The following is an 88113-nucleotide window of genomic DNA, read 5'->3' on the forward strand; positions in this document are numbered from 1 at the left end:
ACAACGCCATGGGCCAGCTCAACAAGGCCACCCAGCAGAACGCCTCGGCCTCCGAAGAGCTCGCCGCCACCGCCGAGGAGCTTGGCGGACAGGCCGGACAGCTGCAGGAGCTGATGGACTTCTTCACGGTGGTCAGCGCACACCGCGGTCGGGCGCGTTGAGGCTGGCACGACTGCAGGCTGCCGAGGACAGTCCCGCATGATCGACTGGCACAACATGTCGCCGCAGGAAATCGAGCGCCGGGCGAGGAACATTGCGCCGGGCGAGTGGGCGGTCGAAATGCAGAAGCCGATCTCCACCCTGCTCGGCTCCTGCGTTGCCGTGTGCATGTACGACCCCGCTGTCGGGGTCGGTGGCATGAACCATTTCATGCTGCCGAACATGCGCAAGCGAGAGGGGACGGTCGACGTGGATTCGCTGCTGTCCGGAGACTACGCGATGGAGGTGTTGCTCAACGGCATCCTCGGCCGCGGCGGGGCTCGCCATCGCATCAAGGCGAAGGCGTTTGGCGGCGGTACGATCATCAGCGGCATCGCCGCTTCGGGCATCGGCAAGCGCAATGCCGACTTCGCGCGCGAATGGCTCGATCGCGAAGGCATCGAGCTGATCGCCTCGGACTTCCTCGGCGCTTGCTCACGCAAGCTGCTCTTCGTGCCGGCGACAGGTGATGCATACTGCCGGCGCATGACCACCACGATGGCCACGGCCCAGGAAGTCGCCAAGGCCGAACAGGCCTATGCCGAATCACTGCGACGTCCCCCGCCCAAGTCCAATGTCGAACTGTTCTGAGCTCGGGACTCCACCCGTACATGGATAACCAAAGCCTGACCGACCAGGAATTCAGCCTGTTCCAGAAGCTGATCTACCGCCTTGCCGGCATCAACATGGCCGACAGCAAGAAGGCGCTGGTGGCCGGCCGCCTGTCACGACGCCTGCGCCACTACGGCCTCGACAGTTTCGGTGCCTATTACACGCTCGTCACCAGCGGCGACGCCCTCGACGAACGCCAGTTGATGGTCGACCTGCTGACCACCAACGAGACCTACTTCTTTCGCGAGGCGGCGCACTTCGACTTCCTGCAGGACTTCGCCGCCAGCCGGCGCGGCCGCCCGCTCAGGGTCTGGAGCGGTGCGTCGTCGAGCGGCGAGGAGCCCTATACCATTGCCATGGTGCTGGCCGAGACCCTGGGCATGTCAGCCCCCTGGGAGGTGATCGCCTCGGACATCAGCCTGACCGTGCTCGAACGCGCCGCAGCCGGGCTCTATCCGCTCGAACGCGGTCGCGGCATTCCTCCCGAGCTAATGAAGAAGTACTGCCTGAAGGGCGTTCGCAGCCAGGACGGAAACTTTCTCGTCATGTCCGCGCTACGCGAGCGGGTGACGTTCCGCCATCTCAACCTGCTCGAACCTCACCACCGCGACCTCGGCCAGTTCGACGTCATCTTCCTGCGCAACGTGATGATTTACTTCGACAACGACACCAAGCGCAAGGTCATCGCCAACATGCTCCCCCACCTGCGCGAAGACGGTGTCTTCATCGTCGGCCACTCGGAGACGCTGACCGGGATCACCGACCAGCTCGGCGCCCTGAGGCCGACGCTGTACTGCCGCGCGGGTGCCCGCGCCCAGCTCGAGCGCTACCGCAGCGCAATGCGAAGCGGGCACGGACGATGAGCAGCCGGATCAAGGTCATCATCGTCGATGACTCGGCGGTGGTGCGCCAGACCGTGCGCCAGGCCCTCGAGCGTGACAGCGGCATCGAGGTGATCGCGGCAGCCTCCGACCCCTTGTTTGCCATGGGCCACATGCAGCGCCAGTGGCCGGACGTGATCGTGCTCGACATCGAGATGCCACGCATGGACGGCCTGACCTTCCTGAAGAAGATCATGACCGAGCGCCCCACACCGGTGGTGATCTGCTCCTCGCTCGCAGAGAATGGCGCTGCCGCAACCATGCAGGCCCTGGCGGCAGGCGCGGCGGCGATCATCACGAAACCCAAAATGGGCGTGAAGCAGTTTCTCGAAGGCAGCGCCAACGACGTGGTACAGGCGGTGAAGGCCGCCGCACGGGCCAACGCGAGCCGGCTCGCGCCGCGTACCGTGGCGCCCAAACTGAGCGTCGACGCCATGATCGGCGCTGGCCTGGGAAGCGGCTCGAGCATGGTGCGTACCACCGAACGCGTCATCGCCATCGGCACATCCACCGGCGGTACGCAGGCACTCGAAGCCGTGCTGACCCGCCTGCCAGCGGTATGCCCGGGCATCGTCATCGTCCAGCACATGCCCGAGCGCTTCACCGCGATGTTCGCCGAACGCCTCGACAGCCTGTGTGCGCTGGAGGTGCGCGAAGCGTGCCACGGCGACCGCGTCATGCCCGGACGCGCGCTGATCGCCCCCGGCGGCAAGCACATGATGCTCGCCCGCAGCGGCGCACAGTACACCGTCGAAGTGGTCGATGGCCCGCTGATCAATCGCCATCGGCCCTCTGTCGATGTGCTGTTCCGCTCGTGCGCCAGATTCGCCGGTCGCAACGCGGTCGGCGTGATCATGACCGGCATGGGCGACGACGGCGCACGTGGCCTCAAGGAGATGCACGATGCCGGCGCCCACACCATCGCCGAGGACGAATCCAGCTGCGTCGTCTTCGGCATGCCGCGCGAGGCGATCAAGCTCGGCGGTGTGGACCAGGTGCTGCCGCTCGACCTCGTTGCCGAAGCGATCATGAAGGCGGGTTGAAAGGTCGCAGCGCACACGAGGCGCATGCACAGGTGATCGACGAGGCGCCGACGCGGCATCCATGCGGCAATGCTGATGCATACTATCGGCGGCGGATCCCCACCCATGTTCAGCACAGGCGCTCGACAATGCACAGCACCGGCCTCACCGACCAGGAGTTCAAGCTTTTCCAGACGCTCATCTACAGTCTGGCGGGCATCAGCATGGCCGACAGCAAGAAGCAGCTGGTTGCGGGTCGCCTGTCGCGCCGACTGCGTCATTACGGCCTGGACACCTTCGACGCCTATTACCGGCTGGTCACCCGTCCGGACCAGTCCGTCGAGCGCCAGTTGATGGTGGACCTGCTGACCACCAACGAAACCTACTTCTTCCGCGAAGCCGCGCATTTCGGCGTGCTCGCCGAGCTTGCGGCGAGCCGTCGCGGACGAAGCTTCCGGGTCTGGAGTGGAGCCTCGTCCACCGGCGAAGAGCCCTACACCATCGCCATGGTGCTGGCCGAGACCCTGGGCATGTCGGGCAACTGGAAGGTCATGGCCTCGGACATCAGCCTGACCGTACTCGAGCGCGCACGCGCCGGCGTATACCCGCTCGATCGCGGACGCGGCATTCCACCGGCGCTGCTCAAGAAGTACTGCACGCAGAGCGGACAGGGGCTCGATGCCAGCCTCGAGGTCGTGCCCCAGTTGCGTACCCGCGTGGAGTTCCGCCAGATCAACCTGATCGCCCCTGGCCATGCCGCAATGGGCAAGTTCGACATGATCTTCCTGCGCAACGTCATGATCTACTTCGATCAGGACACCAAGCGCAAAGTCATCGGCAACCTGCTCCCGCACCTTGCGGACGACGGCATCTTCATCGTCGGGCACTCCGAAACCCTCAGCGGCATCACCACCGAGCTGACGTCCCTGCGCCCGACCCTGTACACCAGGCCCGGCGCACGAGAACAGCTCGCACAGTTCACCAACAACGCCCGCCGATGAAGCTCGACCGCCTCCCCCGCAGCGGCGAACGCATCATCGCCATCGGTACGTCCACCGGCGGTACCCAGGCACTCGAAACAGTGCTCACGCGATTACCGGCCAACTGTCCCGGTATCGTGATCGTGCAGCACATGCCCGAGCGCTTCACCGCGATGTTCGCAGCGCGTCTGGACAGCCTGTGCGCACTCGAGGTGCGTGAAGCGCGCAACGGCGACATGGTCCAGCCCGGGCGGGCATTGGTCGCCCCCGGCGGCAGGCACATGCTGCTCGCGCGCAGCGGCAGCCATTACTCGGTGCAGGTGGTGGATGGCCCCCTCGTCAGCCGCCATCGCCCCTCGGTGGATGCCCTGTTCAACTCCTGCGCCAAGGTCGCCGGTCGCAACGCGGTCGGCGTGATCATGACCGGCATGGGCGACGACGGCGCACGTGGCCTCAAGGAGATGCACGATGCCGGCGCCCACACCATCGCCGAGGACGAGTCCACCTGCGTCGTGTTCGGCATGCCACGCGAGGCGATCAAGCTCGGCGGCGTAGACCAGGTGCTGCCGCTGGAGCGCATACCGGACGCAATCCTGAAAGCTGTTTGAGTGCCTCACTTTCGTCTGGGGAAACGCCACCAGGGCAACACACGGCTCATCGAAAGCACCTCACCGCTATTCGAGGGTTGGTAGCCGGGGAGGCTCACCAGCCGACGCTGCCACGCGCTCGAACCGAGCAGTGCGAGAAGCGCACGGACTGCGGATTGATCCAGGGTGGACTTCAGGCAGGCGAGGAAGTATGCCTCCTCCACCAAGGGTATGAAGTCCAGCCCCCGGTCACGAGCACTTGCCTCAATCCCGAAACCGGCATCGGCCTCACCGCTTGCCACGGCCTGGGCAACCGCGGCGTGCGAAGGCTCGTCCACATCGTAGCCTCGGATCGAGAAAGGGCTCACCCCGAGCTCCCCCAGAAGCTCGTCGAATACGACACGCGTACCCGTACCGCGAGCCCGGTTGACGAAACGCACGCCTGGCCGCGGAAGATCACGCAGCCCGCATAGGGCGAGCGGATTACCCGGCGCCACGATCAAGCCCTGGCTGCGGCGCGCAAAACCGATGAGCTTATGAAGCCCGGGGCGCAACAGAGGCTTGTAGGTGTGGCGGGAGAGCGAGTCGGGCGCTGCGGGCTGGCGGACATGGAAGCCTGCCATCGTGCAACGGCCTTCGTTGAGCGCTCGGATGGCGTCGACGCTGCCCGTGAAGCGTATGTCCAAGTACAGACGGCCAGAACGCGCCTCCTCGGCCAGGGCCGCAAGCCCTTGATCGTAGCTTGCGTTCAAGCTCAATACATGCGCCGACTCATCGAAAGCGATCGCAAAGGCGCGCTCCAGATCTCCACGCAGAGCTTCGATCTGCGGCAAAAGCCTCGCCTGCACCTGGCGTTCTGCCATAAGCAGCTTGGCCGCAAACACGGTAAGCCGCGCCGCCTGTCCCTTCTCCCAAAGGATCAGCGGCTGACCAAGCTCGGCCTCCCAGCGCTTGAGTTCGCCCCAGACATGACGGTAGGACAAGCCAAGCGCGCGTGCTGCAGCCGAGATCGAGCCCTGCACACTGACCGCCTGCAGCAGGTCCAGCAAGGGGTTGCGCACCAAGGCGGGCGCCGCCGCCGGGCCGAGGGTGTAGTTGAGGCTGATCCTATGCATAGCCGTTCATATTGATGAGCTTAGGTTAGGCCAATAGATTGCGCCAAGCTGGTCGCTGAAGCCAATCCTGCCGATCACTCCAATTTGCCTACAACACGGTTGCCCGATAGCCGACGGAGACGACACCCATGCGCACCTCACTGCTTTCTCTCGCCAGCAAGCACGTCGCAAGCCTCGTTGCGGCCACCACCATCGCACTGTTACCGCTCGTCGCCCAGGCGCAAGCCACCTCGATCGTGATTGCATCCACCACCTCGACCGAGCAGTCGGGCCTGTTCGGCCACATCCTGCCCCAGTTCAAGCAGGCAACCGGCATCGACGTGAAGGTGGTCGCGCTGGGTACCGGACAGGCGCTGGATGTGGGCCGCCGTGGCGACGCCGACGTGGTGTTCGTGCATGACGCTGCAGCCGAGCAGAAATTCGTCGACGAGGGCCACGGCGTAGCGCACCGCCAGGTGATGTACAACGATTTCGTGCTGGTCGGCCCCAAGGGCGACCCCGCAAGCGCGGCAGGCAATGACATCGCCGCTGCGCTGCAGAAGCTCGCCGCCGCCGGAGCCCCTTTCGTGTCGCGCGGAGACAAGAGCGGCACCCACGCGGCCGAACTGCGCTACTGGAAAGCCGCCGGCCTGGAGGACAAGGGCCGTGGCTACAAGGAATGCGGCTGCGGCATGGGGCCGGCGCTCAACATGGCGGCATCGAGCGGCGCCTATGTCCTCACCGACCGCGGCACCTGGCTCAGTTTCAAGAACCGCGCCGACCTCGCAGTCCTGGTCGAGGGCGACACCCGGCTGTTCAACCAGTACGGCGTGATGGTCGTCAATCCGGCGCGCCACCCGCACGTCAAGGAAGCCGAAGCGCGCAGCTTCGTCGACTGGATCGTGTCGCCCGCCGGTCAAGAAGCGATCGCCTCGTACAGGATCGCTGGCGAGCAGCTCTTCTTCCCCAACGCCGGGCAGTAAGCGAACGCCGGCAAGTACGCAACGATCAGGCGCTGCCCAGCGGCAGCGCCGTCTTGTCGATCACCCGCCGCAGCACGAAGCTCGAATGCACCCCGGTGACACCGGGAATGCGGGTAATGCGGTTCAGCAGCAGTTCCTGGTAGCCATCCATATCGGTGACGACGACCTTCAGCTGGTAGTCGGCATCCTGACCGGTAATGAGCAGGCACTCGAGCACCTGCGGAATGTTCTCGACCTCGGCCTCGAAATGCGAGAAGCGCTCGGGCGTGTGGCGGTCCATCGAGATGTGGATCAGCGCCATCAGCGACAGGCCGAGCTTCTTTGCATCGAGCAGCGCGCGGTAGCCGATCACCAGGCCGGACTCCTCCAGCGCGCGCAATCGCCGCAAGCAGGCCGAAGGTGACAACGCGATACGGTCGGCGAGCTCCTGGTTGCTGATTCGACCATCCCGCTGCAACAGATCCAGAAGCTGGCGGTCATAGCGGTCAAGCTGCATGATCAGGCGCCTCATTGTTCATGAATCGCAGATTGTTGCACCAAACTTCCGTTTCGTGAACTTTTCTGCCGGCAAACACCGAATCGCACTGCAACAACGCAATCGTCTGCCGCAGCTCGGCGCGTAAACTCTCCTCCATCGAATCACGCCACGCCCCCCGAGGACCGCGCCATGATGTTGCAGAACCCCGCCGCCAAGTACCGCCCCTTCGCCCCGATCGCACTCGCCGACCGCCAATGGCCGAACAAGGTCATCGACCGTGCGCCGATCTGGATGAGCACCGACCTGCGCGACGGCAACCAGGCGCTGTTCGAGCCCATGAACGTCGAGCGCAAGATGCGCATGTTCCGCACCGTGTGCGATATCGGCTTCAAGGAGATCGAGGTCGGCTTCCCGTCCGCCTCGCAGACTGACTTCGACTTCGTACGCACCCTCATCGAGGGCGGCCACATCCCGGCGGACGTCACCATCCAGGTGCTCACCCAGGCGCGCGAGGACCTCATCCGCCGCACCATGGCGTCGGTACGCGGTGCGCCGCGGGCGATCATCCACGTCTATAACGCCACCTCGCCCACCTTCCGCGAAGTCGTGTTCAACATGGACAAGCCCCAGGTGGTTGCGCTCGCGGTGTCGGCCGTGCGCTTGATCAAGCAGATCGGCGCGCAGATGAGGGCCGAGTGCGGCACCGAGATCCGCCTCGAGTACAGCCCGGAGACCTTCTCCGCCACCGAGCTCGACTTCGCCAAGGAGGTCTGCGACGCCGTCACCGCCGAATGGGGCGCGACGCCGGACAACAAGGTCATCATCAACCTCCCCGCCACGGTCGAGGTCGCCGCGCCCAACGTCTACGCCGACCAGGTCGAGTGGATGCATCGCCAGCTCGAGCGCCGCGACAGCGTCGTGCTCTCGCTCCACCCGCACAACGACCGCGGCAGCGGCATCGCCGCAGCCGAACTCGGCATGATGGCCGGCGCCGACCGCGTCGAGGGTTGCCTGTTCGGCAACGGCGAGCGCACCGGCAACGTCGATATCGTCACCCTCGCGCTCAACATGTACACCCAGGGCGTCGCGCCCGGGCTCGATTTCTCCGACATCAACGCGGTTGCGCGCACCGTCGAGTACTGCAACCAGTTGCCCATCCACCCACGCCACCCCTATGTGGGGGATCTCGTATTCACGGCCTTCTCCGGCTCCCACCAGGACGCCATCAAGAAGGGATTCGCCGCCCACAAGGCGGACACCCCGTGGAACGTACCCTACCTCCCGATCGACCCCGCCGACGTCGGCCGCAGCTACGACTCCGTGATCCGGGTGAATAGCCAGTCCGGCAAAGGCGGCATCGCCTACCTGCTCGAGACCGAGTACGGCATCGTCATGCCGCGCCGGCTGCAGGTGGAGTTCTCGCGCGAGGTCCAGCAGGTCACCGACGCCAGCGGCGGCGAAATGTCGGCGTCGGCAATCTGGAACCTCTTCCGCAGCACTTACCTCGACACCGTCGCGCCGGTTCGCTACGTCGAGCACCATCTGTTCGAGCACGGCGAGGCGCAGGGCATCCGCCTGGTGGTGGAGATCGGCGGCACCCGACACCTGCTCGTCGGCGAGGGCAACGGCCCGATCGACGCCGCCATCCACGCCTTGCGCGGCGCCGGCATCGACGTCCAGGTGCGCAGCTTCGAGGAGCGCTCGATCACCCCCAGCGAGGACGGCGGCAACGCCCAGGCCTGCGCCTTCCTCGAGCTCACCGAGGCCGGCGGGCAAGGCGGCGACCGCTACGGCGTGGGCGTAGACGGCAACATCGTCACCGCCTCGATCCGCGCCATCATCAGCGGCATCAATCGCCTACAGCCGGCGCACGCAGAAGCACCGGCAGAAAAGGCGGCCTGAGGCGAGCGGCGGGCGACGCGCGGTCAAGGCGATCAGCATCATCGCCACCTAGCGGTCGCGCGCTTCATGTCCGGGCAGGCCCATGTGCTCGCGCCTGATAGCCTCGATCCGCGCGGCGATCCCATCAGCGGATGCATCACGCACAAGCAGACGGAAGATCTCCGGCACATAGTCGTCGTACTCCGTCTGTGCGCCAGGCTCGGAGTCGACACCGAGCGGATCCCACACCGTGTGCAGGATCTGGCTGACCCGCTTTGCCAACACACGCCATGGGCGGGTAGCCAACCCCGGCATCATCTCAGTCCCTCTGACTGCCACGGTTACGGCTGCACGCGAAACGCGAGCTGCGCCGTTGCATTGGCGCTCTGGCGGCGCGGCGCTCGGGTGAAGAAATCGTCGGACGGAACACCATCCGAGGCAACGGGCAGCACCGCCAGAAACTTGCCCGCCAATCCATCGTCCGCGTCTTCGCGCGTCTGCCACATCGCCAGAAACTGAGCGCGACTATAGGTGCGATTGCCCAGCGACGGATCGGCCAACCACACCGTGTCGCCGCTGATGCCGCGCAAAACGGTGAAATGGTCGTCCTTGCGGTGCTTCACATACACGACGACGGGCATCCTGAGCCGTGAAAGCTGCTCCCAGCTCGCAGCAAAGCCCTGCGCCCGAAACCCGAACTCCGGCAAGGCGCGCGCCATATCGTCGAAGCTGGCCCGGCCATCGCCCTTGTCCATGGCCTTGAGCAAGGCTTCCTCAGTGACGTTCTGGCCGTAAAAACTGTTGAGCAAGGTTGCCAGGGACGCCGCGCCGCAAGAGTAGTCCAAGTCCTGCTTGACGATGCGCGCGTCACGGCGCGTCTTCCAGCTCTGCACCGGGACGATGCGATGGACGGAGTGGGTGACGAGCAGGACGCCTTCGGCACGCTGGGGCGGGCCTGCGTCCGCCGTGCCGAGAGTATCCGCCAACACCATGGTGCTGATCATGGGCAGCGCAGCGATGGCGATGAGGCGCCTGTGCAAGGGTCGCATCAACCCATACCCGCCGGCCCTGCGCCCGGAGGCGGCAACGGGCCAACCCCGAGCATGGCCAGCACGATGCCGAGCACCGCGAACACGACCATGGCGGCCAGCATGGCCGGGATCAGCCCGATGACGATGCCGCCGATGCTGTAGCCCAGGCTCGCCTTGGGAATGGCGCCCGACAGCGCGTTGGCCCCGACCCACACCGAATACAGCCACAGCGGAAAAGTGAATAGCGGGGCGACCCCGAGCGCCGACAAGCCCGCACCCAGGGCATCGGCCACCAGCCACGACGCTGCCACCAGGTTGAACAGATCGCCCTGGCCGTCCCAGCGGCCACCGCGCCTCATCCACCAGCGCAGCACGCCGACGATGATCAGAAACGCCACCCAGGTTGTGAGAAGGCCCATGCCCACGGCCAGCCACAACGGCGGTACGGGCATGTCGGGTGGTGTGTCGCGCAGACTCGGATCGAGGCCGATCAGCTGGCCGATGAGCGTGATGGCCAATACCGATTGCCAACGCGGAAAATCAAGGCGCGATAAGGGAAGTTTGCGTAGAAGGAAGAGGGAGAGAGAAGTATTTAGCATTCCGACGCTGACCAATTCAGTGCTTCCGCTTGTAGCGGAATAGACGAGTATGAGAGCTCCAAGGCAAAGCAATCCGAGCAGCACAATGACTACTGGATTCGCCGCTTCTTCCGTGCGAGAGTCAAGTAGCCCAAACCCCGCAAGCATGACCCACGCACTCAATCCGAGACACAAGGCCAGTACCGGTTTGCGGCGGCTAGCGACATGCCACGACCAATGCATCAGGGAGAAAGGGGTCATCCGGGCAAGAATGCCGTACAACCCTTATGGGGATGCTGGAAAGCCTACTAAACAACACCCCGTTAGTAAAAAGATCAAAGACCTATCTGCGAAAGCGCGAACAGTGAGAACACACCGCTTCCTCAGTCAGACGAGGCCGCGCAGCCAGGCTAAGAAATATGCTCCTGCCCATACGAGCAAAATAATCACGGCCAGCACAAATGTAACCAGGTTGGCGAGATGATGACCAGCATCGGCACCAATGCCAATCAGTCGCTTCAGAAGGGAGAGTATTTTCATTTTTGACCGTCACTTGCCCCAGTATTCACTGGGGCAAGGCTCCATGCATTACAAGCCCAAGCGGTCCAGTACCTCAATCGTTGCCATTCCTGCGTGGAAAAGAGGCATGTATGCGGACGACTGATAAACCGTCCAAGCGGCAGCACTTAAGGAACCCCTGGTCAACTGATGTTCTGAGCACGCTCACCCAAGCCAACCGCTTTCGCCGACTCCGATGATCGATTTTTCCGCGCCTACCGCTGTTTTTCGAGGCCTTTTCGGCCCCGAGCACCCGTTTTCGGGTGCAGCGGGCGGATTTCGCCCATCAACTCATCAAGGCTCGCCTCGCCAAGTGAAGGTTGGTCAGTCCGATCAGCGAGAACACCTGGGCGGCGTTCTTCGCGATCCCCTTGTAGCGCACCTTCGTGTAGCCGAACTGGCGCTTGATGACGCGGAAGACATGCTCCACCCGCGCGCGGATCGAGGACATCTTGTGGTTGAAACGCTTGTTCGCCTCGGTCAGCGGGTGCTGCTTGCTGGCCTTGAGCGACACACCCCAGAACAGGCCCACCTTGCGCGCGACGCGCTTGAGCTTGTTGTTCACGTAGCCCTTGTCGCCGAACACCGCCCGGTCATCCTCACGCACCGGGTGCGGCAACTGGTTGATGTCCGAGACATTGGCAGGCGTCACCGAAACGGTATGCACAAGCCCGGAATTGACGTCGGCGCCCACATGGACCTTCATGCCGAAGTACCACTGGTTGCCCTTCTTGGTCTGATGCATCTCAGGGTCGCGCTTGCGTTCCTAGTTCTTCGTCGAGGGCGGCGCATGGATGATCGTGGCGTCGACCATCGTGCCCCCCTTGAGCAAGAGACCACGCTGCTCGAGCGTGTCGTTGATGATGTTCATCATCTGCGAGGTCAGTGCGTGCTTCTCGAGCAGGTGGCGGAACTTGAGGATCGTCGTCTCATCGGGCATCGCGTCGTCGGTGAGGTCCAGACCGGCAAAGCGGCGCATCGACTCGACTTCGTAGAGCGCATCCTCCATCGCCGGGTCGGACAGCGCATACCACTGCTGCATGAAGTAGATCCGCAGCATCGTCGAGAGCCGCATCGGCGGACGGCCACGCCGGCCCGTCGTCGGGTAGTGCGGCTCGATGACTGCCAGCAGCGCTGCCCAAGGCACGACCTTCTCCATCTCAGTCAGGAAGCGCTCCCGACGAGTCTGTTTCTTCTTCCGTTCGAAAGCCAGCGAGGCGAAGGTCGTTTGCTTCATGGTGGCAGCGCGGGTCATGACCTCAGTATTTTACGGGCTCTGAATAGATCAGAGCTTCCTTAGAAAGGGTTCAAGAATTGCCAAAATACCAGATGGCAACAATAACGATTATTACAATCCAAGGATGTGTGATTATGGCATACGGATCTTCGCCACTCAGATTCAGCAAGAATAGAGAATCACGCTTCCCAACGTCATCAATCAGCTTAAGAATCGGGACCAACAAGATCCCAACAAGCAGTAGTCTGTTATTGAGCGGCAGGGCAATCAAGAACCCCACGACGATACTTAGCGCGGCAACGATTTTCAGCACCTTGGGAGACACTGCGATCTCACCAACCGTAAGCACCTGCAATACCGTCAAGTATCCCCACACTCACTATAGAGTTAAACTCCCAGATGGCTCCAACCGCGCCGAGGCCAGACCCTGCAATTGCACCGCCTCCAACGCTAGAGAGAAATCCATACAAAGAGAAAGGCGATCCACTGATTTGGTTGGAGAACATGTAACCCAGCCCACCACCAACACCACCCAATAATGCTCCGTATGGATTGACTGCCCCTTCCGTCTCCCTCATCTCCTGCTGCGACAGCGCCGCCAGCTGCATCGGCTGCCCTGCCTGCTCGAACATCGCATCGATGTCCGTCTGGCTGAACGCCGCGATCGGTTGCGCGGCTTGCAGGTTCTGCACCTGCACCTCGCTGGCGTTTGCCTGTGCCGACAGCATGCCCACCATGGCCAGCGCCACCGCTGCGTGTTTGAACTGCTTCATATAGACTCCTTCATGTCACGAAGTACAACAACTAGCCTCGAAACAGACTCCCGAGGCACCCATTGACGGTGTTTGCGGCACCGGTAATTTGTCCCGGGCGGCTTGCCGCCCGACTTTCTCACGCTACCTTCGCACTCCTGCACGCCGCGCCAGCGATCAGAACGTGTATAGCCAGTTCGCCCGCAGTTCCGTGCCGCTGCGCCCCGAGGCGTTAACCTTGAACGTGGTGTTGAGCGTGTTGCCGCGGGCAACGCCATAACCGACCCCCAGCAGCAGATCGGTAGCCGTGCGGTCGATGCCCTGGCGCTGGCCGTCGAAGCGGTCGGCCTGGCGGCGCGTCCATTGCACGCCGGTGGTCAGCGTCACGCGGTCGTTCACCGCGAAACCCACCGAGGGGTTGAGCAGCAGCAGGTTGCCGGGCCGGTAGTCCTGCGTGCCGTTGCGGCGGCTCTGGTTGAAGCGGTAGGCGGCGGTCAAGGAGAACACGATCGGGTCGATGGCCGTGTAGGTGGTGACGCCCAGCATGGCCGACTTGAAGCTGGCGCTGCTGTGGCGATGTTTCTCGCGCAGGGCGATCTCCCCGAAACCGAGCACGGCAGGGCCGTTTTCATCCTGCTTGAACTGGTAGTTGACGCCCGCCCAGGCATCGGCGAAACCCGCTTCGCTGCTCGATGTCGTGCCGCCCACGCCGCTGCTGCGGTGGCTCGACGACAGGCTGCTCATGCGGGCATAGACCTCGGCCTTGGCCGTCAGGCCATAGCGCAGGCCGAAGGTGGCGACCAGGGTGTCGCTGTTGCCGATGCGCTCGCCCACGAGCGTAGGCACGGCTACGAACGAGGTGGGCCCGGTCTGGACGATGATCGGCTCACCCGTCGACACGCCACTGCGGTCCATGTTGGCGTAGGCCAACGAAAGATCGAGCTTGACCTTGCCTTTGTCGGTGATGAGGTCTTCCACGGTGAGCGGCAGGTCGGCCCAAACCGCGGGGGAAACGGCCAGAAGCAGGCCGGCAAGGCGACAGCGAACAATCATGATGACAAACCATTCCATTGGCGTTTTTATCTTAAATGGATTACATCAATTAGGACAAATGAATTTAAATTGCAATAACGCAGATGAGCCGTTCACGGCCACAGCGCCTGTTCCGACTGCATGAAGGCGAGCCGTACGACTCTCTCGTCGGCGTACTGCTGCGCGTCGGCCAGCATCCGGCCATCGACGTCACACAGCTCGCAAGGGGTTTCGATCACCCGGATGGCGCTGCAACTGCAATCAATCCGGCCCCGGGCGTCATCCTCTCAAACGGGTCGTTGCCCCAGCCGCCGCCCGGCGGCCTCTCCGACCGCCTCGGACAGGGCCGCCAGGGTCTGGTAGAAGCGGGTGCCGAATTCGATATACAGTGCCCGACCAGCCGGACTGTTCGCCTTTTTCAGCAGCTGTCCGAGTTCCTCCGTATCGAACTCCTGGTACGCGGCGGCAGAGTGAACGAGCAGCATCTGAGCCATCTGTGCCCGCATCGCAAAACGCTGTGCATTCATGTGGCTCTGCACCTCGTCGAAGCTGGGTCTCGCCGTGCCCTGCGGCAGGGTCGAGATCAAACCCCACTCGAGCGCCAACTGGCTTTGCAGCGCCATGTTGGTGGCCTGCTCCACCGCATCGGTGGCCTGCAGCCAGGACTGCAGCAGTGCCATCCGGCTGGCATCCTGGCTGAGCGTCTCCATGATCTGCGGCGCCCGCTCCATCATCTCGCGCTGGAAAGCCGGCGAGGCCGCGTGCTCGTCGGCGGCGGTCAGCTTCCTGCCCAGCGGCGTCGCATAGAAGCCCAGCCAATCGGCCAGCTGCTCTGCGCTCAGGCTGGCTTGCAGGTGGGCGGTGACCGCCTGCTGCAAGCCCTCGAAGCCAAACACCTCGTCGGCCGCAGCCTTGAGCGCAGCCTCGACCTCGGGAGGCACCGCCGCCCCCTGAGCCCTGGCCTGGTCGAGCCCCTGCCTGAAATAGGTGGGCAGCTCCCGCACCATCCGCTCGATGCTGGTCACCTGCAACAGCCGCCGCCAGTCGGTGGCGGCTGCATCGGCCTGGACGCCCTGCATGCCGTCCTGTTGCGCAAACACATGCGCCCCCGGTGCAAGCAAGCTCAACGCGAGCAGCCCTGCCCCCAGGAATCGAAACCGTTTGAACATGATCACTCCTTATCAATGAAACACTCAGGCAGCATCAGGACCGCCAAGTCCGGCCAGCCAGGTTCGAGAGCGCTGGCGCGGCACCAGGCTGCGCGCACACTGACGAACACGGGGGCTGTTAGACGAGACCAGCGGATCTGCGTGTTGATACTCTGTAGTAAATGCCTTTCATTATCATTTACTTTTTTGTCATTTTATCTCCTTCTGCTCCCCGCTTGTCAAGCGCATACGGCTCAGATGAGTTTCCAGAAACAGGCGGTTTGGAGAAGGCACAATGCGAGGATGAGCACCGCAGATCACCATCCCGCAAGTCTCGCTACACAGCCTCTGTTCGCACCGATCGGGCGCTGGCTCGAACGCTGCGCCGGCACCGGCCTGCCTGACCACGCGGCGCTCGACGCCCTGCTCGCCGAGGCGGCCCCGGGCACCCGCAGCGGTGGCGGGGCGCCGATCCGCTTCGTGCCGCCCGGGGAGACGCCTGCGGGCTACGAGGCCCACATCTTCGCCCGCGGCGAGGTGCCGACCCGCAGCGGCGACTGGCACGATTTCTTCAATGCGCTGGCCTGGTGCGCTTGGCCGCGCACCAAGGCCACGCTCAACCGCCTGCATGTCGAAGAACTGCAGACCCGCACGGCGGCAGGCCTTTCCGGGCGCGGGCCGCGCCGCGACGCACTGACCCAGTTCGACGAATGCGGCATCGTGGTGGTGTCGGCCGATACCGAGATCCCCGCGCTGCTCGCTGCGCATGAGTGGGAAGCCGCATTCTGGGACTGCCGTCAGCGCCTCGCACAGACCACCCGCTTTCTCGTCTTCGGACACGCCACCTGGGAGCTGCTGCGCGCCCCCTTCTTCGGCCTGTGCGCGAAAGCCCTCTACCGCAGGGTTGCACCCGACTGGCTGGCGCTGCCGGCGGACGCAGCGCTGGCCGACACCGACGCCTGGCTCGCCCACGAGTTCACCACCACACTCGGCGACTTCAGCCCGCGCAGCCTGTCAGCCCTGCCACTGCTCGGCATCCCCGGCATGACACCCGAAAACGAATGCGCCGCGTATTACCGCGACACCCGCCAGTTCCGCCCGCGCCGCGCGCATGAGGCCCACGCCGCCATCCTCTGACATTCGATATGGATGATCCGGACGGCGCCACGTACAATGCCTTCGTCATTGACAGCGCAGATGCTCATGCCGCGTCCACCCACCTCCCCAGAGACGCCCCCCAGGACTGCCCAGCGGGCCTGCACCGCCTGCGCGCCCGCACCCACGGGCACTCAACGCCCCCGACGGCCAATGAACGCTGCATCGCGACTCGGGCCTGCCCGCACGCACCGCACATTGATCCTGGCGCTGCTGGTGGCCGCGGTCAGCGGCGCGGCCTGGGCCGACCCGCACACGCCACCGGCGCCCGCCCCCATGCTCGCGCTGCGCTACGACGCGGCCATCGACCCGGCCCAGTACTGGATCAGCGAAAAGCTCGACGGCGTACGCGCGCTGTGGGACGGCCGCCAGTTGCGCTTCCGCAGCGGGCGGCCGATCGTCGCGCCCGACTGGTTCGTTGCCGGGCTGCCCGACACGCCGCTTGACGGCGAGCTGTGGCTGGGCCGCCAGCGCTTCGACGAACTCTCCGGCCTCATCCGCCGCGCCGACCCACAGCACCCGGGCTGGCGCGCGGTGCGCTACATGGTGTTCGACCAGCCCGCCGGGGCGGGCGACTTCAGCGCCCGTCTGCAGGCACTCCAGGCCCTCGTCATGGCGGCCGACCGGCCCTGGCTCCAGGTCGTGGAGCAGCGCCGGGTCACCGACCGCGCAGCGCTGCAGCGCCTGCTCGACGACACCGTCGCCGGCGGGGGAGAAGGACTCATGCTGCACCGCGCCGACGCCCACTGGCAACCCGGCCGCAGCGACGCCCTGCTCAAGCTCACCCCATGGCTCGACGCCGAGGCCCGCGTCGTCGGCTACATCCCCGGCAAGGGCCGGCTGCAGGGCAGGGTCGGCGCACTGGAGGTCGAGACCGACGACGGCCGCCGCTTTCGCATCGGCAGCGGCCTGACCGACGCCCTGCGCAACACCCCGCCCGCCATCGGCACGCTGGTCACCTACCGCTACCGCGAACTCACCCCCGGCGGGCAACCACGCTTTCCACGCTATGTGCGCGAGCGCACGCTGCCGTAGCGCCCCGCGCCGCCCTCCTCACGCCTCCAGCTGCAGCGCCGCCAGCCGTGCATACAGCCCGCCCTGGCGGCGCAGGTCGGCCGGGGTACCGGTCTCGACGATGCGGCCGGCGTCCATCACCACGATGCGGTCCACCTTCTGCACCGTGGCCAGGCGGTGGGCGATGATGAGCGTGGTCCGCCCCCGCATCGCGGCGGCCAGGCCCTGCTGCACCAGGATTTCGGATTCGGCGTCGAGCGCACTGGTGGCTTCATCGAGCAGCAGGATGGGCGCACCCTTGAGGATCGCACGCGCGATCGCGATGCGCTGGCGCTGGCCGCCCGAGAGCCGGGTGCCGCGTTCGCCGAGGAAGCTGGCGTAGCCTTCGGGCAGGCGGGCGATGAATTCGTCGGCAGCCGCGGCGCGGGCGGCGGCGATCACCTCGGCGTCGCTGGCGTCGGGACGGCCGTAGCGGATGTTCTCCAGCGCGCTTGCCGAGAAGATCACCGGGTCCTGCGGCACGATCGCGATCCCGGCGCGCAGCGCGTGCAGCGACAACGCGCGGATGTCGCTGCCACTGATACGGATGCAGCCCGCGCTCGCCTCGTAGTAGCGCAGCAGGAGCTGGAACAGGCTGGTCTTGCCGGCGCCCGAGGGGCCGACGAGCGCAATCCGCTCGCCGGGTGCGATCTGCAGCGAGATGTCGTCGATCGCGCGCACGCCCGGGCGTGCCGGGTAGCAGAACACGACGTGGTCGAACGCGATCGCGGGCAGGGCGGCGTGGGCTGCGGGCGTGGCGCGGGCGCCCTCGCCGGCGCGGGCCGCGTCGCCATCCCGGATCGCCGGCTCGGCGTGCAGCAGCTCCATCAGGCGCTCGGTGGCGCCGCTTGCACGCATGACGTCGCCCCACACCTCGGCCAGCGTGCCCACCCCACCCGCCACCAGCGCGGCATAGATGAGGAAGGCGCCGAGTTCGCCCACCGACAGTGTGCCCGCCTGTACCTGGCGCGCGCCGATCCACAGCACGAAGATGATCGTGCCCATCACCGCCGCGATGATGAGCGCGGTGAGCAGGGCGCGCACGCGGGTACGCTGCACGGCAGCCTGGAAACCGGTCTCGCTGCGCGCGGCAAAGCGCCGCGCCTCGTTCGCTTCCTGGGTGAAGGCCTGCACCGTGGGCATGGCGTTGAGGATCTCGCCGGCCAGGGCCGAGGCATCGGCGATGCGGTCCTGCGACGCGCGCGACAGCCGGCGCACGCGCCGGCCGATGACGGCGATGGGCAAGGCCAGCACAGTCATCAGGCCGACGATGAGGCCGAACAGCTGCACGCTGGTCACCGCCAGCATGAGCATGCCGCCGACGAACTGGAACAGGCTGCGCAAGCCCATCGAGATCGAGCTGCCAACGACGGTCTGCACAAGGGTGGTGTCGCCCGTGAGCCTCGAGAGCACTTCGCCGGTCTGCAAGGTCTCGAAGAACTGTGGCGACTGATGCAGCACGCGGGCATACACCGCGCTGCGCAGGTCGGCCGTGACGCGCTCGCCGATCCAGGACACCGTGTAGTAGCGCGCCGCGACCACCACCGCCCAGAACAGCGCGAGGCCGACCAGCGCCACGAAGCGGCCGTCCAGGCCCTGCGCACCGAATAGCCCGGCCCCCGCCACATCACCGCCAAAACCCGCGTCGATCAGGTCGCGGAAAGCCAGCGGCACGACGAGGATCGCGGCCGAACCGAGGCAGAGCAGCACGAAGGCCAGGACCACCCGGCCACGATGCGGGCGCAGGAATGGCAACAGGCCGCGCAGTGCGGAGAGTGGGCGAGCAATCGGGGGCGAGGACGTCATGGTCGGTAGGCAGGCACGGTGAATGCCCGATTATTGCCGGATTTCCCGCGCTCGAACGCGAACGCCATACCGCACCGAGCTCGCAGACACGGACGGTCGACTGCGCTATGGTGTCCGTACCGCCCGCCCGCAGGAGGTCCCGCTTGGACACGCCCGACTCAATCCACGCCTTCTGGTTCGGCCCGGACGCCGACACGACCGCGCAGACAGCCATCATCGAACGTCAGTCCGCACTATGGTGGCGGAAACAGGCCGAGGTCGACGCCGACATGCGCCAGCGCTTCGCAGCGCTCGTCGGCCGAGCGGGTGCCGGCGAGCTGGACGGCTGGCTGGGTACGCTGCGCGGCCGGCTTGCGCTGATCCTGCTTACCGACCAGTTCCCACGCAATATCTGGCGCGGGCAAGCTGCCGCCTTCGCCTTCGACGTGCTCGCACTGCGCTGGGCGCGGGACACGATCAGGCTCGGCCTCGACCTCGATGCGCGCCCGATCGAGCGCGTGTTCCTGTATCTGCCACTGGAACACTCCGAGGATCTGGCCGATCAGCGCGAAGCCGTCCGTCTCTTCGACGTGCTCGCCTCAGGCCTTGGCGCGGCAGAGCGGCCCGCCTTCGATGGCTATGTCGATTACGCGCGCCGTCACCTGGAGATCATCGACCGCTTCGGCCGCTTTCCCCATCGCAACGCAGCCCTGGGCCGCGAATCGACGCCGGATGAAGTCGCCTTCCTGCAACAGCCCGGATCCGGATTCTGACGTAACCGGACTCAGCCAGCGCGAAGCACGGCGTCGAGCGCGCTCTCGATTGCGGCTCGGCGTGCGCCCAGCTCCGCAATCAGGGACGGACGACTGCCGGCGGCAGCAGGCGCGCCAGCACAGCGCTCGCACAGCTGCGCCAGTTGGGCGAGTTCATCCTGCAGGGCTTCGCAGGCCGGTGCGTCGACAGCGCCGGACGCACGCTCTGCGGCCAGCCAACGCCCGAAGGCGCTGCCCTCGATGTCGAACGCGGGCACCTCCGCGCCCTGGTTGCCAAGCGCCGCCGCAGCCAAAGCGCACCAGTGTGCAAGCTCGGCCCCGGCATACAACAGCAGCACCTGGTCGCGGCCGAGTTCTGCCGCACTCTGCCAGGATGGATCCGGTCGCCAGGCCGTCACCCACACGGGTACGGCGGCCGCAGGCATCGGCCGTGCAATACCGTAGCCCTGGGCAAACTCGCACCCCAGCAACAGCAGGCGGCGCGCATGTACGATGCTCTCCACCCCTTCGGCAACCGCCTGACGGCGGAAGGCCTTGGCCAGGCCGATGACCCCCTCCAGGATCGCCAGGTCATCGGGGTCCTCCAGCATGTCGCGTACAAAGGTCTGGTCGATCTTGAGCACGTCGGCCGGCAGGTGCTTGAGGTAGGCGAGCGACGCATAGCCGGTGCCGAAGTCGTCGAGCGCAAACCGCACGCCGAGGCGCCGGCAGCCGCGGATCACCTCTGCGACATGCTCGAGGTTGCTGAGCGCGCTGGTTTCGAGAACCTCGATCTCGAGACGCCCGGGGCCAATGTCGCGCTGACGTCCGAGCAAGGCCTCCAGGCGGGCGACGAAGTCCGCGCGCTGCAGGTGCTCGGCCGAGATGTTGACGCTGACCGGCAGGTCCAGTCCCTGCTCGCGCCAACTCACATGCTGGGCGAGCGCGGTATCGATGACCCATTCACCGAGCTCCACGGCAAGCGGGCTGGCCTCGACATCGGCGAGGAAGGCGCCCGGTGAAAGCAGGCCGCGCTGCGGGTGATGCCAGCGGATCAGCGCCTCCAGCCCGATCACCGCACCGGTACGCATGTTGACCTTGGGCTGGTAGAAGAGCTCGAACTCGCCCCTGCGGAGACCCGCGGCAACCTGGGCCAGCGTCTCATGATGGCCGCGCACGCTGCGATCGAGCTCGGTGTCGAAGATGCAGAAGCGGTTCTTGCCGGCCAGCTTGGCCTGGTACATCGCCTGGTCGGCCTGGCGCAACAACTGGTCGGCATCGACGACATCGGGCTGTGGGAACAAGCTGACGCCGATGCTGGCCGACAACTGCAGTCGCACGCCATCGATGTCCACCGGGCGGGACACGACATCGAGCAAGCGCATCACGAAGGGCACGAAGGCACCATGCTCGCCGACATCGACGAGCACGGCCGCAAACTCGTCACCGCCGAGGCGTGCGATGGTGTCGCCCTCACGCAAGGCCGCGCGCATGCCGCCGGCGAACTGCTTGAGCAGGCGGTCGCCGAGCGCGTGGCCATGCTGGTCATTGACCAGCTTGAAACCGTCGAGGTCGAGGTAGGCCACCGCCACGCGCTGCTCGCGGCGGCGGGCCTGCGCGATGGCCTGCTCAAGGCGGTCGCGCAGCAGCGCCCGGTTGGGCAAGCCGGTAAGGGCGTCGTGGTGGGCGAGGAACTCGAGCTCGGCCTCGTGCGCCTTCTGCGCTGCGATATCGGCATACAGGGCAACATAGCGCAGCGCCTCACCGCCGGCGTCCGGCACCGCGCTGATGGTGAGCAGCGCCGGGTAGTGCTCACCGGATTTGCGCCGGTTCCAGATCTCGCCACTCCAGAAACCGCGCTCGCTCAGGCTTCGCCTCATCACGGCGTAGAACTCCGCACCATGTCGCCCCGACTGGAACATCCCCGCCGGATGACCCAGGATCTCCTCGCGCGTATAGCCGCACTGCCTGCAGTAGGCCTCGTTGGCGTCGACGATCAGGCCTTGCCCGTCGGTGATCAGGATGCCTTCGCGGGCATACGAGAACACGCTCGCCGCCAGGCGCTGGCTGGCCTGCGCCTGGCGTTGCTCGGTGAGGTCGATGTCGATGCAGTACATCTCGAACTCACCATCAGCGTTGCGCTGCATGACGTGGCTGGAGAAAACCGGCACGCTGCTGCCATCCTTGCGCAGCAGGTTGAGCTCCCCTGCAGGGATCTCGACGCCTTTCTCGATCCAGTCGCGATGCAAAACCTCGAGGTCAGCGCGCATCTCGAGCGGAATCAGCAGTTCGTCCAGCCTGCGCCCGAGCGCTTCCTCGGCACTGAAGCCATAAAGCGCGGTGCTCGCTTCGTTCCAGAAGATCACGTTGCGCTGGGCATCGTAGCCCTGCACCGAGATGTTGGGGATCTTCTCGAACAGCTGGCGGAAGCGCGCCTCGCTCTGGCGCAGCCGGCGCTCGGCATCGCGGCGCTCGAGCGCGTTGCGGATGGCGTCGCCGGCAAGCGCGAGCAAGGCCTTCTCCTCGTCGGCCCAGCGTCGCCGGGCATGCACCGAGTCGAAGCCGATGAAGCCGGACAGGCGCTTGTTCGAGCGCATCGGCGCTGCCAGCGTGGAATGGATGCCCTGCGCCAGCAGTATCTCGCGGTCGAGGCGAGCCTCGTCGTCCAGCGCCTCCACGTCCTCGATATCGACGCAGTCGAACGCCCTCAGCGTACGTGCGAACAGCAGCTCGTGATCGAAACGGACCTGCTGCAGGCTGCCGATCTGCGTCAACACCCCCGGCGCGCACCACTCATGGGTATTGCAGGCGTGGGCGTCGTCCTCCGCGACCGCGAACACGTAGGCTCGATCGGCACGCGCATGGCCGGCGAGCTCGCCGAGCGCCTCGACGATCACCTCGTCGAGGCGCTCATGCTCGGCACCGACGATGCGCGCCGAGATGCGTGCCAGGGTCTGCTCGAGCGACACCCGCCGCCGCAGGGCGGACAGATTGCGGCTGTTCTCGAGCTCCGCGCTGACCGGTGCGTCGAAGATCTGGAGCAGGTCGAGCACCACTTGCGGCTGGGCCAATGGACGCCGGCTGAGCAGCGCAAGCAGCCCCAGCGGGTGCCCGGCATGATCGATCAGCGGCACCGCGCAATAGCCTTCTATGCCCTTGCGTACGAGCGCCTCGTCGCGCGGGAAGCGCATCGCGACGCCCTCGGCATAGACGCAGGGCGCCCGCCCGATCACATGCTCGCAGGGCGAGTCCGCAAGCGCGTAGTCGAAGGCCTGCATGCGCCCCGCGCTCGACCAGCCGGCGACCGCATTGACCCGCTCGCCGACCGCGTCGACCGCACCGACGAACACATAGTCGGCATCGAGCGCCTCAACCAGGTGCCGGCACACGCGCTCATGGAAGGCGACCCCGGTACGCGGAGTGGAATCTGCGGCAAGCAGATCGAGTGCGGCCCGCATGCGCCGCTCGTGGGTGACGTCGTGGGCAATGCCGAGCACGCCGATGAGGCGTCCATCCGCGCCGTGCAGGGGCGCCTTGGTAGTGAGGACAAGCTCACGGTGGCCGTCGCGGGCAAAGGTGAGCCACTCCTCACGGCTCACGGGCTGCATGGCGGCCAGGGCCCGCAGATCGTCCGCGCGAAAGGCTGCGGCCTCTGCTTCGGCAAAGAAATCAGCGTCCGTCCGCCCGAGGATCTGGTCACGGGACCGGCCAAGCAAGGCCTCGACCTGGCGGTTGCAGTGCAGGAACACACCGTCGGGGCTCTTTACCCACACCAGCGCGGGCAACGCATCGACGAGCGCATCAAGCCCGCCGTCGGCAAACACGGAGGTGGCGGCCGGTCCAGCGCCGCCAGCGGCTGGCAGATTGAGGCTCGGATGCGTATGGTCGATCACTCGGACTCCTTCACCGATGCACAGCCGCAGCGGGCGCTACGCATACTGGATTCTAGACAGCTGCCGAAACACCGGTAGTGAAAACCGCACGCCTGGCGAGATACGCCGGTGCCTGCCCCGGTGATGACCTTTGCCCATGCGCAAGCCGGCGTGGGCACGCGCCTGGCCAGAGGCCCGTCTGCAGGTAGAATGGACCAGGCCCGGCTTTCACAATGGAAGTTCCGCCCATGCATGCCGCCATCCCCATCCGCCTCGCACACCTCTGCTACCGCAGTTTCACTGCGGTACTGGTCGTCCTTGCCCTGCTCGCGGTCGGCGGCTGCGCCAGCCTGGTGCACCGCGAACCGGTTCGAATCAACGTCGTCGGCCTGGAGCCCATCCCGGGCGAGGGCATGGAGATGCGCTTCAAGGTCAGGATGCGGGTGCAGAACCCCAACGACTCGGCAATCGACTTCGACGGCCTCGCGCTCGAACTCGAGCTCAATGGTCGGCCCTTCGCCACCGGCGTCAGCGATCGCGCGGGCAGCGTGCCGCGTTTCGGCGAGACGCTGATCGAGATCCCGGTGTCGGTATCGGCGATCGCCGTGGTACGCCAGGCGCTCGGCGTGATCGAAGGCGAGACCAAGGCCGAAGTACCCTACACGCTGCGCGGCCGGCTCGCCGGTGGTCTGGCGGGTGGCATGCGCTTCTCCGACTCCGGTACCCTCAAGCTACCCGATCCGCTCAGGACGCCACGCTGAAACCCGCCGCGCGCGACACTCAAAAGGAGACCGAATGATGTCCCAGCCCGCCCTCAAGGACGCCCGCCTGCAACTCGACGATCGCGTCGCCACCCTCACCCTGGCGCGCGACGACGTGCGCAATGCGCTCACCGGCACCGCACTCATCGACGACATCGTCGATGTGGCCGAGTGGGTAAACGGCTGCGACGAGGTCTCCGTGCTGGTGATCACCGGCGAGGGTGCAGCCTTCTCCGCGGGGGGCAACATCAAGGACATGGCCGAGCGCGGCGGCGACTTTGCCGGCGATGTGGCCGAGGTCGCCACCCGCTACCGCCGCGGCATCCAGCGCATCCCGCTGGCCTTGCAGGCGGTCGAGGTGCCGATCATCGCCGCAGTCAATGGGCCCGCAATCGGCGCCGGCTTTGATCTGGCCAACATGGCCGACATCCGCATCGCCTCCACCCGGGCGAAGTTCGGCGAGACCTTCCTCAACCTCGGCATCATTCCGGGCGACGGCGGCGCCTGGTTCATGCAGCGCCTGATCGGCTACCAGCAGGCCTTCGAGCTCACCCTGTCGGGACGCATTGTCGGTGCGGAGGAGGCGAAGACCCTGGGCATCGCGCTCGAGGTCGTCGAGCCTGAGCAGTTGCTGGCACGCGCCCACGACATGGCCGCGCGCTTCGCCGCCCAGCCGCCCAAGGCGCTGCGCCTGACCAAGCGCCTGATGAAGATGGCCCAGCGCACCGAACTCAAGGACTTCCTCGACCTGTGCGCGGCCTTCCAGGGCATGTGCCACAACGAGCCGGAACACCTCGCGGCAGTCGAGCGCTTCCTGAAGCGCTGAACTGCAGTCAGCCAGGCCCAGCCGTGCAGGCGAGGTGCGCGCGCACGCTCAGTGGCGCGCGCGGAAATGCCACTCGCCGGCTGCGATATCGTTGGCCACGGCCCGGCGCGTCGCCTCATCCACCCGTGTGTCATCGAGCGGATACAGGCCGCACAGGCGCAGCGCGCGCCGGACCTCGATGGCCTGGCCGAGGTATTCATACACGACCCGGGCGCAACATGGCATGCGCTCGCCGCTGCCCGACACCCCTAGCTTGAGCCCGGTGAGCCGGGTGACACGGTTCTTGAACGAGGGGAAGAGGATGGTCTGAGTCATCTCCAGACCAGTCAGCGTCTCGTAGTCGGTCAGGAAGATCCGGTCGGTGAGGAAATGCGCCAGGCCGCGATAGATGCCATGGTAGGCCTTCTCGCGCGGATGCTCGATGAGGCGCTCGGTACGCTGGTAATACACCCGGTCGTCACGCCTTTCCAGGCATACCAGGGTACGCAGAAGCTGCCCGGGGCAGGCCATCGACAGGTAGGTCTCGAAGTAATAGCCCAGGTACTTGTCCAGCCCTGCGCTACCGATCTCCTTCAGGTGGGCGAGATCCGCCGCCTCCGGTGCGTGCGCCACGGCGGGCACCACCGGCCGCGGGCGGACTTGCACCAGGCGCTCGAACTGCGCGCTGGGCATCATGATTTCGTGCTCGTCCACCCCGAAGAAGGCGCAGAACCGGCGCAGCGTATGGGCCGAGGGCCGATAGCGCCCGCTCAGGTAGCGGTTGAACTGCGGCCGGTTGATGTCGAGCCGGCGGCAGACCTCGGCCACGGAGCGGTAGTAGCTGCACAACAGGCGCAGGTTGCGGGCGAAATCCTCGTTCATGGTGGCTCCAGGGGCGACGCGGCGGGCAACAGGAGTGGCGGCTCACGCGTACGGCCCCGGTCGGTGGCACACCTTGGATATGTCGCAGTATGGCGCAGTTTGTGCGCCCATTGGCAACGGCTTGAGCCAGGTCGTCAAATTCCCGTGCTGCCCGCGGCTTGCTGAAATGTCCGTGCTCCCGCCGTTCGCGCGGGGGAAAACGACAACAGCGGCCACGCGCCGCGCAGCAAGGAGACATCTCATGCCTGCCTACCCGTGTCACGTCCCGGCCCTGGCCGCCTGCCACCTCCGCCAGGGAGGGCGCCGTCATGCTTGACCTGCTCAATGACCTGCTATGGTCCAAGGTGCTGATCGTCGTGCTGATCGGCCTCGGCCTGTGGTTCACCATCGGTTCGCGCTGCGTGCAGTTCCGCCACTTCGGACGCATGTTCCGCATCCTCGGCGCCAATCAGGCCTTTGCACGTGACAAGCACGGCCACATCAGCTCCTTCCAGGCCCTGATGCTGTCCGTGGCCGGCCGCGTCGGCGGCGGCAACATCGCCGGCGTCGCCGTCGCCATCACGCTGGGCGGCCCCGGCGCCATCTTCTGGATGTGGATGGTGGGCCTGATCGGCATGGCCACAAGCTACTTCGAGTGCACGCTCGCCCAGGCCTACAAGACTGCCGAGCCTGACGGCACCTACCGCGGCGGCCCCGCGCACTACATCGCCCGCGGCATGGGGCGGCGCTGGAAGTGGCTGGCGGCGGTCTATTCGGTGCTGCTGCTGCTGACCTTCGGCTTTGCCTTCAGCGCGCTGCAGTCGTACTCGGTCGCCACCTCGATCAACGACGCCTTCGGCATCCCGGTCAGCGTGACCGGCGGCATCCTCGCCGTGATCGTCGGCGCGATCATCTTCGGCGGCGTCAAGCGCATCGCCAAGGTGGCCGAGGTGCTCGTGCCGGTGATGGCGGTCGGCTACATCGCCATCGCGCTGGTGGTGGTGGTGCTCAACCTCGGCGAGTTGCCGGGCGTGCTGGCACTGATCGTCAAGAGCGCCTTCGGCCTCGAACCCGCGATCGGCGGCGGCATCGGCGCGGCGATCGTGATGGGCGTCAAGCGCGGCCTGTTCTCCAACGAGGCCGGCCTGGGCAGCGCGCCCAACGTCGCCGCGGTGGCCTACGTGCGCCACCCCGCCAGCCAGGGCATCGTGCAGGCCTTCTCGGTGTTCATCGACACCCTGATCGTGTGCTCGTGCACCGCCTTCATCGTGTTGCTCGGCGACGTCTACCAACCCGGCACAGGAGCTCAGGTCGGCGGCGTGGCCCTCACCCAGGCATCGCTGGCCGGTCTCGTCGGCGAATGGGGCCGGGTGTTCGTAAGCGTTGCGCTGATGCTGTTCGGCTTCACAACCATCATCTACAACTACTACCTCGGCGAGAACAGCCTGAGCTGGTTCAACGCCAGCAACCGCGGGCTGGTCGTGCTCTACCGCGCGGTGGTGATCGCACTGTGCGGCTGGGGCGCCACCACCGACCTCGGCACCGTGTTCGCCTTCGCCGACGTGACCATGGGCCTGCTCGCGCTCGCCAACCTGCTTGCGCTCGCGGCGCTGTTCAAGCCCGGACTGCGCCTGATGCGCGACTACGACGCGCAGATCGACGCCGGCGTCGCCGAGCCGGTGTTCGACGCCACACGCTTCAGCGACCTGGACATCGACGCCGACGCATGGCGCCTGGAGGAAGAAGACCGCGCGGCGATCCAGTCGCCCGCCGCGGACCCGGTTCCGGCCAAGGCCTGATCCGCGACCTCACCCGACCACTCCCGGTGGCTGGCGCACACGGCGCCTGCCACCGCCACAGGAACACACCAACATGAACACCCGCATCGAACACGACCTGCTGGGCGACATGGCGCTGCCCGCCGCCACCTGGTACGGCATCCAGACCCAGCGCGCTGTCGACAACTTCACCATCACCGGCGTACCCATCAGCCACTTCCCGGCGCTCGTCAACGCGCTGGCCATGGTCAAGGCCGCTGCCGCGCGCGCCAACCACGAACTCGGGCTGCTCCCGGCGCACAAGGCCGACGCCATCCTCGCCGCCTGCTCGGACATCATCGGCGGTCGCCTGCACGAGGCCTTCGTCGTCGACCTGATCCAGGGCGGCGCCGGCACCTCGACCAACATGAACGCCAACGAGGTCATCGCCAACCTCGCGCTGGAGAAGCTCGGCCAGCCCAAGGGCGCGTATGCACACCTGCACCCCAACGACGACGTGAACATGTCGCAGTCGACCAACGACGCTTACCCGACCGCGGTCTGCGTCGGCCTGCAGTTCGCCGTCGAGCCGCTGGTGGACGCCATCGCCAGCCTCAAGCGCGCCCTCGAAGCGAAGGGCCGCGAGTTCGCCGACGTCATCAAGATGGGCCGCACCCAGCTGCAGGACGCCGTGCCGATGACGCTCGGCCTGGAATTCGAGGCCTTCGCAGTGAACCTGGGCGAGGACATCGACCGCCTGCGCGAGGTCTGCGCCCTGCTGTGCGAGGTCAACCTCGGCGGCACCGCGATCGGCACCGGCATCAACACCCACCCCGACTACGCCGCACTCGCCGTGCGCCATCTCGCCGAGATCTCGGGCAAGCCGATCGTGCCCGCGGCCAACCTGGTCGAGGCGACCTCGGACATGGGCGCCTTCGTGCTCTTCTCGGGCGTGCTCAAGCGCTTCGCCGTCAAGCTGTCCAAGCTCGCCAACGACCTGCGCCTGCTCTCCAGCGGGCCACGCACCGGCTTCGGCGAGATCCACCTGCCGCCGATGCAGCCGGGCTCGTCGATCATGCCGGGCAAGGTCAACCCGGTGATCCCGGAGGCGGTTAACCAGACCGCCTACCAGGTGATCGGCAACGACCTCGCGGTAACGATGGCGGCCGAGGCCGGCCAGCTCCAGCTCAACGCCATGGAGCCGCTGATCGTCTACAACCTGCTGTCCTCGGTACGCATGCTCGACGCCGCCTGCCGCATGCTGGAGGAACGCTGCATCCGCGGCATCCGCGCCGACCGCGAGCAGTGCCGCCGCCACGTCGAGCACAGCATCGGCGTGATCACCGCGCTGGTGCCGCACATCGGCTACGCCAACGCCTCGCGCATCGCAGCCCAGGCGCTGCACAGCGGCGACACCGTGCGCGCCCTGGTGCTGGGCGAGGGCCTGCTTGGCGAGGCCGAACTCGATGCGCTGCTCAGCCCGCAATCCATGCTCGCCCCGCAAAGGCAGCCGGCATGAACGAGCGCATCCTGGTGCTGCACACGGGCGGCACCATCGGCATGGAGCGCGGCACGGACGGCTATCGTCCGATGCCGGGCTTCGGCGCGGTGCTACGGCGCCATCTGGACGGCGTGGCAGGCCTGCCCGCCTTCGATCTCGTCGAACTGGCACAGCCGATCGACAGCGCCAACCTGCAGCCAGCGCAATGGACCGCGATCGCCCGCGAGCTCGTCACGCGCTGGAACGACTACCGCGGCTTCGTGGTGCTGCACGGTACCGACACCATGGCGTGGACGGCGTCGGCGCTGTCCTTCATGCTGCAGGGCGCCGATCGACCGGTGATCCTCACCGGTGCGCAGGTTCCGCTCGTCGAGCCGCGCACCGACGCACTGGCCAACCTGCAGTCGGCGCTGCTGCTCGCCGACAGCTTGCCGCACGGCGAAGTCGGCGTGTTCTTCGGCCGCCAACTGCTGCGCGGCAACCGCAGCACCAAGGCGAGCAGCACGGCCTTCGAAGCATTCGCCTCACCCAACGCAGCCGCGCTGGCCGAGGTCGGGATCACGCTCAATGTGCATGCGCAGCGCCTGCAGCCTGCAGGCGCACGCAACTTCCGGCTCCCCGAGTTCGATCCGCGCGCGGTGACGGTGCTGACCGTGCATCCGGGCCTGGGCGCACACCAGGTCGATGCGCTCGCGGCCGATCCCGCATTGCGCGGCCTGGTGCTGTGCAGCTACGGCGCCGGCAACCTGCCCGATGCCGAGCCCGGCCTTCTCGATGCGCTCGCGCGCGCCGTAGCGCGCGGCGTGGTGGTGGTGAACCGGACCCAGTGCAGCCACGGCACGGTGATGCAGGGCGCCTACGCAACCGGCGCAGCACTGCACCGCATCGGTGTCGTCCCGGCCGCAGACATGACGCTCGAGGCGGCCTTCGCCAAGCTGCATGTGCTGCTCGCGACCGACGGCGATCCTGCGCAGGTGCGCGCGCGCTTCGGCACCGCGCTGTGCGGGGAGATGTCCTGAACCTGGCGCCGGGCACGGCGCGCCGGCGGGGCTGACGTAGAATGGCGCTCCCCGCCCCCGCACAAGACAAGTGCTCGGCCCGACGCCGCGACCGCCCTCATCCCGGCGAGCGACACGGGTGAGCCCCCCCATCATGGCAGACAGCTCACCACGCGTGCTTTCGGTGATCCCGCCGATGACGCAGCTCAACACGCCGTATCCGTCCACGGCCTATCTCACCGGCTTCCTGCGTTCGCGCGGCATCGACGCGGTGCAGGAGGATCTTGCGCTGAAACTGGTGCTGCGCCTGCTGTCGCCCACCGGCCTGGACGACATCCGCGCCCGCGCCGAGACCTTGGCACGCAGACAGCGCACGCCGCTGGTGCAGGGCTTTCTCGAGCACTTCACGCGCTACCGCTACACCGTCGGCCCCACCATCGCCTTCCTGCAAGGCCGCGACCCCACCATCGCCCATCGCATCGCGAGCCGGACCTTCCTGCCCGAGGGGCCGCGCTTCGACACGCTCGATGCCTATGTCGACCCGGACGATCCCGAAGGCGGCGACCCGCTCGCCTGGGCCTTCGGCGCCCTCGGCCTCGCCGACCGTGCGCGCCACCTCGCCACGCTGTACCTGAACGAGCTCGCCGACATCCTGCGCGACGCCATCGATCCGCGCTTCGAATTCGTGCGCTACGCCGAATCGCTGGCCATGAGCCAGGCCACCTTCGACGCGCTCGCCGACGCCCTGGCCGCCTCACCGACCTTGGTCGATGCCTACCTCAAGGAACTGACCCTCGAGGCCATCTCCCACCATCGGCCGCAGCTCGTCCTCGTCTCCACGCCCTTCCCCGGCTCGGTGTACGGCGCTTTCCGCATCGCCCAGGCGATCAAGGCCGCCCATCCGGGCATCGTCACCGTGCTCGGCGGCGGCTTCGTGAACACCGAGCTGCGCGAGCTATCCGAGCCGCGCGTGTTCGACTACTTCGACTACGTCACCCTCGACGACGGCGAGCGCCCCCTGCTGGCGCTGCTCGAACACCTGCAGGGCAAGCGTGGCAAGTCCCGTCTGGTGCGCACCTTCGTGCGCGACGCGGACACGCGTACGGTGCGCTACATCAACCTCATCGAGCCCGACGTGCCCTTCGCCGAGGTCGGCACGCCGACCTGGGACGGCCTGCCCCTGGACGGCTACCTGTCGGTGCTCGACATGCTCAACCCGATGCACCGGCTATGGTCCGACGGGCGCTGGAACAAGCTCACGGTGGCCCACGGCTGCTACTGGAAGAAGTGCAGCTTCTGCGACGTCAGCCTCGACTACATCGGCCGCTACGACGGCGCCCCGGCCGCGCTGCTGGTCGACCGCATCGAAGCGATCATCGCCGAGACCGGCCAGACCGGCTTCCACTTCGTCGACGAGGCGGCGCCGCCCAAGGCCCTGCGCGCGCTCGCCGAGGAGCTGCTGCGCCGCGGCGTGGCAATTTCGTGGTGGGGCAACATCCGCTTCGAGAAGTCCTTCACCCCCGAGCTCTGCCAGTTGCTCGCCGACAGCGGCTGCATCGCGGTGTCGGGCGGGCTGGAAGTGGCCTCGGACCGGCTGCTCAAGCTGATGAAGAAGGGCGTGTCGGTGGACCAGGTCGCACGCGTCACCCATGCCTTCACCGAAGCCGGGGTACTGGTCCACGCTTACCTGATGTACGGCTTCCCAACGCAGACGGTGCACGACACCGTTGATGCGCTGGAATACGTGCGCCAGCTCTTCGAAGCCGGCTGCATCCAGTCGGGCTTCTTCCACCGCTTTGCGTGCACCGTACACTCACCGGTGGGGATGAACCCGCAGGAGTACGGTATCGAGCTCGTACCGCTGCCACCGGTAAGCTTCGCGAAAAACGACATCGGCTTCATCGACCCCACCGGTGTCGACCACGATCGCCTCGGCAAAGCGCTCAACAAGGCGCTATACAACTATATGCACGGTATCGGCCTCGATGCGGACGTGCGCCAGTGGTTTGCCGACAAGGTGCCGCGCCCGCGCGTGGCGCGACAGTTCATTGCCCGAGCGCTCGGGCAATGATGCTCGCACTTGATCTCGCGCATGCATGCACGCCCCCGATGAGGGCTAGAATCCCGCCCCGCCTCCCTTCAACGCCACTGCACCGCGCGCATGGACAATGACCTGGCCCCAGGCCCTCTACTGAGCCTCACCCTCGACGCGGCGACCCGTGTGCTCAGCGCGAACCTGGCACATGACGCACGCTTCCCGCGCATCGATGCACTCTGGTTGCGCGAGCAGCTCGGCGCGGCCGGCTACGCCGAACTGCGCATCCGGCCGGATGCGATCAAGGGGCTGATCGCGCGCTACAACGCCGGGCAATCGGTCGAGGCCGTCGAGATCGCCGAGTGCGCGGATGCCATGCTCGAGGTCGAAGTCGCGGCCGATGGCCTCAGCGCGGAACTCACCCTCACCCCGGCCAAGGGCGGCCGTCCGGCAACCAAGGCAGAACTGCTCGGCCTGCTCGCCGCACGCGGCATCGTCGAGGGCGTGCTGGTCGACGAGATCAACCGCGCGATCGCCAAGGGCCAGGCTAACCGCCTGGTGATCGCCCGCGGCCGCGAAGCCGTGCCCGGTGAGGACGGCTGGCTCGAACGCCTGCTGCCCGAGACACCTGCGCGCGTACCCAACGTCCGCCCCTGCGGCCGTACCGACTTCCGCGACTTCGGCGAGATCCTCGTGGTGCAGGAGGGAGAGGGCCTGATGCGACGGCATCCCGCGACTCGTGGCGAGGACGGCCGCAACGTGCTCGGCCAGCCGATCGCGCCCAAGCCGGGGCGCGATGTCCGCTTCGCCAGCGGCTTGCGCGGCACGCGCGCCGCGGCCGAGGACCCCGACCTCCTCGTCGCTGCCTGCGACGGCCAACCCGTGGAGGTGTGCGATGGCATCATCGTCGAGCCCATCTACACCGTCGACTCGGTGAACATGGCCACCGGCAACATCGACTTCGATGGCACGGTCAGGGTACGCAACGACATCCAGGCCGGCATGAGCGTCCGCGCCAGCGGCGACATCGAGGTCGGCGGCGTGGTCGAGCCCGCCACGCTGGAGGCCGGCGGCAACATCATCGTGCGCGGCGGCGTGATGGGCGGGCTCGGCGGCAAGACGGCAGGCAAGGATTTCAGCGCCGTCGCCATCCGTTGCGACGGCAGCTTCACCGCCACCTATGCTCAACAGGCACGCATCACGGCGGGCGACTCGATCTTCATCGATGATCTGGCCATGCAGTGCCAGCTCGTGGCGCGGAACCATATCCGCGTCGGCAACCAGCGTCGCGGCCACATCATCGGCGGCAAGGCCTGCGCGAACCTGTCGATCCATGCCCGTGTGATCGGCGCGCACAACCGCATCCGCACCGAACTCGAGATCGGCGCCGACACGGCACTCTCCCAGGCGGTGCAGGCCAAGGCCCAGGAGCGCGACATCCAGGAAAACAAGCTGCTCGAAGTCGGCAAGCTGCTCAACTTCGCCGACCGCAATCCGGGCAAGGTCACAAGCGAGATGCTGAGCCGCGCCGAGCTTGCAGCGGCTGCGCTGTCGACCGGGATCGAGGCCTTGCGTAACGAGGAAGAGGCCTTGCGTTTCCGGCTCGAGCTCGCCCAGCAGGCGCGGGTGAATGTGGAGCAGACCGTGTTCGAAGGCGTCACGGTCAGCATGGGTGAGCGCAGCCTGCGCATCCCGCAAGTACTCGCCGCCAGCACCATCCGCCTTGCAGACCAGGGGCTCGGCGTGTTCCCGCTCGAGGATGACAGCCACTTTGACGAGCCACAGAAACCGGGTGGCGAGTCCGCTCGCCGCCGCTGAGCGGAAAAGGCAGGGGCCCCGACTGGGGCCCCTGCCTTTCACTGCATGACTGCCGCTTACTTCAGCGCGGCAAGCGCGGCCGCATAGTCCGGCTCATCCTTGATCTCGCCCACGCGCTGGGCATGTACGACCTTGTCGTTGGCATCGATCACCACCACTGCACGCGCGGTGATGCCGGCGAGCGGGCCGGAAGTGATGGCCACGCCATAGGCCTCGGCAAAGCCCGGGTTGCGGAAGGTCGACAACGTCTGCACGTTCGCCAGGCCTTCGGTCTCGCAGAAGCGCTTGGCTGCGAAGGGCAGGTCGGCAGAAACCACCAGTACGACGGTATCGGCCAGCTTGCCGGCTTCCTCGTTGAACTTGCGCGTCGAGGTCGCGCACACCGGGGTGTCAAGGCTGGGAACGATGTTCAGTACCTTGCGCTTGCCGGCAAAGGCCTCGAGGCCGACGTCGGCAAGGTCGGCGGCGGTGAGCTTGAAGGCGGGGGCGGCATCGCCGGCTTGCGGGAAACGGCCCGCCACGTCGATCGGATTGCCGCCGAGGGTCACTGCGCTCATGGTTATCTCCTGTGGGTGAGGGTGGTGCCGGCTTGTTCGTGGGGCACCGGCTGGTCCGCCCGCTAGCCTACACCAAGGCGCTGCCCGCTGCCCGGCCGTTCAACGCCCGACGCGGGACAGCTTGAGCAGGCGCGAACCGCGGTCGATCAGCACCGTCAGCAACACGATCATGAGCAGGTAGGTGCCGGCCCGCTCGAAACGGAACCACTCGAAGTTGAAGCTGAACTGGAAGCCCAGGCCGCCCACGCCGACCAGCCCGAGCACCACCGCCGCGCGCACGTTGCTCTCGAACTGGAAAAAACCATAGGTCATCCAGTCGCGCCAAACCCGCGGCACCGCCACCAGGCCGTAGGTTGCCAGACGCGAGCCACCGCAGGTGGGCTCGAAGCGGCGCAGGGGCTGGTTGTCCACCGCCTCGCCGAACACCCGGGTGAGCACGCCCAGCGTGTGCAGCGCGATGGCCAAGGTCCCCGCCACCAGGCCGGGACCAAAGAAGGCGATGCACAGGAAGGCCCACATCACCTCAGGCACGCCACGTGCGATCACCGCCGTGGCGCGCGCCGCCGCGAGCTGCAGGGCGCGCAGCGCGCGTTGCCAGGGCGCCGGCGTCTCGCCGCTGAAGCGTGCGGCGTGGAGCTGGAAGCTGGCCGAATGCGGATAGGTGAGCAGGATCGCCCCGGCCACGCCAAGCACCGTGCCGACGACCGCAATGGCGAGCGGGATCGCCGCCGATTCCACCACCCGCCACACGAACCACTTCTGCAGCTCCTGCTGCCAGGCCAGCCACGCCGACGGTTGCCAGACATCGAGCGCGCCATGGGTGGCGAACAATTCGACCGCCTTGCCCTGCTCGAGGCGCGCCGCCACCTTGGCCGGGTCGCCCAGGCCGATCGCGGCGAGGTCGAGCTCGGGCTGCAGCAGGCGTTCGAAGAAGCGCAGCTTTCCCCAGGCCTCACCACTCAGCAGCTCCATGGCCGGTGCGAGGTGGTTGCGTGCAGCCCCATCCTCGCCGCCACGGTTGCCCCAGCCCATGAACCACAGCGACCACAGCAGGGCCAGCACGACCAGACCGGTGGCCAGCCAGGGGCCGAACGGCGGACGGGAGACGCCAGCCGCAATGGGCGGCGCCGCAGCATCGCCCTCAGGCCGTCCCTGGCGCGACGCATCGCCAGCCCCCGCCACCGCGCACGAGGCACCGCCGCTCTGGCGGGACTGGTCACCGCGCAGCTGGCGACGAATGGTGTTGCTGACGAGATCCGCGGCCAGCGTCAGTAACAAGGTGAACAGGATCAGCGTGCCGACCTTGTCCCATGCGCCGAAGCGCACCTGGTACCAGATCTCCGAGCCCAGCCCGCCGCCGCCCACCGCACCGATCACCGCCGCGTTGCGGATCGCGCATTCGGCGCGCATCAGCGTGAAGGACAGCACGTTGCGCGAGGCGAGCGGACGGATGCCGTAAAGGAAGGTCGCCAACCGGCCACCGCCCAGGCTGCGGACCTGGCCATAACGCGCCGGATCAACGCTGTCCCAAAGCTCGCTGTACACCTTGGCCAGAATGCCGGTGATGTTGAGCGCCAGCGCGAGCGCGCCGGTGAGCGGGCCGAGGCCAACCAGTGCGACCAGGATGATCGCCCACACGAAATCCGGCACCGCGCGCAGGATGTCCTGCACCAGCCGGCAGGCCGCGCACAGCAAGGCGGCCGGCGAGCGCAGCGGCAACCACCGCCACAGGCGGGCGACGAGGTTGCCTCCCACAGCGCTGCGTTCATCGCCGACACACACCGCACGGCTCGCACCCATCGCCAACGGCCAGGCCAGCAGCACCGCCAGCGCCGTACCGAGGATGGCAGCGGACAGGGTCTGCAGGGTCAGGTCCCAGGCATGGCGCACGAAGTCCGGCGACAGGTCGGGGCGAGCGAAGGCCGCCAGCCAGGCGCCAATGCGCGCTGCCGCCTGAGCGCGGCGCTCGGCGTCAGTGAGCGCCCCCCAGTCCCAGTCGGCGGCGGCGAAGGCCGCCAGCAAGGCCAGCAGGACGGCGAGCAGGGCGACGAAATGGCCCAGCGGGCGGCGCTCGTAACGCGCGCTAGCGGCCAAGGCGAGCGTACTCACCAAGACACCCCCGGCACACAGCTGCGGCAGCCGTGCTTCATTCCTGCACCTCGATCTCGTCCAGGTGCAGCGCGCGGTATTCGGCGCCGTAGAGCTCGCGCAGCAGATGCTGGGTGATCTGCGCTGGTTCGCCCTGCCAGAACAGGCGGCCGCCACGCAGCGCGATCACGCGGTCGAAATGGCCTTGCAAGAGGTCCAGCGTGTGCAGATTGACCACCAGCGTCACGCCGTCGCGCTGCGCCAGTTGGCATAGCAAGCCGATGATCTCGCGCCCGAGGCGCAGGTCGAGCGCGCTCACCGGCTCGTCCGCCAGCACCAGGCGCGGCTGCTGCACGATCAGGCGGGCGACAGCAACGCGCTGCTGCTGGCCGCCGGAGAGTTCGTCGGGTAGTGCCCACAGCTTGTCGGCGAGCTCGACGCGCGCCAGCGCAGCGCGCGCGCGTTCGATCTGCTGCGGCCACAGCAGGGACAGCAGCGCACGCGCCAGCGACCAGTGGCCGAGCCGGCCCATCAGCACGTTGTGCACCACGCGCAGCTGAGGGATCAGGTTGTCCTGCTGGTAAAGGAAGCCGAGTTCGCGGCGCAGCCGCGCCAGCCGCCGTCCGCGCAGGCGGCGGGTATCCTCGCCCAGCGTCAGCGCGCAACCAGCCGCAGGCTTGACCAGGCCGGCGATGAGACGGAACAGCGTGGTCTTGCCCGCGCCCGAGGGCCCGATGACGGCGACGCGCTCGCCCGGAGCGATGTCCAGGCTGATGTCGTCGAGTACGCGCTGGCCGCCGTAGGCGATCGCGGCGCCCTGCAGTCGAACCGGGTGCTCGGGCACGGCCTGCGCATCAATGGAGTCTGTATTCATGATGATGAGCGGGCAGGGGGCGGCACAGCATCCGGCCGGACGCTGCGCCTACCGGTCCCAGCCAGCCCTCAGCCGCCGATGTCGATACCCGACTCGAGCAGGTCGACGTAACCCTGCCACTCGCCGATGTCGGCCTCGATGAACTTGCCTGCCTTCAGGTACTTGAGCACCTGGGCACCTTCCGGCGTGCTGCCATCGACGGCGAGCAGCGCGGCACGCAGCCTGGCGAGCAGGTCCGGGCCGAGATCGGCACGGGCGGCGAGGGCGTAATTGGTATAGGGCGGGGTCTTGTAGACGATCGGCGCACGCGCCTTGAGCGCGTCGTCGGCCTTGTCCCACGATGCGTAGTTGAGCGCGCCGACCTGATGAGTGCCGTCGGCCACCATCTGCATCACCACGTCATGGCTGCCGGAATAGGCCACACTGCGGAACACCCGCTCCGGCGCGGCACCGGCCTGGTCCATGAAGTACTTGCGCGGCATCATGTGGCCCGAGGTGCTGCTCTTGCTGCCGAAGGTGAAGCTCCAGCCCTTACCCTGCGCGGCCTTGGCGAGTTCTCCGAGGTCGCCCACGGTGCCCAGACCGGTCGCCGGGTTGGCGATGAAGTAGCTGACGAAGCCCTTGTCGATGTCGCGGCAGCCGAGGATGGTGAGCGCATCGCCCATCTGCATGCGCGCCTGCGCGGTGGTGACGGCCCCCAGCCAGGCGACATGGGCGCGGCCGGTGGCGAGCGCAGTGACGCTGGCGGCGTAGTTCTCCACGTGCATGTACTCGACCGGGATGCCCACGGCCTTGCCGAGATGACGGGCCAGCGCGCCGAAGTTCTCGCGCATGCGGTCGGCGTCACCGTCGTCGGGGATCGCGGTAATGACGAGCTTGGCCGGCTGGGCCAAGGCATCGCCTGCGTTCAGACCCAGGCTGCCGGCCACGGCGAGAGCGGCGGCGGACAGCAGGAAGCCTCTGCGCGAGGCAGTGCGTTGATGGTGCATGTGCTGCTCCGGTTGTTCGGAGACCGCCGGCAGTCGCGCCGCCGATCGGCTTCCAGCCACCCCGGTGCGGGCGCGCCGGGGTTTAATGGCCCGGCATTCCGACCGGGCAGATAGGGTTCGGACGCTTGTCGATATGTAGATCGACGTTCAGGTGTCCGGCGCACATTATCCGCAATGCTGGCCGGCAAAGGTAGGGTCAGGCGCGGCTGGCGCCGCACCCACGCAGGCCCATGCACCATCGCTTGCTGACGGCGCGGACAGCCTGATCTATGTTGAAGATCGAGCTGTACCGCATGGGAGCGTCGTCATGGAACCGGTCGATCTGTTCTACAGCTATGCACACGAAGACGAGAAACTCCGCGACGAGCTCGATGGCCACCTTGCGCTCCTGCGGCGCAAGGGCGTGATCCGCCCCTGGCACGATCGCAGCATCGTTGCGGGCCAGAAATGGGACGAGGCGATCGATGCCCAGCTCAGCACGGCAGACCTGATCCTGCTGCTGGTGAGCATGGACTTCCTCAACTCCGACTACATATGGGGCAAAGAACTTGCATCGGCAGTAGCGCGTGCCGAGCGCGGCGACGCCAGCGTGGTGCCGGTGCTGTTGCGCGCAGTGGACATCGAAGGGGCGCCCTTTGCCCACCTTCAGGGCCTGCCCACCGACCTGCGCCCGGTCACCTCCTGGCCCAACCGCGACGAGGCGTGGACCGATGTCGCCAAGGGCATCCGGCGCGCCGTCGAGGCAATCCAGCAGCGCTGGGTGAGTGCAGCACCCGCGGCCGCCGCAGCACCGAGGTCGAGCGACTTCGGCGCCACCTCAGCAAGTGTGGCCGCATCGGCGGCCGAGGACGACAGCTGGGCGCTCGAGGCCGCAGCGCCAGAAGGTACGGGCGACGCCGCTGCACGCAAGCACGAAGAACCCGACAGTCTGGTCCGGCGCATGATGGCCGGCTTCACCAACGAACTGGCGGTCGCGGCACGAATACGCGGCGCACCCGCGATGGATGGCGCCGAGGCCGAAGATACGGCGCTGACGCTGATCGACATGCCCGAGCAGAAGCGGCTGCTGTGGGTGGACGACAAACCGGAAGGCAACGCGCACGAGATCGCCGCGCTCGCAAAACTGCAGGTCGAAGTCGTGACCGCAGACAGCACGGAAGAAGCGCTCACACGCCTCGACGCCGATACCGAGGGCTTCGACCTGGTGCTATCGGACTGGAGCCGACCCGAAGCACTGGAAGGTCAGCCGAGCGCCGCGTTGAGACTGCTGCGCGCGCTGGCGTCGAGACCGCGCCGGCCTCCGCTGATCGTCTACCACGGCGAGTTCGACGACGCTCGCCGCACGACCCGACGCGACATGCTGCTGCGCGCGGGCGCCTTGGGCGAGGCCGTCGCCCCGGGGGAACTGCTCGCCTTGGTGAAGACCGCCCTGCAGGCGCGCTGAAGCACTCAGCGCATCGCGCGCAGGCGGGCGATACGGTCCTGGGTCGCCGGGTGGGTCGAGAACAGCCCGCGCAGGCCGCCGCCGGAGAGCGGGTTCATGATCATCATCTGCGCCGTTTCGGGGTGCTGCTCGGCGGTATGCATGGGGATGCCACGCGCATAGGCGTCGATCTTGGCGAGCGCGCTGGCCAGCGCCTCGGGATCGCCGGAGATTTCAGCACCGCCACGATCGGCACCGAACTCTCGGGTGCGGCTGATCGCCATCTGGATGATCATGCCGGCCATCGGCGCCAGGATCATCATCGCGATCGACACGATCGGGTTGGGACGGTTCTCGCCGTCGCGACCACCGAAGAACATGCCGAAGTTGGCCAGCATCGAGATCGCGCCCGCCACCGTGGCCGAGATCGTCGAGATCAGGATGTCGCGGTTCTTCACATGCGCCAGCTCGTGCGCCATGACGCCGCGCAGCTCGCGCTCGGACAGCATGCGCATGATGCCGGTGGTGGCGGCCACCGCGGCATTCTCGGGGTTGCGGCCAGTGGCAAAGGCGTTGGGCTGGGCCTCGTCGATGATGTACACCTTGGGCATCGGCAGGTCGGCGCGCTGGGCGAGCTCGCGCACCATGTTGTAGAGGTAGGGCGAGGAGGCGGCATCGACCTGGCGCGCGTTGTACATCTTGAGCACGGCCTTGTCGGAGAACCAGTAGGCCCAGAAGTTCATGGCGCCGCCGATGACGAGCGCGATCAGCATACCCTGCTGGCCGCCGATGGCCGCGCCCATGGCGCCGAACAGGGCGACGATGCCGGCCATCAGGATGGAGGTCTTGATCCAGTTACCGAACATTGCGGTGTCCTTCCTGCAAAAGGTTGATTCAAAAGCCTAGTTTGGGGCCCGACCAGGCAAATTCAAGCATGGAGCGAGGCCCACCGGCCCAACCGTGGCGCTCAGGCCACGGTTGCGAAGCGTTCGCCCACAGAGACCGGGAAGCCGCGCAGGAATTCCGCGGCAGGCAGGCGCTTGCTGCCCGGACGCTGTAACACCGTGCAACGCAGGGCGTCGCGACCGCAGGCGACGGTGATGCCGTCCTCGCCTGCCGCGATCACCGTGCCGGGGTCGCCCCGGCCGGGCACGACCTCGGCCGACCAGCACTTGACCACCGTATCGCGCAAGCTGGAAGCCGCCCCGGGGAAGGGGTCGAAGGCACGCGTCGCGCGCTCGATGTCGGCCGCCGGGCGGGTCCAGTCGATGTTCGCCTCGGCACGCCCGATCTTGGCAGCGTAGGTCACGCCCTCGGCCGGCTGCGGCCTGGCGACCAACTCGCCGCGCTGCAGGGCGGCCAGCGCGGCGACGATGCACTCACCGCCGAGCGCCGCGAGGCGGTCGTGCAGCGTGGCGGTCGTGTCGCGGGGCAGGATCGGCGTCGAGCGCTCGAGCAGCATCGCACCGGTGTCCAGGCCCTCGTCCATCTGCATGATGGTGATGCCGGTCGCGGCGTCGCCGGCTTCGATGGCGCGGTGGATGGGCGCGGCGCCTCGCCAGCGCGGCAACAGCGAGGCGTGGATGTTGAGGCAGCCCAGGCGCGGCATGTCCAGCACCGCCTTGGGCAGGATCAATCCGTAGGCCGCCACCACCAGCACGTCCGGCGCACAGGCCGACAGGCGCGCACGCTGCTCGTCCGTGCGCAGCCTCTCCGGTTGGTCGACCTCGATGCCACGCGCCAGGGCGAGCTGCTTGACCGCGCTCGGCGTGAGCTTCATGCCACGGCCGGCAGGGCGGTCGGGCTGGGTGAGCACCAGCGGCACCGTGTAGCCGGCCCCAAGGATGGCTTCGAGCGCGCAGGCGGCAAACTCGGGCGTGCCGGCGAAGGCGACGCGCAGCGCCGCGGGGGAGAGGGTGTCGGCCATCACGCGGTGATGCGGGCCTTCTTGGCCAGCTTGCTCTTGATGCGGCCGAGCTTGAGCTGGGACAGGTATTCGACGAAGACCTTGCCGTCGAGGTGATCGATCTCGTGCTGGATGCAGACCGCGAGCAAGCCGTCGGCCGCAAGTTCGTAGGGCTCGCCCTTGTCATCGAGGGCGCGCACCCGAACCCGCTCCGCACGCGTCACCTTCTCGTAGATACCGGGGACGGAGAGACAGCCTTCCTCGCACACCTGTTCGCCCGAGCGCTCGAGAATCTCGGGGTTGATCAGCGTCATCAGGCCGGATCTGTCCTCGCTGACGTCGATGACCACCACGCGCATGTGGACGTTGACCTGGGTGGCCGCGAGCCCGATGCCGGGCGCCTCGTACATGGTCTCGGCCATGTCGCGCACGAGCTGGCGGATGTCGTCATCGACCGCTGCAACCGGCTTGGCAACCGTATGCAGGCGGGGATCGGGGTATCTGAGAATGGGTAGGAGAGCCATGAATGCCTTGCCGCGTTAAACCTTTAAGTGCAGAATTTCAAGCGTTTTCACATGCATGCGCATGTACTGCGCCGGGGACTCGAAGCGCTTCACGACCGTGTTTGCTTCGCGCATCCGGTTCGACCCTGTCCATGCAACAGCGTTCCAGGGCCTCGTCGGCACGCCCCGCATCTACCGGAAGCGATCAATGACCCGAATTATATTCCCTCTGCTCGTCGCCTTCGCGGCCCTGTTTGGCGCGAGCGCCCACGCTCAATCCGGTGTCCGCCTTGCTGACAACGCACCCGACAGCTACACGGTGGTCCGTGGTGACACCCTGTGGGACATCTCGGGCCGCTTCCTGCAGGAACCCTGGCGCTGGCCCGAAGTCTGGCGCCTCAACCGCGAACAGATCCGCAACCCGCACCTCATCTACCCGGGGCAGGTCATCCTGCTCGACCGCAGCGGCCCCTGGCTGAGCATCGGCCGGCGCATCGGCGGCACCCAGGACGATCGCGTGCAGCCGCGCATCTACAGCGAAGCACTCGACAGCGCCCTGCCCAGCATCCCGCTGCAGGTGATCGAGCCCTTCCTGAACCGCCCGCTGGTCATTGACGGCCCCCGTCTGGAAGGCTCGGCGACCATCATCGCCACCGAGACCAGCCGCGTGCTGACCGGCACGGGCGACACCATCTTCGCCAAGGACGTCGGCGACGCCGCCGAGGTGTGGCACATCTACCGCCCGGCCAAACCGCTCGAAGACCCGGTGACGCGCGAAACCCTGGCCTGGGAGGCTGCCTACCTCGGCACCGCGCGCGTGACCGAACGCGGCCAGCCAACCACCCTCGAGGTCACCACCTCGGTCGAGGAAATCGGCGTCGGCGACCTGATGATGCCGAGCGATCGCCCGAGCGTGTTCTCCTTTGCGCCGCATGCGCCCGAGCGCGACGTGAACGGGCGCATCATCTCGATTCATCGCGGCGTGAGCGAAACCGGTCGTCTGCACGTGGTGGCGCTCAACGTCGGCGAACGTGACGGCATCGAGCGCGGCCACGTGCTGGCCCTGTTCCGCAACCGCGGCACGGCCGAATATACCGGCGACGGCGGCAAGGAGACCTTCCAGCTGCCCGAGAAGCGCTACGGCATGGTGTTCGTGTTCCGCGTCTTCGATCGCATCTCCTACGCCCTGGTGATGGAATCCGACGGCCCGGTCACCCTCTCCGACGTCGTACGCCAGCCCTGACGGTCGCCGCCGAGACTCACACGCACTCCCAGGCCTCTTGTCCGCCGATCACGACGACCTCGCCGACTGGTTGCGCCTGAGCTCGCTGCCGGGCCTGGGCGCCGACCGCCAGCGCAGCCTCCTTGCCGCCTTCGGCCTGCCGCGCCACATCTTCGGCGCCGGCCGCAGTGCGCTCGCGGCAGTGGTGGGGGGCGAAGCCGCGGATACAGTGCTCGGCACCCCGCAGGCCGAATGGATGGAGCGCGCGCTCGCCTGGGCGGCCGAGCCCGGCAGCCACGTGCTCACCCTTGCCGACGAAGCCTATCCACGCAGCCTGCTCGACATGGCCGACCCGCCGGTGCTGCTCTACGTCAAGGGCGACCCGGCCCTGCTCCAGCGCCCGGCGATCGCCCTGGTGGGGGCGCGCTCCGCAACCGCCCAGGGAGAGGCCAACGCCGAAGCCTTCGCCCGCGAGCTGGCGGCGCAGGGCTTCACCATCGTCAGCGGGCTTGCTCTAGGTATCGACGCGGCAGCCCATCGCGGCGCGCTCGCCGCAGGTACAGCCGGGGGCGGTACGATCGCCGTGATCGGTACCGGAATCGATCGCATCTACCCCGCACGCAACGCAACACTTGCCCGCGACATCGCCCGCTGCGGCGTGGTCGTCAGCGAGTTCCCGCTCGGCACACCGCCACTGCAGCACAACTTCCCGCGCCGCAACCGGCTCATCGCCGGTCTCGGGCAAGGCGTGCTGGTGGTCGAGGCGGCACTCAACAGCGGCTCACTGATCACCGCGCGACTGGCGACCGAATGCGGCCGCGAGGTGTTCGCGATCCCGGGCTCGATCCATTCGCCACTGTCGCGCGGCTGCCACCGCCTGATCCGTGAAGGTGCCAAGCTGGTCGAGACGGCCGAAGACGTCGTCGAGGAATTGCGCGGCCGGCTCGGCTGGGCGGCACCCGAGCGCCCGCACACGGCGGCCGGACGCCGTCGACGCGAACGCAAGGATGCCGCTTCGACGCCGCCGACCGTGTCCCAGGCCGAGCTTGCCCTCGACGGCGAGGCGGCACGGGTGCTGCAGATCATCGGCCATGACCCGGTGGACATCGACACGCTGGCCCAGCGCTGCAGCTTGACGGTCGATGCCCTGTACGCCATCCTGCTTCCGCTCGAGCTGGATGGACTCCTCGCGCGCTTGCCCGGGGGGCGCCTCCAGCGCATCTGAATCCGGCCGCACATCACCAGCCGCACGCAAGCACAGCGGGCGGAGCCCTCCATCCGGCATGCCGGTCCTGGAACCGCCCACCACGCTGCCGACCGCCCCCAAATGAGGCCGCCTTGTTCGACATCCTCGTATATCTCTTCGAAAGCTACATCCACGCAGACGCCTGCCCCGAATCCGATCTGCTCGCCCGCAAGCTGTCGGCGGCCGGATTCGACCAGGACGAGATTTCCGAAGCGCTCGACTGGCTGGCAGGCCTGCGCCGCGTGGCACGCGACATCCACCCCGGCATCGCGCCCAGCAGCGGATCGGTACGGATCTACACCGATGAAGAGCAGAAGCAACTCGACGCCCGCTGCCGCGGCTTTCTGAGCCTGCTCGAAAGCGCCGGCGTTCTCGGCGCCGCGCACCGCGAGCTGATCATCGAGCGTGCGATGGCCCTGAACGACTTCACCATCTCGCTGAATCGCCTCAAGGTCATCGTACTGATGGTGCTGTGGCAGCAGGAAGAGCCTATCGACACCCTGATGGTGGACGAGCTCCTCACCGAAGAGGAAGACTGGGCCTACGAACCGACCTTGCATTGAGTGGTCAATCCAGCCTGCTTGCAAGCGCAAGCAGGCTGTCCTTATCATCCGCCGCTTCCCGAACCCCGCGCGCCCGCTGGGCGCCACAGTCGTCTCGACACGAGCATGAGCAAGCAACTGATCATCGCGGAAAAGCCTTCCGTTGCGCAGGACATCGCCCGTGCGCTGGGCGGCTTCACCAAGGAGAAGGACTACTTCGAGTCCGACGAATATGTATTGTCGTCGGCCGTGGGTCACCTTCTCGAGCTCACCGTGCCCGAGGAGTTCGAGGTCAAGCGCGGCAAGTGGACCTTCGCCCATCTGCCGGTGATCCCGCCCCACTTCGCGGTCAAGCCGATCGAGAAGACCGAGGATCGGCTCAAGCTGCTCACCCGGCTCATCAAGCGCAAGGACGTCACCGGCCTCATCAACGCCTGTGACGCGGGCCGCGAGGGCGAGCTGATCTTCAACTTCATCGCCCAGCACGCGGGCAGCAAGAAGCCGATGCAGCGCCTGTGGCTGCAGTCGATGACCGCGCAGGCGATCCGCGACGGCTTCGCCCATCTGCGCGCCGCGCAGGACGTCGAGGGCCTGCGCAACGCGGCGATCTGCCGCGCCGAATCCGACTGGCTGATCGGCATCAACGGCACGCGCGCGATGACCGCGTTCAACTCCAAGACCGGCGGCTTCCACCTCACCACCGTGGGCCGGGTGCAGACACCGACGCTGGCGATGGTGGTCGAGCGCGAGGACCGCATCCGCAAGTTCAGGTCGCGCGACTACTGGGAGCTCGAGGCGCGCTTCGGCTGCGCCGCCGGCGAGTACCCGGGGCGCTGGTTCGACGAGAAGTTCAAGAAGCCCGAGGGCGACGAGCACGCCACCGCCTTCCGCCTGTGGGACAAGGCCCAGGCCGAGGCCATCCGCAGCAAGTGCGCAGGCAAGCCGGGCGTGGTCAGTGAAGAGGCCAAGCCCTCCACCCAGTTGTCGCCGCTGCTGTTCGACCTCACCAGCCTGCAGCGCGAGGCCAACGGCCGCTTCGGCTTCTCCGCCCGGGTGACGCTGCAACTCGCCCAGGCGCTGTACGAGAAGCACAAGGTGCTGACCTACCCGCGTACCGACGCGCGCGCACTGCCCGAGGACTACCTCGCCACGGTGAGCGAGGTCATGCGCACGCTGCCCGACCAGTACGCGCCCTTCGCCAACGAGATCGCCAAGCACGGCTGGGTGAAGCCCAACAAGCGCATCTTCAACAACGCCAAGATCTCCGACCACTTCGCGATCATCCCCACCGGCGCACTGCCGAAGAACCTGTCCGAAGCCGAACACAAGATCTACGACCTCGTCACCAAGCGCTTCCTGGCGGTTTTCTACCCCGCGGCCGAGTACCAGATCACCACCCGCATCACGCGCGTCGAGGGCGAGGCCTTCAAGACCGAGGGCAAGGTGCTGGTCAATCCGGGCTGGCTGGCGGTGTATGGCAAGGAAGCGGCCAACGACGAGAAGGATGCCAAGGACGGCAGCGCACCGCAGCTGGTCGCTGTGAAGCAGGGCGAAACGGTGTCCACCGAGGACATCACGGTCAAGTCGCTGCAGACCAAGCCGCCAGCGCGCTTCAACGAAGCCACGCTGCTCTCCGCAATGGAAGGCGCGGGCAAGATGGTCGACGACGAGGAATTGCGCGCGGCGATGGCCGAACGCGGTCTCGGCACGCCAGCCACCCGCGCGCAGATCATCGAAGGCCTGATCAGCGAGCAGTACATCCATCGCGAAGGCCGCGAACTGATCCCGAGCGCCAAGGCCTTCTCGCTGATCACGCTGCTGAAGGGACTGGGCGTCACCGCGCTGACCTCGCCCGAACTCACCGGCGGCTGGGAATACAAGCTCGCGCAGATGGAGCACGGCAAGCTCAGCCGCGAAGCCTTCATGAGCGAGATCGCCGAGATGACGCGCGAGGTCGTCGAGCGCGCAAAGCGCTACGAGTCCGACACCGTGCCGGGCGAGTTCGTGACGCTGCAGACGCCGTGCCCGAAGTGCGGCGGCGTCGTGAAGGAAAACTACAAGAAGTTCGCCTGCCAGGCCTGCGACTGGAGCACCTGGAAGATCGTCGCCGGCCGCCAGTTCGAGTACGACGAGATCGAGACCCTGCTGCGCGAGGGCAAGGTCGGCCCGCTGCTCGGCTTCCGCAACAAGATGGGGCGCCTGTTCAATGCCGACATCGTGTTGAACGAGGACAAGCAGCCCACCTTCGACTTCGGCCAGCCCAAGGAGGGCGAGGAGGCCGAGGCGGTGGACTTCTCCGCGCAGGAGGCCGTCGGTGCCTGCCCGAAGTGCGCCAGCCGGGTGTACGAGCACGGCATGGCCTATGTGTGCGAGAAATCGGTGGGACCAGGCAAGAGCTGCGATTTCCGCTCCGGCAAGATCATCCTGCAGCAGCCAATCGAACGCGAGCAGATGGCCAAGCTGCTGACCGAGGGCAAGACCGACCTGCTCAAGGGCTTCGTGTCGGCACGCACGCGGCGCAAGTTCTCCGCCTTTCTGGTGCGCGGCAAGGACGGCAAGGTTGGCTTCGAGTTCGAAGCCAAGGCACCGAAGGCGACCAAGCCCGCAGCGGCGAAGGCGGGCGAAACCGCAGGCGAGGGTGCTGAAGCACCCGCTCCGCGCAAACGCAGCACCACGCGCAAGGCGAGCTGAACAGACCAGAAAGCTCGCGACTTGCGTCGCGCCTACAGCGAGGCCGCACGCGGCGCGGCTTTCCGCGTGGAAGCGGCGCCCGCCGCGAGGAGTTGAAGGCGATGCCCCCTTCAGCCCCCTCGGCCGCGCACGCCGATCCGGTGGTTCAGCCTGATTTGGCGGCGTTCAGGCGCTTGACCCCGGCGACGAAGCGCGACAGCGTCTCGGACAGCACACCACGCGGGATCATCACTTCGATGAGCTGGAAACGCCCACGCGTCGCCATCGCACGATCCAGCGCCTGCTTGAGCTGGGCCCGGGTGTGCACGCGCACGCCGTCGCCGCCCATGCCCGCGGCCATCTGCGCGAAGCCCCAGTCGTCGAGATCATTGAAGCCCGACTCGGGCTGGAAGGTGCGCAGCATCTCCCAGCTGCTGTTGTTGAACAGCAGCACGATCGGATCCCAGCCGTAGCGTCGGCAGTTGCCCAGTTCCCAGCCCGTCATCTGAAAGGCGCCGTCGCCAACGAGGATGAGCGGACGCTGGCCCGTAGCCGCCTGCAGGCCGAGGCCCGCGGGCACACCAAAACCCATCGTGGCGTAATAGCCCGGCGCCACCAGGGCGGTGTGCTCGATGTCCATCGCGGTGAACAGGCAGTCGCCCATGTCGGAGGCGATCGGCAGCTTGCCATGCGCGGCCATCAGGTCATTGACGGCCAATGCCACGTCGGCTGGCGCGATGGTGGCCTCGTCGGCCACCAGGCCATGCGGGAAAGCCGGGCGCGACACCTCGAAGTGTTTCGCCGCCGGGGGCACGCAGGCAAGCAGGCCATCGACGAGCGCATCGAGCGGGATGCGTGGGTAGGTGTGGTAACCCATCGTCACCCGTCCCTCCAGCGCCTGGATGGTCTTGCGCAGATCGATGTGCTTCTCTGACACCGCGAAGTTGGTGTCCGAGATGATCACGCCGAGCAGGAACAGACCGTCGGAGTCCTCCACCAGCCGCGTCACCTCGGGCAGGCCGGCCAGGCCCATGTAGGTACCCACCAGCGGTGCGCCATGATCTGCAAGCAGGCCGCGGCCCATGAAGCTTGTCACCACCGGCAGGCCAAGGCGGCGCGACAGCTCGGCGACCTTGTCCTCGAGCCCGAAGCGGCGCACCTCGACCCCCACCATCAGCACCGGCGCGGATGCGCGCCCGATACGTTCGAGGATCTCTGCGACACACGCCTGCAGCGCCTCGCCATCGACCGCCGGCGGCGGCTCGGCGATCACCGCTGCGCAGGGCTGGGCGACCATGTCGCGCGGGATCTCGATGTACACCGGCTGCGAGTTGCGCAGGCAATTGGCGAGGACGCGCGCGATGTCGGCGGGCGCGCGCGCTGCATCGTCCAGACGCACCTGATCGCAGGTGATCTCACGGAAGATCTGGAACTGGGAGTCGAGCGTCTTGGCCTGGTGATGCAGCAGCAGCCCGGAGTTCGACTCGCCGCGGCCCGGACCGCCGGACAGGACCACCAGCGGTGATTTCTCGGCATACGCTGCGGCCACCGAGTTGATCATGTTGAGCGCACCTGCGCCGTAGGTTACCGCGGCCACGCCCAGTCCGCCGCCGATGCGTCCGGCCGCGTCGGCGGCGAAGCCCACCCCTGGCTCATGCGAGAGCGTATGCAGGGGCAGGATCTTCGATTCCTCGATGATGCGGAAATAGGGCAGGGCGAAGTCGCCCGGGATGCCGAAGATCTGCCGCGCGCCATGCGCCTTGAGCGCATGCAGCAAGGATTCGGTAAGCGTCATGGGGTGTCTCCTCAGGTGGTCTTGTGAGGAGCATTATGCTGCGCATCCCACACATAAAGTGCGCGTTATTCGCGCATTTATCGTTAATATGCGCACAATTCATGCATATGAAAGCACATAAATGAGCACTTTCACCGTAGATCGTCAGGATCTGGCACTCCTCGATGCCCTGCAGCGCAGCGGCAATGCCACCAATGCCACTCTTGGCGAACAGGTCCACCTGTCCGCATCCCAGGTGAGCCGGCGCCTGCAGCGCCTGCAGGAAGGCGGACTGATCGCCGGTTACGCTGCACTGCTGAACCCCGCAGCCGTCGGCCTGGGCGTCACCGCCTTCGCCCATGTCGTGCTCGAGCGCCAGGGCGGGGCACGCAGCGAAGCCTTCGAAGCCGCCGTCGCCGGCTTGCCCGAGGTACTCGAGTGCTTTTCGGTGAGCGGCAACGCCGACTACGTACTGCGCCTGGTCGCTCCCGACCTGGCCGCTTTCTCCGAACTGATGATGAAGCGCGTGCTGTGCCTGCCCGGCATCGCCAACGTGAAGACCGACATCGTGCTCGGCCGCGTGAAGCAGACCCATGTCCTGCCCCTGGACCACATCACCCAGCCCAGCCAGCCCAGGCAACGCGTGCGCTTTTCCGGAGGCTGAAATGAGGACGGGCCCCGCAGGGCCCGTATGCAACTCCGCGCGCCGACCGGCGCGGCTGCACTCAAGCTCAGGCTTCGAGCAGGCTGCGCAGCATCCAGGCGGTTTTCTCGTGCACCTGCATGCGCTGGGTCAGCAGGTCGAGCGTAGGTTCGTCGCTCGCCTTGTCGGCGACCGGCGCGATGCTGCGTGCGGTCTTGATCACCGCTTCCTGGCCCTGGACGAGCAGGCGGATCATGTCCTGCGCCGAGGGTACCCCGTCCGGCTCACTCATGCTGGTGAGCTTCTGGAACTCCTTGTAGGTGCCGGGCGCCGGGAAGCCCAGCGCGCGGATGCGCTCGGCGATCTGGTCAACTGCGAGTGCGAGTTCGTTGTATTGCGCCTCGAACATGAGGTGCAGCGTGTTGAACATCGGCCCGGTGACGTTCCAGTGGAAATTGTGTGTGGTCAGGTACAGGGTGTAGCTGTCCGCCAACAGGCGCGAAAGGCCTTCGGCGATCTTGGCGCGATCCTTCTTGGTGATGCCGATATCGATTTCCATGTCGCTTCTCCTGTGATTGATGCGCTGGAGCGGCTGCGTCCAGCCGGGATGGTTCAATCGTAAGCCAATCGGTCCAATGAATCCAATTGATCGCCGGAATACCTTTCATGCCGCAGGGCTATGCCTGGCGCAGCCCCGTATCCACCTGTGGAACACGCCCCACCGGCCGTACCCCGGGCAGTTCGCTGTCCAGGATCGCCGCCCGCAGCACGTCGATCGCCCCGCTGCGCGGGTAGGTGACACGCCACGCCAGGGCGACACGGCGCTGAGGCTCGGGGTCGCTGAACGGCCGTACCGCGACCAAGGGGTTCTGCGCCGACATCTCGTCGACCGCCGAACTGGGCAACACCGTCACGCCGAGACCCGTGGCCACCATGTGGCGGATGGTCTCGAGCGAACTGCCCTCCAGCGTGCGCTGCAGCCCGCCGATGTTGCGGCAGCTCGGGCACACCTCGAGCACTTGCTCGCGGAAGCAGTTGCCCGCGCCAAGCAGCAACAACTGGTCGTCGGCGAGGTGCTCGGCCGAGACCGACTCATCCTGCGTCCACGGATGGGCCGACGGCATCAGCACCCGGAACGGCTCGTCGTAGACCGGCTGGGCGACGATGCCGGGCTCCTCGAACGGCAGGCTGATGATGATGACATCGAGCTCGCCGCGCTTGAGCGACTCGGCCAGGCGAGCGGTGAAGTTCTCCTGGATGATCAGCGGCATCCGCGGCGCAAGCTGGTGCACGCGCGGGATCAGGCGCGGCAGCAGGTAAGGGCCGATGGTGTAGATCACCCCTACGCGCAGCGGGCCTGCAAGCGGATCCTTGCCCGCCGCGGCGATCTCCTGGATCTGGCTCGCCTCCATCAGCACCTTCTCTGCCTGCGCGACGATGCGGCGACCGGTCTCGGTGATCTTGACCTCGGAGGCGCTGCGCTCGAAGAGCTGGACGCCGAGCTCTTCCTCGACCTTCTTGACCGCCACAGACAGCGTCGGCTGTGACACATGGCATTTCTCGGCCGCACGGCCGAAATGACGCTCGTACGCCAACGCGACGAGGTAGCGGAGATCGGTCAGGGTCATGGCGTTTATGCGTTCCGGAAAAGGAATGGAGCCTGAAGCGGATAGCTGGGGATGTTACAGCTTCCAATGCCCTCCTGCGCGACCGGCGACTCACCGCTATACTTCGCCAGCCCTGACTCAGCTCAAACCCATCGATGCGCTCCCACTCCGGTACTGCCGGCGGACTGGCCCTGATTCTCACCGCAAGCCTGTGCGCAGGACAGGTGCGGGCGGAAGACAGCTTCTTCGCACCGCTGCCGGTCGTGCTCAGCGCCTCGCGCCTGCCCCAGACCCTGCACGACAGCCCGGCTGCGGTCACGGTATTCGATGCGGACTTCATCGCTGCCACCGGCTACCGCGACCTCAGCCGCCTGATGCGGCTCGTCCCCGGCTTCCAGGTTGGCCAGGAACGCGGCAACGCACACTGGGTCACCTACCATGGCCTGGGCATGGACTATCCACTGCAGATGCAGGTCCTGATCGACGGACGCTCTTTTCCTGCGCCCTCGTTCAACTCTTCGGCGGAGCGCATCTCGCTGCAGGATATCGAGCGCATCGAGGTGGTACGCGGCTCGAACTCCGCCGCCTTCGGCTCGAACGCCTTCCTGGGCATCGTCAACATCCGCACCCGGCATAGCGCCGACAGCACCGGAACAAGCCTGCGTCTGAGCCGTGGCGCGCCCGGCATCCTGGACGTCAGCGCGCGCCATGCCGTCGAATCGGCCCCGCTCAGCCTGCGCATCAGTGCGCAGCACGAGGCCGACGAAGGCTTTGCCGGGCTGCATGATGGTCGCCGCACGAACCTGTTGTCGGTGCGGGGAGATCTCCAGCTCGACGAACGCAACGAGCTCAACCTCAATGCGGTGCTTGCCGAGGGCCGGCGCGACGCGGGCTATGAGCGCTCCTTCTTCAACAGCGCCGGCATGCGCGAATCGCAGCACGCCAACCGCACCTTGCACCTGCGCTGGCGCCACGTCGCCGCGGCCGAAGAGGAGTGGCTGGTGTCGGCCTACTGGAATCGCCAGCGCGTGCGTGACGAATGGCGGCTGGATTCGCGCATCAACCCCCCGCTCCCGCTCGCGCCTGGCGTTGCCTTCGGCGCCGACGTCGGCAACACCGCAGTGACCGACCAGCACAGTCTCGAAGTCGAGCACCGCTGGCGCCTCGATCCCGCCACACGCGTGCTGTGGGGCGCCGAATGGCGGCATGTCGAGCAGGCCTCGCCCTTTTATTTCCACGCTGCCAAGGCGCACCAGCGCAGCGAGCAGCGCCTGTTCGCCAATCTGGAATGGCGCAGCGCACCGGCATGGCTATGGAACTTCGGCGGCATGGTGGAGAAGCTCGGTGGCGATGCCGCTCGTTTTGCGCCGCGCGTATTCCTCAACTGGCAGGCCGCTCCCGACATGACCTGGCGTCTCGGCCACTCGCGCGCCTGGCGCCAGCCCGGACTTTTCGAACGCAATGCCGATGTGCGCATCGTTTCCGACACCGGTACGCTGCTGCAGCAACGCCAGCTTCCCAATCCGGCCCTGAGGCCGCAGCGCATCGACGCCTTCGAACTCGGCTTCCTGGGCATCCTGCCTGACCAGCGCAGCACCCTCGACGTGCGCCTGTTCCATGAGCGCATCGATGATCTCATCGTGCGCCAGCCTGGACCGCTCATCACCGACCTGCCCCGCACCGGCGACGCGGGCTACCTTGCCTTCCTGGAGACCCTGCGCAGCACGCGCTGGGAGAACTACGCCGGCGAGGTCCGCCTCAGCGGACTCGAGTACCAGCTGCGCACCAGCCCATGGCCCGGGACCGAGTTCATCCTGTCGCACAGCATGATCGATCGCCGCGCCGCGGACGACCGCATCCGCAGCAATACCGCACCCTACTCCGGCAGCCTGAGCTGGCTGCAACGCGTCGGCCCCTGGCAATCGATGCTGAGCGTACTGCGCATGGGACCGATCGACGCCGGCTTCAGCTACGTGCCCGGCTTCAGCTACACCGTGCCTGCGTACACCACCGTGGACTGGAGTGCAGCGCGCAGCTTCCGCCTTGAACACGGCACCCTGAGCTTGCGGCTGAGCGCGATCAACCTGCTCGGCCGCCACCAGGAACTGGCCAACCGGCCACTGCAGGCACAGGCGGAGTATCGCAACCGGCCGGCGAACCAGGCCGGGCGACAGGTCCATGTCACGCTGCAGGCGGAATTCTGACGCCCCTGGCGAGCAGGCAGAGGCGCCGGCCTTGAAGTCACGCCCGCTCGGCCCGATCTGAAAGCGGACGTGTTGTCGGGAACAGGATGCGGATTCCCGCGTCCACGCACTCGTGCACGTCCATCAACTTCCACGACCACGCGTGAATACCGATATGAAGAAGATCATTGCCGTCAGTGCCCTCGCCGTCGCGCTTGCAGCGGCGCTCCCGCAGGGGGCCTTCGTGTCGCCGGCCATGGCGCAGGCGACCGCTCCCTCCATGGTGTCGCCCAACCGCTACGGGCTGCCGGACTTCGGCGACCTGGTCGAGCAGGTCGGACCTGCGGTCGTCAACATCAGCGTCGTCCAGCGCCAGGCACAGGGCGTCACCGGTGAGAACCCGTTCGCGAACGACCCCTTCTACGACTTCCTGCGTCGCTTCGGGGTACCCATGCCGGGATTCCCGGGCCAGCCGGGCATGGGGCCGCGCACACGCCAAGGCATCGGCTCGGGTTTCATCGTCAGCCAGGACGGCTATGTGCTGACCAATGCCCATGTGGTGGCAGGCGAGAACGCGGATGCCGCGCTGTCCGAGGTCACCGTGCGGCTGATCGACAAGCGCGAGTTCAAGGCAACGGTGGTGGGGGTCGACCGCCGCACCGACGTCGCCCTGCTCAAGATCGACGCGCAGAACCTGCCCACCCTCAGGATCGGCAATGCCGACGAGGCCCGCGTCGGCGAGTGGGTGGTGGCGATGGGCTCCCCCTTCGGATTCGACAACACGGTCACCGCCGGCATCATCTCGGCCAAGGCGCGCCGCCTGCCGGACGAGACCTACGTACCCTTCATCCAGACCGACGTCGCGATCAACCCGGGCAACTCGGGCGGCCCCTTGTTCAACCTCGCGGGCGAAGTGATCGGCATCAATTCGCAGATCTACTCGCGCTCGGGCGGCTTCATGGGCATTTCGTTCGCAATCCCGATCGACGTTGCCATGAACGTCAAGGACCAGCTCGTCGCCCACGGCCGTGTCCAGCGCGGCCGCCTGGGCATTGCCATCCAGGGCGTCGACAAGGAGCTTGCCCAGTCCTTCGGGCTGGCCGAGGCTCACGGCGCGCTGGTGGCCAGCGTCGACCCGGGCAGCGCGGCGGAGAAGGCCGGCCTGCAGCCCGGTGACGTGGTGCTGCAAGTGGATGGCCGACGCATCTCCGATTCGGCCGAACTGCCGCGCGTGATCGGCGAGAAACGCCCGGGGACTCAGGTGCGCATGGAGATCTGGCGCGATGGCCGCAGCCGCAGCGTGACCGCAACGCTCGACGAACTGACCACCGATACGGTGGCCGCAGCCGACCCCCTGCCCAGCCAGGTGGAAAAGCTGGGCGACAAGCTCGGGCTGAGCGCACGCGCCCTCACCGCCCAGGAGGCTTCCGAACTGCGGCTGCGCGGCGGCCTTGCCGTGGAGAGCGTCGATGGCGCCGCCGCGCGTGCCGGATTGCAGCGCGGCGATGTAATCCTGGCCATCAACAACCAGCCGGTGACCACCATCGCCGAGTTCCGCGCTCAGTTGCAGCGTTCGGGCAACCGCTTCGCACTGCTGATCCAGCGCGGCAGCGCACGCATCTTCGTCCCCGTCCGCATCGAATAAGTCATTCGACACGCTGGCGGGGGCTGCAGCACGTGTGCTGCAGCCCCCGCCAGCGCTCAGAAGCGGAACCGGGATACCGAATCCTGCAGCTGTGCTGCCAGCGCCTCAAGGTGGCGTGCAGCCTCCACGGTCTGATCGACGGTGCGGCCGTTGTCCTGGGCCATGCCGGCGATCTCGCTGATGCTGGAAGTCACCGACTGGCTCGATACCCGCTGCGAACCGGTGGCCTGCGCGATGTGGTCCAGCCCGTCCACGACCTCTACGACCAGCACATTGGCCGAATCGAGCACCTGGCTCACCGTTTCAGCTACTGCGCGGCTCGACTCGATGTGATGCAGGCCATCCTCGATCGAACCCTGAACGGAATCCGAGCGACTGCTGATCTCGCGCGTCAAGGCATCGATCTCGCCTGCCGAGCGCGCGGATTTCTCTGCCAGCTTGCGCACTTCGTCGGCCACCACGGCAAAGCCACGGCCCTGCTCGCCTGCCCGCGCCGCTTCGATCGCCGCATTGAGTGCAAGCAGGTTGGTCTGCTCGGCAATGTCCCGCACTTCGCTCGTCATGCGCGAGATCGCCTGCGTCGAGCCAACAAAGTCGCTCACCGCATCGGCCATCTGCTTGACGGTGGCTTCGACCTGGCCCACCTCGCCGACAAGTCGCCGCAGGCTCTCCTGCCCTTCCCGAGCGCGCTGCAAGCTGTCATGCGAACGCGCACGCACGGCCTCGGTGCGCTCGGCAATACTGGAGATGTTGCCCATCATGGCATCGACGGTCTCCGCCGCGTTTGCCGATGTGGCGCGCTGGCGTTGCGAGCCCTGGGCAACTGCAGTGGCGCTTCCGGCCAGCTGCCCGGCCGCATTGGTGACTGCCGAGGCCGACTGCGCGACCTGGCGTACCAGTGCGGCCAGGGTTGCCAGCATTTCATTGAAGGTGAGCGCGGTGCGCCCGATCTCGTCTTGGCCACCCACTTCCAGGCGCCGGGTCAGGTCACCACCGCCTTGCGCAATCTGTGCCAGGCCTTCATTGAGGTGAGACAGCGGACGACTGACGAAGCGACGGATGAACAGATAGACGAAACCGATCAGCGGCAAGGAGACGAGGAAGGCAAACACGATGCTCTGGTTGCGAAAATCGATCACCGCCGCATTGGCCTTGTCGAGCGAAATCCGCATCGACACCGCACCGAGCGGTGTGCGATCGGCGACCTGGTGACATGCGATGCAATCCTTTCCCAGCCAGTCGCGCAAGGCGAGAGACGGGATCACCACACGCAGGTGCTCGCCATGCTCGGCATTGTGCTCGACCCGCATCGTGGTCCGGCCCTCGGCCAGGGCCAGGCGTTCGTCGGCATCGCCACCGACCGTCGGCAAGCCGCCGTCGCCGAAGACCTTGCTCACTGCCTCACCACGGATCACCTTGAGGTCGCGCACGACGCTGAGTTCCTTGATCTGGTCAAGGAACACGTCGCGTTGACCGACCGTACCCGTGATCATCATGCCGGTGAGGCCGGCCATGGTCATCTCATTGATGCTGCCGGCAAAGTCCTTGGCCTGCTCGATCGCCATGTTGCGGTTGACCCGTGTCTCCCACGCGATCATCCCACCCCAGGCCACGACCAGCATGAGCCAGATCACCAGGGTGAGGCGAAGCCAGATCGGTGTATCAGCCAGACGGCGCATCATTCATCTCCTTGTCCGCAGGGACATATCCCTTGCTTGCTATTTCTTGCTTATAGACTGCTTATTACGACGCCGTCGCGGCAGGCTTTAACACTACGCGCGCGATTGCCTCCGCTCATACGAGCGGAATATCATCGCTTGTCGATATGCGATGTGCTGAACCAATCCGCAAGGCGCACTGTCGCAAGGCGGTCAGTCAGCAACCCACATGCCCGCTGTGCCGCTGCCGACACGCATTACCCTTCCCACAACGCTAAGAGGTCGTCAATGAAGAAATCCATCCTGTTCGGCGTCATCGCCCTGTCCGTTGCAGCCACCGCTTCCGCCCAGGTCAAGCCGGAAGACCAGATCAAGTTCCGCCAGGCCGGCTACAGCTTCATGAGCTGGAACATGGGCAAGATCAAGGCCAACGTGGAAGGCGAGTTCAACGCGCAGCAGGTGCAGGCCGCTGCCAACGCCATCGCAGCCATCGCGGGTTCGGGCATGGGCGCACTGTACGGCCCGGGCACCGACAAGGACATCGGCGACCGCAAGACGCGCGCCAAGCCCGAACTGTTCCAGAACATGGAAGATGTCGGCAAGCTGGCGATGGATTTCAACGCCGCTGCAGCGAACTTGGCACAGGCTGCCGCCAGCGGTGACAAGGCCGCGGTGCAGAAGGCCTTCGGTGAAACGGGCGCCACCTGCAAGGCCTGTCACGACAAGTACCGCGCCGACTGACCCGGCACGGTACTTGTACTCCAACGACAAAGCCACCCTTGGGTGGCTTTGTCGTTCTCTACGCCTGGCAAGGGACGACCTTACCAGGCGGGTACCGGAGGCGGTGGCGGTGGCGCAATGAAGCTGCCCGTCGCTGCGTAAAGCACGGCAGCCGTGATCGCCAACGCAAGCAGCAAAGCCACGATGCCGCCACCCTGCGCGGCTTGGGCATCGGCCTCATCGACCTCCTTGTCGCCGGTGATCATCGGCTTGACCAGGTTGTCCTTCTTGAACACGGCATAGAACAGCACTGCCCCCACGTGCAGCGCGACGAGGACGATGATCGGCCAGTAGTTCTGCCGGTGCAGGCCGCTCAACCAATCGCTGGTATCGCCGCTCACCAGCGCGCGCAAGGGGCCGGAAAAAGCGATGTCATCGTTGGCAAACAGCCCGGTGACCGCCTGGTAACTCATCACGCCGAGCAGGGCGAGCACCGACAGGGCGCCGAGCGGGTTGTGACCAAGCCCGCTCCAGTGACCGCGCAGGTGCGCCCACAGATGGGCGGGGCCCGGGACGAAGTCCGCAAAGCGGGCATAGGTGGAGCCGATGAAGCCCCACACCAGACGAAACGTTAGCAGCCCCAGGATGGCAATGCCGACGCGGCCGTGCCACTGGATGAAGCTGCCGCCGAGTTGGCCGGTAACGTAGGCCGCAACCACGAGGACGGCCAGCAGCCAGTGGAACAATCGGGTGGGCAGGTCCCAGACGCGGACTTTACGTGTCGTCATGTGTGTGTCGTTCCGTGATCAAAGTGCGTGGTGTTGCGAAGAAGGCTGCGCGCCGCAAGATCGTCTGCCCGAGCACAGACCCGGCGTCGGCGCGCGGGTTCCGGCGCACAGGACATCATCCAGCCTTGCGCTGCGCCAGGAACTCGCGCAGATGGCGCCCGGTGTGCGACTCCGGCGTCGCCATCGCCACCTCGGGCGGGCCTTCGGCCACCACCCGGCCGCCGCCATCGCCGCCCTCCGGGCCGAGGTCGATCAGCCAGTCGGCCTCGGCCATGACGTCGAGGTCATGCTCGATCACCAGCACCGTATGGCCAGCATCGGTCAGGCGGTGCAGCACCCGGATCAGCTTGTCGACGTCGGCCATGTGCAGGCCCACCGTCGGCTCGTCCAGCACATACAGGCTGTGCTTGTCGGCCGGCAGCGGCACACCACCCGTGTCTTCGGAGTCACCCGGGCGGCGGCGCACCTTGGCCAGTTCGGTCACCAGCTTGATGCGCTGCGCCTCGCCGCCCGACAGCGTCGGGCTGGGCTGGCCCAGGGTCAGGTAGCCAAGGCCGACGTCCTGCAGCAGCTGCAGGGGGTGGGCGATCGCGGGATGGGCAGAGAAGAAATCCACCGCCTCGTCCACCGGCATCGCCAGCACCTCGGCGACGGTCCTGTCCTTCCAGCGCACCGACAAGGTCTCGGGATTGAAGCGTGCGCCGCCGCAGCCCTCGCAGGGCGTCTTCACATCGGGGAGGAAGCTCATCTCGACGGTGGTCTGGCCGGCGCCATCGCAGACCGGGCAGCGCCCGGCGCCGGTGTTGAAGGAAAAGCGCGAAGCATTCCAGCCGCGGGTGCGGGCGTCGAAAGTGTCGGCGAAGAGCTTGCGGATCGCGTCCCAGAAGCCGACGTAGGTCGCCGGGCAGGAGCGCGGGGTCTTGCCGATCGGGGTCTGGTCGACCTCCAGCACACGGCCGACCTGTTGCCAGCCATGGACGCCCTTGCAGCCGATCAGGGCTTGGTCGACCTCTTCGGGCTGGGCCTTGCCGCGGCGGCGGGCACGGGTGGCCTCGGGGTCTCCAAGGCGGGCGCGCAGGTTGGCGTGGATGACGTCGCGTGCCAGGCTGGACTTGCCCGAGCCGGACACGCCCGTCACCACCGTCAGGCGCGCGAGCGGAATGCGCACCGTCACGTTGCGTAGGTTGTGCAGGCTGGCGCCTTCGATGCGGATAGCCGCATGGTCGTCGGGCACCGCGCGGCGCGGCCGCAGCGGGTGCTGCAGCGGGTGGCGGAAGCATGCGCCGGTGGCGGATTCGGGCGCGGCCAGCAGGTCGTCGATGCCGCCTTCGGCCACCACCCGGCCGCCGCGCACCCCGGCGCCGGGACCGAGGTCGATGACGTGGTCGGCGCGGCGGATAGTGTCCTCGTCGTGCTCGACCACCAGCAGCGTGTTGCCGCGGTCGCGCAGCGCCTCCAGGGTATCGAGCAGCAGGCGGTTGTCGCGCGGGTGCAGGCCGATGGTCGGCTCGTCGAGGATGTAGCACACGCCGCGCAGGTTGGAGCCGAGCTGCGCCGCCAGGCGGATGCGCTGCGCTTCGCCGCCGGACAGCGTGGGCGCGGCACGGTCGAGCGCCAGGTAGCCCAAGCCGACGTGCTGCAGGAAGGCCAGCCGCCCACGGATCTCGCTGACGAGGTCGCGGGCGATGTCGGTTTCGCGCTCGTTCAGCGCCAGATCGGTGAAGAAGCCGGCCGCCTCATCTACTGCTTGTGCCGCGAGCTGGTGCAGGCCGAGCTCGCGGAAGCGCACTGCACGCGCCACCGGATTGAGGCGCGCGCCGTCGCAGGCGGGGCAGGGCTCGTCGCTGACGATGACCTCTTCCGCATCGCCCAGGTCGAGCGCGTCCGGGTCCTCGATGCGCGCTGCGGTCTTCAGCCCGGTGCCGTAGCACTTGGGGCACCAGCCGTGCTTGGCGTTGTACGAGAACAGGCGCGGATCGGGCTCGGGGAAGCCGGTGCCGCAGCTCGGGCAGGCGCGAAGGGTAGAGAAGGTGATCGGCGCCGCACCGAGCTTACCGATCTCGAGCACCTTGATCACGCCCTTGCCGATGTCCAGCGCCTGGCGGACGAATTCGCGCAGCGTGGCCTCGTGCTCGGGCTGCACCACCACCATGCCGGTCGGCAGCTCGATGTTGTGTTCCTTGTAGCGGTCCAACCGTGGCCACTTGGCGGTGGGCAGGTATTCGCCATCGACGCGCAGCTGCGTGTGGCCCTTGCTCCGCGCCCACTTGGCGAGGTCGGTGTATAGGCCCTTGCGGTTGACGACCAGCGGCGCCAGCACTTCGACCGAGGCGCCGCGCAGTTCGCGCTGGATCTGGGCGACGATGGCCTCGAAGCTCTGCGGCGTCACCGGCACGTTGCAATCGGGGCAGAACTGCGTGCCCAGCTTCACGTACATCAGGCGCAGGAAGGGGTGAATCTCGGTCAGCGTCGCCACCGTGCTCTTGCGTCCGCCGCGGCTGGTGCGCTGCTCGATCGCCACCGTGGGCGGGATGCCGAACAGGCCATCGACGTCGGGCCGGCTGGCCGGCTGCACGAACTGGCGCGCGTAGGCGTTGAGCGATTCCAGGTAGCGCCGCTGGCCCTCGCCGAAGACGATGTCGAAGGCCAGGGTGGATTTGCCCGAGCCGGACAGGCCGGTGATCACGGTGAACTGGTCACGCGGGATCTGCAGGCTGACGTTCTTGAGGTTGTGCTCGCGGGCGTGGCGGATCTCTATCGCCGGCGCGGCAATCGGGCGGTAATCCACCCGCGGTTCGGCAGCGACGAGTGATCGCTTCCCCCCTGTAGGAGCGGCGCCAGCCGCGAGCGGTTCTTCCGTCTGGAGATGCGCCAAACCCTCGCGGCTGGCGCCGCTCCTACCGTCGGATGTCTCACCGCTGCGGGTGCGGGCCAGGGCTTCGGCGTATTCGCGCAAGGCGGCGGCGGTGTGCGAGCTTTCATGGGCGCGCACCACGTCCGGCGACCCTTCCACCACGACCGCGCCGCCGCCTTCGCCACCTTCCGGGCCGAGGTCGATGATCCAGTCCGCGGCAGCGATCACGTCCAGGTTGTGTTCGATGACGATGAGCGAATGCCCCGCCTGCAGCAGCTTGTCGAAGGCGCCGAGCAGCTTGGCGACATCCTCGAAGTGAAGCCCTGTGGTGGGTTCATCGAACAGGAAGAGCAACCCGGGGTCGCGATCTTTCCCGCGCTTTTCCCCAAAGTTATCCACAGGCCTGGATTTGCGTACAGCTTTCTTCTGCGCCGCCTCGGCGAGGTGGCCTGCGAGCTTGAGGCGCTGCGCCTCGCCGCCGGAAAGCGTCGGCACTGGCTGGCCGAGGCGCAGGTAGTCGAGGCCGACGTCGGCCAGCGGCGCGAGCGCGGCGAGCACCTTGGGGTGCTCGCGGAACACGTCCAGCGCCTCATGTACCGTAAGTTCGAGCACATCAGCAACGGACATTTCTTTCCATTTCAATTCAAGCACTTCCGGCCTGTAACGCTTGCCGTCGCAGTCGGGGCAGCGCAGCCAGACGTCGGACAGGAACTGCATCTCGACGTGCTCGAAACCCGAACCAGTACAGGTCGGACAGCGGCCATGGCCGGCATTGAAGCTGAAGGTGCCAGGCGTGTAGCCACGCTGTTTCGCCTCCGGCAGGGCGGCGAACAGGGCGCGGATCGGGTCCCACGCGCCGACATAGCTCACCGGATTGGAGCGCGAACTCTTGCCGATCGGCGATTGGTCCACCATGACCACGCCGCGCAAGTTATCCACATTGTCGAGACGGTCGAAGATCCCGGGTGATTCGACCGCCTCGCCGAAGTGTTTCGCCAGCGCTGGAAACAGCACGTCCTGGATCAACGTCGACTTGCCCGAGCCGGAGACGCCGGTCAGGCAAGTGAGACGCTGCAAGGGGAAGCCGACACGAAGATCACGCAGGTTGTGCTGACGCGCTCCGACCAGCGTCAGCCGCGGGGTGGCGTCATCGACCCGACGCGGCGGGCGATCGACGTCGATGCGCTTCTTCCCCGCCAGCCAGGGGCCGGTCACCGAGTCCGGATTTGCAGCAATCTCGGCCGGCGTGCCGCGCGCGACAATGTTGCCGCCGCGCTCGCCCGGGCCTGGGCCGATCTCCAGCAACTCGTCGGCGGCGACCATCACCTGAGGGTCGTGCTCGACCACCACCAGTGTATTGCCGGCGTCGCGCAGCCGCGTCATCACGCCGAGGATGCGGCCGATGTCGCGCGGGTGCAGCCCGATCGAAGGTTCGTCGAGCACGAACAGGGTGTTCACCAGCGAGGTGCCGAGCGCAGTGGTGAGGTTGATGCGCTGCACCTCGCCGCCCGATAAGGTGCGCGACTGGCGGTCCAGGGTCAGGTAGCCGAGGCCGACGTCGGTGAGGTAGTTCAGCCGGCTGCGGATCTCGCCGAGCACCAGTTCGGTGGCCTCGTCAGGGACGCCCGGGATGCGCAGCGCCGCCACCGCCTCGCGGATGCGATCGACCGGCATCGCCATCAGTTCGTGGATCGCCAGCCCGGTCGCCGCGCCCCCTGTAGGGGCGCTGGTCGGCAGGCGCCAGAGCAGGGCGTCGGGTTTCAAGCGCGCGCCGTGGCAGGCCGGGCACTCCGTATAGCTGCGGTAACGCGACAGCAGCACACGGATGTGCATCTTGTAGGCCTTGGTCTCCAGCCAGTCGAAGAAGTGGCGCACGCCATACCAGTAGCGCGGCCACGAGCTGTCCCAGTTCTTCCACTTCGGGTCGCCTTCGAACAACCACTGGCGATGCTCCGGTGGCAGGTCGCGCACCGGGATGTCCATCGCCACACCATACTTCTTCGCCATCTTCTCGAGGTCGGCCTGGCACTCGCGGTAGCTCTCGGTCTGCCACGGCTTCACCGCGCCTTCGGCCAGGGTCTTCGACTCGTCGGGCACCACCAGACCGAAATCCACCCCGATCACCCGCCCGAAGCCGCGGCAGGTCTCGCAGGCGCCGATCGGCGAGTTGAACGAGAACAGGCCGGGCGTGGCCTCGGAATAGTGGATGTCGCAGTCCGCGCAATGCAGGCCGGAGGAATAGCGCCACACCGCCTCGCCGGGTGTCCCCGTCCCATTCCGTGTCCCGGATTTCACGCCCTCACCCGACGCATACACCGACAACCGGCCATGGCCGCGCGCCAGCGCCGTCTCCAGCGCCTCGGCCAGGCGAGCATCCTCGGCATTCGACGCGCGGAAGCGGTCCTGCACCACCTGCAGGACGTCGTTGCTCTCGGCGCCGCCCGCGGCGATGCGTTCCTGGATGCGGGTGTAGCCCTGCGCATTGAGCAGGCCGGTCACCTCCGTCTCGCTGAAGTTGGACGGCACCGTCACCGGAAAACACACCACCAGCCGGGGGTCACCTTCCGCCGCCGCGCGCGCGCGCAGCTCCGCAGCAATGCTGTCGGCCGAATCGCGCCGCACCGGCTTGCCGCAGCAACGACAGTGCAGGTGCGCGGCGCGCGCATACAGCAGTTTGAAGTGGTCGGCGAGCTCGGTCATCGTGCCCACGGTCGAACGCGAGGTGCGCACCGGGTTGGTCTGGTCGATCGCGATCGCCGGCGGTACACCCTCGATGCGATCCACCTGTGGCTTGTCCATGCGGTCGAGAAACTGGCGCGCATAGGGCGAGAAGGTCTCGACATAGCGCCGCTGGCCCTCGGCGTACAGCGTGTCGAACACCAGCGAGGACTTGCCCGAGCCAGACACGCCGGTGACCACCGTCAGGCGATTGAGCGGCAGGTCCAGCGAGAGGTTGCGCAGGTTGTTCTGACGCGCGCCACGGATGCGGATGGCGGCTGCGATCGAAGCGGGAGCGTCGACAGGGGTGTAGCGGGGTGCGGAGGCGGACATGAGTGCGGGGCGAAGGCGTGAGCCGCCATTTTAGTCGGCGGAGGTTCGTCTCGGACTCATGGAGCAGGGAGAAAGGTTCCCGCGGGACGACAGCGACGCGATAGCCCGAGACCTTTACGAGACCTCCTCGGCACTCATGCCCAGGACGCCGGGGGTACTTTGGGTCAGCAAATGCAATGTTATATTATTGCATTTGCTGCAGTTTGATCGCCCTAACCTGCCCAGAGAATCCGCATGACCGCCGCGCTCCCGAACCTGGTGACCAGCTGTGCTGCAATCGGCGACGACGCCTTCGGCCTGACTCGCATCTTCGATCCAGCGATTCAACTCGCCGTTTGGCGCAGGACACCCGATCCGACGATCGGCAACTGGCTCGAGCGCAATGCGGGTGCACTCGGATGCGGCTTCCGGCAGCTGATCACCCCTGGCCAAACCCCTGTTCTCGACACACTGCCAACGGGCAGCGGGCGTGATGCGCTGGCGGACGATCTCGCCCAACTCGCCGAGATGCTTGCCGAACTGCTCGATGCTCCGGCCATCGGCGTGCGCCTGGAGGTCATCCACAAGGCGATGTGTCCGCGCCTGCACGTCGATCGGGTCGGCGTGCGCATGCTATGCACCTACCGCGGCCCCGGCACCGAGTGGGTCGAGGAGCAGTCGATCGACCGCAGCCGCCTTGGCGCTGCATCTGCCGGACTTGCAGACACGCACTCTGGAGTGCTGCGTCCGGACCACTGCATCGAGTCCATTCCGCTTTATGCCGTTGCCCTGCTCAAGGGCAGCCTCTGGCAGGACAACACCGGGCGCGGAATCGTCCACCGCTCGCCCGCCGTGTCCAGCCCGCCTCGCGTGCTGGCTGCATTCGATGCGGCATGGTGAGCCGGGCTCAATGACTACAATCAATATCGATTATCATTAACAAAATATCAACGTCATTTCGCGCCCATGAAATCAGTTCCGAACTTCCTTCGCCCAAGACCCATTCAGCAAGGCGTGCTGGCGCTTTGCGCAGTTCTTTCCGTTCCGGCGGTGCATGCCGAAGAGCAGGTGCTCGACGCCGTCCAGGTGGTGGGCCGTGGCGAAGGCCAGGCCTACTATGCCGATGAAGGCGAGGTCGGGCGCACCGACACTCCCCTGCGCGAGGTCCCGCAATCGATCCGTATCGTCCCGCGCCAGGTCATCGACGACATCGGCGCCGTCCGTCTGGAGGAGGCCTATGACTTCGTCAGCGGGGTCAGCCGCCAGAACAGCTTCGGCGGCATGTGGGACAACTTCTCCATCCGCGGCTTCTCGGGCGACATCAATACGGGGCCAAACTTCCTGCGCAACGGCTTTGCCGGCAACCGCGGCTTCAACGCGCCGCGCGACACCGCCAACGTCGAGCGCATCGAGGTGCTGAAGGGACCGGCCTCGGCTCTTTACGGAGGCAGCGAACCGGGCGGCGTCCTCAACGTCGTCACCAAGAAACCCCAGTTCAAGCCTGGGCACTCGGTCGAACTCTACGCCGGCAGCTACGACACCTACCGCGCCCTGTTCGACTCCACCGGCCCCATCACCGACACCTTCGCCTACCGCCTGAATCTCGCCCACGAGGACAAGGGCGGCTTTCGCGACCATGTCGGCAGCAAGCGCTACCTGCTCGCACCTTCATTCAGCTGGCTGCTGGCACCCGACACCTTTCTCAACTACGACCTCGAGGTCCTGCGCCACAAGGCGCCCTTCGACCGTGGGGTGGTCGCAGTCGGCGGCCGAACTGGCTCGATGTCGCGCGAAGTCTTCCTCGGCGAGCCCGGCGACGGCGACATCACCATCGACAACCATACCCATCAGCTGACGCTGGAGCACGCCTTCTCACTCGACTGGCGTGCCAAGGCCGGTCTCTCCTGGCGGACCACCGCACTGGAGGGCTACTCGACCGAAGTGCGTCCGAGCAACCCGCTGCTATTCGTGCCGGTAGGTTCACGCAACATCAATCGTGAGCGGCGTTACCGAAACTACGACTCCAGGGACCTTGCCTTCCAGGGCGAAATTCACGGCAAATTCACCACTGGCGGTGTCGGGCACGAGTTGCTGGCAGGCCTCGATAGCTACCGCTTCTCGCTCGACTCGGTGATGATGCGCGTGCGACCGGGCAACTACTCGATCAACATCGATCATCCCGTTTACGGCCAGCCGCTGCCCACGCCTGTGTCCAACACCGACTCCTTGGAAAGGCAGCGTGCCACAGGCGTCTTCATGCAGGACCAGATCAGCCTCGCGGAAGACTGGCGCCTGCTGCTCGGAGTACGCCACGATCGCTTCCATCAGCGCGTTCACAACCGACGCACGGATACCCGCTCCACCCAGGATCACAGCGTGACGACACCGCGCGTCGGACTCACCTGGCTGCTTGCGCCAACGCTCTCCACCTACGTGCTGGCGAGCGAGTCCTTCCGCCCCAACAGCGGCATCGATGCAGCCGGCGCTGCGTTCTCGCCCGAGCGCGGGCGTGCGAAGGAGATCGGGCTGAAGTTCGAGGCACCCGACCAAGGCTTCGGTGCGACGCTCGCAGTGTTCGAGATCGACAAGAAGAATGTGTTGACCCGCGATCCGGGCAATCCAGACTTCTCCGTGGCAGCGGGAGCGGCGCGCAGCCGCGGCGTGGAGATCGATCTGGCCGGACAACTGACCGACAGGATCCGTATCACCGCCAACTACGCCTTCATCGATGCCGAGATCACCAAGGACAACAACCCGGCCCTGCGCGGCGCCCCGCTACTCAACGTGCCGCGCAACAGCGGCAGCGCTCTGCTGATGTACGAAGACGGCTTCGCCGGCAGCCGTTTCGGTATCGGAGCTGGTGCCACCTATGTAGGCAGGCGCAGCGGCAACGCCGCCGACAGCTTCCAGCTGCCCGCATACGCCGTGGCACGTGCAATGGCGTACTGGAAACCGAGCGACACGCTGCGTTTCTCACTCGACATCGACAACCTGTTCGACAAGACCTACTACGCCAGCTCCTACGACGTGTACTGGATCACGCCGGGCAACCCGCGCACCATCACGCTCGGCATGCAGACCCGCTTCTGATGGGCCGCAGCCTTTTCATGCCCGGGCGCCGGCGCTGGCTGGCGGCCGGGCTGGTCTCGTCCGGCCTCGCCGCATGGCCGCGCTGGCTGCAGGCCGGCCCGTCCGTGCGCGCGCTGCGTGTTGTCGGCCCGTGGGAAATAACCGGTCTCGACCCGTCGCGCGCCGGTTATCTGTTCTCACGCCATGGCGTGAGCGAAACCCTGCTCGACATCGCCGAGGACGGTAATCCGACGCCCGCACTGGCGACGCACTGGGAGGTTTCGGCGGATCAGCGCCACTGGCGTTTCCATCTGCGCCCGCAAGCCCGCTTTCACGACGGCAGCCCGGTTACACCGCAGGCCGTCGCCGCCGCGCTGCAGTTCGCCCGGCGCAAGCCGGGCGGTATGGGGCTGGTGCCGCTGGAAGCCATCGACGCCGGCACGGACGTCGTGGACGTGCACCTTGCCGCCGACTTCGCCGCGCTGCCGGCGGTGCTTGCCCACAGCAGTGCGCAGATCCTGGCGCCGGCGAGCTACAGTACGGGCGGCAGTGTCAGGCGGGTGATCGGCAGCGGCCCCTATCAGCTGACCGACATCGAGCCGCCGCAACGCTTCAGCCTGGCACGCTCACCCCACTGGGATGGACCTCGTCCGGCCATCGCCGCCGTCGATTACCTCGCGGTGGGGCGCGGTGAGAGCCGTGCGCTGCTGGCCGAGAGCGGACAGGCCGACATCGTCTATGGCCTCGATCCCGCCAGCTGGCAACGCCTCAAGCGCCACGCGCGCCTGCAGGTGCACAGCGTGCCGCTGCCGCGCACCATTTATCTCAAGCTCAATGCCGGACATCGCTGGCTCGCCGAGTTGCCGCTGCGTCAGGCCATCAGTCTGGCGATCGACCGCGCCGGCATCGCCCACGCGATCCTGCGCGACCCGCAGGCCGCGGCCAGCCAGCTGCTGCCGCCCGCACTGGCCCAGTGGCACGATGCGGATCTGCCCGCCATGGGGCAGGACATCGCCGTTGCCCGCCAGCTGCTGGCCGCCGCCGGCTGGCAGCCCGCAGCAGACGGCATCCGCGTGCGCCAGGGCGCCAAGGGGGGCGAGCGGCTGGCCCTGACCCTGCGCACCTTCCCGGATCGACCGGAACTGCCGATCATCGCCGCTGCCGTCCAGGAACAGTTGCGCCAGGTGGGCATCGCGGTCGAAGTGCTGCTCGGCAACGCCAGCGATGTGCCGGCTGCACACCGGCAGGGTACGCTGGAGCTCGCACTCGGCGCGCGCGGTTACGGCATCTATGCCGACCCGATGGTGACGCTGCTGCAGGATTTCGGGCCCGAAGGCGGTGACTGGGGTGCGATGAACTGGGGCAACCAGACCGTGCCGGCCGCCCTGGCCGCCCTGCAAGGGCCGCTGCGCGAGCGCGACCGCCACGCCCTGCGGCGTACCGTCACCCGGACCTTGCACGAGGAGTTGCCGGTTATCCCGATTGCCTGGAATCTGCTGGCTGCAGCCGTGCATCCGGCGCTGCGCGGCTTCACGCTCGACCCGCTGGAGCGCTCCTACCGGCTCGAACGCCTGTCGTGGGGAGAGGCCTGATGCAGGACACCCGTTTCAACAGCCGGGCGTTGCTCGGCATCGCGTTGCGCCGCAGTGGCCAGGCCGGCGCGGTGGCGCTGCTGGTCGGCACCCTGAGCTTCCTCATGATGCGCTGGTTGCCCGGCGACTTCGCCTACCGCATCGCAGCCGGTCGCTACGGCTACGATCTTGTCAGCGCCGAAGCCGCTGAGGCAGTGCGCCGCGAACTGGGGCTGGACGCGCCGTGGTACACGGCGCTGGCCGACTGGTGGCTGCAGTTGCTGCGTTTCGATCTGGGTGAGTCGCTGGTCACCGGCCACCGCATCATCGACGAGGTCGCTCACCAGCTCGGCCACACGCTGAGCCTGGCCTTCGCTGCAATCGCACTCTCCGTCGTCATCGCCCTGCCGCTCGGGATCGCCGCCGGCCTGCGCCCACGCGGCTGGGCGGACCGCCTCGGCGAAGGCGCGGCGATCGCGCTGCGCGCCTTCCCGCCCTTCCTGCTCGGTTTGCTGCTGGTCATCGCCGCGGCCAACCTGTCCGACGCCATCCCCGCAGCCGGTCATGGCGAGGCGGGGAACCTCCTGCTGCCGGCGCTGACCCTGGCACTCGGGCTGGCCGCGGCATCCTCGCGGGTGGCGCGCGAGTCGGTGGCCCGGGTGGTGGCCTCCGACTACTATGCCTTCGCCCTGACCAAGGGTCTGTCGCCCCGGCTTGCGCTGTGGCGCCACGGCGTGCGCAACGCCGCCCTGCCGGTGATCGCCTACCTGGGCGTGCAGCTCGCCTTCGTCATCGAGGGCGTAGTCATCCTGGAGACCCTGTTCGCCTGGCCGGGCATCGGCCACGCCCTGGTGCATGCGGTGTTCTGGCGCGACGTGCCGATGATTCAGGGCACCTGCCTGATGCTGGGCCTGTGTTTCGTGCTGCTCAACGCAGCGGTCGACCTGGCCTGCCTGCTGCTCGACCCGCGCCGGAGGCGGGGCACATGAACGTAGACCTCGCTCTGACCCGGCGCCAGCGCATCGGCGCCGCCCTGCTCGTTGCGATTGCGCTGTTCTGCGCCGCCGGCCCGGCGCTGGTCGGCGATCCGCGCGTGCTGGACCTGATGAACTTCCTCTCCGCCCCCGGACTGGAGCACTGGCTGGGTACCGACCACCTGGGCCGCAGCATGGTCGCCCGTCTCGCCCATGCCGGGCAGCTGTCCTTGGGGTTGGCCGCACTCAGCGTGCTCAGTGCCGCCATCCCCGGCGTCCTTCTCGGTATCGTCGCAGCCTGGCGCGGCGGCTGGCTGGAGCGGGCCTGCGTGGTCCTCGCCGACAGCGTGCTGGCCCTGCCAGGGCTGCTGCTGGTGCTGCTCCTGGCGACGCTCGCGCCAGGGGCCTTCTGGCCACTCTACCTGGGTCTGGCCCTGGCTTTCTGGGTCGAGTACTTCCGTGTCGTGCGTGCCAGTGCGCGCAGCATCCTTGCCTCGCCTGCGGTCGAGGCCTCGCGACTGCTTGGATTCGGCACCTTCTACCTGGTCCGCAGCCACGTCTGGCCGGAACTGCGCCCCGTGCTGCTCACCCTGGCGAGCTTCGGCATGGCGGCGGCGGTATTGGCGATGGCCGCGCTGGGCTTCGTCGGTGTCGGCATCAAGCCACCGCGTCCCGAGCTCGGCGTGATGATGATCGAACTGCTGCCCTACTACCAGGAAGCGCCCTGGCTGATCGCCGCGCCGGTGCTGCTCCTTACGCTGACTCTGCTCGGCCTGGTGCTGATCCGCCCGCAGGAGGCAGTTGCATGAGTGCCTTGCTCACCGTTCGCGACCTCTCCGTCCATGCCGGCCGGCAGACTCTGCTGCGCGATGTCTGCTGCACGCTGCACGAGGGTGAGGCGCTCACCCTGATCGGCCAGAGCGGGGCCGGCAAGTCGCTGATCGCCCAGGCCATCATGGGCAACCTGCCTGCGTCCTTGCGTGCCGGCGGCGAGATCACCATAGGCACGGCGTCCAGCCGCGCCGAGGACGTCGCCGCCCGGCGCGGCCTGTGGGGCCGGCGCATTGGCCTGCTGCCCCAGGAACCCTGGCTCGCCCTCGACCCAACCATGCCCGTCCTGCGCCAGATCGAGGAGACCTACCGCTATGTCCGCCAGGACGCCGGCCCCCTCTCGCCGGCCCGCCTCGCCCGCGATGCGCTGGCCCGCCTCGGCCTGCAAGGCAAGGAAAGGCACCTGCCCCACCAGCTCTCCGGCGGCATGGCGCAACGGGTTGCCTTCGCTGCCGTGCTCGCCAGTGGCGCCCCCCTGCTGATCGCCGACGAACCCACCAAGGGGCTCGACGAGGCCATGCGCAATGAAGTCGTGACCCTGCTGCGCGAAGCCCTGCTCGAAGGCTGCGCGCTGCTCACCATTACCCACGACCTCGAAGTCGCCGCCGCCCTCGGCGGCCAGGTTCAGGTCCTGCAGAATGGCGAACAGGTGGAGTCCGGCGCATGTACCCAGGTCCTGAGCAAGCCACGACACCCCTACACGCAAGCCCTGGTCGCCGCCCAGCCCAAGCATTGGGCGCCGCTGCCGCCCAATGCGCCCGCTCGCCTGCTGCTGGCCGCCGAAGGCCTCGGGCAGTCGCTCGGCGGCCAGCGCCTCTTCGAGGGCCTCGATCTTTCCATCCGAGCCGGCGAACGCATCGCGGTGAGCGGCCCCAGCGGCTGCGGCAAGACCACCCTGGGCAATCTGCTGCTGGGCCTGCTCCCGCCCGACCAAGGGCGCATCATTCGTCACGAAATGCGGCCGCACGGTTTCCAGAAACTCTATCAAGACCCGGTCGCCGCCTTTGCACCGCGCCAGACGCTGCGCCGCTCGCTGCGGGATCTGTGCGCCCTGCACCGCCAGCCCGTGGCACGGCTCGACGGCCTGCTCGACGACCTGGGGCTGGGCGCCGGGCTGCTTGAACGGCCGCCCGGCGGCGTCTCCGGAGGCGAGTTGCAGCGTGTGGCGCTTGCCCGCGCGCTGCTCCTCGAACCGTCACTGATCTTCGCCGACGAACCGACCTCCCGACTCGACCTGCTGACCCAGCAGCAGACGCTCGAGGTGCTGCTGAGAAGCGCTGAAGCGCGACAAAGCGCGGTGCTGCTGGTTACCCACGACCGCCATCTGGCGCGCTGGTTCAGCCCTGCACAGGTCATCCTCGATACCAGGTCGAACCCCGACACGACCGCCGACTCATCGCACGGAAGCGACCACTCGGTGCGCTCCCTACCACCCGGCGTGCCCCCGCTCAGCGCGGCGCTTCGGACTCCACAGGCCGCGCAACATCGCGCTCCTCGACGGGCGCCGGCTGCTGTTCGGTAACGGCATCTGCGTTGCTATCCTCGCCATCGGCAGCAGTCCCGGAGCGCTGCCGCACGCTGTCGATCGCACCCTTGCCAGCCTCCTTGAGGCGCTGCGCAGCATCTCGCGTGGCGTCGGCAATGCGCTGCGCCGCCTGCTCGGCAGCCTCCTTGGCATCGCGCACCATCGGCTCAGTGCCGGCCGCGGCCTCGGCCCCCTTGCGCAGCTTGTCCTCGGTGGACTCGACCACGGCCTGGGCCGCCGCGGCACCGGCTTCGCCGAGCTTCTTCGCCGCCTCTCCCGCCTTGGCAGCCGCCTCACGTGCAGCTTCGACGGCTTCACGCCCAGCCTCCCGGGCGTCTGGCCTGGACTGATCCGCAACCGCAGCTGGCTCGACCGCCTCAGGGGCCTTGGAAGCCTCAGGTGCGACAGGTTCCGGGGCACAGCCCAGCAGCAGGCTCATGCCAAGGACGGACAGGAGGGGACGCATTACGCTCATGGTGTTCGCAGGACAAGGATGGACAGTGAAGGGTGCATCGATGAGGTTACGCATTCCGACACGGAAGACAACGCGCAAATTGCACACTGCAACATCCGGAAAGCAAAATGGGCCCTTGCGGGCCCATTTTGATGAAGCGATGAAACGCGCTTACTTGACGCGGTTCTTGTACTCGTCGGTACGGGTGTCGATCTCGATCTTGTCGCCGATCTCGACGAAGGCAGGCACGGGCAGCTCGAAACCGGTACCGATCTTGGCCGGCTTCATGACCTTGCCCGAGGTATCGCCCTTGACGGCGGGTTCGGTATAGACGACCTCGCGCACCACGCTGTTGGGGAGCTCGACCGAAATCGCCTTGCCGTTGTAGAACACCACCTCGCACTGCAGGCCGTCCTCGAGGTACTTGAGGGCGTCGGTCATGTTCTCGGCCTCGACTTCGTACTGCTCGTATTCGGCGTCCATGAACACGTACATCGGGTCGGCAAAGTAGGAGTAGGTGACTTCCTTGCGGTCGAGCACGACCACCTCGAACTTGTCGTCAGCCTTGTAAACCGACTCCGACGGCGCGCCGGTGAGCAGGTTCTTGAGCTTCATCTTGACGACTGCGGCGTTGCGGCCGGACTTGTTGTATTCGGCCTTCTGCACCACCAGCGGGTCGCTGCCGACCATGATGACGTTGCCCGAGCGGAGTTCCTGAGCGGTTTTCATGCTGTTTCCTGAATTGTTCGACGCGGCGCGCGGCCGCATGTCCTTGAAAAAATTAGCCCGCGATTTTACCTCGCGGCGCTGCGGATGTGGAAACAGAATTTTGTCAAGCGGCTGGCGAGATCGGCTGTCGATGCCAGCCGATCGCTCCAGCACCGCGCATGTCCTGCGATCACGGGCAGGGCCTGCTCCAGTGCGTGCCAGGCTTGGCCAGGCGCGATGTCGTCAGCCCCGTTCCAGGCCCGCCAGAAGTCTCCGAGGGCAGCGGCTGCACCTTCTTCCAGGCCATGACAGTAGCGCGCCAGGAAGGCCTCGAGCTTCACGAGGTGGGCGTCATCCTGCTGTGCATAGATCTGCCACACCAGCGGCACTGCAGCCCATTGGGCGCGTACGAATGAGTCCTCGCCGCGAACGAAGTTCAGCGCACAGCTCCATAGCAAGGCGTCGTAACCCGCCTGGTCAGTGAATGGCAGCACACATGTCGTGAGCCGGCCGCGCTCGATACGCTGCCCGGCGTGCAGCGCATCGAGCCCAAGGCCGGCGGCCACATCGCCAAGGATGCGCGACTCCGGCACCAGCAGGGCGACCGGGCGCGTGCCCTGTTGCCAGGCCTCGAGCAGGCCAGCCAGGGCAGCTTGCTCGTAGGCGAACAGCGAGATCCATAGCGTGTCATCCGCAAGGCTGCCCAATCCACGCTCGGCGCGCCATGCCGCCATACCCGCAGGATCGGACCTGAAGCGCTCACGGCGGCCGATCAGGCCGGTCTCTCTCGGCAGGCCGCCGCTTGCCTCGTCGAAACCAGGGAAGAAGAAGTGCTTGACCAGAGGCAGGCGGGGATGCGGCGAGGCAAGGCCGTGACATCCCGCAACCCAGTCTTCGGCCGACAGATACTCGAGGTTGATCCATGCCGGCCGCTCGGCGAGTTTCGCCATCGCCTGCAGATGTACTTCGGGCAGCTCACAGGCAAACGCCTCGATGACGATCTCGCCAGGCACGACGTCCGGGAAAGGCTGCACCCAGTGGCGCAACACCACCCCATCCACTTCGACTCCGCGCGCGGGATCGGCTGCGGCCGCAGCCGGGCAGAGCCGGCCGAGCACGGCCCAATCATCCACCCATAAACGAACCCGCTTGCCGTCGCGATCGGCAAGATCGCGCGCAAGACGCAGGCAAACGCCGATATCCCCAAAGTTATCCACAACCTGACAGAAGATCTCCCACTTCGGCCGCTCGTGCTGCAATCTCACATCCATGCGCTGAACAATCCTGAGGGTAAGAAGAGGCGTGCTTGTGAACAACCGGGGCAAAAGGAAAACAAGCAGAATCGATGAACAATGAAGCCACAGCCCATACAGGCATTTCTCAACGCCTTGTTAGACCGGCAACACCCTTGCTGTGCTTGGCACCCGCCGATTTATCCACAGATTTCGCTCTACTGTTAACTTCTTTATTATTTAAATCAATATAAAAACAAAAGAACAAACCTACACCCTGCCGCCAGCAACCGTGCAAGTCCCGGCCCCCGGAAATCCATCCAGTTGGAATGCATGCAGACCTCGCACCATCCTGCGGTTAGAATCGGGAACGATTCAGCCAAGGCAGGTACCCAGCACGGTTTCGCCGTTCTGGAGGCAATACAAGAGGATCCGACATTGACCAAACGAATCGCCATTCCGCTCCTGATCGGCCTGCTCTCCTCGGGTGCCCAGGCTGCCGGTAGCGGCATAAAGCCAGGCGCGGACGCGCTGCATGCAGAGGACGGGCTGCTCGATACCAGCCGTCACCACGTCAGGGGCTTCTCACTGTGGCTGGGCGAAACCGTCAACGACTGGTTTGGTGACCGGCCATTCGAGGACGGTGGCAAAGTCACACACGGCCGCCTGGGCCTGCGCACGCTATGGCGCCAGGACAATGGCTGGGATACGGGGGTACGCTTCCGTGCGCGCTTCGAATTGCCCAACCTCAAGGACCGCGCCTATCTGTTCATCGGTCGCCAGAACGAGCGCGAGCTGGTCACCGACCAGTCCGAGACCTTCACGCGCGAGCAACAGCTGCTGCTGGAGCGTCGGCGAGACGACCAGACGGGCTTTGCCGGATTGGGCGTGGCACTGCGCAAGAACCTGGATTTTCGGGTCGGTGTGCGTGGCAGCCTGAAAGCCTACGCGCAGGCGCGTTACCGCAAGCAGTGGGCGCTGAGCGATGCCGACAGGATCGAATTCCGCGAGACCGTGTTCTGGACCACACGCGACAAGTTTGGCTCCACCACTTCGCTTGATTACGAACACGCCTTCAACCCCAGGTTGTCGCTGCACTGGAACAACTCGGCGACGATCTCTCAGATCACCGACGACTTTGCCTGGGGTAGCGCACTCGGCCTGTTCCGTAGCTTCGGTGACGACAGGATGCTTTCCGGCGAACTGCTCGTGACCGGCGAGACCGGCAAGCGGGAGAACATCGGCGAATACGGCGCACGCATGAAGTGGGTACAGCCGGTCTATCGCGACTGGCTGATCGGCGAGTTTCTGGTCGGCCATTTCTGGCCGCAGCGCGAGGAGCGCGAACGCGAGCGCTCGTGGGCGGCGGGCGTCAACCTCGAGATGCGTTTCTGATCCGGCATTGCACGCGGATCACATGGATTCGGCAGCGGCCCGGATCGTCCTCGCGACGACCCGGGCCGCGATCCTTCAGGCATAGTCGGCGAGCTGCGCGAGGTCGGCCGCTTCCAGCCAGCGCCACTGCCCGGGCGCCAGCGCCGCGTCCAGCTCCAGGCCGCCGACCCGGCTGCGATGCAAGGCTTCGACCCTGTTGCCGGCAGCGCCGATCATGCGCTTGACCTGATGGTACTTGCCTTCGCAGATCGTCAGCCGCAGCGTGGTCGGGCTGGTGAGTTCGCAGGCGGCGGCAGCAATGGGAGCGGGTTCATCGTGGAGTTCGACGCCAGCCAGCAGCTGCGCGACAAAGTCCTCGCTCACCGCGTGCTTGAGCGTCACCTCATAGACCTTGGGCGTGCGCTTCTTGCCCGAGCTCCACTGGTGGATGAACTGGCCGTCGTCCGACAGCAGCAGCAAGCCCGTGGTGTCCTGGTCCAGCCGGCCCACGCACTGCACGCCGCGCGTCAGCAGCTGCGGTGGCAGCAGAGTGAAGATCGAGGGGTGGAAGGTCGGCTTGTGCGAGCATTCGTAACCGGCCGGCTTGTGCAGCACGACGTAGGCCTGGGCGCGAAAGCGCCACGGCGCCTCATCGACGCTGAACTCGAGTCCGGGCGAGCCATCCTGGCTGCCGGGGTCGAAGTCGGCCTGCGGGTCTTCACACGGGGTGCCGGCGACACTGACTAGGCCGGCGCGGATGAGGGCGCGGCATTCCTTGCGGCTGCCGAAGCCCTGGGCATGGAGTAGGCGTTCGAGTTGCATGGCGCGCATGGTATCCCGGCTCGGGGCGCGAGCGGGTAAACTCCCGGCTTGCCCGCGCGATGTAATCGGGCGCCCGGGAGAAGCCTGTGAAGTTCGAACACCTGATCGAGGTCAACGACCTCAACAACCCCCTGCAGGACCCGCTCACGCGCGAAGCGCTGTGGTTCGGCCTGCTGTGCCGTGCCGAGGATGCGCGTGCCTTCCTGCCCGGGCTGGAAGCCTGCCGTATCGTCGAGCGCCGCGACGACATGCTCGTGCGTGATCTCGACTTCGGCGCGGTCGTCATCCGCGACCGCGTTACCTTCGAGACCCTGCAGTGGATCTGCTTCGAGTCCGAGGCCACTGCGGACCATGCCGGCGGTAGCCTCACCATCAGCGTCGAGGAGCCCCAGCCCGGCGCGCTCTTCCTGCGTTTCCGCTACCAGACCACCCTGCCCGAAGGCGGCGAGGACGCACGCTACGCCGAATTCGTACGTGCGGCCTACCATCGCTCCGACGTCGATACCGTGCGCGTCATCCGCATGATCGCCGAGTCGGGCGGCCTGGAGCAGTAGCCGAACCACGGCTGCACGCAGACCTCACTTCCATCCGCTTCCGCCATGGCCATGCGCCGTGGCCGGAGCGGGTACTCCATTGCATCTCATCAACAGGAAACATCCTCATGTGGTTCAAGAACCTGCAGATCTATCGCCTGCCTGCCGGCTGGGACATTGGCCTCGAGCGCCTCGAAGCGCAGCTTGCCAAGAAGCCCTTCCACCCCTGCGGCAGCCAGGACATGGAAAGCCGCGGCTGGCTGTCGCCGCTCGGCAACGAAGTCCTCGTGCATGCCGTGGGCGGGCAATGGCTGGTCTGCCTGGGCTTCGAGCATCGCCTGCTGCCTTCGGCCGTGGTCAAGCAGGAGGCCGATGAGCGCGCAGAGGAACTGGCCGAGCAGCAGGGCTACAAGCTCGGCCGCAAGCAACTGAAGGAACTGCGCGAGCAGATCACCCAGGAACTGTTGCCGCGCGCATTCACCCGCCGCCGCCGCATGTATGCCTGGATCGACCCGGTCAATGGCTGGCTGGTCATCGATGCGGCCAGCCAGAGCAAGGCCGAAGACATGCTCGAGCAACTGCGCCACACCCTCGACAGCTTCCCGCTCACGCTCCTGCGCACCGAGCTCTCGCCGATGTCGGCGATGGCGGACTGGCTGGCGGGCGGCGAAGCCCCCGAGGGGTTCACGATCGACCAGGATTGCGAACTGCGCTCGGTGAGCGAGGACAAGGCCGCAGTGCGCTATGTGCGCCACCCCCTTGAGGGAGACGAGGTCAAGGGCCACCTCGAAGCCGGCAAGCTGCCGACCCGGCTTGCACTGACCTTCGATGACCGCGTCAGCTTCGTGCTCACCGAGAAGCTGGAGATCAAGCGCGTGGATTTCCTGGACATCGTACGCGACCAGGTCGATGGCGATGCTGACGATGCCGAGGCCTTGTTCAACGCCGAGTTCGCACTCATGACGGGTGAGCTCGTGCATCTGCTGCCTGCAGTCGTGCGTGCCCTGGGCGGCGAACTCGCGAACATGGCGGTCGAATCCCAGGTCGATTCCTCCCTCGCGCCTGCTCCGTCCCCGGCGGCCGTGACGGCAGACGATCCTCCGTTCTGAGTCTTGCCCCGGACGATTCATGAAGGCGCTTCCAGGCTGAGGCTCCGGTTTGCGTGAGTTGGGCATGGTTCCTGCTGCTGCAGCTTGAAGGCGAGCGCTGACGCGTTCCTGGAGCAGCAGGAGCAACAGGGCTCGGGCCACAGGCAAGCTGGAACTCAGTTTTGGAGCAAATTCATGAAATCGATACAAGGGCGGATCGCCGCCCTCGGCAGCGCTTGCCTGTTGGGCACGGCGATCAGTCTGGTGATCTACGGTGTCGTTTCTGAGCGCAATACGCGCGACCTGGTCTCATCGCGCGTTGGCGATCTGATCCAGGAAAACACTGCCGAGAGCCTCAAGAATCTGGCCTGGGCACACGCAGGCGTCATTCAAAGCAAGTTCGACCTCGCGCTGGACGCCGCGCGGACCATGGCGCATGTCTTCGAGGTGGGCAAGAAGGCCGGCACCCTGGATCGTGACGGTATCAACGCCGTCCTGTACCACGTCCTCGTCAACAACCCTGAGTTCAACGGCACCTACTCCAACTGGGAGCCTGACGCGCTCGATGGCCTGGATACCATGTTCCGTACCGGCGAGGACGGCAACAACCGCCAGACCGGGCGTTTCACGCCGTACTGGAACCGTGGCCAGGATGGTCGAATCGCCGTCCAGCCCCTGGTCGAATACGACACCATGGACCGCCATCCGAACGGCGTGCTCAAGGGCGGCTGGTACATCGGACCGCGCGAGAACCACCGTGAAAGCGTACTCGATCCTTTCCCCTACATCGTGCAGGGCAAGTCGGTCTGGCTGACGACGCTATCGGTCCCGATCATGGTCGACCAGCGCTTCATGGGCGTTGCGGGTACCGACTACAACCTCGACTTTGTGCAGAAACTCGCCGAGCAAGCGGATCGCGAACTCTTCGGCGGGCAGGGCGAAGTCACGATCATCAGCAATGTCGGCCTTGTCGTTGCCGACAGCGAACACCCGGATCGCATCGGCCAGGCCTTCGCGCGCAGCGATGCAGACGACGCCGGGCTGCTCAAGGACGTTAAGGAAGGCCGTGCAAGGGGCTGGATCGACGAACGCGGCGGCACCATGAGCGCCATTGCACCGATCGTGCTCGGGCGCACTGAGCGGCCCTGGGCGGTGCTGGTGACGGTGCCGCAGGAGGTCGTGCTCGCCAAGGCCCAGCAGCTCGATCAGGAGATCCAGCAACGTGGCGAATCGAGCACGATCTGGCAGATCATGGTCGGGCTGGTCGTCACCGTGGTGGCGACCACATTGCTCTGGTTCGTTGCCGGCAGCATCGCGCGCCCGATCCGCGCCGCCGCCGATTTTGCCCGCGCAGTGCTGGCGGGTGATTTCTCGCGCCGATTCAGGCATGAATCCAAGGACGAAGTCGGACAACTGGCGACAGCGCTCGACGAGATGTCGCAGAGTTTGCTCGCCAAGGCCAGGCTTGCGGAACAGATCAGTGAAGGCAATCTCGACCTCAATGTCCCCCTGGCCTCCGAGCGCGACCAGCTGGGCTTGGCCTTGCGACAGATGCTCAATGGCCTCAATAACCTGGTGTTCGAGTTGCAGGGAGGATCCGAGCGGATCAACGGCAATGCAGGAAAGGTGGCTGGTCTCAGCAAGACCCTGTCCGAAGGAGCGGCTCGCTCGGCCGCATCGATCACCGAGATCGCAGGCTCGATCGGGCAGATGAGCGAGCAGATCAAGCTCAATGCGCAGAATGCGACGCAGGCCGAGCGCTACTCTCAGGAATCCCAGGCTGCCGCGCGCGCAGGCAGCGAGCACATGGCCGAGATGACCGGGGCCATGAGTGAGATTCGTGCAGCGGGGGAGCGCATCAACGACATCATCAATGCCATCAACGAGATCACCATGCAGACCAATCTGCTGGCCCTCAACGCGGCAATCGAGGCGGCGCGGGCTGGCGAACAGGGGCGTGGCTTCGCAGTGGTCGCCGACGAGGTCCGCAAGCTTGCGTCGCGCAGTTCCGAAGCCGCTGGCCAGGCTGCAACACTGATCGGGGAGTCGGCTGCCAAGACCGAGCGCGGTATCGAGATCGCCGCCCGCACCGCAGCAACGCTCAACGATATCGTGCTCAGTGCAGAACGCGTTTCTGGACTCATCTCCCGTATTGCCGGCGCGTCGCAGCAGCAGTCATCGTCGATTGACGAGGTCAACGTGGGCTTGGGGCAGATCGATGGTGTCACGCGGCGTACCAACGACAACGCCGGCGACTGCAGTGGTGCGGCTGGTGAGTTGCTGCAACAGGCCGAGAACCTCAAGAGCCTGGTTGGTCGTTTCCGAAGCAGACAACAGCTCTGATTCGTTTGCAGCCGGCCTTCAAGGGCTTATGGAGGATACGGATGTTGGTGTACACAGCTTTTAAATATAAATAAAGACTGTAAACATAGTGTACCGACGTTTTCTGTTGATAAGCCACTTTTCAACTTACTAAACAATGGCTTGAAGTATGTAGAAGAAGGTGCACAGACGCTCGGTGAAGGTAGGACGGTTTGTTGATGAAAAACGCCCGGACGGTGACAGCCATCGTTATCCACAATCCGTGCCAGTGCCTGTGCACAGTTTGTTCACTCACCGAGGTTTGATTCCGCTCATTGTGTGCGGCCGTGCAAGGTGCAGAATCCGGTTCTTGCAGAACCGAACAAACCCTGAGGATCAGACATGAAGCTCAAGCACTTGAAGATGGGGCGCTCCCTGGCGATGGCTCTCGCGTTATCGACGATGTCGGCCGGCGCGATGGCGCAGAACTTCGTCACCAGCAAGGCAGAGGTCGAGCAGTTGTTGAGTGGAGCGACCTTCATCGGCGTCTATCTGCGTACCGAATCGGCCTACACACTCAAGTTCGGAACCGATGGCATGCTTACCGACACCACCGGTGCCAAGGCGCGCTGGTGGGTCGACGATGAGGCTCGCTACTGCCGCGAATGGCTGGATGGCAAGCTCAAGGGCAACACCGGCTGCATGAACGTGGAGCTCGAGGACGGCCAGGTCGCGCTGTATTCCGAGGGCAAGAAGGTGGTCGAGGGCATCATCGCCGGCAACTAAGGCCATGCGGCTGCTGATAGCCTATTCGACGGTGGATGGCCATACGCTCGAGATCTGCGAGCGCATCGCGGACATCGCGCGTGCGGCTGCCCACACGCCGGAGGTGGTCGAGATCGGGTCGGTGTCGGCGACGCAGGTGGCGACTTGCGACTGCGTCGTGATCGGTGCCAGCATCCGCTATGGCGCCCACCGTCCCGCAGTGAAGACCTTCATCGAGCGCTATCGAACCGAGCTCGAGGGGCGGCCGAATGCCTTCTTCTCGGTCAATGCGGTGGCGCGCAAGCCGCACAAGCGCGATGCAGACACCAACCCCTATGTGCGCAAGTTCCTGCGCCAGATCGGCTGGAAGCCGCAACGGGTAGCGGTGTTCGGCGGCAAGATCGAGTATCCGCGCTATGGGGTATTCGACCGCAGCCTGATTCGCCTGATCATGTGGATGACCGGCGGGCCGACCGACCCGCGCTCGGTCACCGACTTCACAGACTGGGCGCAGGTCGAGCGCTTCGCGCGTAAGCTCATCGCCTGATGGGGTGGCAGGCTTGGCCTGCCACCATGCGGCGGTTGCTTCAGCCCAGCACTTCGCCGTGCTCGCGCGTGGCGTGGAACATCACCTTGGGCCACTTCTCAGCGGTCACTTCCAGGTTGTAGCGGCTGGTGGCGAGGTACACCGGGTTGCCGTCGATGTCCTTGCCCAGGCGTAGCGCCTGCTCGCGCTCGAAGTTGCGACGGGTGACGTCGTCGGGGAAAGTCAGCCAGCGCGCGGTGTGGATGTCGGCGGGCTCGAAGATCGCATCGACCTTGTACTCGTCCTTCAGACGCTGGGCGACGATCTCGAACTGCAGCACGCCGACCGCGCCGAGCAGCATCTGGCCGCCTTCGAGTTCGAAGACCTGGATCGCACCCTCCTCGCCCAGCTCCTGCAGGCCCTTCTGCAGCTGCTTGGACTTGAGCGGATCGCGCAGGCGGGCCGCACGGAACATTTCCGGGGAAAAGTACGGAATACCCTTGAAGCCGAGGTTCTCGCCTTCGGTCAGGGTGTCGCCGATCTGCAGCTGGCCGTGGTTGTGGATGCCGACGATGTCGCCGGCCACGCCGTCCTCCATGATCACACGCTCGTTGGCCATGAACGTGAGCACGTTGGCGAGCTTCATGTCGCGCCCTGCGCGCACGTGCTTGACCTTCATGCCGGTGCTGTAGCGGCCGGAGCAGATGCGGAAGAAGGCGATGCGGTCGCGGTGTTTCGGATCCATGTTGGCCTGGATCTTGAATACGAAGCCGGTGAAGGCGGGCTCGGCCGGCTGCACCATGCGCGTGCCGCCATCGCGCGCCTGCGGCGGCGGCGCCCAGTCGATCAGCGACTGCAGGATCTCCTGCACGCCGAAGTTGTTGATGCCCGAGCCGAAGAACACCGGGCTCTGCTTGCCGGCAAGGAAGTCGTCGAGATCGAAGGGCGGCGAGGCGCCGTCGATCAGCTCGACGTCCTCGCGCAACTGGCCGACCTCGAGCGGGAAGCGCTTGTCGAGTTCGGGATTGTCCAGGCCCTTGATGATCTCGCCGTCACTGCGGCGCTCTTCGCCTGGGGTGAAGGTCAGCACCTGTTGCTGCAGCAGGTGATACACACCGCGGAAGGCCTTGCCCATGCCCAGCGGCCAGGTCACCGGCGCGCAGGTGATCTTGAGCACGTCCTCGATCTCGGCGAGCAGCTCGAAGGGCTCGCGCACTTCGCGGTCGAGCTTATTCACGAAGGTGATGATCGGCGTGTTGCGCAGGCGGCACACGTTGAGCAGCTTGATCGTCTGCGCCTCGACGCCCTTGGCGGCGTCGATCACCATCACCGCGGCGTCCACCGCGGTGAGCACGCGGTAGGTGTCTTCCGAGAAGTCCTCGTGGCCCGGGGTGTCGAGCAGGTTGATGGTGTGGCCCTGGTACTCGAACTGCATCACCGAGCTGGTCACCGAGATGCCGCGCTGCTTCTCTACCTCCATCCAGTCCGATGTGGCGTGGCGCGCGGACTTGCGCGCCTTCACCGTGCCGGCGAGCTGGATGGCGCCGCCGAACAGCAGCAGCTTCTCGGTCAGCGTGGTCTTGCCCGCGTCGGGGTGGGAAATGATGGCGAAGGTGCGGCGCTTTTCGACATCGCGCAGCAGCTCGGGCGGGTAAGGGGTGGTGGTCATCGTGGCTCGTCGGCGAAAAGAAAACCGCCTGCGCGCGATGAGCGAGGCGGGACAAGCGCAATTCTACCAAGCAATCAGGAGCTTCCGACGCAGATGGGGTGTCGCCAGCCGCGACGAGTTGAAGGTGATGAGGCTGAGGCACCGCCCCAGAAGCTCGCGACTACAGCAGGGTTACGCGCCGCGCGGCTTTCCGTGTGGGAGCGGCGCCAGCCGCGAGGGGTCGAGGGAGATCAAGTACAGGTGGGCGAACCACGATGGCCCGCCCTCGTCCTTCAGCGCTGCTTGCCGACCTGATCGCCGATCACGCCGCCAATCGCGGCACCACCGACCGTGCCGAGGATGCCACCGTCGGTGACCACCGCACCGGCGACACCGCCCACACCTGCACCGATCACGGCGCTCTTCTCGCGTGAGGACATGCCATCCCAGGTTGCACAGCCGGTTGCGGCAATGGTGATCAGTACAGCGGGAATGAGGGTTCGCATCTTCATGATTGCCTCCTTTGCGTTGTTGGAGAACAGCACGGCGTTTGGCGGAATGCTGTTTCATGCGAGCAGTATGAACAGCCGCAGCGCATGAAATTCCCGAGCAGCGTTTCAATTTGTTTCCCGTGGTGGCAGCGGGAGGCGTTCTGGAATGGGCTCCGATACGCATGTCTGGCGGGATCTCGGCTCATCGCCGGATGGCTTCGCGGTGCATCGGCCTGGAATACATTCCGATTCATGTCTGCGTCCCAGGCAAGTGTGTTGATCCGACTTGAGGCGATCGATCGCTACTTGTCTGTCCCCGCGCTGCGCGGCAGCATGTGGTGCTCATCAGTTGCCGGCCTGTAGCCATGTTCCTGCTCGATGCGTCACTTGCGCAGTCCATCGTCGATCGCGCGATGCAGATCCTGCGCACCAACGTCAATGTGATGGACGAGCGCGGCCTCATCATCGCCAGCGGCGACCGCACGCGAATCGGTACCCGCCACGATGGCGCCCTGCTCGTGCTCGCCCAGGCGCGCACGATCGAGATCGACGAGGCCATGGCGAGCCGCTTGCAGGACGCACGGGCAGGCATCAACCTGCCCTTGCGCGCAGAAGGCCGGGTCGTCGGGGTGGTTGGCCTGAGCGGTGACCCGGCGGCAATGCGCGAGCATGCCGAGCTGGTGCGCATGGCGGCCGAGACCATGCTCGAACAGGCGCAGTGGCTGCAGACGCTCGCGCGTGACGAGCGCTTGCGCGACGAACTCGTGCTGCAACTGATCGGTGTCGCACCCGCTGCGGCAGGCCTGGAGGCGTGGGCGCATCAGCTCCGCATCGACCTTGCGCAGCCGCGGGCGGCAATACTTGTCGAGCTGGCCGACGAAGTGCTCGATGCGGATGGCTTGCTCGCCTGTCAGCAGCGGCTTCGCCGTGTGCTGGCATCGGCCGTGCCCGGGCTGTTGTGTGCGGCCGTCTCGTTGCGCGAACTGGCCGTGCTGTGGCCGCAGGCGGACGTCGACAGGCAGCCGGACGGGTTACGCGCGCTGCTCGATAAGCTACAGCTGCGCCTGGTGGATGTGGCTGGCGGCCCCGTGCGCCTCGCCCTGGGTGGCCATTTTGGCGGTAGCGAGGGCTTGGCGCGCGCCTGGCAATCTGCGCGCGCCACGCTTCAGGCAGGTCGACGCCACCGTCCGCAGGACGTCGTACTGTGCTACGACGAGCTCACACTGCCTGTCCTGCTTTCCGGCCTGGGCGAGGGCTGGCGCGCGGAGGAGCTGCAGCGACCCCTGCGCAGGCTGGCCGAACATGACCGCGAAGGCCAGCTGCGGCGCACGCTCGCGACCTGGTTCGCCCACGACATGAAGGCAGTACCGAGTGCGGCAGCGCTGCATGTGCATCGAAACACGCTCGATTACCGCCTGCGCAAGGTTGGCGAGCTCACTGGGCTAGACCTCTCGCGCCTTGGCGATTGCCTGCTGCTGTTCATCGGCCTCGAACTCGATCGAAGCCTGAGTTTGTAATAAATCACAATTTACACTCTTTTTAGACCGTTTTTATTGTGATTTAAATGGAGGTGAGGGTGTGTGAAAGCCACTAAGCTCTCTGTCAGCGGACATCCAGGCCGCAGTGACCGGAGACAGCCCATGAACAAGATCGTCATTGCCCCCGATTCATACAAGGAGAGCCTTTCGGCGCTGGAAGTGGCGCACGCCGTCGAGGCAGGCTTCCGCCAGGTCTTTCCCGATGCCGAGTACGTTCTGGTGCCGGTGGCCGACGGCGGTGAGGGTACGGTCGATGCCATGGTCGCCGCGACCGATGGGCGCCGCGAGAAGGTCACCGTCACGGGTCCGCTTGGTGATCGCGTCGAAGCCTTTTACGGCCTCACCGGCGATGGCGACACCGCTGTGATCGAGATGGCCGCGGCCAGCGGCCTCGCCCTGGTGCCGCCGGCACGTCGTGATCCGCGCCTCACCACCTCGCGCGGCACCGGGGAACTGATCCGCGCAGCGCTCGACGCCGGCGCGCGCCGCTTCATCCTCGGCATCGGCGGCAGTGCCACCAACGACGGTGGTGCGGGCATGGTGCAGGCGCTTGGCGCCCGCTTGCTCGATGCGCAGGGGCGGGACATCGGCGCTGGCGGCGGTGCGCTCGCCGCGCTCGCGCGCATCGACGTCTCCGCGCTCGACCCCCGCCTGGCCGAGTGCCGCATCGAGGTTGCGTGCGACGTGGATAACCCGCTCACCGGTGCGCGCGGTGCCTCGGCGGTGTTCGGCCCGCAGAAGGGCGCCACGCCAGCGATGGTGCAGACCCTGGACGCCAACCTCGCCCACCTGGCCCGCATCGTCGAGCGCGACCTCGGCGTGGCGGTCGATAGCGTGCCTGGCGCGGGCGCAGCCGGTGGCACTGGGGCGGCGATGCTGGCCTTTTTCGGCGCCAGCCTGAAGCCCGGCATCGAGATCGTCACTGCCGCAGTGGATCTCGATGCCCATGTGCGCGATGCCGATCTGGTGATCACAGGCGAAGGCCGCATCGACTTCCAGACGGTCCATGGCAAGACCCCCATCGGGGTCGCTCGCGTCGCCAAGCGCCACGGCAAGCCGGTGATCGGCATCGCCGGTTCGCTCGGTGCCAATGTCGGTGTGGTCCACGCACACGGCATCGATGCCGTGTTCAGCGTGCTCAGCAGGCCATGCACGCTGGATGAGGCGCTCGGTGAAGCCGCCGCCAACGTCGAGCTGACAGCGCGTAACGTGGCGGCAGTGCTGCGCCTGGGCGCCCTTGCCCAGTCCTGAACATGAACCTGCCTGATTCACTGGAGAACACGATGCACGCTGACCCCCTGCTGACCAAGGACCACCCATTGCGCGAGGACATCCGCCTGCTCGGGCGTGTCCTGGGCGATACCGTGCGCGAGCAGGAGGGCGATGCGACCTTCGACTGCATCGAACAGATCCGCCAGAACTCGGTGCGCTTCCGCCGCGACGACGACATTGCGGCCCGGCGCGAGCTCGAGGACATCCTCGATGCGCTGTCGCGCGACCAGACGATCCAGGTCGTGCGCGCCTTCAGCTACTTCT

At 66.5% G+C, this 88113-nt stretch carries 73 protein-coding genes and 2 pseudogenes; 41 read left to right on the top strand and 34 right to left on the bottom strand.

The window, feature by feature from the left end; all coding sequences use genetic code 11:
• Positions 1–198 precede the first annotated feature (198 nt).
• From P7F68_RS15495 to P7F68_RS15515, 5 genes and pseudogenes are all read left to right on the top strand, one after another.
• Positions 199–789, top strand: coding sequence for a chemotaxis protein CheD (locus P7F68_RS15495; RefSeq protein ID WP_002925469.1), 591 nt, complete (start codon positions 199–201; stop codon positions 787–789).
• Positions 790–809: 20 nt separating this feature from the next.
• Positions 810–1673, top strand: a complete 864-nt coding sequence (locus P7F68_RS15500) for a CheR family methyltransferase (protein WP_277834479.1) — start codon at positions 810–812, stop codon at positions 1671–1673.
• Positions 1670–2734: a protein-glutamate methylesterase/protein-glutamine glutaminase gene (locus tag P7F68_RS15505; protein WP_277834482.1), complete on the top strand. Its 1065-nt coding sequence runs from the start codon at positions 1670–1672 to the stop codon at positions 2732–2734. The genes P7F68_RS15500 and P7F68_RS15505 overlap by 4 nt, the downstream gene beginning before the upstream one ends.
• Positions 2735–2862: 128 nt before the next feature.
• On the top strand, positions 2863–3714 hold the full coding sequence (locus P7F68_RS15510; protein WP_004249240.1) for a CheR family methyltransferase: 852 nt from the start codon (positions 2863–2865) through the stop codon (positions 3712–3714).
• 23 nt (positions 3715–3737) lie between these two features.
• Positions 3738–4301 (top strand): annotated as a pseudogene (locus P7F68_RS15515) (chemotaxis protein CheB); the annotation flags it as partial.
• A gap of 5 nt (positions 4302–4306) precedes the next feature.
• On the opposite strand, the gene P7F68_RS15520 reads toward P7F68_RS15515, so the two are convergent.
• Positions 4307–5395: a substrate-binding domain-containing protein gene (locus P7F68_RS15520; RefSeq protein ID WP_277834485.1), complete on the bottom strand. Its 1089-nt coding sequence runs from the start codon at positions 5393–5395 to the stop codon at positions 4307–4309.
• A 128-nt stretch (positions 5396–5523) separates the two neighbouring features.
• Here P7F68_RS15520 and P7F68_RS15525 point away from each other — a divergent pair, with 128 nt between their 5' ends.
• Positions 5524–6357 carry an ABC transporter substrate-binding protein gene (locus tag P7F68_RS15525; protein WP_277834487.1) on the top strand — a complete coding sequence of 278 codons (834 nt, stop codon included), beginning with the start codon at positions 5524–5526 and terminating at the stop codon, positions 6355–6357.
• A 25-nt stretch (positions 6358–6382) separates the two neighbouring features.
• Here the strand turns inward: P7F68_RS15525 and P7F68_RS15530 are convergent, their stop codons facing one another.
• Positions 6383–6853, bottom strand: a complete 471-nt coding sequence (locus P7F68_RS15530) for an Lrp/AsnC family transcriptional regulator (RefSeq protein ID WP_453827683.1) — start codon at positions 6851–6853, stop codon at positions 6383–6385.
• 171 nt (positions 6854–7024) lie between these two features.
• Here P7F68_RS15530 and leuA point away from each other — a divergent pair, with 171 nt between their 5' ends.
• Positions 7025–8737: a 2-isopropylmalate synthase gene (gene leuA / locus P7F68_RS15535; RefSeq protein WP_277834491.1), complete on the top strand. Its 1713-nt coding sequence runs from the start codon at positions 7025–7027 to the stop codon at positions 8735–8737.
• Positions 8738–8785: 48 nt separating this feature from the next.
• Here leuA and P7F68_RS15540 read toward each other — a convergent pair whose 3' ends face one another.
• The 10 genes and pseudogenes from P7F68_RS15540 to P7F68_RS15585 form a co-directional block, all read right to left on the bottom strand.
• Positions 8786–8998 carry a hypothetical protein gene (locus P7F68_RS15540; RefSeq protein ID WP_277834494.1) on the bottom strand — a complete coding sequence of 71 codons (213 nt, stop codon included), beginning with the start codon at positions 8996–8998 and terminating at the stop codon, positions 8786–8788.
• A gap of 59 nt (positions 8999–9057) precedes the next feature.
• A complete protein-coding gene (locus P7F68_RS15545; RefSeq protein ID WP_277834496.1) occupies positions 9058–9720 on the bottom strand; it encodes a C39 family peptidase in 663 nt (220 codons plus the stop codon).
• Between the two features lie 44 nt (positions 9721–9764).
• Positions 9765–10265, bottom strand: coding sequence for a hypothetical protein (locus P7F68_RS15550; RefSeq protein WP_277834498.1), 501 nt, complete (start codon positions 10263–10265; stop codon positions 9765–9767).
• A 447-nt stretch (positions 10266–10712) separates the two neighbouring features.
• Positions 10713–10865 (bottom strand): hypothetical protein, encoded by a 153-nt coding sequence (locus P7F68_RS15555; RefSeq protein WP_157354456.1) that lies wholly within the window; start codon positions 10863–10865, stop codon positions 10713–10715.
• A gap of 304 nt (positions 10866–11169) precedes the next feature.
• A pseudogene (locus tag P7F68_RS15560) lies at positions 11170–12120 on the bottom strand (IS5 family transposase).
• Positions 12121–12190: 70 nt separating this feature from the next.
• Complete coding sequence (locus tag P7F68_RS15565; protein ID WP_277834501.1) at positions 12191–12445, bottom strand: hypothetical protein; 255 nt, start codon at positions 12443–12445, stop codon at positions 12191–12193.
• A 7-nt stretch (positions 12446–12452) separates the two neighbouring features.
• Positions 12453–12893, bottom strand: coding sequence for a hypothetical protein (locus P7F68_RS15570; protein ID WP_277834503.1), 441 nt, complete (start codon positions 12891–12893; stop codon positions 12453–12455).
• Between the two features lie 156 nt (positions 12894–13049).
• A complete protein-coding gene (locus P7F68_RS15575) occupies positions 13050–13925 on the bottom strand; it encodes a transporter (protein WP_277834504.1) in 876 nt (291 codons plus the stop codon).
• Positions 13926–14017: 92 nt separating this feature from the next.
• Complete coding sequence (locus tag P7F68_RS15580; protein WP_277834506.1) at positions 14018–14143, bottom strand: hypothetical protein; 126 nt, start codon at positions 14141–14143, stop codon at positions 14018–14020.
• A gap of 48 nt (positions 14144–14191) precedes the next feature.
• Entirely contained in the window at positions 14192–14983 is a 792-nt protein-coding gene (locus P7F68_RS15585) for a DUF2059 domain-containing protein (protein ID WP_277834508.1), read from the bottom strand.
• Positions 14984–15355: 372 nt separating this feature from the next.
• Here P7F68_RS15585 and P7F68_RS15590 point away from each other — a divergent pair, with 372 nt between their 5' ends.
• Both P7F68_RS15590 and P7F68_RS15595 read left to right on the top strand, forming a co-directional pair.
• The gene (locus P7F68_RS15590) at positions 15356–16189 is read left to right on the top strand and encodes a DUF3025 domain-containing protein (protein WP_277834585.1); all 834 of its coding nucleotides are present in this window, start codon (positions 15356–15358) and stop codon (positions 16187–16189) included.
• 171 nt (positions 16190–16360) lie between these two features.
• Positions 16361–17242: a DNA ligase gene (locus tag P7F68_RS15595; RefSeq protein WP_277834510.1), complete on the top strand. Its 882-nt coding sequence runs from the start codon at positions 16361–16363 to the stop codon at positions 17240–17242.
• Positions 17243–17260: 18 nt separating this feature from the next.
• On the opposite strand, the gene P7F68_RS15600 is transcribed toward P7F68_RS15595, so the two are convergent.
• Complete coding sequence (locus P7F68_RS15600) at positions 17261–19066, bottom strand: ABC transporter transmembrane domain-containing protein (protein WP_277834512.1); 1806 nt, start codon at positions 19064–19066, stop codon at positions 17261–17263.
• Between the two features lie 143 nt (positions 19067–19209).
• On the opposite strand from P7F68_RS15600, the gene P7F68_RS15605 reads away from it, so the two are divergent.
• Complete coding sequence (locus P7F68_RS15605) at positions 19210–19818, top strand: DUF924 family protein (RefSeq protein WP_002937599.1); 609 nt, start codon at positions 19210–19212, stop codon at positions 19816–19818.
• Between the two features lie 11 nt (positions 19819–19829).
• On the opposite strand, the gene P7F68_RS15610 is transcribed toward P7F68_RS15605, so the two are convergent.
• A complete protein-coding gene (locus P7F68_RS15610) occupies positions 19830–23690 on the bottom strand; it encodes an EAL domain-containing protein (RefSeq protein ID WP_002937596.1) in 3861 nt (1286 codons plus the stop codon).
• A gap of 227 nt (positions 23691–23917) precedes the next feature.
• Between P7F68_RS15610 and P7F68_RS15615 the strand changes: the two genes are divergently transcribed.
• Together P7F68_RS15615 and P7F68_RS15620 are read left to right on the top strand one after the other, a co-directional pair.
• Positions 23918–24430, top strand: a complete 513-nt coding sequence (locus P7F68_RS15615; protein ID WP_002937594.1) for an LEA/WHy family protein — start codon at positions 23918–23920, stop codon at positions 24428–24430.
• Between the two features lie 37 nt (positions 24431–24467).
• Positions 24468–25256, top strand: coding sequence for an enoyl-CoA hydratase-related protein (locus P7F68_RS15620; RefSeq protein WP_002937593.1), 789 nt, complete (start codon positions 24468–24470; stop codon positions 25254–25256).
• A gap of 48 nt (positions 25257–25304) precedes the next feature.
• On the opposite strand, the gene P7F68_RS15625 is transcribed toward P7F68_RS15620, so the two are convergent.
• A complete protein-coding gene (locus P7F68_RS15625; RefSeq protein WP_002925512.1) occupies positions 25305–26117 on the bottom strand; it encodes a helix-turn-helix domain-containing protein in 813 nt (270 codons plus the stop codon).
• A gap of 308 nt (positions 26118–26425) precedes the next feature.
• Between P7F68_RS15625 and P7F68_RS15630 the strand changes: the two genes are divergently transcribed.
• The 5 genes from P7F68_RS15630 (at position 26426) to P7F68_RS15650 (ending at position 34205) form a co-directional block, all read left to right on the top strand.
• The gene (locus tag P7F68_RS15630) at positions 26426–27895 is read left to right on the top strand and encodes an alanine/glycine:cation symporter family protein (protein ID WP_002937586.1); all 1470 of its coding nucleotides are present in this window, start codon (positions 26426–26428) and stop codon (positions 27893–27895) included.
• Between the two features lie 73 nt (positions 27896–27968).
• Positions 27969–29372, top strand: a complete 1404-nt coding sequence (locus P7F68_RS15635; protein ID WP_002937584.1) for an aspartate ammonia-lyase — start codon at positions 27969–27971, stop codon at positions 29370–29372.
• Entirely contained in the window at positions 29369–30373 is a 1005-nt protein-coding gene (locus P7F68_RS15640) for an asparaginase (protein WP_002937580.1), read from the top strand. The genes P7F68_RS15635 and P7F68_RS15640 overlap by 4 nt, the downstream gene beginning before the upstream one ends.
• Before the next feature lie 133 nt (positions 30374–30506).
• Positions 30507–32423: a B12-binding domain-containing radical SAM protein gene (locus P7F68_RS15645; protein ID WP_002937577.1), complete on the top strand. Its 1917-nt coding sequence runs from the start codon at positions 30507–30509 to the stop codon at positions 32421–32423.
• Positions 32424–32513: 90 nt separating this feature from the next.
• Positions 32514–34205 carry a DUF342 domain-containing protein gene (locus P7F68_RS15650; protein ID WP_277834525.1) on the top strand — a complete coding sequence of 564 codons (1692 nt, stop codon included), beginning with the start codon at positions 32514–32516 and terminating at the stop codon, positions 34203–34205.
• A gap of 56 nt (positions 34206–34261) precedes the next feature.
• On the opposite strand, the gene tpx is transcribed toward P7F68_RS15650, so the two are convergent.
• From tpx to phnD, 4 genes are all read right to left on the bottom strand, one after another.
• Entirely contained in the window at positions 34262–34762 is a 501-nt protein-coding gene (gene tpx, locus P7F68_RS15655; RefSeq protein WP_002925521.1) for a thiol peroxidase, read from the bottom strand.
• Between the two features lie 99 nt (positions 34763–34861).
• Complete coding sequence (locus tag P7F68_RS15660; RefSeq protein WP_277834528.1) at positions 34862–36871, bottom strand: PhnE/PtxC family ABC transporter permease; 2010 nt, start codon at positions 36869–36871, stop codon at positions 34862–34864.
• Between the two features lie 37 nt (positions 36872–36908).
• A complete protein-coding gene (locus tag P7F68_RS15665; RefSeq protein WP_277834530.1) occupies positions 36909–37724 on the bottom strand; it encodes a phosphonate ABC transporter ATP-binding protein in 816 nt (271 codons plus the stop codon).
• A 68-nt stretch (positions 37725–37792) separates the two neighbouring features.
• Entirely contained in the window at positions 37793–38713 is a 921-nt protein-coding gene (gene phnD, locus P7F68_RS15670) for a phosphate/phosphite/phosphonate ABC transporter substrate-binding protein (protein WP_002937572.1), read from the bottom strand.
• Between the two features lie 307 nt (positions 38714–39020).
• On the opposite strand from phnD, the gene P7F68_RS15675 reads away from it, so the two are divergent.
• A complete protein-coding gene (locus tag P7F68_RS15675) occupies positions 39021–40157 on the top strand; it encodes a toll/interleukin-1 receptor domain-containing protein (RefSeq protein WP_277834532.1) in 1137 nt (378 codons plus the stop codon).
• A 5-nt stretch (positions 40158–40162) separates the two neighbouring features.
• Here the strand turns inward: P7F68_RS15675 and htpX are convergent, their stop codons facing one another.
• From htpX to def, 3 genes are all read right to left on the bottom strand, one after another.
• On the bottom strand, positions 40163–41002 hold the full coding sequence (htpX, locus tag P7F68_RS15680) for a zinc metalloprotease HtpX (RefSeq protein WP_002937570.1): 840 nt from the start codon (positions 41000–41002) through the stop codon (positions 40163–40165).
• 101 nt (positions 41003–41103) lie between these two features.
• The gene (gene fmt / locus P7F68_RS15685) at positions 41104–42063 is read right to left on the bottom strand and encodes a methionyl-tRNA formyltransferase (protein ID WP_277834535.1); all 960 of its coding nucleotides are present in this window, start codon (positions 42061–42063) and stop codon (positions 41104–41106) included.
• Positions 42063–42566 carry a peptide deformylase gene (gene def, locus P7F68_RS15690; protein ID WP_002937568.1) on the bottom strand — a complete coding sequence of 168 codons (504 nt, stop codon included), beginning with the start codon at positions 42564–42566 and terminating at the stop codon, positions 42063–42065. The genes fmt and def overlap by 1 nt, the downstream gene beginning before the upstream one ends.
• A 187-nt stretch (positions 42567–42753) precedes the next feature.
• On the opposite strand from def, the gene P7F68_RS15695 reads away from it, so the two are divergent.
• The 4 genes from P7F68_RS15695 to P7F68_RS15710 all read left to right on the top strand — a co-directional run bounded on the left by P7F68_RS15695 (position 42754) and on the right by P7F68_RS15710 (position 48246).
• Complete coding sequence (locus P7F68_RS15695) at positions 42754–43788, top strand: LysM peptidoglycan-binding domain-containing protein (protein ID WP_198291752.1); 1035 nt, start codon at positions 42754–42756, stop codon at positions 43786–43788.
• A gap of 37 nt (positions 43789–43825) precedes the next feature.
• Complete coding sequence (gene dprA / locus P7F68_RS15700; RefSeq protein ID WP_277834539.1) at positions 43826–44992, top strand: DNA-processing protein DprA; 1167 nt, start codon at positions 43826–43828, stop codon at positions 44990–44992.
• A 113-nt stretch (positions 44993–45105) separates the two neighbouring features.
• Complete coding sequence (locus P7F68_RS15705) at positions 45106–45576, top strand: Smg family protein (RefSeq protein ID WP_002937563.1); 471 nt, start codon at positions 45106–45108, stop codon at positions 45574–45576.
• A 105-nt stretch (positions 45577–45681) separates the two neighbouring features.
• Positions 45682–48246 (top strand): DNA topoisomerase III, encoded by a 2565-nt coding sequence (locus tag P7F68_RS15710; RefSeq protein WP_277834542.1) that lies wholly within the window; start codon positions 45682–45684, stop codon positions 48244–48246.
• Between the two features lie 145 nt (positions 48247–48391).
• On the opposite strand, the gene ipdC is transcribed toward P7F68_RS15710, so the two are convergent.
• A complete protein-coding gene (gene ipdC / locus P7F68_RS15715; RefSeq protein WP_002937561.1) occupies positions 48392–50020 on the bottom strand; it encodes an indolepyruvate/phenylpyruvate decarboxylase in 1629 nt (542 codons plus the stop codon).
• Between the two features lie 121 nt (positions 50021–50141).
• Between ipdC and P7F68_RS15720 the strand changes: the two genes are divergently transcribed.
• On the top strand, positions 50142–50663 hold the full coding sequence (locus tag P7F68_RS15720; RefSeq protein ID WP_002932997.1) for an Lrp/AsnC family transcriptional regulator: 522 nt from the start codon (positions 50142–50144) through the stop codon (positions 50661–50663).
• A 67-nt stretch (positions 50664–50730) separates the two neighbouring features.
• Here P7F68_RS15720 and P7F68_RS15725 read toward each other — a convergent pair whose 3' ends face one another.
• Both P7F68_RS15725 and P7F68_RS15730 read right to left on the bottom strand, forming a co-directional pair.
• Positions 50731–51201: a Dps family protein gene (locus P7F68_RS15725; RefSeq protein WP_002932999.1), complete on the bottom strand. Its 471-nt coding sequence runs from the start codon at positions 51199–51201 to the stop codon at positions 50731–50733.
• Positions 51202–51319: 118 nt separating this feature from the next.
• Positions 51320–52270 (bottom strand): hydrogen peroxide-inducible genes activator, encoded by a 951-nt coding sequence (locus P7F68_RS15730; protein WP_002933000.1) that lies wholly within the window; start codon positions 52268–52270, stop codon positions 51320–51322.
• A gap of 134 nt (positions 52271–52404) precedes the next feature.
• On the opposite strand from P7F68_RS15730, the gene P7F68_RS15735 reads away from it, so the two are divergent.
• Positions 52405–54453, top strand: coding sequence for a TonB-dependent receptor plug domain-containing protein (locus P7F68_RS15735; RefSeq protein WP_277834546.1), 2049 nt, complete (start codon positions 52405–52407; stop codon positions 54451–54453).
• Positions 54454–54607: 154 nt separating this feature from the next.
• Positions 54608–56077, top strand: coding sequence for a DegQ family serine endoprotease (locus tag P7F68_RS15740; protein WP_002937556.1), 1470 nt, complete (start codon positions 54608–54610; stop codon positions 56075–56077).
• 56 nt (positions 56078–56133) lie between these two features.
• Here the strand turns inward: P7F68_RS15740 and P7F68_RS15745 are convergent, their stop codons facing one another.
• Complete coding sequence (locus P7F68_RS15745) at positions 56134–57759, bottom strand: methyl-accepting chemotaxis protein (protein ID WP_002940107.1); 1626 nt, start codon at positions 57757–57759, stop codon at positions 56134–56136.
• Positions 57760–58023: 264 nt separating this feature from the next.
• Between P7F68_RS15745 and P7F68_RS15750 the strand changes: the two genes are divergently transcribed.
• Positions 58024–58476 (top strand): c-type cytochrome, encoded by a 453-nt coding sequence (locus P7F68_RS15750; RefSeq protein WP_002932207.1) that lies wholly within the window; start codon positions 58024–58026, stop codon positions 58474–58476.
• An 80-nt stretch (positions 58477–58556) separates the two neighbouring features.
• On the opposite strand, the gene P7F68_RS15755 is transcribed toward P7F68_RS15750, so the two are convergent.
• Positions 58557–59243 (bottom strand): cytochrome b/b6 domain-containing protein, encoded by a 687-nt coding sequence (locus P7F68_RS15755; protein ID WP_002932194.1) that lies wholly within the window; start codon positions 59241–59243, stop codon positions 58557–58559.
• 115 nt (positions 59244–59358) lie between these two features.
• Positions 59359–65148, bottom strand: coding sequence for an excinuclease ABC subunit UvrA (gene uvrA / locus P7F68_RS15760; protein ID WP_002940110.1), 5790 nt, complete (start codon positions 65146–65148; stop codon positions 59359–59361).
• A gap of 234 nt (positions 65149–65382) precedes the next feature.
• Here uvrA and P7F68_RS15765 point away from each other — a divergent pair, with 234 nt between their 5' ends.
• From P7F68_RS15765 to P7F68_RS15790, 6 genes are all read left to right on the top strand, one after another.
• Positions 65383–66027: a DUF1826 domain-containing protein gene (locus P7F68_RS15765; RefSeq protein WP_277834552.1), complete on the top strand. Its 645-nt coding sequence runs from the start codon at positions 65383–65385 to the stop codon at positions 66025–66027.
• A 66-nt stretch (positions 66028–66093) separates the two neighbouring features.
• A complete protein-coding gene (locus P7F68_RS15770) occupies positions 66094–68217 on the top strand; it encodes a TonB-dependent siderophore receptor (protein WP_277834554.1) in 2124 nt (707 codons plus the stop codon).
• The gene (locus P7F68_RS15775; protein WP_277834556.1) at positions 68217–69788 is read left to right on the top strand and encodes an ABC transporter substrate-binding protein; all 1572 of its coding nucleotides are present in this window, start codon (positions 68217–68219) and stop codon (positions 69786–69788) included. Before P7F68_RS15770 ends, P7F68_RS15775 begins: the two co-directional genes overlap by 1 nt.
• The gene (locus tag P7F68_RS15780) at positions 69788–70756 is read left to right on the top strand and encodes an ABC transporter permease (RefSeq protein ID WP_277834558.1); all 969 of its coding nucleotides are present in this window, start codon (positions 69788–69790) and stop codon (positions 70754–70756) included. The genes P7F68_RS15775 and P7F68_RS15780 overlap by 1 nt, the downstream gene beginning before the upstream one ends.
• Entirely contained in the window at positions 70753–71550 is a 798-nt protein-coding gene (locus P7F68_RS15785; RefSeq protein ID WP_002943453.1) for an ABC transporter permease, read from the top strand. The genes P7F68_RS15780 and P7F68_RS15785 overlap by 4 nt, the downstream gene beginning before the upstream one ends.
• Positions 71547–73094 carry an ABC transporter ATP-binding protein gene (locus P7F68_RS15790; RefSeq protein ID WP_277834561.1) on the top strand — a complete coding sequence of 516 codons (1548 nt, stop codon included), beginning with the start codon at positions 71547–71549 and terminating at the stop codon, positions 73092–73094. Before P7F68_RS15785 ends, P7F68_RS15790 begins: the two co-directional genes overlap by 4 nt.
• On the opposite strand, the gene P7F68_RS15795 is transcribed toward P7F68_RS15790, so the two are convergent.
• The 3 genes from P7F68_RS15795 to earP all read right to left on the bottom strand — a co-directional run bounded on the left by P7F68_RS15795 (position 73021) and on the right by earP (position 75530).
• On the bottom strand, positions 73021–73572 hold the full coding sequence (locus P7F68_RS15795) for a hypothetical protein (RefSeq protein WP_232431666.1): 552 nt from the start codon (positions 73570–73572) through the stop codon (positions 73021–73023). The genes P7F68_RS15790 and P7F68_RS15795 overlap by 74 nt on opposite strands.
• A 150-nt stretch (positions 73573–73722) precedes the next feature.
• Positions 73723–74280 (bottom strand): elongation factor P, encoded by a 558-nt coding sequence (gene efp / locus P7F68_RS15800; protein WP_002943459.1) that lies wholly within the window; start codon positions 74278–74280, stop codon positions 73723–73725.
• Between the two features lie 65 nt (positions 74281–74345).
• Positions 74346–75530: an elongation factor P maturation arginine rhamnosyltransferase EarP gene (gene earP / locus P7F68_RS15805; protein WP_002943460.1), complete on the bottom strand. Its 1185-nt coding sequence runs from the start codon at positions 75528–75530 to the stop codon at positions 74346–74348.
• Positions 75531–75929: 399 nt separating this feature from the next.
• Here earP and P7F68_RS15810 point away from each other — a divergent pair, with 399 nt between their 5' ends.
• Complete coding sequence (locus P7F68_RS15810; protein ID WP_002943462.1) at positions 75930–76886, top strand: hypothetical protein; 957 nt, start codon at positions 75930–75932, stop codon at positions 76884–76886.
• Positions 76887–76961: 75 nt separating this feature from the next.
• Here P7F68_RS15810 and P7F68_RS15815 read toward each other — a convergent pair whose 3' ends face one another.
• Positions 76962–77696, bottom strand: a complete 735-nt coding sequence (locus tag P7F68_RS15815) for a 16S rRNA pseudouridine(516) synthase (protein WP_270068910.1) — start codon at positions 77694–77696, stop codon at positions 76962–76964.
• A 77-nt stretch (positions 77697–77773) separates the two neighbouring features.
• Here P7F68_RS15815 and P7F68_RS15820 point away from each other — a divergent pair, with 77 nt between their 5' ends.
• From P7F68_RS15820 to hemG, 5 genes are all read left to right on the top strand, one after another.
• Positions 77774–78241 (top strand): SRPBCC family protein, encoded by a 468-nt coding sequence (locus tag P7F68_RS15820; protein ID WP_277834568.1) that lies wholly within the window; start codon positions 77774–77776, stop codon positions 78239–78241.
• A 107-nt stretch (positions 78242–78348) separates the two neighbouring features.
• Positions 78349–79329, top strand: coding sequence for a recombination-associated protein RdgC (locus P7F68_RS15825; RefSeq protein ID WP_270068909.1), 981 nt, complete (start codon positions 78349–78351; stop codon positions 79327–79329).
• A gap of 174 nt (positions 79330–79503) precedes the next feature.
• Entirely contained in the window at positions 79504–81651 is a 2148-nt protein-coding gene (locus P7F68_RS15830) for a methyl-accepting chemotaxis protein (RefSeq protein ID WP_277834572.1), read from the top strand.
• Positions 81652–82011: 360 nt separating this feature from the next.
• A complete protein-coding gene (locus P7F68_RS15835; protein WP_277834574.1) occupies positions 82012–82395 on the top strand; it encodes a hypothetical protein in 384 nt (127 codons plus the stop codon).
• A 4-nt stretch (positions 82396–82399) separates the two neighbouring features.
• Entirely contained in the window at positions 82400–82921 is a 522-nt protein-coding gene (gene hemG, locus P7F68_RS15840) for a menaquinone-dependent protoporphyrinogen IX dehydrogenase (RefSeq protein ID WP_002943477.1), read from the top strand.
• Positions 82922–82961: 40 nt separating this feature from the next.
• Here hemG and P7F68_RS15845 read toward each other — a convergent pair whose 3' ends face one another.
• Complete coding sequence (locus tag P7F68_RS15845; protein ID WP_277834576.1) at positions 82962–84569, bottom strand: peptide chain release factor 3; 1608 nt, start codon at positions 84567–84569, stop codon at positions 82962–82964.
• 272 nt (positions 84570–84841) lie between these two features.
• Positions 84842–85060 carry a glycine zipper 2TM domain-containing protein gene (locus tag P7F68_RS15850; protein ID WP_037983081.1) on the bottom strand — a complete coding sequence of 73 codons (219 nt, stop codon included), beginning with the start codon at positions 85058–85060 and terminating at the stop codon, positions 84842–84844.
• Positions 85061–85404: 344 nt separating this feature from the next.
• Here P7F68_RS15850 and P7F68_RS15855 point away from each other — a divergent pair, with 344 nt between their 5' ends.
• The 3 genes from P7F68_RS15855 to P7F68_RS15865 all read left to right on the top strand — a co-directional run.
• On the top strand, positions 85405–86556 hold the full coding sequence (locus P7F68_RS15855; protein WP_277834580.1) for a sugar diacid recognition domain-containing protein: 1152 nt from the start codon (positions 85405–85407) through the stop codon (positions 86554–86556).
• A 123-nt stretch (positions 86557–86679) separates the two neighbouring features.
• Entirely contained in the window at positions 86680–87828 is a 1149-nt protein-coding gene (locus P7F68_RS15860) for a glycerate kinase (RefSeq protein ID WP_002932147.1), read from the top strand.
• A gap of 32 nt (positions 87829–87860) precedes the next feature.
• Positions 87861–88113: phosphoenolpyruvate carboxylase (locus P7F68_RS15865; RefSeq protein ID WP_277834583.1), on the top strand; the 253-nt coding region annotated here is incomplete at its 3' end.

It is taken from the genome of Thauera mechernichensis (assembly GCF_029588855.1).
GTDB lineage: Bacteria > Pseudomonadota > Gammaproteobacteria > Burkholderiales > Rhodocyclaceae > Thauera > Thauera mechernichensis.

Bases quoted from the DNA above. Each gene is read 5' to 3' on its own strand.
- ipdC (WP_002937561.1), bottom strand. From the start codon at position 50,020: ATGACGCTTACCGAATCCTTGCTGCATGCGCTCAAGGCGCATGGCGCG.
- P7F68_RS15740 (WP_002937556.1), top strand. From the start codon at position 54,608: ATGAAGAAGATCATTGCCGTCAGTGCCCTCGCCGTCGCGCTTGCAGCG.
- P7F68_RS15815 (WP_270068910.1), bottom strand. From the start codon at position 77,696: ATGCGCGCCATGCAACTCGAACGCCTACTCCATGCCCAGGGCTTCGGC.
- P7F68_RS15650 (WP_277834525.1), top strand. From the start codon at position 32,514: ATGGACAATGACCTGGCCCCAGGCCCTCTACTGAGCCTCACCCTCGAC.
- P7F68_RS15675 (WP_277834532.1), top strand. From the start codon at position 39,021: ATGGAACCGGTCGATCTGTTCTACAGCTATGCACACGAAGACGAGAAA.
- P7F68_RS15620 (WP_002937593.1), top strand. From the start codon at position 24,468: ATGTCCCAGCCCGCCCTCAAGGACGCCCGCCTGCAACTCGACGATCGC.
- P7F68_RS15530 (WP_453827683.1), bottom strand. From the start codon at position 6,853: ATGCAGCTTGACCGCTATGACCGCCAGCTTCTGGATCTGTTGCAGCGG.
- uvrA (WP_002940110.1), bottom strand. From the start codon at position 65,148: ATGTCCGCCTCCGCACCCCGCTACACCCCTGTCGACGCTCCCGCTTCG.
- P7F68_RS15510 (WP_004249240.1), top strand. From the start codon at position 2,863: ATGCACAGCACCGGCCTCACCGACCAGGAGTTCAAGCTTTTCCAGACG.
- P7F68_RS15730 (WP_002933000.1), bottom strand. From the start codon at position 52,270: ATGACCCTGACCGATCTCCGCTACCTCGTCGCGTTGGCGTACGAGCGT.
- P7F68_RS15770 (WP_277834554.1), top strand. From the start codon at position 66,094: ATGAAATCAGTTCCGAACTTCCTTCGCCCAAGACCCATTCAGCAAGGC.
- P7F68_RS15645 (WP_002937577.1), top strand. From the start codon at position 30,507: ATGGCAGACAGCTCACCACGCGTGCTTTCGGTGATCCCGCCGATGACG.
- htpX (WP_002937570.1), bottom strand. From the start codon at position 41,002: ATGTTCGGTAACTGGATCAAGACCTCCATCCTGATGGCCGGCATCGTC.
- P7F68_RS15630 (WP_002937586.1), top strand. From the start codon at position 26,426: ATGCTTGACCTGCTCAATGACCTGCTATGGTCCAAGGTGCTGATCGTC.
- P7F68_RS15555 (WP_157354456.1), bottom strand. From the start codon at position 10,865: ATGAAAATACTCTCCCTTCTGAAGCGACTGATTGGCATTGGTGCCGAT.
- P7F68_RS15860 (WP_002932147.1), top strand. From the start codon at position 86,680: ATGAACAAGATCGTCATTGCCCCCGATTCATACAAGGAGAGCCTTTCG.
- efp (WP_002943459.1), bottom strand. From the start codon at position 74,280: ATGAAAACCGCTCAGGAACTCCGCTCGGGCAACGTCATCATGGTCGGC.
- P7F68_RS15745 (WP_002940107.1), bottom strand. From the start codon at position 57,759: ATGATGCGCCGTCTGGCTGATACACCGATCTGGCTTCGCCTCACCCTG.
- def (WP_002937568.1), bottom strand. From the start codon at position 42,566: ATGGCTCTCCTACCCATTCTCAGATACCCCGATCCCCGCCTGCATACG.
- P7F68_RS15590 (WP_277834585.1), top strand. From the start codon at position 15,356: ATGAGCACCGCAGATCACCATCCCGCAAGTCTCGCTACACAGCCTCTG.
- P7F68_RS15755 (WP_002932194.1), bottom strand. From the start codon at position 59,243: ATGACGACACGTAAAGTCCGCGTCTGGGACCTGCCCACCCGATTGTTC.
- P7F68_RS15785 (WP_002943453.1), top strand. From the start codon at position 70,753: ATGAACGTAGACCTCGCTCTGACCCGGCGCCAGCGCATCGGCGCCGCC.
- P7F68_RS15640 (WP_002937580.1), top strand. From the start codon at position 29,369: ATGAACGAGCGCATCCTGGTGCTGCACACGGGCGGCACCATCGGCATG.
- fmt (WP_277834535.1), bottom strand. From the start codon at position 42,063: ATGGCCGACACCCTCTCCCCCGCGGCGCTGCGCGTCGCCTTCGCCGGC.
- P7F68_RS15595 (WP_277834510.1), top strand. From the start codon at position 16,361: ATGAACGCTGCATCGCGACTCGGGCCTGCCCGCACGCACCGCACATTG.
- P7F68_RS15775 (WP_277834556.1), top strand. From the start codon at position 68,217: ATGGGCCGCAGCCTTTTCATGCCCGGGCGCCGGCGCTGGCTGGCGGCC.
- P7F68_RS15600 (WP_277834512.1), bottom strand. From the start codon at position 19,066: ATGACGTCCTCGCCCCCGATTGCTCGCCCACTCTCCGCACTGCGCGGC.
- P7F68_RS15790 (WP_277834561.1), top strand. From the start codon at position 71,547: ATGAGTGCCTTGCTCACCGTTCGCGACCTCTCCGTCCATGCCGGCCGG.
- P7F68_RS15780 (WP_277834558.1), top strand. From the start codon at position 69,788: ATGCAGGACACCCGTTTCAACAGCCGGGCGTTGCTCGGCATCGCGTTG.
- P7F68_RS15850 (WP_037983081.1), bottom strand. From the start codon at position 85,060: ATGAAGATGCGAACCCTCATTCCCGCTGTACTGATCACCATTGCCGCA.
- P7F68_RS15725 (WP_002932999.1), bottom strand. From the start codon at position 51,201: ATGGAAATCGATATCGGCATCACCAAGAAGGATCGCGCCAAGATCGCC.
- P7F68_RS15750 (WP_002932207.1), top strand. From the start codon at position 58,024: ATGAAGAAATCCATCCTGTTCGGCGTCATCGCCCTGTCCGTTGCAGCC.
- tpx (WP_002925521.1), bottom strand. From the start codon at position 34,762: ATGAGCGCAGTGACCCTCGGCGGCAATCCGATCGACGTGGCGGGCCGT.
- P7F68_RS15665 (WP_277834530.1), bottom strand. From the start codon at position 37,724: ATGAATACAGACTCCATTGATGCGCAGGCCGTGCCCGAGCACCCGGTT.
- P7F68_RS15570 (WP_277834503.1), bottom strand. From the start codon at position 12,893: ATGAAGCAGTTCAAACACGCAGCGGTGGCGCTGGCCATGGTGGGCATG.
- P7F68_RS15735 (WP_277834546.1), top strand. From the start codon at position 52,405: ATGCGCTCCCACTCCGGTACTGCCGGCGGACTGGCCCTGATTCTCACC.
- P7F68_RS15505 (WP_277834482.1), top strand. From the start codon at position 1,670: ATGAGCAGCCGGATCAAGGTCATCATCGTCGATGACTCGGCGGTGGTG.
- P7F68_RS15795 (WP_232431666.1), bottom strand. From the start codon at position 73,572: ATGAGCGTAATGCGTCCCCTCCTGTCCGTCCTTGGCATGAGCCTGCTG.
- earP (WP_002943460.1), bottom strand. From the start codon at position 75,530: ATGGATGTGAGATTGCAGCACGAGCGGCCGAAGTGGGAGATCTTCTGT.
- P7F68_RS15635 (WP_002937584.1), top strand. From the start codon at position 27,969: ATGAACACCCGCATCGAACACGACCTGCTGGGCGACATGGCGCTGCCC.
- P7F68_RS15525 (WP_277834487.1), top strand. From the start codon at position 5,524: ATGCGCACCTCACTGCTTTCTCTCGCCAGCAAGCACGTCGCAAGCCTC.
- hemG (WP_002943477.1), top strand. From the start codon at position 82,400: ATGCGGCTGCTGATAGCCTATTCGACGGTGGATGGCCATACGCTCGAG.
- P7F68_RS15495 (WP_002925469.1), top strand. From the start codon at position 199: ATGATCGACTGGCACAACATGTCGCCGCAGGAAATCGAGCGCCGGGCG.
- phnD (WP_002937572.1), bottom strand. From the start codon at position 38,713: ATGCACCATCAACGCACTGCCTCGCGCAGAGGCTTCCTGCTGTCCGCC.
- P7F68_RS15835 (WP_277834574.1), top strand. From the start codon at position 82,012: ATGAAGCTCAAGCACTTGAAGATGGGGCGCTCCCTGGCGATGGCTCTC.
- P7F68_RS15585 (WP_277834508.1), bottom strand. From the start codon at position 14,983: ATGCAGGGCGTCCAGGCCGATGCAGCCGCCACCGACTGGCGGCGGCTG.
- P7F68_RS15855 (WP_277834580.1), top strand. From the start codon at position 85,405: ATGTTCCTGCTCGATGCGTCACTTGCGCAGTCCATCGTCGATCGCGCG.
- P7F68_RS15765 (WP_277834552.1), top strand. From the start codon at position 65,383: ATGACCGCCGCGCTCCCGAACCTGGTGACCAGCTGTGCTGCAATCGGC.
- P7F68_RS15520 (WP_277834485.1), bottom strand. From the start codon at position 5,395: ATGCATAGGATCAGCCTCAACTACACCCTCGGCCCGGCGGCGGCGCCC.
- P7F68_RS15710 (WP_277834542.1), top strand. From the start codon at position 45,682: ATGAGCAAGCAACTGATCATCGCGGAAAAGCCTTCCGTTGCGCAGGAC.
- P7F68_RS15545 (WP_277834496.1), bottom strand. From the start codon at position 9,720: ATGATCAGCACCATGGTGTTGGCGGATACTCTCGGCACGGCGGACGCA.
- P7F68_RS15845 (WP_277834576.1), bottom strand. From the start codon at position 84,569: ATGACCACCACCCCTTACCCGCCCGAGCTGCTGCGCGATGTCGAAAAG.
- P7F68_RS15575 (WP_277834504.1), bottom strand. From the start codon at position 13,925: ATGATTGTTCGCTGTCGCCTTGCCGGCCTGCTTCTGGCCGTTTCCCCC.
- P7F68_RS15830 (WP_277834572.1), top strand. From the start codon at position 79,504: ATGAAATCGATACAAGGGCGGATCGCCGCCCTCGGCAGCGCTTGCCTG.
- P7F68_RS15695 (WP_198291752.1), top strand. From the start codon at position 42,754: ATGACCCGAATTATATTCCCTCTGCTCGTCGCCTTCGCGGCCCTGTTT.
- P7F68_RS15615 (WP_002937594.1), top strand. From the start codon at position 23,918: ATGCATGCCGCCATCCCCATCCGCCTCGCACACCTCTGCTACCGCAGT.
- P7F68_RS15720 (WP_002932997.1), top strand. From the start codon at position 50,142: ATGAGCACTTTCACCGTAGATCGTCAGGATCTGGCACTCCTCGATGCC.
- leuA (WP_277834491.1), top strand. From the start codon at position 7,025: ATGATGTTGCAGAACCCCGCCGCCAAGTACCGCCCCTTCGCCCCGATC.
- P7F68_RS15625 (WP_002925512.1), bottom strand. From the start codon at position 26,117: ATGAACGAGGATTTCGCCCGCAACCTGCGCCTGTTGTGCAGCTACTAC.
- P7F68_RS15500 (WP_277834479.1), top strand. From the start codon at position 810: ATGGATAACCAAAGCCTGACCGACCAGGAATTCAGCCTGTTCCAGAAG.
- P7F68_RS15825 (WP_270068909.1), top strand. From the start codon at position 78,349: ATGTGGTTCAAGAACCTGCAGATCTATCGCCTGCCTGCCGGCTGGGAC.